At 30.3% G+C, this 115,343-nt stretch carries 99 protein-coding genes, 1 pseudogene and 1 riboswitch (2 of these 101 cut by a window edge); of the genes and pseudogenes, 68 read left to right on the top strand and 32 right to left on the bottom strand.

Translation table 11 applies throughout. The annotated features are described in order from the left end of the window. The 8 genes from cwlD to CLOPA_RS21065 all read left to right on the top strand — a co-directional run. Window positions 1-694: the 3' portion of an N-acetylmuramoyl-L-alanine amidase CwlD gene (cwlD, locus tag CLOPA_RS21100; protein WP_015617454.1), read on the top strand. Its footprint begins 26 nt before the window's first position; the window shows 694 of its 720 coding nt (coding positions 27-720); its start codon lies beyond the left edge, outside the window; its stop codon occupies window positions 692-694. Between the two features lie 248 nt (window positions 695-942). After that, window positions 943-1,785, top strand: coding sequence for a fumarate hydratase (locus CLOPA_RS21095; RefSeq protein ID WP_015617453.1), 843 nt, complete (start codon window positions 943-945; stop codon window positions 1,783-1,785). 45 nt (window positions 1,786-1,830) lie between these two features. Then, entirely contained in the window at window positions 1,831-2,394 is a 564-nt protein-coding gene (locus CLOPA_RS21090; RefSeq protein ID WP_015617452.1) for a Fe-S-containing hydro-lyase, read from the top strand. Between the two features lie 72 nt (window positions 2,395-2,466). Next, the gene (citX, locus tag CLOPA_RS21085) at window positions 2,467-2,991 is read left to right on the top strand and encodes a citrate lyase holo-[acyl-carrier protein] synthase (protein WP_015617451.1); all 525 of its coding nucleotides are present in this window, start codon (window positions 2,467-2,469) and stop codon (window positions 2,989-2,991) included. Window positions 2,992-3,533: 542 nt separating this feature from the next. Further along, a complete protein-coding gene (locus tag CLOPA_RS21080) occupies window positions 3,534-4,250 on the top strand; it encodes a tetratricopeptide repeat protein (RefSeq protein WP_015617450.1) in 717 nt (238 codons plus the stop codon). 380 nt (window positions 4,251-4,630) lie between these two features. Beyond that, window positions 4,631-5,407: a DeoR/GlpR family DNA-binding transcription regulator gene (locus CLOPA_RS21075; protein ID WP_242834244.1), complete on the top strand. Its 777-nt coding sequence runs from the start codon at window positions 4,631-4,633 to the stop codon at window positions 5,405-5,407. Window positions 5,408-5,446: 39 nt separating this feature from the next. Then, window positions 5,447-5,890 carry a PTS sugar transporter subunit IIA gene (locus CLOPA_RS21070; RefSeq protein WP_015617448.1) on the top strand — a complete coding sequence of 148 codons (444 nt, stop codon included), beginning with the start codon at window positions 5,447-5,449 and terminating at the stop codon, window positions 5,888-5,890. 244 nt (window positions 5,891-6,134) lie between these two features. Beyond that, window positions 6,135-7,514 carry a PTS fructose transporter subunit IIC gene (locus tag CLOPA_RS21065; protein ID WP_015617447.1) on the top strand — a complete coding sequence of 460 codons (1,380 nt, stop codon included), beginning with the start codon at window positions 6,135-6,137 and terminating at the stop codon, window positions 7,512-7,514. A gap of 317 nt (window positions 7,515-7,831) precedes the next feature. On the opposite strand, the gene CLOPA_RS21060 is transcribed toward CLOPA_RS21065, so the two are convergent. After that, window positions 7,832-9,835, bottom strand: coding sequence for a sigma 54-interacting transcriptional regulator (locus CLOPA_RS21060; RefSeq protein ID WP_015617446.1), 2,004 nt, complete (start codon window positions 9,833-9,835; stop codon window positions 7,832-7,834). Window positions 9,836-10,281: 446 nt separating this feature from the next. Here CLOPA_RS21060 and ptsP point away from each other — a divergent pair, with 446 nt between their 5' ends. Continuing rightward, window positions 10,282-11,895 (top strand): phosphoenolpyruvate--protein phosphotransferase, encoded by a 1,614-nt coding sequence (gene ptsP / locus CLOPA_RS21055; protein ID WP_015617445.1) that lies wholly within the window; start codon window positions 10,282-10,284, stop codon window positions 11,893-11,895. Between the two features lie 242 nt (window positions 11,896-12,137). On the opposite strand, the gene msrB is transcribed toward ptsP, so the two are convergent. After that, complete coding sequence (gene msrB, locus CLOPA_RS21050; protein WP_015617444.1) at window positions 12,138-12,590, bottom strand: peptide-methionine (R)-S-oxide reductase MsrB; 453 nt, start codon at window positions 12,588-12,590, stop codon at window positions 12,138-12,140. 436 nt (window positions 12,591-13,026) lie between these two features. On the opposite strand from msrB, the pseudogene CLOPA_RS21045 reads away from it, so the two are divergent. From CLOPA_RS21045 to CLOPA_RS21010, 8 genes and pseudogenes are all read left to right on the top strand, one after another. Next, a pseudogene (locus tag CLOPA_RS21045) lies at window positions 13,027-15,808 on the top strand (sigma 54-interacting transcriptional regulator). Window positions 15,809-16,007: 199 nt separating this feature from the next. Next, window positions 16,008-16,427, top strand: a complete 420-nt coding sequence (locus CLOPA_RS21040) for a PTS sugar transporter subunit IIA (RefSeq protein WP_015617443.1) — start codon at window positions 16,008-16,010, stop codon at window positions 16,425-16,427. Window positions 16,428-16,595: 168 nt separating this feature from the next. After that, a complete protein-coding gene (locus CLOPA_RS21035; RefSeq protein ID WP_015617442.1) occupies window positions 16,596-17,078 on the top strand; it encodes a PTS system mannose/fructose/N-acetylgalactosamine-transporter subunit IIB in 483 nt (160 codons plus the stop codon). A 171-nt stretch (window positions 17,079-17,249) separates the two neighbouring features. Next, on the top strand, window positions 17,250-18,017 hold the full coding sequence (locus tag CLOPA_RS21030; RefSeq protein ID WP_015617441.1) for a PTS mannose/fructose/sorbose transporter subunit IIC: 768 nt from the start codon (window positions 17,250-17,252) through the stop codon (window positions 18,015-18,017). A 14-nt stretch (window positions 18,018-18,031) separates the two neighbouring features. Then, on the top strand, window positions 18,032-18,856 hold the full coding sequence (gene manZ, locus CLOPA_RS21025; RefSeq protein ID WP_015617440.1) for a PTS mannose transporter subunit IID: 825 nt from the start codon (window positions 18,032-18,034) through the stop codon (window positions 18,854-18,856). A 147-nt stretch (window positions 18,857-19,003) separates the two neighbouring features. Next, entirely contained in the window at window positions 19,004-20,098 is a 1,095-nt protein-coding gene (locus CLOPA_RS21020; RefSeq protein WP_015617439.1) for a hypothetical protein, read from the top strand. Window positions 20,099-20,500: 402 nt separating this feature from the next. Next, window positions 20,501-20,812, top strand: a complete 312-nt coding sequence (trxA, locus tag CLOPA_RS21015; RefSeq protein WP_015617438.1) for a thioredoxin — start codon at window positions 20,501-20,503, stop codon at window positions 20,810-20,812. A 168-nt stretch (window positions 20,813-20,980) separates the two neighbouring features. Next, window positions 20,981-21,862, top strand: a complete 882-nt coding sequence (locus CLOPA_RS21010) for an NAD(P)/FAD-dependent oxidoreductase (protein ID WP_015617437.1) — start codon at window positions 20,981-20,983, stop codon at window positions 21,860-21,862. Between the two features lie 63 nt (window positions 21,863-21,925). On the opposite strand, the gene CLOPA_RS21005 is transcribed toward CLOPA_RS21010, so the two are convergent. The 3 genes from CLOPA_RS21005 to CLOPA_RS20995 form a co-directional block, all read right to left on the bottom strand. Continuing rightward, window positions 21,926-22,486, bottom strand: coding sequence for a cell wall hydrolase (locus CLOPA_RS21005; protein WP_015617436.1), 561 nt, complete (start codon window positions 22,484-22,486; stop codon window positions 21,926-21,928). Between the two features lie 7 nt (window positions 22,487-22,493). Further along, window positions 22,494-22,615: riboswitch (cyclic di-AMP (ydaO/yuaA leader) on the bottom strand. A 75-nt stretch (window positions 22,616-22,690) separates the two neighbouring features. Continuing rightward, complete coding sequence (locus CLOPA_RS21000; protein WP_015617435.1) at window positions 22,691-23,686, bottom strand: hypothetical protein; 996 nt, start codon at window positions 23,684-23,686, stop codon at window positions 22,691-22,693. 109 nt (window positions 23,687-23,795) lie between these two features. Then, window positions 23,796-24,464 carry a BON domain-containing protein gene (locus CLOPA_RS20995; RefSeq protein WP_015617434.1) on the bottom strand — a complete coding sequence of 223 codons (669 nt, stop codon included), beginning with the start codon at window positions 24,462-24,464 and terminating at the stop codon, window positions 23,796-23,798. Between the two features lie 338 nt (window positions 24,465-24,802). Here CLOPA_RS20995 and cdaA point away from each other — a divergent pair, with 338 nt between their 5' ends. From cdaA to CLOPA_RS20960, 7 genes are all read left to right on the top strand, one after another. Then, window positions 24,803-25,648 (top strand): diadenylate cyclase CdaA, encoded by an 846-nt coding sequence (gene cdaA, locus CLOPA_RS20990; protein ID WP_015617433.1) that lies wholly within the window; start codon window positions 24,803-24,805, stop codon window positions 25,646-25,648. Then, window positions 25,621-26,832 (top strand): CdaR family protein, encoded by a 1,212-nt coding sequence (locus CLOPA_RS20985; RefSeq protein ID WP_015617432.1) that lies wholly within the window; start codon window positions 25,621-25,623, stop codon window positions 26,830-26,832. The genes cdaA and CLOPA_RS20985 overlap by 28 nt, the downstream gene beginning before the upstream one ends. 84 nt (window positions 26,833-26,916) lie before the next feature. Then, window positions 26,917-28,554: an NAD(P)/FAD-dependent oxidoreductase gene (locus CLOPA_RS20980; protein ID WP_015617431.1), complete on the top strand. Its 1,638-nt coding sequence runs from the start codon at window positions 26,917-26,919 to the stop codon at window positions 28,552-28,554. A 358-nt stretch (window positions 28,555-28,912) separates the two neighbouring features. Continuing rightward, window positions 28,913-29,818 carry a phosphate butyryltransferase gene (gene ptb / locus CLOPA_RS20975; RefSeq protein ID WP_015617430.1) on the top strand — a complete coding sequence of 302 codons (906 nt, stop codon included), beginning with the start codon at window positions 28,913-28,915 and terminating at the stop codon, window positions 29,816-29,818. A 124-nt stretch (window positions 29,819-29,942) separates the two neighbouring features. Continuing rightward, a complete protein-coding gene (gene buk / locus CLOPA_RS20970; protein WP_015617429.1) occupies window positions 29,943-31,010 on the top strand; it encodes a butyrate kinase in 1,068 nt (355 codons plus the stop codon). A gap of 229 nt (window positions 31,011-31,239) precedes the next feature. Further along, a complete protein-coding gene (locus CLOPA_RS20965) occupies window positions 31,240-31,872 on the top strand; it encodes a YhbD family protein (RefSeq protein ID WP_015617428.1) in 633 nt (210 codons plus the stop codon). After that, window positions 31,873-32,652, top strand: a complete 780-nt coding sequence (locus CLOPA_RS20960; RefSeq protein WP_015617427.1) for a polymer-forming cytoskeletal protein — start codon at window positions 31,873-31,875, stop codon at window positions 32,650-32,652. Between the two features lie 141 nt (window positions 32,653-32,793). Here CLOPA_RS20960 and CLOPA_RS20955 read toward each other — a convergent pair whose 3' ends face one another. The 3 genes from CLOPA_RS20955 to CLOPA_RS20945 are packed head-to-tail and all read right to left on the bottom strand — an operon-like array spanning window position 32,794 to window position 37,290. Continuing rightward, a complete protein-coding gene (locus CLOPA_RS20955) occupies window positions 32,794-34,578 on the bottom strand; it encodes an ABC transporter ATP-binding protein (protein WP_015617426.1) in 1,785 nt (594 codons plus the stop codon). Beyond that, entirely contained in the window at window positions 34,523-36,271 is a 1,749-nt protein-coding gene (locus tag CLOPA_RS20950; protein ID WP_015617425.1) for an ABC transporter ATP-binding protein, read from the bottom strand. Before CLOPA_RS20950 ends, CLOPA_RS20955 begins: the two co-directional genes overlap by 56 nt. Before the next feature lie 29 nt (window positions 36,272-36,300). After that, a complete protein-coding gene (locus CLOPA_RS20945; protein ID WP_015617424.1) occupies window positions 36,301-37,290 on the bottom strand; it encodes a LacI family DNA-binding transcriptional regulator in 990 nt (329 codons plus the stop codon). A 768-nt stretch (window positions 37,291-38,058) separates the two neighbouring features. On the opposite strand from CLOPA_RS20945, the gene CLOPA_RS20940 reads away from it, so the two are divergent. The 4 genes from CLOPA_RS20940 to CLOPA_RS25395 all read left to right on the top strand — a co-directional run bounded on the left by CLOPA_RS20940 (window position 38,059) and on the right by CLOPA_RS25395 (window position 44,144). Continuing rightward, window positions 38,059-39,324: an MFS transporter gene (locus tag CLOPA_RS20940; protein WP_015617423.1), complete on the top strand. Its 1,266-nt coding sequence runs from the start codon at window positions 38,059-38,061 to the stop codon at window positions 39,322-39,324. A gap of 371 nt (window positions 39,325-39,695) precedes the next feature. Then, window positions 39,696-41,066 carry a phosphoglucosamine mutase gene (gene glmM / locus CLOPA_RS20935; protein ID WP_015617422.1) on the top strand — a complete coding sequence of 457 codons (1,371 nt, stop codon included), beginning with the start codon at window positions 39,696-39,698 and terminating at the stop codon, window positions 41,064-41,066. A gap of 604 nt (window positions 41,067-41,670) precedes the next feature. Next, the gene (gene mtlD, locus CLOPA_RS20930; protein ID WP_015617421.1) at window positions 41,671-43,872 is read left to right on the top strand and encodes a bifunctional mannitol-1-phosphate dehydrogenase/phosphatase; all 2,202 of its coding nucleotides are present in this window, start codon (window positions 41,671-41,673) and stop codon (window positions 43,870-43,872) included. A gap of 119 nt (window positions 43,873-43,991) precedes the next feature. Continuing rightward, the gene (locus tag CLOPA_RS25395) at window positions 43,992-44,144 is read left to right on the top strand and encodes a hypothetical protein (RefSeq protein WP_155241956.1); all 153 of its coding nucleotides are present in this window, start codon (window positions 43,992-43,994) and stop codon (window positions 44,142-44,144) included. A 165-nt stretch (window positions 44,145-44,309) separates the two neighbouring features. Here the strand turns inward: CLOPA_RS25395 and CLOPA_RS20925 are convergent, their stop codons facing one another. Together CLOPA_RS20925 and CLOPA_RS20920 are read right to left on the bottom strand one after the other, a co-directional pair. Next, window positions 44,310-44,675, bottom strand: coding sequence for a DUF4363 family protein (locus CLOPA_RS20925; RefSeq protein ID WP_015617420.1), 366 nt, complete (start codon window positions 44,673-44,675; stop codon window positions 44,310-44,312). A gap of 67 nt (window positions 44,676-44,742) precedes the next feature. Beyond that, window positions 44,743-45,471 carry a DUF421 domain-containing protein gene (locus CLOPA_RS20920; RefSeq protein ID WP_015617419.1) on the bottom strand — a complete coding sequence of 243 codons (729 nt, stop codon included), beginning with the start codon at window positions 45,469-45,471 and terminating at the stop codon, window positions 44,743-44,745. A gap of 367 nt (window positions 45,472-45,838) precedes the next feature. Between CLOPA_RS20920 and CLOPA_RS20915 the strand changes: the two genes are divergently transcribed. Both CLOPA_RS20915 and CLOPA_RS20910 read left to right on the top strand, forming a co-directional pair. Continuing rightward, window positions 45,839-46,282: a MarR family winged helix-turn-helix transcriptional regulator gene (locus CLOPA_RS20915; RefSeq protein WP_015617418.1), complete on the top strand. Its 444-nt coding sequence runs from the start codon at window positions 45,839-45,841 to the stop codon at window positions 46,280-46,282. 487 nt (window positions 46,283-46,769) lie between these two features. Next, on the top strand, window positions 46,770-47,582 hold the full coding sequence (locus CLOPA_RS20910; RefSeq protein WP_015617417.1) for a nitroreductase family protein: 813 nt from the start codon (window positions 46,770-46,772) through the stop codon (window positions 47,580-47,582). A 52-nt stretch (window positions 47,583-47,634) separates the two neighbouring features. Here the strand turns inward: CLOPA_RS20910 and CLOPA_RS20905 are convergent, their stop codons facing one another. The 3 genes from CLOPA_RS20905 to CLOPA_RS20895 form a co-directional block, all read right to left on the bottom strand. Then, entirely contained in the window at window positions 47,635-48,450 is an 816-nt protein-coding gene (locus CLOPA_RS20905) for an undecaprenyl-diphosphate phosphatase (protein WP_015617416.1), read from the bottom strand. A gap of 161 nt (window positions 48,451-48,611) precedes the next feature. Next, window positions 48,612-48,857: a DUF370 domain-containing protein gene (locus CLOPA_RS20900; RefSeq protein WP_015617415.1), complete on the bottom strand. Its 246-nt coding sequence runs from the start codon at window positions 48,855-48,857 to the stop codon at window positions 48,612-48,614. Window positions 48,858-49,071: 214 nt separating this feature from the next. After that, on the bottom strand, window positions 49,072-49,920 hold the full coding sequence (locus CLOPA_RS20895; protein ID WP_015617414.1) for a LysR family transcriptional regulator: 849 nt from the start codon (window positions 49,918-49,920) through the stop codon (window positions 49,072-49,074). A 206-nt stretch (window positions 49,921-50,126) separates the two neighbouring features. Between CLOPA_RS20895 and CLOPA_RS20890 the strand changes: the two genes are divergently transcribed. Together CLOPA_RS20890 and CLOPA_RS20885 are read left to right on the top strand one after the other, a co-directional pair. Continuing rightward, a complete protein-coding gene (locus CLOPA_RS20890) occupies window positions 50,127-50,702 on the top strand; it encodes a flavodoxin family protein (RefSeq protein ID WP_015617413.1) in 576 nt (191 codons plus the stop codon). Between the two features lie 160 nt (window positions 50,703-50,862). Next, window positions 50,863-51,426 carry an NAD(P)H-dependent oxidoreductase gene (locus CLOPA_RS20885; protein ID WP_015617412.1) on the top strand — a complete coding sequence of 188 codons (564 nt, stop codon included), beginning with the start codon at window positions 50,863-50,865 and terminating at the stop codon, window positions 51,424-51,426. 143 nt (window positions 51,427-51,569) lie between these two features. Here the strand turns inward: CLOPA_RS20885 and CLOPA_RS20880 are convergent, their stop codons facing one another. The 6 genes from CLOPA_RS20880 to CLOPA_RS20855 all read right to left on the bottom strand — a co-directional run bounded on the left by CLOPA_RS20880 (window position 51,570) and on the right by CLOPA_RS20855 (window position 57,897). Then, window positions 51,570-52,001, bottom strand: coding sequence for a GtrA family protein (locus CLOPA_RS20880; protein WP_015617411.1), 432 nt, complete (start codon window positions 51,999-52,001; stop codon window positions 51,570-51,572). A gap of 408 nt (window positions 52,002-52,409) precedes the next feature. Then, window positions 52,410-53,099: a response regulator transcription factor gene (locus CLOPA_RS20875; RefSeq protein WP_015617410.1), complete on the bottom strand. Its 690-nt coding sequence runs from the start codon at window positions 53,097-53,099 to the stop codon at window positions 52,410-52,412. Continuing rightward, the gene (locus CLOPA_RS20870; protein WP_015617409.1) at window positions 53,077-54,561 is read right to left on the bottom strand and encodes a sensor histidine kinase; all 1,485 of its coding nucleotides are present in this window, start codon (window positions 54,559-54,561) and stop codon (window positions 53,077-53,079) included. Before CLOPA_RS20870 ends, CLOPA_RS20875 begins: the two co-directional genes overlap by 23 nt. A 132-nt stretch (window positions 54,562-54,693) precedes the next feature. Next, window positions 54,694-55,899, bottom strand: a complete 1,206-nt coding sequence (locus CLOPA_RS20865; protein WP_015617408.1) for an ABC transporter permease — start codon at window positions 55,897-55,899, stop codon at window positions 54,694-54,696. 38 nt (window positions 55,900-55,937) lie between these two features. After that, window positions 55,938-56,630 carry an ABC transporter ATP-binding protein gene (locus CLOPA_RS20860; RefSeq protein WP_015617407.1) on the bottom strand — a complete coding sequence of 231 codons (693 nt, stop codon included), beginning with the start codon at window positions 56,628-56,630 and terminating at the stop codon, window positions 55,938-55,940. A gap of 4 nt (window positions 56,631-56,634) precedes the next feature. Continuing rightward, entirely contained in the window at window positions 56,635-57,897 is a 1,263-nt protein-coding gene (locus CLOPA_RS20855) for an efflux RND transporter periplasmic adaptor subunit (protein WP_015617406.1), read from the bottom strand. A gap of 628 nt (window positions 57,898-58,525) precedes the next feature. Between CLOPA_RS20855 and CLOPA_RS20850 the strand changes: the two genes are divergently transcribed. Both CLOPA_RS20850 and CLOPA_RS20845 read left to right on the top strand, forming a co-directional pair. Then, on the top strand, window positions 58,526-58,981 hold the full coding sequence (locus CLOPA_RS20850) for a YhcH/YjgK/YiaL family protein (protein WP_015617405.1): 456 nt from the start codon (window positions 58,526-58,528) through the stop codon (window positions 58,979-58,981). A gap of 120 nt (window positions 58,982-59,101) precedes the next feature. Further along, entirely contained in the window at window positions 59,102-60,457 is a 1,356-nt protein-coding gene (locus CLOPA_RS20845; RefSeq protein WP_015617404.1) for a glucose-6-phosphate isomerase, read from the top strand. Between the two features lie 187 nt (window positions 60,458-60,644). Here the strand turns inward: CLOPA_RS20845 and CLOPA_RS20840 are convergent, their stop codons facing one another. Continuing rightward, a complete protein-coding gene (locus CLOPA_RS20840; protein WP_015617403.1) occupies window positions 60,645-61,406 on the bottom strand; it encodes a hypothetical protein in 762 nt (253 codons plus the stop codon). A gap of 73 nt (window positions 61,407-61,479) precedes the next feature. Between CLOPA_RS20840 and CLOPA_RS20835 the strand changes: the two genes are divergently transcribed. The 3 genes from CLOPA_RS20835 (at window position 61,480) to metA (ending at window position 65,645) form a co-directional block, all read left to right on the top strand. Then, a complete protein-coding gene (locus tag CLOPA_RS20835) occupies window positions 61,480-61,944 on the top strand; it encodes a response regulator (protein ID WP_015617402.1) in 465 nt (154 codons plus the stop codon). Between the two features lie 111 nt (window positions 61,945-62,055). Further along, the gene (locus tag CLOPA_RS20830; RefSeq protein ID WP_015617401.1) at window positions 62,056-64,539 is read left to right on the top strand and encodes an MBL fold metallo-hydrolase; all 2,484 of its coding nucleotides are present in this window, start codon (window positions 62,056-62,058) and stop codon (window positions 64,537-64,539) included. 188 nt (window positions 64,540-64,727) lie between these two features. Beyond that, a complete protein-coding gene (gene metA, locus CLOPA_RS20825) occupies window positions 64,728-65,645 on the top strand; it encodes a homoserine O-acetyltransferase MetA (protein WP_015617400.1) in 918 nt (305 codons plus the stop codon). A gap of 80 nt (window positions 65,646-65,725) precedes the next feature. Here the strand turns inward: metA and CLOPA_RS20820 are convergent, their stop codons facing one another. Continuing rightward, the gene (locus CLOPA_RS20820; protein WP_015617399.1) at window positions 65,726-66,898 is read right to left on the bottom strand and encodes a hypothetical protein; all 1,173 of its coding nucleotides are present in this window, start codon (window positions 66,896-66,898) and stop codon (window positions 65,726-65,728) included. Window positions 66,899-67,092: 194 nt separating this feature from the next. Here CLOPA_RS20820 and CLOPA_RS20815 point away from each other — a divergent pair, with 194 nt between their 5' ends. Further along, a complete protein-coding gene (locus CLOPA_RS20815; RefSeq protein WP_015617398.1) occupies window positions 67,093-67,707 on the top strand; it encodes a DNA-3-methyladenine glycosylase in 615 nt (204 codons plus the stop codon). A gap of 15 nt (window positions 67,708-67,722) precedes the next feature. On the opposite strand, the gene CLOPA_RS20810 is transcribed toward CLOPA_RS20815, so the two are convergent. Further along, complete coding sequence (locus CLOPA_RS20810; protein ID WP_015617397.1) at window positions 67,723-68,169, bottom strand: hypothetical protein; 447 nt, start codon at window positions 68,167-68,169, stop codon at window positions 67,723-67,725. A gap of 204 nt (window positions 68,170-68,373) precedes the next feature. Between CLOPA_RS20810 and CLOPA_RS20805 the strand changes: the two genes are divergently transcribed. The 3 genes from CLOPA_RS20805 (at window position 68,374) to CLOPA_RS20795 (ending at window position 70,855) form a co-directional block, all read left to right on the top strand. Further along, on the top strand, window positions 68,374-68,661 hold the full coding sequence (locus tag CLOPA_RS20805; protein WP_015617396.1) for a hypothetical protein: 288 nt from the start codon (window positions 68,374-68,376) through the stop codon (window positions 68,659-68,661). A 193-nt stretch (window positions 68,662-68,854) separates the two neighbouring features. Beyond that, entirely contained in the window at window positions 68,855-69,922 is a 1,068-nt protein-coding gene (locus CLOPA_RS20800) for a mannose-1-phosphate guanylyltransferase (protein ID WP_015617395.1), read from the top strand. Window positions 69,923-70,171: 249 nt separating this feature from the next. Next, the gene (locus CLOPA_RS20795; protein ID WP_015617394.1) at window positions 70,172-70,855 is read left to right on the top strand and encodes a phosphatase PAP2 family protein; all 684 of its coding nucleotides are present in this window, start codon (window positions 70,172-70,174) and stop codon (window positions 70,853-70,855) included. Window positions 70,856-71,237: 382 nt separating this feature from the next. Here the strand turns inward: CLOPA_RS20795 and CLOPA_RS20790 are convergent, their stop codons facing one another. Then, window positions 71,238-72,515 (bottom strand): IS110 family transposase, encoded by a 1,278-nt coding sequence (locus CLOPA_RS20790; protein WP_015613850.1) that lies wholly within the window; start codon window positions 72,513-72,515, stop codon window positions 71,238-71,240. Window positions 72,516-73,014: 499 nt separating this feature from the next. On the opposite strand from CLOPA_RS20790, the gene hcp reads away from it, so the two are divergent. Next, complete coding sequence (gene hcp, locus CLOPA_RS20785) at window positions 73,015-74,307, top strand: hydroxylamine reductase (protein WP_041711650.1); 1,293 nt, start codon at window positions 73,015-73,017, stop codon at window positions 74,305-74,307. A 77-nt stretch (window positions 74,308-74,384) separates the two neighbouring features. On the opposite strand, the gene CLOPA_RS20780 is transcribed toward hcp, so the two are convergent. After that, window positions 74,385-75,665 (bottom strand): glycosyltransferase family 39 protein, encoded by a 1,281-nt coding sequence (locus CLOPA_RS20780; RefSeq protein WP_015617392.1) that lies wholly within the window; start codon window positions 75,663-75,665, stop codon window positions 74,385-74,387. A 211-nt stretch (window positions 75,666-75,876) separates the two neighbouring features. Next, window positions 75,877-76,575: a Crp/Fnr family transcriptional regulator gene (locus CLOPA_RS20775; protein ID WP_242834243.1), complete on the bottom strand. Its 699-nt coding sequence runs from the start codon at window positions 76,573-76,575 to the stop codon at window positions 75,877-75,879. 215 nt (window positions 76,576-76,790) lie between these two features. Here CLOPA_RS20775 and CLOPA_RS20770 point away from each other — a divergent pair, with 215 nt between their 5' ends. Both CLOPA_RS20770 and CLOPA_RS20765 read left to right on the top strand, forming a co-directional pair. Continuing rightward, the gene (locus tag CLOPA_RS20770) at window positions 76,791-77,051 is read left to right on the top strand and encodes a GIY-YIG nuclease family protein (RefSeq protein WP_015617390.1); all 261 of its coding nucleotides are present in this window, start codon (window positions 76,791-76,793) and stop codon (window positions 77,049-77,051) included. A gap of 627 nt (window positions 77,052-77,678) precedes the next feature. Next, the gene (locus tag CLOPA_RS20765; protein WP_015617389.1) at window positions 77,679-81,107 is read left to right on the top strand and encodes a pyruvate carboxylase; all 3,429 of its coding nucleotides are present in this window, start codon (window positions 77,679-77,681) and stop codon (window positions 81,105-81,107) included. Window positions 81,108-81,237: 130 nt separating this feature from the next. Here CLOPA_RS20765 and CLOPA_RS20760 read toward each other — a convergent pair whose 3' ends face one another. The 3 genes from CLOPA_RS20760 to CLOPA_RS20750 all read right to left on the bottom strand — a co-directional run bounded on the left by CLOPA_RS20760 (window position 81,238) and on the right by CLOPA_RS20750 (window position 84,351). Continuing rightward, window positions 81,238-82,353: an ABC transporter substrate-binding protein gene (locus tag CLOPA_RS20760; RefSeq protein WP_015617388.1), complete on the bottom strand. Its 1,116-nt coding sequence runs from the start codon at window positions 82,351-82,353 to the stop codon at window positions 81,238-81,240. A 121-nt stretch (window positions 82,354-82,474) separates the two neighbouring features. Then, a complete protein-coding gene (locus tag CLOPA_RS20755) occupies window positions 82,475-83,257 on the bottom strand; it encodes an ABC transporter ATP-binding protein (protein ID WP_015617387.1) in 783 nt (260 codons plus the stop codon). Next, window positions 83,254-84,351, bottom strand: a complete 1,098-nt coding sequence (locus CLOPA_RS20750) for a FecCD family ABC transporter permease (protein WP_015617386.1) — start codon at window positions 84,349-84,351, stop codon at window positions 83,254-83,256. The genes CLOPA_RS20755 and CLOPA_RS20750 overlap by 4 nt, the downstream gene beginning before the upstream one ends. A 1,195-nt stretch (window positions 84,352-85,546) precedes the next feature. Here CLOPA_RS20750 and tkt point away from each other — a divergent pair. Continuing rightward, on the top strand, window positions 85,547-87,535 hold the full coding sequence (tkt, locus tag CLOPA_RS20745) for a transketolase (protein ID WP_015617385.1): 1,989 nt from the start codon (window positions 85,547-85,549) through the stop codon (window positions 87,533-87,535). 85 nt (window positions 87,536-87,620) lie between these two features. Here tkt and CLOPA_RS20740 read toward each other — a convergent pair whose 3' ends face one another. Continuing rightward, window positions 87,621-87,809, bottom strand: coding sequence for a hypothetical protein (locus tag CLOPA_RS20740; protein ID WP_015617384.1), 189 nt, complete (start codon window positions 87,807-87,809; stop codon window positions 87,621-87,623). 467 nt (window positions 87,810-88,276) lie between these two features. On the opposite strand from CLOPA_RS20740, the gene CLOPA_RS20735 reads away from it, so the two are divergent. Continuing rightward, the gene (locus CLOPA_RS20735; RefSeq protein WP_015617383.1) at window positions 88,277-90,070 is read left to right on the top strand and encodes a stage V sporulation protein D; all 1,794 of its coding nucleotides are present in this window, start codon (window positions 88,277-88,279) and stop codon (window positions 90,068-90,070) included. 309 nt (window positions 90,071-90,379) lie between these two features. Beyond that, window positions 90,380-91,183, top strand: a complete 804-nt coding sequence (locus CLOPA_RS20730) for a lipid II flippase Amj family protein (protein WP_015617382.1) — start codon at window positions 90,380-90,382, stop codon at window positions 91,181-91,183. 155 nt (window positions 91,184-91,338) lie between these two features. Here the strand turns inward: CLOPA_RS20730 and CLOPA_RS20725 are convergent, their stop codons facing one another. Further along, complete coding sequence (locus tag CLOPA_RS20725; RefSeq protein ID WP_015613850.1) at window positions 91,339-92,616, bottom strand: IS110 family transposase; 1,278 nt, start codon at window positions 92,614-92,616, stop codon at window positions 91,339-91,341. A gap of 450 nt (window positions 92,617-93,066) precedes the next feature. Between CLOPA_RS20725 and CLOPA_RS20720 the strand changes: the two genes are divergently transcribed. The 4 genes from CLOPA_RS20720 (at window position 93,067) to CLOPA_RS20705 (ending at window position 97,059) form a co-directional block, all read left to right on the top strand. Continuing rightward, window positions 93,067-93,726, top strand: a complete 660-nt coding sequence (locus CLOPA_RS20720) for an MtnX-like HAD-IB family phosphatase (protein WP_015617381.1) — start codon at window positions 93,067-93,069, stop codon at window positions 93,724-93,726. Then, a complete protein-coding gene (locus CLOPA_RS20715) occupies window positions 93,723-94,784 on the top strand; it encodes an iron-containing alcohol dehydrogenase family protein (protein WP_015617380.1) in 1,062 nt (353 codons plus the stop codon). The genes CLOPA_RS20720 and CLOPA_RS20715 overlap by 4 nt, the downstream gene beginning before the upstream one ends. Before the next feature lie 140 nt (window positions 94,785-94,924). Beyond that, entirely contained in the window at window positions 94,925-95,878 is a 954-nt protein-coding gene (corA, locus tag CLOPA_RS20710) for a magnesium/cobalt transporter CorA (protein WP_015617379.1), read from the top strand. A gap of 65 nt (window positions 95,879-95,943) precedes the next feature. Beyond that, complete coding sequence (locus CLOPA_RS20705; RefSeq protein WP_015617378.1) at window positions 95,944-97,059, top strand: THUMP domain-containing class I SAM-dependent RNA methyltransferase; 1,116 nt, start codon at window positions 95,944-95,946, stop codon at window positions 97,057-97,059. 149 nt (window positions 97,060-97,208) lie between these two features. Here the strand turns inward: CLOPA_RS20705 and CLOPA_RS20700 are convergent, their stop codons facing one another. Beyond that, window positions 97,209-98,018: a metal ABC transporter permease gene (locus CLOPA_RS20700; protein WP_015617377.1), complete on the bottom strand. Its 810-nt coding sequence runs from the start codon at window positions 98,016-98,018 to the stop codon at window positions 97,209-97,211. After that, entirely contained in the window at window positions 97,996-98,676 is a 681-nt protein-coding gene (locus CLOPA_RS20695) for a metal ABC transporter ATP-binding protein (protein WP_015617376.1), read from the bottom strand. Before CLOPA_RS20695 ends, CLOPA_RS20700 begins: the two co-directional genes overlap by 23 nt. A gap of 469 nt (window positions 98,677-99,145) precedes the next feature. On the opposite strand from CLOPA_RS20695, the gene CLOPA_RS20690 reads away from it, so the two are divergent. From CLOPA_RS20690 to CLOPA_RS20610, 17 genes are all read left to right on the top strand, one after another. Beyond that, entirely contained in the window at window positions 99,146-99,634 is a 489-nt protein-coding gene (locus CLOPA_RS20690) for a deaminase (protein WP_015617375.1), read from the top strand. Between the two features lie 48 nt (window positions 99,635-99,682). Then, entirely contained in the window at window positions 99,683-100,720 is a 1,038-nt protein-coding gene (locus CLOPA_RS20685) for an MraY family glycosyltransferase (RefSeq protein ID WP_015617374.1), read from the top strand. 88 nt (window positions 100,721-100,808) lie between these two features. Continuing rightward, entirely contained in the window at window positions 100,809-101,936 is a 1,128-nt protein-coding gene (gene wecB, locus CLOPA_RS20680) for a non-hydrolyzing UDP-N-acetylglucosamine 2-epimerase (RefSeq protein WP_015617373.1), read from the top strand. Window positions 101,937-102,296: 360 nt separating this feature from the next. Beyond that, the gene (locus tag CLOPA_RS20675; protein ID WP_015617372.1) at window positions 102,297-103,475 is read left to right on the top strand and encodes an acetyl-CoA C-acetyltransferase; all 1,179 of its coding nucleotides are present in this window, start codon (window positions 102,297-102,299) and stop codon (window positions 103,473-103,475) included. Window positions 103,476-104,137: 662 nt separating this feature from the next. Next, window positions 104,138-104,506 carry an ATP synthase subunit I gene (locus CLOPA_RS20670; protein WP_015617371.1) on the top strand — a complete coding sequence of 123 codons (369 nt, stop codon included), beginning with the start codon at window positions 104,138-104,140 and terminating at the stop codon, window positions 104,504-104,506. Next, on the top strand, window positions 104,506-105,186 hold the full coding sequence (locus CLOPA_RS20665; protein ID WP_051115709.1) for a F0F1 ATP synthase subunit A: 681 nt from the start codon (window positions 104,506-104,508) through the stop codon (window positions 105,184-105,186). The genes CLOPA_RS20670 and CLOPA_RS20665 overlap by 1 nt, the downstream gene beginning before the upstream one ends. Window positions 105,187-105,290: 104 nt before the next feature. Then, on the top strand, window positions 105,291-105,542 hold the full coding sequence (gene atpE, locus CLOPA_RS20660; protein ID WP_015617369.1) for an ATP synthase F0 subunit C: 252 nt from the start codon (window positions 105,291-105,293) through the stop codon (window positions 105,540-105,542). A 56-nt stretch (window positions 105,543-105,598) separates the two neighbouring features. After that, entirely contained in the window at window positions 105,599-106,078 is a 480-nt protein-coding gene (locus CLOPA_RS20655) for a F0F1 ATP synthase subunit B (RefSeq protein WP_015617368.1), read from the top strand. A gap of 1 nt (window position 106,079) precedes the next feature. Continuing rightward, complete coding sequence (locus CLOPA_RS20650; RefSeq protein ID WP_015617367.1) at window positions 106,080-106,619, top strand: F0F1 ATP synthase subunit delta; 540 nt, start codon at window positions 106,080-106,082, stop codon at window positions 106,617-106,619. Window positions 106,620-106,629: 10 nt separating this feature from the next. Then, window positions 106,630-108,132 (top strand): F0F1 ATP synthase subunit alpha, encoded by a 1,503-nt coding sequence (gene atpA / locus CLOPA_RS20645; protein ID WP_015617366.1) that lies wholly within the window; start codon window positions 106,630-106,632, stop codon window positions 108,130-108,132. 39 nt (window positions 108,133-108,171) lie between these two features. Next, window positions 108,172-109,017, top strand: a complete 846-nt coding sequence (atpG, locus tag CLOPA_RS20640) for an ATP synthase F1 subunit gamma (RefSeq protein ID WP_015617365.1) — start codon at window positions 108,172-108,174, stop codon at window positions 109,015-109,017. 12 nt (window positions 109,018-109,029) lie between these two features. After that, window positions 109,030-110,427 carry a F0F1 ATP synthase subunit beta gene (gene atpD / locus CLOPA_RS20635; RefSeq protein ID WP_015617364.1) on the top strand — a complete coding sequence of 466 codons (1,398 nt, stop codon included), beginning with the start codon at window positions 109,030-109,032 and terminating at the stop codon, window positions 110,425-110,427. A gap of 16 nt (window positions 110,428-110,443) precedes the next feature. Further along, window positions 110,444-110,848, top strand: coding sequence for a F0F1 ATP synthase subunit epsilon (locus CLOPA_RS20630; protein ID WP_015617363.1), 405 nt, complete (start codon window positions 110,444-110,446; stop codon window positions 110,846-110,848). A 368-nt stretch (window positions 110,849-111,216) separates the two neighbouring features. Further along, the gene (locus CLOPA_RS20625) at window positions 111,217-112,020 is read left to right on the top strand and encodes a YwmB family TATA-box binding protein (RefSeq protein ID WP_015617362.1); all 804 of its coding nucleotides are present in this window, start codon (window positions 111,217-111,219) and stop codon (window positions 112,018-112,020) included. A gap of 194 nt (window positions 112,021-112,214) precedes the next feature. Next, on the top strand, window positions 112,215-113,474 hold the full coding sequence (gene murA / locus CLOPA_RS20620; protein WP_015617361.1) for a UDP-N-acetylglucosamine 1-carboxyvinyltransferase: 1,260 nt from the start codon (window positions 112,215-112,217) through the stop codon (window positions 113,472-113,474). 294 nt (window positions 113,475-113,768) lie between these two features. Next, window positions 113,769-114,809, top strand: a complete 1,041-nt coding sequence (gene spoIID, locus CLOPA_RS20615) for a stage II sporulation protein D (RefSeq protein WP_041711647.1) — start codon at window positions 113,769-113,771, stop codon at window positions 114,807-114,809. Between the two features lie 261 nt (window positions 114,810-115,070). After that, a protein-coding gene (locus tag CLOPA_RS20610) for a M23 family metallopeptidase (RefSeq protein ID WP_015617359.1) crosses the window boundary here: on the top strand, window positions 115,071-115,343 show its beginning. The gene runs 504 nt beyond the window's last position; the window shows 273 of its 777 coding nt (coding positions 1-273); its start codon is at window positions 115,071-115,073; its stop codon lies beyond the right edge, outside the window.

The raw sequence follows: 115,343 nt of genomic DNA, 5'->3' as shown, positions 1-115,343 counted from the left end.
TAATGTAACTATAATTACTTTTTTATTAATATTTTTTTCACTGAATGATTTTGTCGATGCTTCTGAAATACAAAGTCATTTTAAAGTTAAAGCTGCTGATAAAAAAATAATATTAATAGATCCAGGACATGGTGGGATGGATGGTGGAGCTCAGTCGAAAAATGGAACTGTAGAAAAAAATATTAATTTAAGTATAAGCTTAAAATTGAGGAAGGCTTTACAAGAGGAAGGCTTTAAAATAGTAATGACACGTGAGGAGGACAAAGGGTTATATACTGATTCGGGCAAAATTAGAAAGAAGAAGAATGAGGATTTAGAAAATAGATGTAAAATGAAAGATGAAAGTAATTGTAATATGTTTATAAGCATACATCTTAATATGTTTCCTCAAAGCAAATATTATGGATCACAGGTATGGTATTCATCTAATCCAGATAGCCAAAAGCTTGCGCATATCATACAAGAAAATTTTAGAAGTGATTTAAGTGATGACAGTAAAAGAGTTGAGAAGGCGGCATTAGATTCTTATAAAATTTTAAGGTGCAGAAAAGATATTCCATCTGTTATTGTGGAATGTGGATTTTTGTCAAACCCTTCTGATGAAAGTAAATTAAAAAGTGAAGAATATCAACAAAAAATAGTAGAATCATTGTGTAAATCTATAAAAGCCTATTATATTAATGATAATAAATAATAAATAATGACATATTTCCTGAGAAATATATATTATTAGTATTTTGAACTTAGATTAAGCAGGCAATTTGTGCAGGTATTGGTATAGACATATTTATAAAATTTTTTTATGAAGAGAATTAAGGCTTACCAATGGTTTTATGGATTGCTTGCTGGGTTCATGGACAATTAAATATTGAAATTATTTATCATAGGTGGTGTAATAAATATAAGAGTATAAATAAATACAGAAATGAAAGGTAGGAATATATGAGACAAATAGATTCTAAGGAAATAACTAAGGCTGTAAAGAACCTTTGTATTGAGGCAAATTATTATTTACCGAAGGATATTTTTAATGCAATTGAAAAAGCATATTTAAAAGAAACATTTGCCATATCAAAAGATACCCTTGAGATAATAATGAATAATAGTAAAATAGCAGAAGAAGATCAGGTTCCTATATGTCAGGATACTGGGATGACCTGTGTATTTTTAGAAATAGGACAAGATATACATATTACAGGGGAGCTTATAGAGAATGCTGTTAATGAAGGGGTAAGGCAAGGCTATGAGGAAGGATATTTAAGAAAATCTGTGGTAAGTGATCCTCTTGAAAGAATTAATACTAAAGATAATACGCCTGCTATAATTCATTATGAAATTGTAAAGGGTGAAAATATAAAAATTACTATAGCACCTAAGGGGTTTGGATCTGAAAATATGAGTAAGATTAAAATGTTAAAGCCCTCAGACGGATTGGAAGGGGTAAAAGCTTTTATATTGGATACAGTAAAGGAGGCTGGCCCTAATCCATGTCCACCTATTGTAGTGGGAATAGGAATTGGGGGTACTTTTGAGAAAGCTGCATTACTCTCCAAAAAAGCACTTCTAAGACCTATAAATGTTAGAAATAAAAATTTATTTTATAGTAAACTTGAAGAAGAGATGTTGGCAAAAATAAATGAGATGGGCATAGGACCACAAGGATTTGGAGGAGGAACTACTGCTTTAGGTGTAAATATAGAGACATTTCCAACTCATATTGCTGGTCTACCTGTAGCTGTAAATATAAGCTGCCATGTAACAAGACATGTAGTTAGAATATTATAGATAAATTACTTACTAAGTAAGAGCTATACATTTTGGAGGTATATAATGGATATAAAGCTTAATATTCCTTTTACTGAGGAAGAGGCGTGTAAATTAAAGGTAGGAAACAAGGTATTGATTTCAGGGTGGATATATACTGCTAGAGATGCTGCACATAAGAGATTAATTGAACTTTTGGATAAAAAACAGGATTTGCCAATGGAAGTTAAAGACCAGATTATATATTATGTAGGTCCAACACCTGCAAAACCCAATAAACCCATTGGTTCAGCGGGTCCCACTACCAGTTATAGGATGGATTCATATACACCAAAGCTTTTAGATATGGGATTAAGAGGAATGATAGGTAAAGGATTAAGATCAAATGAAGTTATTGATTCAATGAAAAAAAATAAAGCAGTATATTTTGGAGCTATAGGGGGGGCGGCAGCTTTAATATCTAAGTGTATAAAAAAATCAGATATAATAGCTTATGAAGATTTGGGGTCTGAAGCTATAAGAAAAATTCAGGTAGAAAATTTTCCCGCTATTGTAATAATCGATAGTTTTGGAAATAATCTTTATGAATATGGAAAGGAGCAGTATTTAAACATGAAAAAAAATATTTAATAATTAGCTCTGTTATAACTATAGTAGGAGGGAGTTAAAGGAGAATATATAATTGATAATTCTTCGGCACATATGGAATATGATAATCATGCAATATTTTTAGATAGAGAAAAAAGATATGTTTTTCAGAAAAAATTAATAGATAAATATAAAAAAACACTTTTATCAATGAAAGTAAACTATCCGGGTAACAACAGGGATAATAATATTACGGTAAATATTATTAAATGTATGGATAATATAATAACAGAAATTTTTAATAATGAAATTTATTTAAAAATTTTTAGAATTACATTAGAAGGTCCTATAGTAACGATACTTTTAAATATGGATGAAATAAAGGCAAAAAAAACTTGTATGGAAATAGAAGATAAGCATATGTTGGGAAAGTGCATAGATATTGATGTGTATAGTTCTGATTCTAGACCTATAGGAAGGAGGAAATTTGGTTATGAAAAGAGAAAATGCTTTATTTGCAATGAACTAGCTGATACTTGCATCAAAAATAAAGTACATACTCAAGTAGAAACACTAGATGTAATGAGAAAAATGTATTTAGCATATGTAAACAAATATTATGGTAATAGATTTAATTAAGTTAATGTAATTAGTCAATAAGAGCACGCTTATTAGTGTGCTCTTATCAAAAAATAAGGGGTAATTTGTAATAAGTAAATCTATATATATAATACTTATTAGGCACTTTAAAATTAAAAGTTTATTTATTATTATGGTGCATATGTAAATTATTTGACACTATATATTGTAATATTATTTCGAAATTATTACAACATATAGTGATATACAAAATAATACATTGATATTCATATTTTTACATAAAATATGAATAAAATTATAATTAAAATTCATTTTTAAAATATAAAATAAAAAATTATGTATAAAAGTAAAAAAATTAAAACTTTAAGAATAATTTGTATTAAATTAACTTAATAGAATGTATAATAATAACAATATTTACTAAATGATATTTAAAATATAGTATATATATGTTGTTGCAACAAACTATATTTATAATAAAATATTTATTTTATTTGAGCAGTTTCTATTTAAATGTTATTTGCTAAATGAACAATTTTAATTGCAACTTATATATTAAAAATAATTAATGGAGGAAAAATATGTATAAAAAAATTCCCTTTAAAATTAGAGTAGTGATATTAGGTGTATTTTGTATATTTGCTATTATAATATTGATTTATAATGCGAAGTTTAATTATACAAATCATAAAGCTGCTAATTATATTAGAAATGAAAATAACAATACGCAGTCAAATACAACTATTAAAGCGAATGAGAATAAGCTTGCACAGGATAAGAAAAAGGAAGAATTAAATGCAAAAAGAAAAAAATTAGATGATTTATGTGAGCAGGGGTATAATGATTTTGGAGCAAAACAGTACTCACAAGCTATAAATAAAGAAAGCCAAGTTTTAGCAGAAGATCCTAATAATTATAGAGCACATGCAGTGAAAGGTATAGCTCTTTGTTATTTAGGATCAGGTACATATGACGAGGGCATGCAAGAAATTGATAAGTCTTTGCAAATTGAACCGAATTATGGATATGGAACTTTTAATAAAGCTTTAGCATTAGAATTATATGGTCACTATGACGAGGCATTAACCTGGTACAATAAAGATTTACAGATAGAGAATAGGGTGTGGAGTTATTACGGAAAAGCTGCTGTATATGGCAGAGAAGGTGATGTTGCTAATACAGTGGCAAATCTTAAAATAGCCATAAGTATGCAAAGTAATATAAAGGATGTGGCTAGAAATGAAGAAGATTTTGCAAATGTGAGAAATAGTCCTGAATTTCAACAAATAATAAAATGAACTACATCTTTTAAGTATACTTGGAAGTTTATACGTTGGAGTAGCTTTAAAATATAGAGAAGATGCGATTAGATATGTGTAATACTTGTAAGTTTGTGGACTTATGAGTATTGTACATTTAAATTTTGATTTTAAAATTTTTTCCAATATAGAAATTCTTTATTTGTTAGTGGGTTTTTGTCGGAGTGATGATCAAAAGTATAAATAAAAGTATAAATATACCTATTATTATGTTTAAAAAAGTTAATTTTTTTAATTATTGTAAATATAATAATCAAATAAAAAAGTAATCGAAAATAATCAAAAATATATTGACAAATATTCAGTAAAGGTTTACAATGAGTACATAAAAGGACATAAACAAATACAAATTTATTAAAATGAGAGTGATAGATATGTTTGCAGAAGAGCGCCAAAGAGAGATTAGTTCAATATTACATGAAAATGGCAGCGTAAAAGTAAATGAACTTTCCGAACGTTTTAGTGTATCAGAAGCTACCATAAGAAGAGATTTACAAGAAATGGACAGTAAAAGACTTCTTAAAAAAACACACGGTGGTGCAGTAAAAATACAAATAATAAATTTTGAGCCATCTTTTATAGATAAGAAGGATAAAAAGAATGAGGAAAAATATTTTATAGGTAAATCCGCAGCTGGCATAATAAATGATGGAGATACAATAATCCTTGATTCAGGAACTACTACCTTAGAATTATCTAAGAATATAACCGCAGAGGATATAACTGTCATAACTAATTCAATAGATATAGCGGTAGAATTATCTAGTAAAAATAATGTGAAATTAATTTTAACAGGAGGCGTTCTAAGGGAAACAACTAGATCTATGGTTGGATACACTTGTGAAGAGATGTTGAAAAATTTTAGGGTAGATAAAGCATTTATAGGAGCTAATGGAATATCTTTGACTGATGGTGTTACTACGCCAGATATAACGGAAGCACAAGTAAAAAAGGCTATGATAAATTCAGCTAATAAAATAATAATTGTAGCAGATAGTTCAAAGTTTGAAAATGTTTGTTTTTCAGTTGTATGTCCTATTACACAGGTATCTACGGTAGTTACTAGCGGAGATATTTCAAAAGAAATAATTAATGATTTTATAAGACAGGGAATTGAGTTTATAGTTAGTGAATAAATTGAATAAAATTGGAAAAATATAAAGGAGGAATTTTAAATGGCAACTAAGGATATGTTTTCAAAGGAAAGAGTTAATTTTAATCTTAAAGCTGATAGTAAGGAGGGGGCTATTGATGAACTAATAGAAATATTGTATGAAGATGGTAAAGTTACAAATAAGGATGAATTAAAGAAAGCTGTAATAAAAAGAGAGGAGGAATTTTCTACAGGAATAGGTATGGGTATAGCCATTCCCCATGGAAAATGCTCAGCAGTTAAGGAAGCAACAATAACTTTTGGACTAAGTAAAGAAGGTATAGATTATCAATCAATGGATGATAAGCCTGCACATTTATTTTTCTTAATAGCTGTTCCAGAGGAGTCTAGTGATGTTCATTTAAGGGCATTGAGTGAAATATCAAGAAAACTTATGCATACAGAAGTAAGGGAAAAATTATATGATGTAAATGATTTTGAAGAATTTATTAAGATTTTTGAATAATGATATAGGTATATAAGAATTTATATCATGTAAACGTTATTAAAATTTTATTGATGTTTTAAGTATTAATAATATATTTTTGATTTTTCTTATGGTATATAAGTTGTAATTAAGACTGTTCATTTAATAAATAGCATTTAAATAGCAGTTACTTAAATGAGATATTATATTATGAATATAATTTATTGCAACATATGTAATAAATATTTTAAATAATTATATTGATAAATTAGGAGGAATACTTATGAAAAAACTAGTAGCAGTAACATCTTGTCCTACTGGAATTGCACACACTTATATGGCAGCAGAGGCGCTTCAAATAGCAGCTAAGGAAATGGGCTATGAAATTAAAGTTGAAACTCAGGGGTCTGTAGGAGCTGAAAATATCATTGATGAAAACGATTTGAGAGAAGCTGATGCAGTTATAATAGCAGCAGACACGAATGTTGATAAATCAAGATTTGTTGGAAAGCCATTAATTGAGGTGCCTGTTAAAGAGGCAATAAAGGATGCAAAGGGACTTATAACTAGGGCATTAGAAGTAAAAGTGTCAGATAAAAAAGAATTAATAGATGATGTACAAAAAATTAAATCAAAAGAAAGATCCAATAGAACTGGTCCTTATAAACATTTAATGACAGGTGTATCTTTTATGATTCCATTTGTTGTAGCAGGAGGTATACTTTTAGCTTTAGGTTTTGCTTTTGGAGGAATTTATGTTTATAATGTACATGGTTCCATTGCAGAAACCTTATTTTCAACTGGTAAACAGGCCTTTGCTCTTATGATTCCAGTATTAGCAGGATATATAGCTTATTCAATTGCAGATAGACCTGGTCTTGTTCCTGGTTTTGTAGGTGGAGCTCTGGCAAGCACTATAGGTGCAGGATTTTTAGGAGCACTAGTAGCAGGTTTTGCAGCAGGTTATGTAGTTGTAGGAATAAAGAAATTTGTTAAACTTCCTAAAGCATTAGATGGATTAATGCCAGTATTAATTTTACCAGTATTGTCTACAATTATTATGGCATTATTGATGGTATATATTTTAGGTAGTCCAGTAAAAGCACTTAATGATGGATTATTTGCATGGTTAAAGAGTTTACAAGGGGCTAATGCAGCAATTCTTGGTTTAATACTTGGACTTATGCAGGCCTTTGATATGGGAGGTCCAGTTAACAAAGCAGCTTATGTTTTTGCAACAGGAACAATAGTTGCAGGAGGCTCAGGAATCATGGCAGCAGTAATGGCTGGAGGTATGGTACCACCACTTGGAATAGCACTTGCATCAACAGTAATAGCTAGAAAGAAATTTACAGAGGAAGAAAGAGAAGCAGGAAAAGCAGCATGGGCTCTTGGAGCATCATTCATAACAGAAGGAGCTATACCATTTGCTGCCGCAGATCCATTAAAAGTTATACCTTCAATTATGGCAGGATCAGGAGTGGCAGGAGCATTATCAATGCTATTTGGTTGCAAACTTGCAGTACCACACGGTGGATTGTGGGTATTAGTTATACCAAATGTAATGACAAACCTTTTATTATATATAATAGCAATAGCTACAGGTATGGTTGTAACAGCTATTATGCTTACAATTCTTAAGAAAGACGTTGTTGAGGAATAATATTAGATTTATAAAAAATAGTTAATTCATATAAATAAATGGTTGTCCTAAAATATATAATTACATATTTTAGGACAACCTAATTTTTATCTATTGATATATAAGCAGTGACATACTCCAACTGCCTACGCTGTGCTTAGAGTTGAGGGGTTTTTAGTATGTACCAACTGACATCAGTATAATTACCAAGCTAAGCCCGTTTGTCCAAGGATTTTTTCATTTATGCACTTTTATTTTTCTCGTATATTCTTATTCCTTCATAATGAATCATACAATGAACCAGGTTTCGATCATAAATGTATCTAAAAAATTCGTTTCTAAACTTCTATACCATATTTTTTGCACTTTAAAGCTACAGTTCTATGGGTAATTCCAAGAGCCTTACCAGCCTTGTTATAAGTTTTATATTTTTTCATTGCCAATGTTACTATTTCTCTTTCGTAATCTTCAAGCCTCATTAAATCATCATTTTCTTTAAAATTAATCAGACCGTTATTTTGAGGTATAATATTGGTTATATACATAGGCAAATCTTTTGAGGTAATAATATCTTTGTCGCACATGTTTATAGCTCTTTCAATAATGTTTTCAAGTTCACGTATATTTCCGGGCCAATGATAATTTTGCAGATATTGGAGACTTTCGATGTCAATAGAATTTATAGGTTTATTTAGTTTTAAACTTAACTTTTTAATAAAATGTTCTACTAATAAATTTATATCTTCTCTTCTTTTTCTTAGAGAAGGAAGAGGAATTGTTATTACATTTAATCTATAATATAGATCTTCTCTGAAATCACCCGTTTTAATCATTTCCTCTAAATTTCTATTAGTCGCAGCTATTATTCTTACATCTACCTTGTGAGTTAATAGACCTCCCACACTTTCAAATTCTCTCTCTTGAATTACTCTTAACAATTTTACCTGCATAGGTTTTGGCATATCACCAATTTCGTCTAAAAAAATTGTACCTTCATTAGCTATGCTGAATTTACCGGGCTTGTTTTTTAATGCTCCAGTAAAAGCACCTTTTTCATATCCAAATAGTTCACTTTCAAATAAATTTTCAGGTATGGCAGCACAGTTTATTCTTACAAAAGGTTTATCTTTTCTAGCACTATTGTTGTGAATGGCCTTTGCTACCAATTCCTTTCCAGTACCACTTTCACCTCTTATTAAAACTGTAGAGGTAGTAACGGAGGCTTTATCAGCTATAATTAGTGCATCCTTTAAAACTCTTGAATTACCAATAATATTATTAAAGTTTCCACTGAGCATTGTATGTCTTTTTAGCTCAGCTTTATAGTAGCTCAATTCTTCCTCAGATTTTTCAAGCTTACTAGCTATATCTTTTATTTCATTTACTGTTTTTGATATAGAAAGGACACCTTTAAAATAATTATCTATAAAAATTGGCTCTACTGTTGAGATAATATCAACATTATTTTTACTATATAATTGGTTCTCAATAGGCTTCTTTGTATTAAATACTTTCATTCTATATCCTTCTGGAGAAATATCTATCAAGTCTTTTCCTAGTATATCTGAAGCTTCTAAATTAAAACTAGTTTCATAGGGAGGATTCACATAACTTATTTTTCTATGTTCATCTACAAAACATATTAGATCATGAGAAGTCTCCAATATTTTTTTAAATTTTTCGTTTAGTTCCTTCATTCCCAATACTTCTGAAATATCCTGAAAAATTCCAATGGCTCCTATTACCTCACCATTTGAGATTATGGGGGATCTGTTTACTAATACTATCTTATTATTTATATGTTGCGTTTTACCTAGCTGCTTTTCTTTAGAAGAAATAATTGATGGTAATTCAGAAGTTGGTATAATGGTTGAAACAGATTTACCAAGTACTTCTTCACTATTTTTTTTAACAATGTCTAATGCATACTGATTCATTGAAATAATATAGGAATGTGCATCTATTACGATTATACCAAGAGGAATATTTTCAAGAATCTGCTCATTTGCAATAGTATTTTGTTCAATTATGGCATCTAAGTTGGAAATAGGAGTATCATTAAGTTCTAATCCACTGGCTATAAAATTACAAAGTTCCAGTACTGCCTTTTGCCCAACAAGAGAATCTTCTTTGCAGGAAACCTCAATCATCTCTCCATTCTGTATTCTTTGTGAAATTAAAGCCAGCATACTTATGGCCATTGGTTCTACTGCATCTATTTTTTTTATATAGAGATTTATATTATAAATATTTTTAAGTTCAGAAGATTTGTGCACTATCATGGCAGCAATTCTTGTATGGATACCATTTTTACAATTTACAACAATACAATTTTTAAACATAATAATCTCCTTTAGTTGCTATTGATAAAAAGTATCAGAATTTATAAAATCTATTGATATTTTTTATCAAGTAGATTGTACACCTTATTTTATAATAAATCTATAAGTTTATTTAAAAAAATTATGAAATCGATGTAAAAATATGTTGATAAAAAATATCAAGCAATAGTGTACATAAAAACTGATTATATATAGAAAACTATTATATATAAAATAAGGCATAATGAAATAAATAATTAGATAGTATACTGGACTATTTACTATCATACTGCGTCAATAGAGGCGTCTGATAGTATCTATTATCAGAATTTGTTCACTGTATAACGCAAAATATACCTTTTATTTTTATCTTGTTATTTATTTTCAGATGTTTAAACTAAATTTGGCATAGCTTTTGCTTAATATATTAGTATAGAAAATTAGTGTAGAAATTAGGAGGAAGAAAGATGAAAAAAGGAATTGCTGCTTCAAAAGGATATGCTATTGGTAATGTTGTAATAAAAACTAATACGGAAGTTGAAATTACTGATAAAAAAATAGATGATATAAATGCTGAAAAGGAAAGATTGAATTCTGCTATTGAAAATTCAAGAGTACAGTTACAAAAAATAAAAGAAAAAGCTGAAAAAGAATTAGGAGCTGATAAGGCTGCTGTTTTTGAAAGTCATATTATGCTTTTAGATGATCCTGAATTTACTGGAGCTGTTGAAGGTAAGATAGATTCAGATTCAATAAACGCAGAGAAGGCTGTCTCTGATGTAGTGGAAATGTACATGGGTATTTTTGCTGCCATTGAAGATGAGTACATGAGAGAAAGAGCAGCAGACGTTAAAGATGTTGGAAAAAGATTGATTGGAAATCTTGCAGGAACAATAACTGGAAATGAGGATGTTAAGGATAATACTGTAATAGTAGCTCATGATTTAACACCATCTGATACGGCTCAACTTGATAGAAGTAAGGTTATTGGTTTCCTAACTAATATTGGAGGAAGAACTTCACATAGTGCCATAATGGCTAGAACTCTTGAAATTCCTGCAGTAGTTGGTCTTAATGATATAACAAAAAATGTTGAAAATGGAGATTTGGTTATTGTAGATGGTATTGAAGGTGAAGTAATAATAAAACCAGATGAAGCTATTTTAAAAATATATACTGAAAGAAAAGCTAAATTTGAAGCAGAAAGAGAAGAACTTAAAAAACTTATACATGTTGAAACTAAAACTAAGGCAGGAAAACGTGTAGAAGTATGTGGAAATATAGGTAAGGCTCATGATGTTGAAGGAGTTTTAGCAAATGGTGGAGATGGTATAGGCTTATTCAGAACAGAATTCTTATATATGGATAGAGATTCAATGCCAACAGAAGAAGAACAATTTGAATCCTATAAGCATGTTGTAGAAAGAATGGAAGGAAGACCAGTAGTTATAAGAACACTTGATATAGGTGGAGATAAAAAGCTTCCTTACTTGCCACTGCCAGAGGAAATGAATCCTTTCCTTGGATATAGAGCTATAAGATTATGCCTTGGCAGAAAAGATATATTTAAAGTTCAATTAAGAGCATTACTTAGAGCTTCTGCTTTTGGTAATTTAAAAATAATGTTCCCGATGATTTCTTCATTAGAAGAATTCTTAGCAGCAAAAGAGGTTTTGGGAGAATGTATGGAAGAACTTAGAACTGAAGGAAAAGAATTTAATGCTGATCTTGAAACAGGAATAATGGTAGAAATACCAGCAGCAGCAGTAATGGCTGATGAACTTGCTAAATATGTAGATTTCTTCAGTATTGGAACTAATGATTTAATTCAATATACACTAGCAGCAGATAGAATGAATGAAAAAGTGTCTTATTTATATAATCCAATGCACCCAGCAGTGCTTAGATTAATAAAGATGACAATAGAAGCAGCTCATAAAGAAGGAAAATGGTGTGGAATGTGTGGAGAAATGGCTGGAGATGAAAAAGCTATTCCAACACTTACTCAATATGGATTAGATGAATTCTCAATGAGTGCATCTTCAATATTAAGTGCAAAAAAATATATCATGAATAATTAATTAATTGCTAATTCTAGTTTTAAAATATATATTATAAAGATTGGGCATAGTATAGGTATTATACTATGCCACTTTTTTATCTGATGACTAGCCGCTGCAATATTCCCGCCGCACTCTGTGAAAGCGATTCACACAAAATCAAAGATTTTGGTTCTCTGCTTTTCTTTAAGTGGAAGATACCAGGGCTACATCTCTAGATAAATTGATGTATTTCTGCCATTAGGTATATATTTGAAAATGACTTAATCGAAAAGATACAGGTAATCTTCATAACCTTCTTTTTTAAGTTTATCTTTAGGTATAAATCTTAATGAAGCACTGTTTATGCAATACCTTAATCCACCCAGATCTTTAGGTCCATCATTAAAGACATGGCCTAAATGAGAATCACCATATTTACTTCTTATTTCTGTTCTTACCAAGCCGTGAGAAGTGTCTAAGTTTTCTTTTATGTTTTCTGCTTCTGCAGGTTTTGAAAAACTTGGCCATCCACAATCAGAGTCAAATTTATCCTTTGAGGTAAATAGTGGTTCTCCACTGCAAATATCCACATACAAGCCATCTTTGCTAAAATTCCAGTATTCATTTTCAAAAGGTTTTTCTGTAGAATTTTCCTGTGTAACTGTATATTGTAATTTTGTAAGTCGTGATTTTAATATTTCTTTATTTGGTTTAATATAATTATTCTTTTTCATAACTACCTCCTGGATTTATTATACTTTATCATAATTTTCTCCAAAATAAAACTATAAGTAGGTAGGATTAATTGATAATTAATAAAACTAACATACTTTATTTTGATTATTATGCACTGACTTAGGGTATTTATTCTAAATTTATATATTTAATTTATCGGAAATAAGAGTATTAAATTTACATGTAAATTTAAATATATAAGCTGATTGAATTATAAAAAGCTATAAATTAATTTCCACTATACTATTTATAGTATTTTTAATGTAAAATGTTTACAACATGTAGTAGCTATTTTTTATTAAATATACTTTTGTGAGATAATCGCTAATTGAAATTAAAATTATGTTTGAAAAAATACAGTAATGCATTTTATAATATGCTTATTAGTAATACAATAGTATTAAGTGTATTAATATTATACAAGGAAGTGATAAATTGAAAAGAATAGAAAAGATATATGAATATATTATAGAAAGAACAGAAAAGTTCGACATGGAAAGCCTAAAAAATAAAAGTGGTTTTAGTGCAGCTGAAATATCAGAAAATTTGAATATGCTTAGAAATAACGTAAGTATGGAATTAAATCAGCTGCTTAGAAGTGATAAGATAATAAAAATAAAATCCAGACCTGTGTTGTATATAGATAAAAAGTGTGTTGAGAGAATCTTAAATATAAAGTTGGAGGCTAAATCTATAGAGATAAAGGGAATAGAAGATATTTTGATCACTAGTAATGAAGCAAATAGTGAAAATTCTCCATTTGATAAACTTATAGGAGCTAAAACAAGTCTCAAAAATCAAATTGAGCAGGCGAAGGCTGCAATTTTATATCCTCCTAATGGTTTAAATACTTTAATTGTAGGTCAGACGGGAGTTGGTAAAACTTTATTTGCCAATATGATGTATAACCATGCAAAATACGTTAAAAAATTGGGTGAAAATTCACCTTTTATTGTATTTAACTGTGCAGATTATTATAATAATCCTCAGCTCTTAATATCGCATTTATTTGGGCATATTAAAGGTGCCTATACTGGAGCAGACACTGACAAAGCTGGAATAATTGAAAAGGCAAATGGTGGTATTTTGTTTTTAGATGAGATACACAGATTACCACCAGAAGGCCAGGAAATGTTGTTCTATTTTATGGACACAGGTAAATTTAACAGATTAGGTGAAACAGAGAGAAATAGAAATTCATGTATTTTGATAGTTGGAGCTACTACTGAAGATCCTAATTCATCATTGTTAAAAACCTTTGTTAGAAGAATACCAATAATTATATCTATCCCAAGTTTTGAGGAGAGAACAGCAAAGGATAAAATAGATTTAATAAAATTTTTATTTTCCAATGAGGCACATAGAGTAAATAAAGCCATAAAGATTGAAGATGAGGTAGTAAAAGCACTTATAGGTAGTACTTCCTATGGTAATATTGGACAGGTAAAGTCAAATATACAGCTTATATGTGCAAAAGGGTTTTTAAATAGCATGACTAATAAGGAATATATTGAAATTCAATTTAAAAGCCTTCCTGCAGATATAAAAAGTGGACTAGTTTATCTAACTGGTAAGCGAAAAGAAATGGAGGAAATTTCAAGTTATTTAAATTCTCAGTTAACAGTAACACCGATGGATACAATGAATTAAGCGATACAGATGCCTATGATTTGCCTTTTAATCTATATAAGATAATAGAAGATAAAGCCACTATATTAAAAGAAGGTGGAGCGGATAAAGAATATATAAATAATTTTATAACTACAGATATCAATGTTTATATTAAATCCTTTTATAACAAAGTTAAAAATAATGAAAATGACAGAGATAGAATATTAAAAATAGTAGATGAAGATATATTAAGATTTTCAGAAGAGGTCATTAATATGATTGAAGAGGAGCTTAATAAAAAGCTTCCAGATAGATTTTTATATGCATTAAGCCTCCATTTGAGTTCCTTTTTAAATAGATTAAAAGCAAAAAAAGCTTTGAAATATACAAATATGGAAGGGATTATTGATGATAAGAGGGAACAATTTAATATAGCATTGGAAATAAAAGCAATGGTAGAAAAAAGGTTTAATATAATGGTTCCTGAAATTGAAGTGGTATATTTAACCTTGTTGTTAAGTTCTATTCAAGAAGAAAAAAGTAATGAACGTGTAGGTATAATTGTAGCAGCTCACGGAAGCAGCACTGCTAGTAGTATGTAGATGTAGCAAAACAGCTTTTAGGAAATAGTACTATAGAGGCTTTAGATATGCCATTAGATGTTAGCCCTACAGAAGTTTTAGAGAGAGTAATAGAAAAGACAAAAGAACTTGACAGTGGTAAGGGCGTACTATTGTTAGTAGATATGGGTTCTCTCTCCAATTTTGGTACAATAATATCTGAAAGGACTGGCATTAAGGTGAAAACTGTAGATATGGTATCTACACCTATAGTATTGGAAGCCATCAGAAAAGCTAATATTTTGGATATGGATTTAGAAAGTGTTTATCACTCAATGAAAGATTTTAAGGGATATGGCCACAGGGAGGAAATAATACAAAATGAGGATGATAGTATAAAAGTAATAATTACTATTTGCTCCACTGGTGAGGGGACAGCGGAAAAACTAAAAACTCTAGTAGAAAATGTTGTATCCAATGTAACTAATGAAGAAATAAAGGTAATTCCAATTGGCATAAGAAAGCTCTCAGAAAATATAGAATCAATACAAAAAAAATATAAAATAATAGCTTCAGTTGGCATTGTGGATCCTAAAATAGACGTTCCTTTCATTTCTATTGAAGCTTTAATAGGTGGAAATGGAGAAGAGGTACTATCAGATATAATAAAAAATAAGTTTATCTTTGTAGAAGAAAAGCAGCAGAATATTGTATCAAGAAAATTGTGTGAAGATAGTTTAAATCAATTTTTAACTTATCTTAATCCAGCTAAAATAATAAGTGTATTATTTGATTTTATGAGTGTATTAGAGGATGAATTAGATATAAAATTTGATAATTCTATTCGTATCAGATTAATGGTACATGTGGGATGTGCTCTAGAGAGGGCTGTAATTAAAGATAGTTTAGTGTATAGAGATGACAAAAGTAAATTAGATAAAAAAATTATTCATAGTATTGAACAAGCAAATAAAGTATTTGAAAAGTCAATAAATGTACATCTTAGTGAAGATGAAATTTGTTTCGTATCAGAAATGATTAAATAAATATATTATATGACAAACAGAGTATTAAGAATAAAATAAGTGTATTAATGACAAGGCTTACATTAAAAAATATTATTCACAAAGTCAATAAAATAGCGACTTTGTGAATTTTTATTTTTTGATACACAAGTTTGGCATGATAGTTGCTATATAAATAAGTGTAAGCAACTTAGTATTATAAAGATAAGGGGGAATGAGAATGACAGCTATAATTATAGGAACTCATGGTAAGTTTTCACAAGAAATATTAAGATCATCTGAAATGATATTTGGGAAACAAGAAAACGTTTCAGCGGTTACTTTTGAACCAGGAGAGGGACCAGATGACCTCGTGAAAAAATATGAGAAAGAATTAGAACAATTGGATTTAAAGCAGGGAGTACTTTTCCTAGTAGATTTATTTGGAGGAAGTCCATTTAATGCAGCAAGTAGAATAGTATCAGAAAATAAAAATATGGATATTGTTACTGGAATTAATTTACCAATGCTGCTGGAGGTATATGGAGTTAGAGATTCTTCAGATTTTGATGAATTAGTTGATACAGCTAAGAAAGCAGCGCAGGATGGTGTAAAATCCTTAAGAGAAGTTTTGGTACAACAAGAAGATGATGAATTGTAATAGAAAATAAAGATAAATTAAAAAGCAATTATATTAAATCTTAATTGATACTTTTATTACTAATAGCCTTATATACCTTAAAAATTATAAAAAAATTGTTTGATTATTTCAGGAAAAAGTAAAAACATAATTATTAAATATGTAAACGATTTAAAGGAGGAATTTAGAATGAATATAAATTTTGTAAGAGTAGATGATAGATTAATACATGGTCAGGTTGCTACTGTTTGGGTAAAGGAATCAAAATGTAATAAAATAATAATTTGCAGTGATGACGTTGCTAAGGACACTTTAAGAAAGACCCTGATTTTACAAGTTGCACCTCCAGGAATAAAAGCTTATGTATTACCTATTGAGAAAGCGCTAGAAGTTTATAAAAATCCAAAATATGATTCTTTTAAAGCATTAATATTGTGTACAAACCCAGTGGATGTTTTAAGACTCATTGAAGGTGGGATGGATATTAAGTCCGTAAACCTTGGAGGAATGTGTTATAAGGAAGGCAGAACTCAGATTAGCAGTGCAGTATCTCTTGGAGCGGAAGATATTCAGGCTCTAAAGAAAATGCATGAATTAGGAGTTGAACTGGAACTAAGGAAAATTGCAAGTGATTCAAAAGTTGATGTAATGAGCAAAATAAAAGATTTATAATGCTTGCTGGTAATTGTTCATAAAAGATGTCTCTCTATAAAAACTAAACAGGAATAATATATAGACTGTTATAAGGGGGAACTCTTTTCTGATATAGCTTTCATAGCTCCGGTATCAAAAGTAAAGTTAAGGGGATGGAAGCAAATATAATATAAAAAAGGGGGATTATATATGTCTACTATTCAATTTATTTTAGTACTTGTTGTTGCAATGATAACTGGTATGGGAAGCGTACTTGACTCCATGGAAACTCATAGACCTATAATAGCTTGTACATTAATAGGCCTTGTACTTGGAGATATCAGGACAGGAATTATTTTGGGAGGTACTCTGGAACTTTTAGCATTAGGTTGGATGAATGTTGGAGCAGCAATGGGGCCAGATAGTGCATTAGCCAGCGTTGTAGCTACAATACTGGTAATAACCGGACATCAGCCAATAACTTCAGGTATAGCAGTGGCAATACCAATAGCAGCTGCTGGCCAGGTTCTAACTATATTTGTTAGAACTATAGCTGTATTCTTCCAGCATCTTTCAGATAAATACGCTGAAGAAGCTAACTTTAGAGGAATAGAAATAGCCCATTTTACAGCACTTACACTTCAAGGACTTCGTATTGCAATACCAGCTGCATTGGTAGCAGCAGTAGCAGGAACCAGTGGTGTTGAATCAATGCTTAATGCAATACCTGTACCTGTTACAAGAGGATTACAAATCGCTGGTGGAATGATAGTTGTTGTTGGTTATGCTATGGTAATTAACATGATGGAAGCTAAATATTTAATGCCATTCTTCTTCGTTGGTTTTGTAATTGCAGCATTTACTACCTTTACGCTTGTTGGCTTCGGTATAGTAGGTTTAGCAGCGGCTATATTCTATATACAATTGAATCCTAAGTACAGCCAGGTTCAAGTTCACGATGAATTAGATGATTTGTAAAAGGGGGCTTTAATATGAGTGAAAATAAATTAACCAAAAGTGATTTGAAAAGTATGTTCTGGCGTTCATGGTTCCTACTAGGATCATACAACTTTGAAAGAATGCAGAGTATGGGATTTTGTGTATCAATGATTCCAGCAATAAAGAGATTATATAAAAATAAAGATGACCAATCAGCAGCATTAAAGAGACATTTGGAATTCTTTAATACACAGCCATATATGGCTGCTCCTATAATGGGTGTTACAGCTGCCATGGAGCAAGAAAGATCGAACGGTGTTCCTATAGATGATGCAGCTATAAGTGGTGTAAAAATAGGACTTATAGGACCTCTTGCCGGGGTAGGTGATCCTATATTCTGGGGAACTTTAAGACCAATTTTTGCTGCACTAGGTGCATCGCTGGCAGCTACAGGAAGCATTATAGGACCACTATTATTCTTTATACCATTTAACATAATTAGAATACTAACTTTATGGCATGGTATTCACTATGGATATGAAAAGGGAACATCAATAGTATCAGAAGCATCTGGAAATACATTACAGAAAATAACTGAAGGTGCATCAATAGTAGGACTTTTCATAATGGGAGCTTTAGTTTCAAAATGGACTAGTATAAATGTGCCATTAGTAATTTCATCAGTTAAAGGTCCAGATGGCAAGATGGTTATTACTACTGTTCAAAGCATGTTAGATTCATTAATTCCAGGATTATTACCATTATTATTAACTTTCTTATGCATGCATTTATTAAAGAAAAAAGTTAGTGCTATTGCAATAATATTTGGAATGTTTGCTCTAGGAATACTTGGTTATATTGGTGGATTCTTAAAATAGATGTTATAATAGAGAGGAAGCTTGTTTAATAAAGTAGTCATGTAAAGGTTTTTTATAATATGATTGGGTAAGGCTATCTCAAGTTTTAAGAGATAGCCTTAATTTATACAATTAGATAGTGATTTTCATATAAAGGAGAGATAAGCTATGGTACTTAATATTATCACCACTATTGTGGTAGCAATAATAGTTATTATATTTTTATATTTTTTAATTATTAATTTTTATCAAAAGAAATATTATGATCAAGCCTATAGACCAAAATCTATAAAATTTGGCAGAATACCACGATATCCTGAAAAAACTGTTATAGAGGGCTTAAAAGGAGTTTCTAGTGAAAAACAATATCAAGAAGCTGCTGCTATTAAAATGATAAATGATAAGGTTTATCCCAAAGAAAGTATATCCACGGATAATATAAATTTTCTTATGGGGTATACTTATGGAGTTAGTTTTAATTCTATAAAAAAGAATTTTATACCCTTTAGTGAACCTATAGAAGGATTGAGAATTGCTGCACCATTTATGGGACTTCATATGGATTATCGTACAACCTATAGTCCTAATGCTTTTGTTGGCAGCATAAAAGAGTATATTTCACAAGGTTATCCAGTAATGGTTCAATTAGATATGTCCACTCTTTTAGGCACAGATGGCTTTTATCCAAACAGTGAACTTTTAGTAGGTTATGATAGAGCTGGTTTTTATTATTATGAGACTATGGGAAAGGATAATAAAGAAAAAAAATATGTTTCCAAGCAAAAACTTATAGATGCAACTAACAAATTGAATGCTAAATTTAGAAAACCCTGGAGATATGGCTTTTGTATTTTTACTACTAGAGAAAAAAATATAAATATAAATAAAATTTTAAAAAGGAATGGCAACAGCCTTACTGGAGAAATAAATAAAGCCGTTTATTCTGGAGCTAAAGCGATTAAAGAATTTGCAAAAGTTCTCAAAGAAACAAATAATTTTAATAATCAATGGATACTTGAAACCTTAGCTTATACAAGGAAGGATAATGCAAAATTTCTTGAAGAGCGCTTTAAGGATAATAATGAGATAATTGAGGCATCAAAGTTGTTTAATATAGCAAGTGAAAATTATAAAAAAGCCTTTGAAATAATTAAGGCTAGTAGTGACGAAGATAGTATAAAAAATATAAGTGAACTTTTACTTGAAAACTGCAAGTTAGAAGAAAAAATAGGAAATATTTTTGAAAATTTTTCAGGAGTATAGTATGCAATAATTACATTTGTATTTTTATATATAGATACTGGATTGGAAAAAAATATAGTATATACTTATGAAATAAGGCATGTGAAAATGAATAGTAAGTCAAAGGATATACTGAAAAATTAATCTAAGTATTTATTTTTATTATTGCCCTATAATATTTAGACTGTAGGGCAATAATATATTTATATTTAGTGGTTGTAAAAGGCCATATGATGTATAATTAATATAGAGATTATTCAAGATTTAACTCTATTGATAATTCATATTAAATAATATATAATATTATAAAAATAGTAAGAAATTAATAATTTAAATAATTTAAATAATTTAAATAATTTATTAATAAATTAATAGTTTTATGTAATATACCTATAGGGTGGTATATTAAAGGAGGAGATTTCAATGGTTAAAGATATTAATGATAGTAATTTTCAGGAAGAAGTTAAAAAGGGAACAGTAGTAGTAGATTTTTGGGCAGCTTGGTGCGGACCATGTAAAATGCTTGGACCTGTAATTAACGATTTATCAGAAGAATTAAATGATAGGGCCAAATTTGTAAAGGTAAATGTAGACGAAAATCCAGTTGTTGCAAGTCAATATAAGATAGCAAGCATTCCTACGGTACTGGTATTTAAAGACGGAAACATAGCTGAAACATTAGTTGGATTTAGACCAAAGGCAGCCTTAAAAGAAGTACTAAAAAAGCATATATAATGTTTTAGTTAGGTGTAGAACTAGATTTGCTTATTGGTTCTACACCTAACTCTTTATCATATAAATTGATAAATATTTGAGTTAATTCGTAATTATGAGAAATTATCAACTTGATTAATTGAAGTTTAGGTTTAAAGTAGTATTATTGATACAAGGGAGCTGATAAAAATGGAAGAACGTTATGACATAGCTATAATAGGAACTGGTCCTGGAGGGCTATCTGCTGCTATTAATGCTAAAATAAGAAATAAAAATATAATTTTATTTGGAAATAAAAATTTAAGTTTTAAATTAGCTAAGGCACCTAAGATAAATAATTTTTTAGGCTTCTATAATATCTCTGGTGAAGATTTAAAAAATAAATTTAATGAACATATTGATAAAATGGGTATAGAGATTACTGAAGAAAGAATTAATGCTGTTTATGCCATGGGGGATTATTTTACACTTATGGTTAATGAAAAAGCCTATGAAGCAAAGTCACTTATTCTTGCTACTGGAATGGAATATACAAAGCCATTAAAAGGAGAAGAGGAATTCCTTGGAAGAGGTGTAGGGTATTGTGCTACTTGCGATGCACCTTTATATAGAAATAAAATTGTCACTATAGTTGGATATACACGAGAGGCTGAAAAAGAGGCAAATTATGTTAGTGAACTTGCATCAAAATTATACTATGTGCCAATGTATGATGAGGATTATGAGCTTACGGATAAAGTGGAAATTTTAAAAGATAAACCAATAGAAATAAAAGGCCAGGATAAAGTGGAAAAGCTTCTTCTAAAATCTGATGAGATAGAAACCGATGGAGTTTTTATACTGAAGGAAAGTGTAGCACCGGCTCAACTGGTACCAGGACTTTTAACAGAAGGTGAACATATAAAGGTTGATAGGAATATGAAGACAAATATAGAAGGATGTTTTGCAGCAGGAGACTGTGTAGGAGCACCATATCAATATATAAAAGCAGCAGGAGAAGGTCAAATTGCTGCATTAAGTGCTGTAAAGTATCTGGATTTACTTAAGGTATCTGAAAAAAATAACAAGTGAAAATAATTTTAAGCCTCAACCGTATATATAGTTGAGGCTTTTATACAATTTTTCTTAAGGTAACTAATTTACCGCAAAAAAAGTGTGATTGCCTATTGGTTTTACATTGATTTTTTTTATGTTAATCATCCAACTTGAACGGGCTGTTTTAGGATTGTAAAAATACAGGGCATTGGTAGTAGGATCTTTTCCATTAAGGGCATCAAACACTGCATTATAGCAATCCTGATTTGGAATAACATTAATATTCCCATCTATCACACAGGAAAATGCGTATCTTTGTTTGATAACGTCATTTATACTTTTGGGAAAGCCTTTATCCCTTAGTCTGTTAAGTATTACAGATGCCACTGCTACTTTCCCTTCGTAGGGTTCAGCATTACTTTCTGCATATACTACTTTTGCCATTAAATCAATATCTTCCTTTGATACAGTATATGCTCTTCCTTCACTACTAAAAACTTCTACCGAATTAGATTTTTCATTATAGAGGTTTCGGGATCCTCTATTTGCATTAGATGAAGATGTATTGTTCGAAGGTGGTATCGTCTTAGCACTTACAATGCACGAGGGTAACAATCCTAAAAATAGAATAAACGCAATAGCCCAAATACTCTTTTTCATTTATATTTCTTCCTCCTTTTATTCTACGAGGTTAGCTGACGGGTTAGGTAAAGGCAAAACCTACGCTAAAAAGCGATTCACCCCAAAATATGGTTTCCCCGTATGACTTAGGCTATTGATATCATTCCCTATAATAAAAAAATAATACAATATTGAAAAAAATTTTTTAACCATGTAAAAAGTAATAGGATAGGACACGTATTTCTAATTATTATTAACAAAATTTTGAAAATCATTTTTTAAGGTACTATAATCTTTATTCATAGTATCATATTTGTTATTTGAATCCTTATATAGATCTGAAAGATTTAAGGAATTATCTTGAGATTTTGAGCTAGCTTTTTCTTTTTTTAAGGCAGAAGAAAAACTATTTACATAGGCATTATAATCATTAAAAAGACTGTTAAAACTGCTATATAATTTAATTTGATTCTGTGGTACATTTATTTGGGAAAATTCTTGCAGTATCTCATTAAAATTATCTTCATTATTTTGAACTTTGGCTAGAGCGCTATCATAGGATATAGAATTTTTTCTTGCACTTTCTGCATAATAAGATAAATTAACTTTAATGGAATTAAATTTTGTTAAAATGCCATTTAGGTTATTTTCAAATTCCATATTTTGAGTATTTAATATATCTCTATCTTTTTTTATTTTTATAAAGTTTCCCACATAACTGGAAGCATTATTTATGAGTGTAGTACTATCTTTGGGAAGGCTAAAAACCTTGTTACTTGATTTTATCGATGCATAGTATTTATCACAATTATTTTTATATTTAATAACATTCTGCATAGAACTACCTATATCAGTTGATTCTAGATTATTTACTATAGAAAGTAACTGCTTGTACATTAATATATTATTATCTAAACCTGATTTAAGCGAATCGAAAGCAGCTTTATATCTAGAGTCACTATTATAGCTTTCTAAATTTTTATTTACTTTTATTAAGGAATTTATTACAAAAGGAAGTTTATCTTTTGCTTGTTCTATATCGATAGTTTGTCCATTGCTAATAGGTGAAACATTAGAATTTATTGTAGATATATTTTGAATATATGTACCTAGTTGTTTTCTATATTTATTATATTCATTTAAAGTAGAAAGATTGAAAAATATAAATATTAATAAAAATATGCTGAAGGTAATAGTAGCCGATAAGATTATTATTCTCTTTTTGTTTTCATCAAACATAAAAAATCCACACCCCTTTTTATATTTTTAGGCATGAAGGAAGCTTATTCAGCCACCTTATGCCTTATATTAATATTAATATTTGTAAAACTAATTATTTATACTAGATTTATGAAATTCCAGTGCCAACTTTATATAATTTTAATTTATTGTTAACTTCTTTTATTCCTGGTATTGATTGTATTAGAGTTACAAGTCTATTTATATCTTCTTCCTTTTCAGCATATCCAGATAGAGATACTTTTCCACGAATAACAATAGCAGAAATATCATTTACATTTATTTTAGATTCCATTAATGCCATATTTATATCATTGGTTAAAGAGGTATCATCTTTAAAAGAGGCAAGATTAATTGTACTTGTTACACTTCTAATTCCGAAAGTTTTATTAGCTTCGCTTATTGCAATTTGTCTATCTCTCTCTGTTTCTGCATCTCCTACTAATAAAACATTTCCACCTGAGACCTTTGCTGTAACTGATAAAATTCTATTTTTAAAGGCACTGTTTCGTAAATTAGAATTGACAAGATCAGTCAATTCTTTATCACCTGCTTCGCCATCTAAAGATATAGTAATATTATTTCTAACTTCTCTAACTCCCTCAATTTTATGGGCTATTTCCTCTGCTCTATCTTTTTCTGCTAATACATTTACAAAACCTTGCAGAGATACAATTCCATTAATAGATCTAATTTTTATATCCTTTGAAGTTGTATTCATTGCCTTTGATAATGCTGATTTTACTGCATCTTCAATTAATCCATCATTAATTTCCATAAAAGCACCAACCTTTCTAATATATAACTTTATTATCGATGAATCTTACTTAGTAGGAGTTTATATTCCTACTAAGTTTAGATGAATTATACAGGAATGTGTCGCTGTTATCTCTACCTTTAGTAGGTAGAATATTACAGCCACTAGTCATCGGACAAAAAGTTAATATTGTAATTTTATTGTTTATTCTATAATAAAGTTATCTATATATAGTATCCCAAGAATTTATATTAATATTTTATAAAATTTTATCATGTTATACTACATTGAGTTACAATAGTGTATAATTGTTAATAAGTATAAGTATAAGTATAAGTATAAGTACAGGAGGTGTGATTATGGATATTATAAACATGATAGTTGCTGCAGTGAAAACAATAAACGTATGGTCTGTATTGGATATATTAGTAGTTTCATACATATTTTACAAAGCCTATATGCTTATAAGAGAAACAAGAGCCGTACAGCTTTTGAAAGGTATATTATTAATACTTTTATTAATGCCTGTTAGTAATTTTTTACATCTTACTATGCTCTATTGGATTCTTCAAAGAACCATAACAATCGGGGTTTTGTCCATAATTATTATTTTTCAACCTGAAATTAGAAGGGCTTTAGAACATTTGGGGAGAAGTGCTTTTAATGATGTACATATCCTAGAAAATAAAGAAAAAATGGAAGAAGTTATAACGCAAATAGTAAATGCTGTTTATAACCTTGCAAAAACAAGAACTGGTGCACTTATTGTAATTGAGCAGAGAACAAAACTTGAGGATATAATGAGTACAGGAACTAAAATTGAAGGTATTGTATCTTCAGCAATTTTGGAAAACATATTTGTAGTAAATACACCTTTGCATGATGGGGCAACAATAATTAGAAATGATAGAGTATTGGCGGCAGGATGTTTTTTACCACTTTCCGCTAATTATGATATAAGTAAAAAGCTTGGAACAAGGCACAGAGCAGCACTTGGAATATCCGAAAATTCAGATGCTCTTGTGATTGTAATTTCAGAAGAAACTGGAGTTGTATCTCTTGCTATTAATGGAAAGTTAACAAGAGGTTATACTAAGGATAAATTAAAAGATATTTTAATAAGGATAATTCTTATTAGATTTTCAAAAAATAATTCATTTAAAGAGAGGGTGAAAACGTGGAAAAGAAAAGTAAACAGCAAATAGTAATAAAAATATGCTGTGTAATTGCTGCGTTTTGCCTGTGGCTATATATTTCCAGTTGGGAAAATCCAATAAAAACTTATAGATTGAGAAATGTTTCTGTAGAGTTAATTAATGCGGATGTGCTAGCACAATCTCAGTTGACCCTTTCTCCAGACCAAAGTTTTACAGTGTCATTAACTTTAAGAGGTACTGATCTAGAGGTTATGAGCGCAAGACCGGAGGATTTTAAAATAGTAGCAGATATGAGTGAATATGCCTTTAAAAAGGGTGAAAATAGAATTCCAGTTCAAATTGTTCATTATCCAAGTAATATTAATATAGAAAATACTAATACTATGTGGGTAAATGTAAATTTAGATGATTTGTATGAAAAAACTGTACCTATAACAACTAAGATAGAAGGATCACCTAAGAACGGATACTATTCTTCAGAAGCTGTAGTAAGTCCTGGGGATGCAGTGGTAAGCGGACCAAGTAAGTTTGTAAATATGGTTAAGGATGTAATAGTTAGTGCAAATATAGTAGATTTGAGTAAGGATGCAAACCTAAGTGTGCCACTGAAGCCAGTAGATGCTGCTGGAAAAACTGTAAGTAATGTAAAAGTTCAACCTCAAAATGCCAGTGTTACAATTCCTATAAAAAAGGCTAAGTCTGTAAGCGTAAATATAAAAACTACAGGACAACCTGCTAATGGTGTAGATATAAAGGCAATAACACCTATACAGTCTACTATAGATATAATTGGAGATAATGATGATAATCTCAATAAAATATCTAGTATCGATACAACACCTATAGATTTAACTAAAATAACTGAGAGTAAAACCATGAAGGTGAAATTGAGTTTGCCTAATGGTATAAGCACACTTACTGGTGATAATTTTATAAGTGTTAAGACAGATGTGGAAGGTATAATACAAAAAATATTTTCAGTTAATATTAATTTAATAAATGTGCCTGCCCAATTTAATGCTTCCCTAGAAAATGCAAAGACTAATGTAACCGTATCTGGTGATGGATCTGTTATAAATTCTATAAATGATGGAGATATAAAGGCAAATGTGGATTGTTCTTCCCTTCAGGAAGGAACTCATAATTTGCAGATTTCTGTGGCTCTGCCGAAGGGAGTTACTAATCTTGCAGCTAATCCTAGTACTGTAAATGTAACTATGACTAAAAAATAAGATATATGAAAAGAAATAACAAGTTAGGTATACTAGCATGCTGACTAATTACTTCTTTACAATGTCTTAGTATCGGAGGAAAAAATGTCAATTAGAATTAATAATTTAACGTTAAATATAGAAGAGGATATTTCAAGTTTGAAGAAGAAAGCCGCTTCAAAGCTAAAAGTTTCAGAGGTTGACCTTAAGCATTTTAAGATATTAAAGGAGTCCATTGATGCAAGAAAAAAAAATAATATAAAATTTAATTATGCTGTGGAAGCCTCTTTAGAAAAGGAAAGAAAAATAATTAATAGGTTACGCGATAAAGATATAAGGTTTGAAGAGGAGAACAATGAAGAGGAACTTGTCTACGGAAGCTTAAACTTAAATAGTAGGCCTGTAATAATAGGAATGGGTCCAGCGGGAATGTTTGCAGGGTTACTCTTAGCAGAAAAAGGTTACAGGCCCATAGTAATTGAAAGAGGAGAAAGTGTAGAAAATAGAACTAATAGGGTAGAATATTTCTGGAGAACAGGAAAACTTAATACAGAATCAAATGTTCAGTTTGGGGAAGGTGGGGCAGGTACCTTTTCCGATGGAAAGCTCACAACCAGAATTAAAGATAAAAGATGTGACTATGTAATTGATAAATTTATAAGCTTTGGAGCTCCCGAAGAAATATCTTATGAAGGAAAGCCGCATATAGGTACAGACATATTAAAGAATGTGGTGAAAAATTTAAGGGAGAAGATAAAGGCATTGGGTGGAGAAGTTAGATTTAATAGTAGATTAGAAGATATTATTACTAAAAATAATAAAATTAAAGCTGTAGTTGTAAATGGAGAAGAAATTAATTGTGAGACTTTGATTTTAGCTATAGGACATAGTTCTAGAGATACTTATGAAATGATATATAAAAAGGATATTTTAATGGAACCAAAGCCCTTTGCATTGGGAGTGAGAATTGAACATCCACAAGATATGATAAATGAAAATCAGTATGGTAAATATGCAAATCACTCAAGATTAAAGGCGGCAGATTATAGGTTAACTTATACTTCTAATATTGCTAAGAGATCTATATATAGCTTTTGCATGTGTCCTGGTGGAGAAGTAGTGGCAGCAGCCTCTGAAAAGAATAGATTGGCTTTAAATGGAATGAGCTATTATAATAGAGATAAAGAAAATGCAAATTCTGCCTTAGTAGTAACTGTTGGAGTGGAAGATTTTCAAAAGGAGTGTTATAATTTTAACAATAAGATCTTTAATGAAAAGTATCCTCTACTAGGCATGGAAATGCAGAGATATTATGAAGAGCAGGCTTTTATGGCAGGAGGCAGTGATTTTAATGCACCAGTGCAGCTTGTGGGAGACTTCTTAAGAGATGAGAGTAGTAAAAAAATTGGAAGCGTTAATCCCAGCTATAAGCCGGGTTATAAGCCTACCAATTTAAAAAATTGTCTTCCAGACTATGTTGTTGATACCTTGAAAGAAGGAATATTAAGTTTTGACAAAAAGATTAAGGGGTTCAGTGATAATGATGCAATCTTAACGGGTATAGAAACTAGAACTTCAGCTCCTGTGAAAATAATGAGAAATGAAAATTTAGAGAGTATATCAATTAATGGATTATTTCCATGTGGTGAAGGAGCGGGTTTTGCAGGAGGAATAATGTCAGCAGCTGTAGATGGGTTAAAATGTGCAGAGGCTATAATAAAAAAGTATAAACCACTGGATTGAATTTTCTGAAAAAACACTATTTTTATGAAATATTTGATAAAATAGAAATATAAGTTTGTTAATCTTTAGATTTACAATAATTATATAAATTTTAAATGTCTACAATTATCTTCAAAGAAATGATCAATGAAATATTTTATTACATTTCTTTAAAGATGGTCCATTAGGCATATAAAAATAAATAGTAAGTCAAAGATGCGACGGATATTTTAAATCATACAAGGAAACAGGTTTTGAGGATAGTGAGCTATCTGAGGTTTCTGTTGACGCAGTAGGATTTAAAATAGACTAGCATACTGATTAGTTATTTATTTGAATGTGCCTTAATAAAAAATAATTAAGAAGAGGTGCTAATAACATGATTAAAAGTTTTGAAGAGGTTTTGCTAAAGGTTAAGAGTAAAGACATAAAAACAGTATCTGTTGCAGTTGCACAAGACACACCAGTATTAGAAGCTATAAGAGATGCCAAAAAAAATGGTATAGCAGAGGCAATTTTAGTTGGAGATAAAAATGAAATAACATCTATTGCACTTAAAATTGGTATGGATATAAATCAGTTTAAGATAGTAGATGAGCCAGATGTTAGAAAGGCAACATTAAAGGCTGTAGAAATTGTTTCTCAGGGTAAGGCTGATATGGTTATGAAAGGCTTAGTAGATACAGCAACTTTTTTAAGATCAGTACTTAATAAAGAAGTAGGTCTTAGAACTGGAAAGCTTATGTCTCATGTTGCTGTTTTCGAAACAGAAGCATTTAATAGACTGCTATTTCTAACAGATGCAGCTTTTAACATGTACCCAACATTAAAAGATAAAGTTCAAATAATAAATAATGCAGTAAGGGTAGCTCATGCAGTAGGTATTGATGAACCAAAAGTAGCTCCTATCTGTGCAGTTGAAGTTGTAAATGAAAATATGCCAGCAACTTTAGATGCAGCACTACTTTCAAAGATGAGTGACAGAGGCCAATTTAAGGGATGTATAGTTGATGGCCCTTATGCTTTAGATAATGCATTAAGCGAAGAAGCAGCAAAACATAAAAATATAAAAGGTACAGTAGCTGGTAAGGCAGATGTCCTTTTATTACCAAACATAGAAACAGCAAATGTTATGTACAAAACTTTAACTTATACAACTCATTCAAAAAATGGTGGTATATTAGTTGGAACTGCAGCTCCAGTTATATTGACATCAAGAGCAGATAGTCATGAAACAAAAATGTATTCAATTGCTCTTGCAGCATTGGTTGCAAGCCATAAATAGAGTACTTTACTTCACTGAATCTTAGAAGGCATTATCTAGGAGAGTTATACTGTTTCTACACCAAAAGTGGAGAGCTACAGCCACTAGCCATCAGGTAAATAAATTATAAAAAGGGGGCAACATCATGTATAAATTATTAATAATCAATCCAGGTTCTACTTCTACAAAAATTGGAGTTTACGAGGATGAAAATCAAGTTTTAGAAGAAAATCTAAAACATTCTGCAGAGGAAATTGCTAAATATGACACAATATATGATCAATTCCCATTTAGAAAAGAAGTTATATTAAATGTTTTAAAAGAAAAAAATATAGATATTAACACATTAAGTGCTGTAGTTGGTAGAGGTGGATTATTAAAGCCAATAGTTAGTGGTACATACGCAGTTAATGAAAAAATGCTTGAAGATTTAAAGGTTGGAGTTCAAGGACAGCACGCATCAAATTTAGGTGGAATAATTGCAAATGAAATAGCTAAAGAATTGAATATTCCAGCATTCATAGTAGATCCTGTTACTGTTGATGAAATGCAAGAAGTAGCAAAAATTTCAGGAATACCAGAAGTAAAGAGAAGAAGTATTTTCCATGCATTAAACCAAAAGGCTGTTGCTAAGAGATATGCAAAGGAAAAGGGAGTAAAATACGAAGATTTAAATCTTATTGTTACTCACATGGGCGGAGGAACATCAGTTGGTGCTCATTGTAAGGGAAAAGTAATTGATGTAAATAATGCTCTTACAGGAGAAGGTCCATTCTCACCAGAGAGAAGTGGTGGAGTTCCAGTTGGTGATTTAATTGACATTGCTTATAGTGGAAAAGTAAGTTACGAAGAAATGAAGAAAAAAATCAACGGAAAAGGCGGAGCAGTTGCCTATGCAAATACAAACGACTTTAAAGTTGTAGCTGATAAAGCAGATGCTGGAGATAAGGATTCAAAATTAATATATGATGCATTTATATATCAGATAGCAAAAGAAATTGGTCAGGATGCAGCAGTATTGTCAGGAAAAGTAGATGCAATACTTCTTACTGGTGGAATAGCTTATAATAAAGGTATTACAGGTAAAATTGCAGAAAGAGTTTCCTTTATTGCTCCAGTAGTAGTTTATCCAGGAGAAGATGAACTTTTAGCATTAACTCAAGGTGCACTTAGAGTATTAAAAGGTGAAGAAAAAGCAAAAGAATATGTATAAATTGTAATTGAGATTATACATTTAATTAATGTAATAAATGATGTGTAATCTTAATATAGTAGTTATTTTAACAATCCTATAAGATATATAAGCCTTCTTTAGTTAAAAAATCAACAATCTTTTATATTGAGATGAATTGATTAGCTAAAGAAGGTTTTTAATTTTTATTGAGAAAATTTTCTTTACAATGTAACAATGTTATGTTACATTAAAGCCAAGGAGTGATAGTATGGAAGAAAAGTTGATTTCCAAAAAAGAGCTTTTAGAATTAACGGGTATATCCTATGGTCAGCTTTACAGATGGAAAAGGAAAAATTTGATTCCGGAAGAATGGTTTATAAAAAAATCTGCTTTTACAGGCCAGGAAACTTTTTTCCCAAGAGAGAAAATTCTTGATAGATTAGAAAAAATAAAAAATATGAAAGATGATGCATCTTTAGATGATTTGGCACAAATTTTTTCTCCAGAAGTTTCAGATATTAAAATTTCTTATGAGGAGCTTATTGAAAAAAACATTATTATGAAAAATGTTATAGATATATATATAGATTTTAATTCAATGATTGACCTGTATTCTTTTAATGAAATATTGTACATGAGTGTATTGCAGGAATTTTTATTAGAGGGCAGTATTTCAATTGAAGAGAGTAAGAATTTACTTCAAACTCTACAGGATAATTACGATAAATATATAGGAAGAAGCTGTGAAATAGTATTTGTAAGAAAAATGGGTGTAGGGATAACTAGTATTTTATCTGTTCCCAATGAGATTTATTTTGATAAATTATCAAAAGTTGTGATGAAAATAAGTGTTAATGAAGCTATAGAAAAATTAAAATTAAAGATTAAGGAGTTGTTTTAAATGGAGACTAAACAGAATCTTAAAATATCTGGATCAGGAAGTTTTGGTGGAGGAATATATGATGAAGTTAAAATCAGTGGGTCAGGTACCATTAACGGTGATTTAGAGTGTAATACTTTAAAATGCAGTGGTTCAGCAGACATAGTAGGAAATGTGGTATCAAAGAATATGAAGTTCAGTGGATCCGCCAATATTAAGGGGAGTGTTAAAACTGAAACAATTGAGGTTAGCGGATCAGTGAAAATTAATGGAAACATGGATACTGATGAAATTAAGGTAAGCGGTGGATCACAAATTTTTGGAGATGTAAGAACTAGGAAAATAAAAATATCTGGTGGCAGCAGTATTGATGGAAATTTACATGGAGAAGAAGTTGATATATCAGGCAGCATAAATATAAAAAAAGACTGTGAAAGTGAGAGTTTTAAAGCGTCGGGAGGTATGAATATAGAAGGACTTTTAAATGCTGGAGAAGTAAATATAAATTTGTATGGAAGATGTAGGGCAAAAGAAATTGGAGGGGAAAATATAAATGTCAGGTTATCTGCCTTTGATGAATCCATAGTGGCTAAATTTTTAAAAACTATGTTTTCTTACAGAAGAGAACTTATTACTGAAGCTATAGAAGGAGATAATATTTATCTTGAGGGAACTACAGCAAAGATAGTGAGAGGAAACAATGTTACAATAGGTAGAGGATGTTATATAGAAAAAGTTGAATATAGCGGAGAGATAAAAATTGTAGATGATGGAAAAGTTGAAAATCAGATGAGAATATAATTGTGAAAGCCAATAGAGAATTATTAAGATATGATTATAAAGTTGAATGCCCATAGTGAAAGCATTATTATTTTATTTTCAAGTCTATATATGGGCATTAAGAAAGATAAATTATTTCTATATATGGATATATTTCCGAATTTAACTGACATTTTTATAAAGTAATCTTTTATATAGTGAATCTGATGTAATAAGTTCATCATGACTTCCAATTTCAACAATTTTACCATTTTTCATGACGATTATCTTATCAGCATTTTTTATAGTGGAAAGCCTGTGAGCAATTATAAGAGTAGTTCGGTCTTTAGCAATATTATCTATGGCTTTTTGTATTAATTTTTCCGTTTGAGTATCTACATTGGAGGTAGCTTCATCAAGTACAAGTATAGAGGGATTATGGGCAACTGCTCTTGCAAATGAGATCAGCTGCCTTTGTCCAGCAGATAAAGTATTTCCTCTCTCCATTACTGGTTCTTTAACTCCATTTTTAAAAGTACCTAAGAATTCTTTGAGATAAGATGCATCCAGGGCTTTATTAAATTGTTCATCATCAATGTCATCATTTAATGTAATGTTATTTTTAACATCACCAGAGAATAAAAATACATCCTGCAAAACTACAGATATATTTTTGCGTAAATCCTTAAGTTTTATATTATTAATATTAATTCCATCAATTAATATTTCTCCCTTTTGAATTTTATAAAATCCATTGATGAGACTTATTATAGTGGTTTTTCCTGCACCAGTTTCACCTATAAAGGCGGCAGTTTCTCCTCTGTTAAGTTTAAAGCTTATGCCCTTTAATACCCAATCCCTGTCATTATATGCAAACCAAACATCTTTAAATTCTATAGTGCCTTCAATATATTTCATGTCAATTCCTATATCTAAATTTTCAAGAGTATTTTCTTCATCTAATAATTCAAAAATTCTATCTGCAGATACTAAGGCTGACTGTATTGTGGTATATTGATCTGCAAGATCAGAAACTGGATTAAAAAACTGCTTTATGTAGGTAGTAAAGGCATAGATTATTCCCAAATCAATACTGTGATTTGACACTTTATTAATGCCGTAAAATAAGAGGATAGCTATAGTAATGTTTTGAAAAAAATCAGTTCCAGGCTTTAAAATGCTGTTTAAACGAACCTGAAGTGTTGTGGCTTTAAAATAAGCATTGTTTAATTTTAAAAATTCTTTCATTTTTTCTCTTTCGGCTCTAAATATCTGTATAATTCTCATACCAGATATGTTTTCAGCCATAAAGCCATTAATGTAACCTATTAAATTTTTAACCTTTAAAAAATTTGCCTTGATTTTTTTCTTAAGAAGGATAAGAATAAGGGCCATTATGGGTATTACGGAAAAGGAAATAAGTGTAAGCTTAATATTTAGCATAATCATTGCATAGATAATGCCAATTAATAAGAAGAAATCCTGAAATAAACTGATAATTACATCTGTATACATTTCGCTTAACGCTTCTACATCGTTAGTGGCTCTGGTTATTAATCTCCCAGAAGAAGTTTTATCTAGATAATTTAGAGGTAGAAACTGTATAATTTTAAATACTCTACTTCTTAAATTTTTTATAATTGCCTGCCCAGCACTATTTATTAAATTTTCTTGAGCAAAGGAAACAAAACTGCCTATAAATGCAGTAGTCAAGTATAAAATAGCCATAAGCGAAATTGAATATATGCCATTGTAAGCAACATTTTTTACTAAAAAATCATCAATAACAAATTTGAGTATATATGGCTTTGCTATTTGAGTTAAATTTACTATGAGTGCACAGATTGCTGCAATTATTATTTTATGTAAATGTGGTTTTGCTAATTTTAGAAGTTCCACAAAACTGCTATTGCTAGAGTGCTTCAGCTTCTTTTGGGCTGTCTTTATATTGTTCATTGTAGATGCCATAATATATACCTCCTTTTTGTAAAAGTTCGTAGTGAGTGCCTCTCTCATGTATAAATCCATTATCTAATACTATAATTTCATCAGCATCTTTCACTGCAGATATTCTATGGGCTATTATAATATTTGTTTTTCCCTTACGTATATTTTTTAAGTTATTTAGTATAGTGCCTTCTGTTATGGTATCTACAGCGGATAGAGAATCATCTAATACTAAAACAGCAGGGTCTTTAATTAGAGCCCTTGCTATAGAAACACGCTGCTTTTGTCCACCAGAAAGGTTTATGCCCTGCTCGCCAAGTAGGGTATTAAACTTATCCTTGAAGGAGTCTATACTGTGCTGGATGCAGCTGCTTTCGGTAGAAATTTTCATGTCATTATAAGAATATAAATCTTTGAAAAAGGTTATATTATCTTTTATTGTGGCAGAAAATAAAAAATTGTCCTGGGGAACGTAACCAAAACTATTCCTTAAAGTTTCTAAAGGAATATTGTTTATATCTAGCCCATCAATAAATATTTTTTCAGCTTCTATATTATACATTTTAAATAAAAGATTTACTAAAGTACTTTTTCCAGAACCCGTTCTACCTATAATGCCTAAAGTGTGACCTTTTGGAATCTTAATATTAATTCTCTGTAAAGATTTTTTATTCAGTCCAGGATAGCAGAAATCTAAATTTTTAAATTCTATGTCACCATTGATTTTTAAAGAAGAAATTTTACCATTATCGGTTATTTTGGGTTTCACATTGAGTATGTCATTTAATCTTTCTAAAGATGCCATGCCCCTTTGATAAGTGTTAATAATACGACCTATGGAAATTATTGGATTTATTATTATAGTTAGATAAGTATTAAAGGCTACAAAATCCCCCAAGGTTATTTGTCTATTTAAAACCATCTTACCTCCAATGATTAAATTTACAGCAAAGCTAATGCTAAAGCAGAATTCGATTACGGGGGAAAGTAGAGAAGAGGTTTTTACCATACTTAGATTGGCATCAGTAATCTTATTATTTAATTTTTCGAAGCTTTCTATTTCATTTTCTTCCTGTACATAGGTCTTAATAACTCTTATTCCATAAATATTTTCCTGTACTTTATCTGAGATGGCCGCAAAGTTTTCTTGAACGTCTGTGAATTTTATTTTAATAAGTCTTCCTATATTTACTGTAAAGAAAATAATGAATGGAATAGGTATTAATGTAATTAAAGTAAGATGCCAGTCTATGGTTTTACACATGGAGTATATAGAGGCAGCACATAGTACTAGCGCATTTATTGACATTGCCGTAACTGGTCCAAAAGTTGATCTTACAGCTGATATATCATTTATAGCATAAGCAATGAGATCGCCTGTTTTTCTTTTGCTGTAAAATTCTGAAGACAATTTCTGAAGATGAGTGAAAAATGTTTCTCTAAGCTCACATTCAAGCCTTCTGGAATTGGAATTAATTAAATTTCTCCATATGAATGTAGATAAAAATCCACCAGCGGCTATTAATATAATGTAAAATATATTAGTTATTACTAAATTCTTGTTAAAGTTACTTATTTTTAAGATATCAACTATATTCCCTAGTACTTTCGGGAATAGTGATTGTATACAAGAAGATAAAATCATAAAAATTATTCCTATGGCATAGGAAAATTTATACTTTTTTGCAAACTTTAAAATTATATTATTTGCCATAATATTTACACCCCCCAGAAGATGTATGATTAAATTTTTCTTACAGAATCCCTCTTAACCAGAGAGGTGTATATTGAAATATTTTCTTTAGGTTTGCATGGATTGCTGATTTTCTTTAATAGCAAATCTACAACAACCTCACAGGAATATTCAATATTTAAATCTGCAGTGGTTAAAGATGGTATAGACAGTGATGAAATTTGTGTATTTCCTGTACCTATAATAGATACATTTTCCGGTACATTGATTTTAATGTCGTGAAGAATTTTTATAAGCTCTAATGCAATAAAATCGCTTCCACATATTATTGAAGTAGGCCTATTTTTTTGACTGAATAATTTAATAACTTCATTCCTATAATTATTTTTCATATTTATAAAAAATTCATTTTTAACTTCAATATTATAATCTTCTAAGCAGGTAGTTATTCCCATAAGCATTTCTTTATTTCTAAATCTGCTCATATCCCCCAGGTAGCCTATATTTTTGTGATTATTATCTATTAGATATTTACATTGCTTGTAGGCACTGTTATTAAAGTTAAACCAGACGCTGTCATAATCATAGGAGGGGGAATAACCTGTATAAAAGACTAAATTGTTAATTTTATTACTGATAAAATCAGCATATTGAAGGCTGAATCTTCCAAGCAGAATTACACCGTCGTAATATGTACCTTTAGATAATTTATAAGGAAGATACATGTTGTTTTGTTTATCTTTATCAACAAATTCTAAGTCGTATTGTGCATCATTTTGTTGAAGTACTTTTTCTATACCCTGAACTCTGGTACTAAAATTGCTATTATCATCAATTAAAGCCTTTTGATGAAGAACTAATACGCTTATACTGGATGCTTTTTTACATTTTGCATATTTAAGTTCTTTGGCTTTTTCTAATACTTTATTTCTTAATTTATCACTTACCCCTGCCTGACCTGAGAGAGCTCTGCTTACCGACATACTGGATACTCCAAGGCTATCAGCAATATGTGAAATAGTAATTTTATTTTCTTTCAAAATTAATGCCTCCTAAATTCATATTAATGAATCTTACTTATAAATATATTATAACCGTTAAAAGTATGTATTACAACGCAAAAAAATATATTAATAACGTTATATATTATCAATATATAACGTTGATCATTGTCTGTATATTAAAAATAAATATTGACATTAATAGATTATGTTAATATAATTTAAAATAGTTATTAAATTTTTAATTTATATAAATGTTGTATTTATATAATATACGTTATAAAAATAGTATATAACGTATATTATAAAGTAATGATTATAAATTAATGTTTAATATTTTCAAAGATTATTTAATATAAAAAATTAAATTAATTACAAGCTCACTTAATATATAAGAGGCTTAATATCTCATGTTAATTTATTTATCATGAAATATTAAGCCTTTTTTGTAAATAATCCTTGAACCTTCATTAGTGGAAGTTTGTATTTTACATAAGTCTAGATGAATTATACATACGTGTATATGTTGTTCACAGCCTTTAAAAAAACAGTAAAATAAAATTTATCCGATAACTAGTAGCTGTAACACTTCACCGCACTCTGTGAAAGCGAACAAATACAAAATAAAATTTTGTTTTGCCTGCTTTTCTAAAAGGTGGAGATGACAGCCACACGTTCCTGGACTGGATAATTCATCTAAACTTAGTGGGAATACAAACTCCCGCTAAGTAAGATTCATTGATGATGTAGGATAAAGCATAATTATTGCAGATAGTAACTGAAAATGGATTATAGGAGGAAATTCAAGTGAATGTATCATCAGTGGGAGAATTGCTGGGCGGAAAGCTGCCAATGAAGAAGCTATCCAATAGAATTATTAAAAATTTCCCAGCTTTAAAGTATAAGTATTTTAGATATTTTTTAGCTGGACAATGTGTATCTCTTATGGGAACTTGGATGCAAAGGACAGCTCAACAGTGGGTATTTTATAGTATTACTAAATCAGCGTTTTTACTGGGAGTTTTAGGAGTTTTTCAATTTACACCCATGCTCCTATTTTCTCTTTTTGCAGGTGTTTTTGTTGATAGGTTCCCAAAGAAAAAACTTTTACTAATAACACAGTTTCTGCAAATGATGCAGGCTTTTGTATTTGCTATATTAATATGGTCTGGTAATATAAAATATTGGCATGTTTTAATATTGGCAGGCATTTATGGTATTGTTCAAACTTTTGATATGCCAACAAGGCAGTCATTTTTTATAGAATTGGTAGGTAAAGATGATTTAATAAGTGCCATAGGTATGAATTCTACTATTGTAAATATAGCAAGAATATTAGGACCGGCATTTTCGGGTATTATATTACTTAAATTGGGATCTATTTTTTGTTTTCTTATTAATGGATTTAGTTTTATAGCTGTTCTTATAGGATTAATTAGCATTAAATCTTATTATGCAAGTATAAGAAAGAGAAAATGCAATATTATAGAGGATATTACAAATGGTCTAAAATACATTAAGTCACAAAAAATAATATTTACTGCAGTAATATTAATGCTTATTGTTGGGACATTTGCATTTAATAATGAAGTGATTATACCTGTTTATGTAAAAGAAGTCTTGCATAAATCAGCCGGTGCCTATAGTATCCTTTTAACGGCTTCGGGTGTAGGTGCCTTAATTGGATCCGTAAAATTTGCCTCAAATACAAGAAGGAAATCGAATATAATATTTATTAGTGCTTTAATTCTATCAATGTGTTTGGTAATACAAGGTTTTGTTCATACATATTATATTTCAATATTGGTATTGTCAATATATGGATTTTTTAGTATAATATTTATGGCATCAGTTAATTCCACAATTCAAATAAATTCAAGTGATGAATATAGAGGAAGAGCAGTAAGTGTCTATAGTTTAGTGCTTGTTGGATCAACCCCAATTGGAAATTTATTTGCGGGAACAATAGGTGAGCATTTTGGAGCCAATGCCAGTTTTTTGTTTTGCGGTGTAATAACGTTAATATTAATGTTTTTAATTTTTTTAAAATTTAAAAAGGTTTTTCATTTATAAGAATTTAATGTGTAATCAAAGAAACTTACATTATTAATAGTAATTGTTATATTTTTTGTAATATCTACTTCATCTTACTATTCTTATTTAATTGTAATACATATAATAAACTCGCTGTCTTGGTTATCATTAGTCTACATATGTAATTTTAAAAAGATAGTAATTGTTATATCACTGACTTCCCAATGTTTTCACATTACTTATCGCAGGATAGGTAAATCGGTAACCATATAATTGTTTCATGAATATTAATATGATATAATGCTAATCATGAATATTTTTATTAAAATAATTTCAAATGAAATCATTTAGAATATGATTGGTAGTTTGTCTAAAACATGATTCATTGATAGAGCGAGGTAGAAAATATTATGAGTAGGATGTTTGGTACAGATGGTGTAAGAGGTGTAGCTAATTGCGAATTAACACCGGAAATTGCATATAGCCTTGGAAGAGCTGGGGCATATGTATTGTCGAAGGGATCACATAAACCTAGAATATTAGTTGGAACAGACACCAGGATATCTAAGGATATGCTGGAATCAGCACTTGTATCAGGAATACTTTCTGTAGGAGCAGAGGCAGTTTGCGTTGGAGTAATACCTACACCAGCTATAGCTTATCTTACAAGGAAGTATAAACTGGATGCCGGTATTGTAATATCAGCTTCACATAATCCTGTAGAATATAATGGTATAAAGTTTTTTAATTCTCAAGGTTATAAACTTTCAGATGAACTAGAAGATAAAATACAGGGTGTAATTGAAAATAATTGCAAAGATATTCCTTCACCTTCAGGAGAAAATTTGGGAAGAAAAGTAATAGAAGATTCTGCTCTTGAAGATTATATGGAATTTGCAAAATCCACAATTAATTGTGACTTAAAGGGAATGAGAATAGCTTTAGATTGTGCTAATGGTGCGAGTTATAAAACATCAGTAAAAACCTTTAGAGATCTTGGAGCAGAAATCGTTGTAATAAATAATGATCCAGATGGTATAAATATAAACAAATGCTGTGGATCCACTCATCCTGAAGAACTTATGGAATATGTAGTGAAAAAGAAATGTGATTTAGGTCTTGCTTTTGATGGAGATGCAGACAGATGCCTTGCTGTAGATGAAAAAGGTAATCTTATAGATGGCGATTTTATAATGGCTATATGTGGGAAACATTTGAAGGAAAATGGAAAATTAAATGAAGATGTAGTTGTTGTAACTGTAATGAGTAATATGGGACTCTTTATTTCTCTTGATAAGGAAAATATAAATACAGTTAAAACAAAGGTTGGAGATAGATATGTTTTGGAAGAAATGCTAAAGCAGGGCTATAAGCTTGGTGGTGAACAATCAGGACATATAATATTCCTTGATTATAATACTACAGGAGATGGCTTGGTTACTGGGCTGCAATTATCTTCTATAGTAAAAAACAGTAGCAATACCTTATCAGAACTTGCAAGTATGATGAAAAAGCTTCCTCAAGTACTGGCAAATGCTACTATACCAAATAACAAGAAGAACATATATAAAGAAGATTTAGAAATTGTAAATGAAATTAAAAAGATAGAAAAAAAGCTGGATGGAACAGGCAGAGTTTTGATAAGACCTTCTGGAACAGAGCCTTTAGTAAGGGTAATGCTTGAAGGAGAAAATCAAGCAGAACTTGATGAAATGGCACATTCTTTGGCAAAGCTTATAGAAGAAAAGGCAAATGCTAAGGCTGCTGTACTTGAAGGCTAAAAACTAAGATATTCAATTGTAAAATAGTTGCACCATTTGAAAAATACGTGAATCAAAAAAATTAGAATTGAAATACTACAGATGCAAATAAACAATAGAATATTAACATCAGAGGTTATACACTCTTGAAATGAGAGTGTATAACCTTTTTTGTATCCAAATACTAGACAAAAAGCGCAAGTTGTATTCAATACCATTTCTGCTTTTTTCTCTATGTTTTTTTATCAATTAGAGACCTTAAAATAAAATGATGAAATAGATAATTTTGTGTGAAGGTTTATTATTTGTTTACATTTATATTCTAATTATCAACTCGACAACAAACAACCTATAATATATAATTAAGTTGTTGGTTGAAAAGCACATGCTTTTATTAAACGTGCCAAAGAAATATCATAATATACTATTTTGTTAAATAAAGGCTTTTAATAGAATATGTATTCGATACATTAGTCTAATCTTATACTAATATTTTCTAATTTGCATATATGACTATTGACTAGCATCATTATATGCATGGACTAACAATTTGCAAGATAATAACTTAAATAAAAATAATAGATTAAATTTCAAAAAACACATGTTTTTTCATTGGAGGTAAAATATGATTTTTCAAACAAAAACAGTAAATGCAGCAATTTTTGATATGGATGGAACCATGTTTGATACTGAAAGACTTAGAATGAAAATGTTAAAACAGGCGTCTGAAATGCTCTATGGGAAGAGTATGGAGGATGAACTTTTAATGGATTCATTAGGTCTTAGTGCACAGTCATCAGAAGAACTTGCCAAGAAGCAATACGGGGATAATTATCCTTACAAGGAAATTCGTAAAAAAGCAGATGAACTTGAACTGGAGTACGTTAGAATAAATGGAGTCCCAGTTAAAAAAGGACTTATTGATGTTTTGGAAAGATTAAAAAAGAATGGTATATTGCTTGCAGTTGCTACATCAAGCAAACGAAGTATAACGGAAGAGTACCTTATGCGCTCTTATATAATGAACTATTTTGATATTGTTGTATGTGGAGATGAAGTAAAAAATGGAAAGCCAAATCCGGAAATATTTTTAAAAGCTGCTGGTGAGTTGAATTGCGAACCTTCAAATTGTTTAATATTTGAGGATTCTCAAAACGGTCTTCTTGCTGCCGCAGATTCAGGGGCAATGCCCATATTTGTGAAAGATATGAAAGAGCCAAAACAAGAAATTAAAGATCGTGCATTTAAATCCTATGACAGCATGTTGGATTTTTTGAATGACTTGATAAAAGTTACTGATAAAATGCCTAAGCCAAGACTAAATGAACATTTTCCGAGAAGGTTCAATCATATGAAGGTGGGTATTCATGGTTTTGGTGCCATAGGTGGAGGATATTTAACACAAATTTTTTCACATTGGGATGGTTACACAAGACCTGCTGAAATAGTAGGGGCAACGAGAAATTCTACTTTACGAGAGCTAGTGAATGCTTTTGGTAAATTTAATGTTCATTATGAAAATTTAGCTTTTGATCAAACAATCACTAACATGAGACTCATAGATACTTTAGATGAAGCTGAAATGAAAAAAATGTATGTAGAATCAGAAATCATTGGACTCAGTCTTCCAGAAGCAGCAATTAAACAGGAATCAGTTATCATTGCAAAAGGTTTAATTGAACGATATCGGAACAATGGAAAGGCTATAACGATTCTTGTAATATTAAATAAAATTAATGGTGGATTATATGTAAAACGAAATGTTGAAAATGCACTGAAAAATTTTGTCACAAAAGAGGAAGCAAAGAGAATTATATCTAAAGCTTTTTTTGCTGAGACGGTTGTAAATAGAATGGTTTCTAAAATACACAAAAAAGCTCTTTTAAAACAAGTAGGAATGAATTTTAGAACTGTTGAAGGAAATATAGCAAAAAAAGAATTGGACATCGGTTCACTTTTCGAAAGTTCTTCAGAGGAAAAGAGTATTAAGGACAAAAAAGATAAGCAAAATGCCAAAGAAAATAATGATGGAAACAAAGATGCCGCTTTGGTGAAAGATATTTCTAAAAAGCTATATAATGTATCAGAAATTACACAGGAATTATCTAGGCTGAATATCACTTTATTCAACAGTGAGCCTGATATGTTATTGTATGCAAGTAAAGGAAGCCCTATTTTAGAAAGAATTAGGCAAATTAAAACTGTAGATAATATATCAGAAATGCAGGATGTGAAAAACAAATTATCCAATGGAACCCATGCCATTATTGCGTGGTATTCAAGTCTTCTGGGTTATAAAACAATTGGTCAGGGTATGGGAGATGAACGTGTAATTTCGCTTGTGAAAACAGTTATGAAAAAAGAAATAAAACCTGCTATCCTAAAACATGACGTGGAATTGACAGAGTATGTGGACAATTTTATTACAAACTTTATTAAACGATGCAGGTATTCTTTTAAGGATCCGTGTATCCGTGTTGGACGTGACCCGTTAAGGAAATTGAAAAGAGGCGAGCGTATACTTGGAACCATTGATTTGGCACAAAAAAATGATGTCCCTACACCTATGTTAGAGTTTGGTGCAGCGGCAGGTCTGCTCTATGCAATTTCGTTGATCAATCCTAACGATAAAGAATGTCAAATCATCAAAGAATTATATGATAAAGAAGAATCTATTAGAGATGTACTGACTTATGATGGAAATTATAATGGAAAACCATATCCAGGTTTAAATGAGAAAAAAGATGCAGATTTAATTGAAAGAATCGAAAAACAGTTTAATGAGCTCTGTGGAATTATTTCAAGGTGCGATTTGCTAATTAGTTAGGAGTTGCTTAACCACCAATTAGTTTATATATACTATATAACTAATTGGTGGTTTTGTAATTTCAATATTAAACTGGAAGTGAAAAAATCACAGGAAGAAAAATATATTCATGGTCCGATATGACTACCCGCCGGCATTATCCAGGAGAACATAAGATTGTACTTTTGGTAAATGGTTATGAAGTTGCCTGCAAGGATAAGATTAAATTCATAGAAATAGCAATTGTTGAAAATTTTAAAGGAATTCTGGTAAATTTGGATGGGCTGTACTAGCATTAATTGATGTAAATATGGTGCAGCATGGATATTGAATTACTAGTTAAAAGATAGAAAACGGCTGTGGCCGTTTTCTATAATTCTATAACTGCTATTCTCTAACCTGTTTAAAAGATGAAAAAGAGATCTGTAGAGTACCTTTAGAATATAAGAAAGTATTTCTTATCTACCTAAATCATCCCAATGTTGTTTAGCTTCACTTAATTCCATTAGGGATGCAGTTTTATCTCTGGAGCTAATAGAGGCTTTTATTCGAGCAATGCTTACACTTAGAGCATTCATTTCATCTCGCTCGCTGCTAAATTGAATTCGTTTAGTGACAGCTTTCCAAGCTGTTTCTAGTTCATCGGTATTTTGCCCTGCTAATTTCCAGTTATCTGATGTTACAGCTTCTGTAATTGTGTCCATATGCTTTGGAACGTTATCCCAATCTGCTATAGGCTTCTTAAAAAATTGTCCGCTAAGCATGATTAATATAGAAATTACTAAGAAAGCCACTGGAATGAATATAACAAAGAATTTTCTCATGACTATTCCTCCATTTATAAATTACAATGTTAAATCTGTAGAGTTATTTTGCATACAAATAAACTTATTAATAGGGACCCTTAAAGTCACCTACAACAATAGGTTTTTGTATTTTATCTTTGAATTTGTCTACGTACAAAGAACCTGAGGCTTCATAAGTAGCCAGAAATACTTCAGAAGGATCTTTCACTCCATATTTCTTCAGCTCAGATCGTAACCATTTACGATTACGATTAATTTGTTTTAAATTCAAATCTACTACTATACCATCATAAATTAATTCTATTCCTATTCCGGTGTTAGGCACAGTAATGTTCATATCTTTTGCAGTTACTGGCTGCAACTCTGGCTTTTTTAGAACAGAAAGTTCACCATTGGGCTCTAACACTGCAAAGTGAACTTCATTTAGATCAAATACATCTTTAGTTCTTAACTGTTGTTGTAAATTTGTAGCATCATACCTTAATTTACGCATATTACTTTCTAATATTTTGCCATTCATTATTATTATAGTTGGTTCTCCTTCTATATATTTTGCTGCAAACCTGGATTTAGTTGTAAGTAGGTCAATACCCAATCCGGCAACTGTCCAAGTAGTAAGGCCCACCCAATGAGGCCAAGCTCTACTTGATAAATCCGTTGTCATAGTAGCAGCTATTGATCCAATGGTAATTCCAAGTGTGTAATCAAAGAAAGTAAGTTGACTTATTTGTTTCTTACCTAGAACACGTGCAAATATTAATAATGAAAAAAAAGCAATGATTGCTCTTACAAATACTACAATTCCCTCGTTCAATAATATCACTCCCACATAAAAGTCTTAACATTTTTAATAAATATAAAATTATATTTATCCATGTGTACATTAGGTAGGATAACACATATAGACAATAATTATTCTAATTACTATCTATTAATTTAGTAGAATCCAAAATAACTATTTATTATTGGTGGAAATTAGTAAAGATATTTTGTAAATAAAAACTGATTACAATAATTAGTAAAGATAGAATTCAATTTCAACTGAATTTTATATTAAGAGCAATAATTCTATGACAAGGTTAAAGGGTTTCCTATTTTAAATCAATAAAAATTACTTGACAATAGTTCTAGATAATATTAATATATGCATATACATATATTGTATTGGAGGTGTAAAATTGATGCCCTATTTGAAGGTATCTGATATAGCACATGTGAAAAGCTGTGCATGTGGAAATTTGAGAAAGACAACAAGGGTCATTACTCAATTTTATGATAAAATTCTTCAACCAACTGGATTGCGCAGCACTCAATTGTCTCTATTAACTAATATTTTAGTGCACAAAAATATTTCAGTAAGTGAATTGGGAATTATATTATTAATGGATCAAACTACAGTAACTCGTAACATTGAAATATTAAGGAAAAAGGGATATATTACTGTTACAAAAGAGGATGATGACTCAAGAAGAAAATCTATTTCCATAACTAATAGTGGAGAAAAAAAACTTGAGGAAGCCATTCCATTATGGGAAGTAGCTCAATCTAAAATAGAACAGGGTATAGGTGTTGAAAGTTTTCAGGAATTTTTAAAAACATTAAACTATATTCAAAATTTAGTTTAGCAGTTTTTTTTAGCAATTATATGTATATACATATAATGTCTTAATTTATTATTTATTAATTCAAACCAATCAATGGTATATATGTATTTGTATATAGATTATCAATGAATCTTATTTAGTGGGAATTTGTACTTTCGCTAAATCTAGATGAATCATCCAGGAACGTGTCGCTGTTATCTCCACCTTGTAGAAAAGCAGGCAAAACAAAATTTATTTTGTATTTGATCGCTTTCACAGAGTGCAAGCAGAGAACCAAAATCTTGGATTTTGTGTGAATCACTTTCATAGAGTGCGGTGGAGTGTTACAGCGACTAGTTATCGAATAAATATTTAATTTGTAAATGCAGTAGTATTTTTTTAGCAAAATATATGTATATGCATATAAAATTTTAAAAAGAAATTATAGATGTGTAGGAATTAAAATTAATACCTGCATGACTATGAAATTTTTTAAATAACTAAATAATTAAAATAGGAGTGAATAAAAATGAGTTTAATAACTGTAAATGAAGAAAAATGTATTAAGTGTGGTATTTGCGTAAAGGAATGTCCAACAGGATTATTGCGTATTGGAGAAAAAGGACCAGAAGAACTTGCTAATGGAAATTGTATGGCTTGTGGTCATTGTGTGGCTGCTTGTCCAAAAGAAGCTATTGACAATAAAAAAACACCTTTGGTTAACCAGATTAAACCAAAAGAATTTCCAAAATTAAATGCGGAAGAGGCAGAAAATTTTCTTCGCTCACGACGTTCAATTCGTTCTTATAAGGAAGCTTCTGTGCCGCGAGAAAAATTAATTCAGTTGGTTGATATTGCCCGTTTTGCTCCTACTGCAAGCAATAAACAGGGTGTATCCTATGTAATAGTAGATGATAAAAAAGTAATCCAACAGGCTGTTGAAGTTGCAGTTAAGTGGTTGGAGAATGATGCAATTTTCAGTAAGATATTTTCTGGGGTTATTAAGAATTATCACGAAAAAGGAATTGATACTGTTTTACGAGGAGCACCTAATCTTATTTTAGCTACTGCTGATGTAAATTTTTCAGGTGGAAGAGAAAATTCAATTTTTTCATTGGCTTATCTTGAGTTATTTGCACCATCTCTTGGATTAGGGTCATGCTGGGCTGGAATATTTGAAATATGCGCACTTAGCGAAAATTCTCCAATGCTTAAATTATTCAACATTTCAGAAGATAAGAAAATTACAGGAGCTGTTATGGTGGGATATCCAGAATATAGTTATAAAAGGTTAGTGGATAGAAATCCTTTAGATGCTACTTTTTACGAAAATCTAAAATAATTTATTCAAATTAAAATAAAAATAGGAAGTGACAAAACTCACTTCCTATTTTCTAAACAAAATGTGAAATTAAAATTACTGCTCCCACTATCCAACAATAAAAAGAAAATGGACGCATAGCATTGACTTCCTTTTTATTAAACCAGCGCATAAGTATATTAACAGCTATAAGTGCACATATACCTGCCGCAATTCCTCCTATAATTGACATATTCAATAAAGGACGATTAGCTGCTTTAAATAATTTCGGTACTTCAAGTACTGATGCTCCAGCTATAATTGGAGTAGCCAGCAGCATTGAAAATCGAGCGGATTCTTCATGTTTTAGTCCCATCCAAAAACCAGCAGTTATACTGGAACCTGATCTTGAAAACCCAGGGAAAAGTGCTAAGGATTGAAATAAACCTATTATAGCAGCTTGTTTATAACTTAGATCCTCAATATTCTTTTTACCTTTAGAAGCAGCCTTCTCTCCTACAAATAATAAAACTCCATTCAAAATCAAAAATATAGAAGCCGCTGAAGCAATTCCAAATAGCATTGTTAATTTCTTTTCAAAAATAAGTCCTATTATTGCTGCTGGAATTGTTCCAACAATGATTAAAAATAATAATTTCTTAGAATCTCTGCTATTAAAAATAGACTTTATAACAGCTTTCCAATCTTTCCAAAAGAAAATAAAAAGAGCTATAGATGTACCTAAATGCATCATGACTACAAATGGAAGAAAGTTTTCCTTTAAAAATACAGGATCTAGATTCCATCTAAAAACATAAGGGGCAATTACTGAATGTCCTGCACTGCTAATGGGAAATAATTCTGTTACGCCTTGTACTATTGCTAATATCAAGGTTTGAATAATTGTCATCAAAACTCCACCTTTTCTAGTTATTTATTTTTTGTATAGTTAATTAGTTTTTTAACTTTAATTAAAACAATGTAAAATAAAGCACATACTATAAAAGTATATAAAACCAATATTTAAATTATATATAAAATTTTATTATATATATATAAATCTTTTATTACTTATTTTTTTACTATGCTTTTGTATTTTCCAATTAGTATTTCTTTACCAACAGCACTGAGTATGATTTTATTATCCTTAGTAAATATTATAGATAATGTTTTTCTTCCAGCGGTACAATTTATAAGCTCATTATATTTTGCATCTTTAATAATTCTTCTAGTTGGTGCTGACGAATATTGTGTTATTTTTTCTATCTTATTTATATTGACGTAATTATCAAACCCTATGTCTAAAAATCTACACATTATTTCACTCCTAAAAATATATAGTTATTAATATTAATGTATCATTTCATAAACATAAACAGAGATTTTGGCATCATGTAGAGTTTTTATTCAATTTAATGCTACTTGACAAAGTTCTTAGTATCTATGGTGCTTTTCAATAATAATGCTTCAACATTAAGATTTGATTAAAATATTATAAACATTAATTATTTTAATTTTATTTGATTTTAATTTACAGTAGGAGTGGCAGGTAAGAAGATGCCTGCTCTTTTTTTAATACGGCAGAAATAACCCTATGAATAGGGAACTTTTTAATTTCACGTACTACTATTGAGGGATTATTAATACTGTCGGCTACCATTTTAGGAAGGAGTGTAATACCAAAATCTTGTTCAACATAACTGATTATAGATTCAGTTGATTCAAGTTCCAGTACAATGTTTGGTGAAACATTCATTAAATTGCAGTGTTCCCTGATGGTAGCTCTTATTGGGCACGGATCTTTATACATAATCAGCTTTTCTTTTACAGCAGTAAGAAAATCAATATCTTCTAATTTGGATAAATAATTTGAACTTTTCATAACTAGAAAAAAAGGCTCAACTAACAATGGAATAGTAACCAACTCAGGTTTTTGTAATGCATCAGATACAAATACTATATTGAAAAAATCATCTTCTAAGCCCCTTATTAGTTGAGCATTTGTATCCATGGACTCAATAAAAACTTCATAATCCATATGCTTAATCTTATTAACATATTTAGGCATAAAATAAGTTATTAAATTAGATAGTCCACCAATTCTTATTGTATCCTTACCACCAAAACATCTAACTCCAGTTATGGTTTCGTTTAGCATTTTGATAATTGTGTTAGAACGTTCATAAAAATATCTCCCTGAAGGAGTTAATTTCATTCCAGAAGGCGTTCTTAATAATAATGAACGCTTCAATGATTTTTCTAATAAAGCTAATTGTTTTGTCAAAGCTGGTTGAGAAATATATAAATATTGTGAAGCTTTATTTAAGCTCCCATGTTCAACTATTGCTATAAAATATTTCATTTGATCAATACTAATCATTTAGATCCTCCTATATAACTTATAGTTATATACTATATATTATATATATATTATGCAAACATAAACATATATATTAGAATAAAAATATGTTGTACAACATATATAATGATTTTATAAGAAATAATAATAATTTTAAATAAAAATACTGATTTGAATCAAGAAAATTATTTATCAACTTTAACGAAAATTTTAGGAGGAATATATAAATGAAAGTTATAGCTATTAATGGAAGTGCTAGAAAAGATGGTAATACTGCTATTATTATAGAAAAAATATTTAATGAATTAAAAAAGGAAAACATAGAAACTGAATTAATTCAATTATCTGGTAACAATATACAAGGATGTATAGGCTGTGGTGGTTGTTTTAAAAATAAAGATAAAAAATGTGTTCTTAAAAATGATATTGTAAATAAGTGCATTGAAAAAATGGTAGAAGCCGATGGTATTATTTTAGGTTCACCAGTATATTTTGCAGATGTAACAGCAAATATGAAGGCATTACTTGAAAGAATTGGTATGGTTTCAATTGCTAACGAAAATCTTTTCAAGCACAAAGTAGGATCTGCTGTTGTAGCGGTTCGTAGAGGAGGTGACATGCACGCCTTTGATACTATGAATTATTTCTTACATTGTACTCAAATGTATTCAGTAGGTGGAACTTATTGGAATATGGTACGTGGAAAAGAAATAGGGGAAGTACTAAATGATGAGGAAGGTATGGAAAATATGAAATCCATAGGAGAAAATATGGCATGGATTTTAAATAAAATAAGCAAGTAAAACTCTTAACATATATGTTGCAATAAATTACATTCATAATAAAATATTTAGTGCATTTAAGTAGCTTCTATCTAAATGTTATTTATTAAATGAACAATTTTAATTGCAACTTATATAATCAAAAGAATATTTTTATTAAGTTAACGGGAGGTATAAATATATGACTAATAAAACTGTATTAATTATTAATGGCACAGATGATAAATATTCTTACGCATCTAAAGGAGAATTGAATACTTTATTAGCTGATACATCAGCTGATTATTTGAAGGATAGAGGATATAAAATTTTACGAACCACTGTAAAGGATGGTTATAATCCAAAAGAAGAAGATGAAAAATGGAAAGAAGCTAGCTGCATCATTTTCCAATTCCCTGTTTATTGGTTTTCTGCACCTGCTGTTTTGAAACGTTATTTCGAAGATATATATAATGGCGGACAGTATTATAAAGGAGGAACAGAATATGGGAGAGGAGGATTATTAAACGATAAAAAATATATGATATCTACAACCTGGAATGCTGCATTAGAAGTATTTGAAGATGAAAATTCATTTTTTAGAGGTCAATCTGTAGATGAAGTTCTTGCGGATTTTCATTATACACATTCTTTTATTGGATTAGAGAAATTACCAAGTTTTTCAGTAAATGATGTTGTTAAGAATCCGAATGTACCAGACTATATCTCTAAATTAAAGATACATCTGTCTAATATTTTTGATTAGTTGTGATAGTAAGAGTTCAGTCCTTTCATCATCTGGCAAGAACTCTTAAGGATAAAGATTTTGAACAATAAAAATTTAATAATTAAAAAAATACCGTATTATAAAATTAGATTTTACGGTATTTTTTTCATAATAAAAGCGGTTTAATTACTTTTAAATATAAATAACTTGCTTGCAAAGTAATTTGCAATAACAACTAAAACGGTAGATACTACTTTGGCAATAATATCATTTATTCCAACTATTTGAACTAACAAAAACATTGTTCCTAATTCTTGAAATAATGTTACAATTCTAAAAAATAAAAATGAACTTATTTCTTTTAAAAAACTAAATAAATCTTTATTGTAACTTTTAAAGACAAATATTTTATTTGTTATAAATGCAAAAGCAACTGCAGCTATCCATGCAATTACGGTGGCAATCATATAATTCATTTTTAACTGCGAAGCCAAAACCCAATAAGACACAGTATTAACTAATGTAGTTAGACCGCCAAAAAATAAATAGGCAATTTTTTCAATATTATCTTCTGTAAAATATTTCACCTTTATTTTTCTATATATATTTTCCATATACAACCAACCTTCTTTTATATTTTAATATTACTATAATCTAATAAATCTTTAATTAGACTATCCATTTTTTCTCCCATTCTTTTCTTTAACAATTTTTAATTATTAGTTTCTATATAAAACTAAAGTATTCTCTATTATACTAATCACCACATTAAGATAAGAATTTTTAACAGAATAATTTACCACTGCAATTGAATATATGTAAATTGTACCATATTTTTAGTTGCATTTAATTATTCAAAATAAAATAGTTCTTTGAATCATTTAATCAATTGCAATCTTTTAAGTAAATTGTTGGTAGAGGGGTTTGGGCTTAGGTTTTCACTGAGTATAGAAAGGCACTCTAATCAAATAATTAGAGTGCCTTTCTCAAACAATTATAAGTATCGGAAGTAAAACTGAGTTCTAAACTTCAAATCTGTAGCCCACTCCCCAAATAGTCTCAATATATTGAGGATTTGAAGGATCTATCTCTATTTTTTCTCTTATCTTTCTTATATGCACAGTTACAGTTGCCAGGTCTCCAAGTGAGTCCATGCTCCATATCTTGTCAAACAATTCTTCCTTTGTATATACCCTGTTGGGATTTGATGCTAAAAAAGCTAATAAATCAAATTCCTTTGTGGTAAAAATAATTTCATTATTATTTAAAAACACTCTTCTGGATACTTTATCTATAGTTAGAGCTCTTATTTTAATTTCATCTCTTCTATCTTCTTTATTGCCTATAAGCCTTTCATATCTTGAAAGATGAGCTTTAACCCTTGCCACCAGCTCTCCTGGGCTAAAAGGCTTAGTAACATAATCATCAGCGCCTAAACCCAAGCCTCTTATTTTATCTATATCTTCTTTTTTAGCAGAAATCATTATAATAGGTATATCCTTTATCTTCCTAACTGCTTTACATATCTCAAATCCATCTATTTCTGGAAGCATCACATCTAATATCAGAAGGTCGTAGTTATTGTTTTTTGCCTTAATAAGTCCCATTTTTCCGCTGCATTCTATATCTACTTCATAATCACTAATTTCAAGATAATCTCTTTCAAGTTCTGCTATACTTCTCTCATCCTCAACTATTAATATCTTTTTCAATACAATCATCTCTCCATTTTTTTAATGTAAATATTATATCTGTTCCACTATTTTCGTCACTTTCAGCCCATATCTTTCCACCATGTTCTTCTATAATCTTTTTCGAAATGGCAAGTCCCAGACCACTTCCACCAGTATTAGAATTTCTTGAACTATCTGCTCTATAAAATCTATCAAATATATATTGCAATGATTTTTTAGATATTCCCATACCATTATCCTTAAAGCTGACATATACGTATTCATGATTCTCATTAATTCTAATATCTATTTTACCTACTGCCTTATTTATATATTTAACAGAGTTTTCAACTATATTCATTATAACTCTTTTAAGCTTTTCTCTATCAGCTATTACATAGGAGGCTTCTTTCAACTCATTTACAAAGGTTATATTAATGTTTTTCTTTTCTAGATCAAATCTTAATTCTTCTATACAATCATTCAGATAATCTGAAAGTTCTACTTTTTCAAAATTAAAGGGAATCTTTTTTAAATCCAATTTTGAAAATAAAAACAATTCATCTATGAGCCTATCCATATCTACAGCTTTTCTATATATAGTATTTACATATCGTTCCATCTTTTCTGGAGTATCGGCTATTCCATCCCTTATGCCTTCTGTATATGCCTTTATGGCTGTTACAGGAGTTTTTAAATCATGAGATATATTAGAAATCAATTCTTTTCTATTATTTTCATATTGAAGCTGCAATTCAAGGGACTCTTTTAACTTGAATCTCATCTCTTCAAAAACTCTGCTCAGTTGCCCAATTTCATCATTTTCACTACTGCTTAATTTAAAATCCAAATTTCCATTTTTGATTAATACCGCACCATTTTTAAGTTTCTCTAGAGGTTTAACTATGCTCTTTGACATAAAAAATGTAAGCATACCATTGGTAATAATTAGTATTGCTATCAATATACCTATTTCCACAGCGATAAACTCATAGAAAATACTTTCACTGGAGGTGGTATTTAAAACTAAAAATATAGATATTTTACTTTCATCCTCCATGTAGAAATCATATTGTTTTAATATTACAAATTTATTTTGCTTTAAAAAATCAATTTTGCTGTTGTTAGTATTTTTACCGAATTGAGGCAATAAATTATAAGTAAAATTATTTTTTAGAGAGGGGGATATATATATAAACTCATCATTTTTTCTTACAATTACTCCTGTATGTTTATTTAAATATTTTTCTTGTTCTGAAAAAAACTCATCCTTTAATAAATCCTTATTATTCTTAAGAATATAATCTTTTATGTTATCTATTGCCCTTGAATCCTTTTCAATAATGTTTTCTATAGGTGCTTCTCCCAGACTGACATTATACGCATTTCCCAATCGATTTTTGAAAATTGTCCCTGTAAAGAAGGTGACGACTATAAATGAAATAATTGGTATTAATAACATTGCAATATAAGATATAGTAAGCTTTCGTCTTATTGACATATTACCTCCAATTTTTATTAATAAAAGGCCAACATATTTATGCCGGCCTTTTATTTTTCTCTTAGCAATCTTGAAAGAAATAACCAGTAAAGCAGCTAACCTGTATTTTACTTTTATTTCTTTTAATTTATATTATTCATACCTTAAGGCTTCAATTGGATCAAGTGCAGCTGCTTTTCTAGCTGGATATATACCAAAGAATATTCCAACTGCTGATGAAAATAGTATGGCAGCTATGACTACCACTGGAGATACCACTGGCACGACATTTACAGCCATTCCAGCAAGTTCTGCTCCACCAATTCCGATTATCATTCCAATTATTCCACCAATGAGAGAAATAATAACAGATTCCGTTAAAAATTGCAGCATTATATTTTGTGTTGTGGCGCCAATAGCCTTTCTTATACCAATTTCCCTTGTTCGCTCTGTAACTGATACAAGCATTATATTCATAACTCCTATGCCTCCAACTACTAAAGATATAGCAGCAACTGCCCCTATAAAGCTTGTAAATATTCCAAGTACTTTATTTATTTGATCTAGCTGCTGAAATAAATTACTTGCTGTGTATATACTTTTTCCCCTGTTATTATGTCTGCTTTCCAGTATACTTATAGCGCTATTTCCTGCATCTTCTGCATCTTCCTTAGAATCTGCTGCTATAGTTAAGCTGTTTATTTGAAAATTGCTTGAATACATGCTCTGTAATAGAGTAATGGGAACTTCTACACTAATTGGCATGTTAGGTGGACCGCCTCCAAACATGGCTGAAGAAGCTTTTATCCCAATAATAGTAACTTTTTTACTTCCATTTCCAGGTCCAATGTTCATAGTTTTTCCTACAGCATCTGAATATCCAAATAAGGTCTTTGCTGCATTTTCGTCTATAACGGCCACAGCTTTTCCTTCATTTTGTTCCATTTCGTTATAGTATCGTCCATATATTATATCTTCATTTTGGATATCTGCATAGTCAATAGTTGCCCCAGCTATTGTAGCATTTTTAGATGCAATACCCGTTACCGCTAGTCCCCTTTCTTGAACTGTTGGGCTAACATATTTTATGGTATTTACATCACTTTTTATTTGAGCTGCATCCTTTAAAGTGAAATAATCACTTTGTTGTGCCTTACTTGTGTCAAGACTTATAGTTACCGTTGTTGCTCCTATTTTATTAAACTCATCTGTAACAGCACTTTGTCCCCCTTGACCTAGTGATACAATTGCTATTACAGAACTTATTCCTATAATAATTCCAAGCATAGTAAGAAAGGATCGCATTTTATTTGCTCTAATGCTTTCAAGTGCTATTTTAAAACTCTCTAAAAAATTCATATTTACCTCCTTTACAAAACCTTAGCAAATAATTGCTGTTATAGTCTTGTTCTATCCTTTACCTCTTCATCAGATGTTATTTCTCCATCCTTAAATCTTACAATTCTCTTGGTATATACGGCAACATCAGGTTCGTGAGTTACCATAACAACTGTAGAACCTTCATCATTTAGATCCTGGAAAATTTTCATTATTTCAAAAGTAGATTTTGTATCTAAGTTTCCTGTTGGCTCATCTGCCATAATAACATTAGGCCTATTCACTATGGCCCTTGCAATTGCAACTCTCTGCTTTTGTCCGCCAGAAATTTCATTAGGTCTATGTTTGACCCTATCTCCCAGTCCCACCTTTACCAGTGCTTCTAGTGCTCTTTCTTTTCGTTCCTTAGCTGAAACACCTGCATATACCATAGGCAAAGCAACGTTATCCAATATAGTAAGTCTAGGCAATAGATTAAAAGCTTGAAATACAAAACCTATTTCTTTGTTTCGCACAAGAGCTAATTCATTACCAGTTAAATTGGAAACATCCTTTCCGTTTAGCATATATATGCCGCTGTCCATTTTATCAAGACATCCTAATATATTCATGAAGGTAGATTTTCCCGAACCGGAAGGTCCCATAATTGAAGTGAATTCTCCCTTTTCAATCTTTAAATTAACTCCTTTTAGTGCAGTAAAATCTATTTCTCCAGTTACATATTTTTTAACTATATTTGTAACCTCAATCATTATTTTACTTGCCTCCTGTGCTTGTGCTATCTTTTACTGCTGTACCATTCTGTATTGATGCACTTGGATTAAGTATAATCTTATCACCAGCGTTAACTCCACTATTTATCTGTGCCTCTGTATCTGATTGTAATCCCAATTGAACTTCTTTCTGAACAGCCTTATTATTTGATATAACAAACACGTAGTTCTTTCCAGACTTATCTGTCTTTATACTTTCTGCAGGAACCTTTATAATATCGTTAACTTGTCCAGTTAATATATTTACATCAGCATCAAAGCCTTCAACTAATCCATCCTGTGGAGCGTTAATATCAATATCTGCAGTGAGAGTTGTGGTTTGTCCTGTAGTAGAAGTTGTTGTCTCAGCAGTTGGCGCTACATAGGATACCTTGCCTGTATAATCTTTATTTGCAAAACTTAAGTTTGCAGTCTGTCCAACTTTAACTTCCGTGGCACTATATTTATCTAAATTTACTTCTGCTTCTAGATTACTTTGATCCTCTATAGTTACTGCAGCACCTGCGGATCCACCTGATGCACCTGCTGCTGACGCACTTACAACTTGAGAACTTCCTACAACAGCATTTACAGCTGTAACTACTCCATCAAAATCTGCTACATTTCTATCAGTGCTTTGAGCTGCATTTGTATTTGCAGTATCCAAATTTGTCTGTGCTAAAGTTATTTGATTATCGGCCTGTTTTAACTTTTCTGTTAGATCTGGTATTGAGCTTTTTGTGCTGTTTAATTGAGATAATGTAGAATTCAACTGCTGAAGTTGAGTAGCGCTTCCAGTCTTTTGAAAATTAGGGTCTTTGCTTTGTTGTTCTTTTAAAGCATTTATTTGATTTGTAATGTCGTTTATCTGATTATTTGTATCAGTAAGCTTTTGATTATTACTTGCCACTGTGTTCAATAAATCTTGCTTTTGGCTTTGAGCATTACTTAAATTAATTTGTGCTTGCTTTACTGCTGCAGAAGTATCCTGAACTTGATATGTAACCAGTACATCTCCTTTCTTTACCTTATCCCCTACCTTTACATTTACTGATTTAACCTTTGACTGCTGTGGTGAAAAATAACTCTTGCTGTTTTTAGATTTTATTGTAGCAGTTGTAGATAAATAGGCATTTATATTTCCCTTTGTAACACTTGCAGTCTTCACAGCTGTAAAATTAGTCTTATTCCTTGCTGATAATCTTAAACCTACAATTCCTACGATAACTACTGCTGCTATAATGGCAATAATAACTTTTTTCTTCATAACAAATCATATCCTCCTTATTAATTTTAAGACATCGTAAATAAATAATTAGTAAGTATGTTATATTTAACTTTTTATTTATTTTCATATGATTAGATTGTTTTCTAAATATATTTTATAATTTGTTTCTAAATAAGTAATAAAATAATTCTAAAATTTTTCTAAAATATATAAATTAAATTTTTCCTTTTTTAACAAATAAATTTTTTAATAAACAATACTTGTTCAAGTAAATAATTAATAAAATAATAGTATTAATCTCTTTCCTTATTAGCTAAAGCGTAGCTCACTCTTATTTCTACAAAATAGACTTCTTATTTCATTATACCAAAAATCAACTCATCTTAAGTGCTAATTATTAGCTATCAAGATAAATTTTTATTGTGCTATTTTTATAAAAAATATAATCTTGAGATTATCAATACCCAATTTATAAAAAATATTAAAAATGAAGAAAAGGAATATATTGTACATATTTAATATATTCCCTCTTTATTTGCAATTGAAAATTAATTTGCAAAGGTATAAGTATATATTGATTACTAACTACTTTAATATTATGCTTATATTAAAGGTGTAAATTAAATAAAAATATATTTTAAAATTAATATTGAAAAGAGGATGCAAAATGATTTTAGACAAATTAGAAAATATAAATTTATATGCCAATGTGAACAGTAACTTTGAAAAAGCTTTTAAATTTTTAACAGATAATGACCTTGAAAAACTTACAGATGGTAGACATGAAATAGATTCTGATAATGTGTATGCATCTGTACAATCTTATGCAACAAAAAATAATAGTGAAAACAAATGGGAATCACATGAAAAATACATAGATATTCAGTTTATTGTAAAGGGCAAAGAAACTATTGTATGGTCTCCAATAGACCAATTAATTTTACAAGAAGAGTATTCCAAAGAAAAAGATGTAACTTTTTATAGGGAAGGTTCCTATTCTTCAAAAATAAACTTAAAAGAAAAATATTTTTGTATACTTTTCCCAGAAGATGGACATAAACCAGGTTGTGTTTTTGATGGAGAAATGAATGTAAAGAAAATAGTTGTGAAAATCAAACTATAAATACATATGACAAATTATGGAATGGTTATTATTGAAAGCCAAAAACAAATAAGGTATAATCATAATTAAGAATGAAATTATATAAAGTATAGTCATTAATATATTTTAGGAGGTAAGATTATGACAAAGAAATTATCTTTAGATCTAACAAAATTGGATTCTTTTCTAAATGAAAATGAGCTTACATATCTTCAGCCATTAGTAACAGAGGCACATAATATGCTTCATAATAAAACAGGACAGGGAAATGACTTTTTAGGATGGATTGATCTTCCAGTAGACTATAATAAAGAGGAATTTGAAAGAATAAAAAAAGCAGCAGAAAAAATAAGAAATGATTCAGATGCACTTATAGTAATTGGAATAGGTGGATCTTATTTGGGTGCTAGAGCTACTATAGAGACTTTATCACACACTTTTTACAATAGTCTTCCAAAAGAAAAGAGAAATTCACCAAATGTATTCTTTGTGGGAAATAATATAAGCTCAACTTATATGGTGGATTTATTGGAAACGATTGAAGGAAAGGACATTTCAGTTAATGTTATATCAAAATCTGGTACTACCACTGAGCCTGCTATAGCCTTTAGAATTTTCAAAGATTATTTGGAAAAGAAATATGGTAAAGATGGGGCAAAGGAAAGGATATATGCTACTACTGATAAAGAAAAGGGTGCCTTAAAATCCTTGGCAGATACAGAAGGCTATGAAACTTTTGTTATTCCAGATGATGTGGGAGGAAGATTTAGTGTGTTGACACCAGTAGGTCTTTTACCAATAGCAGCTGCAGGTATAGATATAGAAGAATTACTTAAAGGTGCAGCAGCAGGAAGAGAAGCTTACAGTTCTCCTAATTTAGAAGAAAATGATGCTTATAAATATGCAGCAGCTAGAAATGCTTTGTATAGAAAAGGTAAAACTACAGAAATATTAGTTAATTATGAACCAAGCTTACATTATTTTGGAGAATGGTGGAAACAGTTATATGGTGAAAGTGAAGGAAAAGATGGTAAGGGAATATTCCCAGCATCCGTTGACTTCTCAACAGATTTGCATTCCATGGGACAATATATTCAACAGGGTTTAAGAAATATATATGAAACTGTTGTTAATATAGAGAGTCCTAGAAAGAATATTGTTATTGAAAAAAGTGATGAAAATATAGATGGATTAAATTTCGTGGCAGGTCAGACAATGGATTATGTAAATAAAAAGGCCTTTGAAGGAACAGTTTTGGCTCATAATGATGGAGGAGTACCTAATATTGCAGTTAACGTGCCTGAATTAACTCCTTATTATCTAGGATATTTAATGTATTTCTTTGAAAAGGCTTGTGGTGTAAGTGGATATCTATTAGCAGTAAATCCATTTGATCAACCTGGGGTAGAAGAATATAAGAAAAATATGTTTGCTCTTCTTGGAAAACCAGGTTATGAGTCTAAGAAGGAAGAATTAGAGAAGAGATTAGGTAAATAGTTAAAAATAAAACGTGTGAAAATAAATAGCAAGCGAAATAGACAGTACATGACTATTTATTTACGATGTCTTAGTTATTATAATAGCACTGTTACAATAGAATTTTTGATAAAATCATGTAATAAATCAGAAAGCTTGATTAGCCGTATTATATAGTGATTAAGCTTCCTGATTTTTTAATTAATTTCTAAGAGGAAATTAAATTCGTACCAGGAGTAGAAGCAACAATTCTGGAAGATGTAAAATTTACACCATTCCAGGTCAGAAGATTTTCAATATAGCCTAAGGTGTCTGCATTAAAGGTACCTATTATACGTTGAAATCCAATTATATCGTAGACGATAAGTTTCTCATTATTTACCACTGGTGTTAAGACACCTAAATCAAGAGCTTCTCCCTGTATAGGCTTTTTAAGCCTTCCATTCTTATCATAGTAATTGGATAGATATTCAGAACCCTTGTAACTGATATCCAATACAAAAAGTTTATTAAGGTTAATGCTGCTAATATCTACTTTATATAGATCTCTGTAATTAACTTGAAATTTATAAGTTTCATTATATTTATTAAAGTCAAAAATTTCTTTAAGTATATTGTTCTTAAAGGAATAGATGTAGTAGAAACCATATCCCCCACTACCGCCAGAATCTATACTTACTTTTATATCTTTTATCCTATCTTTAGTGAAGTCTCCAAGGAATAGTCTGGCGTTATATCCTGAATTGAATTTAGGTATTATAGTTTTTATTTGATTGGGATCACCATATTGAATTACAACAGTAATATTATCTGCAAAGATGCCTGCAGCACCATCTGGTTTGTTGCCATATAGAGATACTTTATCTATTTTGCCGTCACCATTTACATCTCCTAGCTTTACATCTAATAAATAAACATTTCTGTATAAATTAAACAATGGACACATAAAGGATGGATAAGACATATCCATATTAGCTCCCCCTAGATTTATTAGCATTTATATTAGTATATGATGATAAAGAAACATTGTTGTAAAATTATTTTTGCTAGCTGAATTTTCTTTAGGTGAGAAATACATAACTAGTCACAAAAATGAACATAATGTAAAGCATATCCTAGAAGAAAATAAAATTGTAAAGCATAAAACTATTCTTGTGGTAGAGGATAATGAAATAAATAAGAAAATAGTACACAGATTTTTGAAGCATTTAGGCTATAAGTACATTAGTGTATCTAATGGAAAAGAAGCTATTGAAATTTTAGAAGATAATTCTGTGGACTTAATATTAATGGATATACAAATGCCAATTTTAGATGGATATGAGGCTACAGAAATTATAAGGAAGAAAGAGGCCGTACTGAGAAAACATACACCAATTATAGCTATGACAGCTTATGCAATGATTGGAGATAGAGAAAAATTTATAAAATGTGGTATGGATAATTATATCTCAAAGCCATTTAGTATGGATAGTCTGGATGAAATATTAAAAAATACTATTAAATAATAAATTTACAAGGCACATTAATTTTATTTTTATATGCCTAATGTACTTTTTTGGATATAATCATATAATAATGGATATATGAATAAATTAAATTAGTAGGTGATAGTACATATGAATATTTCATTTTTAGGAGGAGCCAGTGAAGTTGGAGGAAGCTGTATACTCATTAAAATTTATAATAAAAATATATTATTGGACTGTGGAATAAGGCAGAGTAATTCTAAAGATCCTTTACCGGATTTTAAAACTATTCAAGATAAGGGTGGAGTAGATGCCATTGTTATAAGTCATGCGCATATGGATCATATAGGCTCGTTACCAATTATAAGTAAGGAATATCCATATGCAAAAATATATACAAATAGAATGACGAAAGACCTAATGAAGGTTCTTCTTTACGATAGTTTAAAAATAATGAATAATAGAGAATTGGAAATTCCCCTGTATGTAGAGGTAGATGTGCAGGATATGCTTAATAGAATAGTTGCCATAAATTATATGAGAGAAATTGATATTTTTGAAGACATAAAGCTTACCTTTTATATAGCGGGACATATTGCAGGGGCATCTTGCGTGTATATTACTTCTAATGAAGGCACTGTATTTTATTCAGGGGATTTTTCTATATTTTCTCAAAAAACTATAGAAGGTTTAAAGGTACCTAAATTAAGACCTGATGTAGCAATTTTTGAAACCACTTATGGAGATAAACTTCATTCCAATAGAGACGTTGAGGAGCAAAGACTTTTGGAATTCATAAAAGAATGTGAGATAAATAAAGGAAAGATGCTGATTCCGGCTTTTGCCTTGGGAAGATCGCAAGAAATCTTGCTTATTATAAAGAAAGCATTAAATAAAAAAAATATAAAAAATATAAAAGTTTATGTAGATGGTATGATAAGGGATATAAATAGAGTATATAAACTTAATCCTTTATATTTGAAAAATTCTTTGGGTAAAAAAATATTAAGGGGAATTGAACCTTTCTATGATGACAATATAATTTCTGTAGATAGCAGGGAATTAAGAGATAAAATATTGCAGGAAAAAGAGCCCTGTATAATAATTTCCAGTTCAGGAATGCTTACAGGAGGATATAGTCAGTATTATGCAGAAAAAATAGCTCCTATGGAAAATGGATACATAATCATAACTGGATATCAGGACGAAGAATCTCCAGGAAGAAAATTATTAAAGCTTTTAGAGGAAGATGAGGAAAAAAAACTGGAGCTTAACGGGAAAATAATACCTGTAAAATGTAAAGTAGAAAAAGTAGGACTTTCTGCCCACAGCGATAAAAGTGAGATAAAATCTCTTATAAATTTATTGGCTCCCGGTAATATATTTATGGTACATGGAAATGAAGAAGTAGTAAAAGATTTTACTAGGGAGCTTTGTGGAGAAGTAAGAGGAAGAGTCTATGCACCAGAATGTGGAGGAAGCTATGAAATAAGTATAAGGAACCCAAGAAAACAGTGGAAAAGGCAGATACAAAATATTGTGGGAAGTTCCAGAGAATTAGACGAAGAGAATATAAAAGAATTATGGAAGTTTATATTTGAAAATTACGGTGAGAGACTTTTTACCATAGAAGAAATTATTTATATATGGAATGGAAATAATAAAATAACATCTATGAACTTAGATAAAATTGAAAAATTAATAGTTCAGAGTGTATATTTTGATAATGACGCAAGAAGATTATTTTTATTTAAATGTAGGAGTAGAGAAGAAATAGAAGAGGAAACCAAAGAGAGAGAATTAAAGCCAAATGAGCTTAATGAAAAGATAAGCTTATGTTTTGGTGAGTTTAATTTTAAAAAAGCCAGCATCATGTATGAGGATAAAAGAATTGTCTTAAGCTTTGATTTTCCAAATATTGTAAACAAAAGTATATATAATAGTATAGAAAATTTTAAAAAGCAAGTTCAGTGGGAAGTGGAAATAAATTCTTCGTTAAATATAAATGCAGTGAACATATTAATTAAAGAACTTTTTTATGATGCAGACATAAAGAAAATATCCTATAAATTAGAGGACAAGAAAGTGCTATTGATACTAAATTCAGAGTACAGTTTTGATAAAGAAATATTACAGAAATTTAAAGAAAAAACAGGTCTAGATTTGGCAATACAAAATAATGGAGCAGGTAAAGAAATTAATGATAACATTGTGGAAGGCAAAAATAAACTCAATGCAATGGAGCAAAACCAAGCTTTGAGTTTTATAGATAATAGTTTTAAGGAAGAGAAATTCAAACCGTATAAAAAGAGCATAAAGGTATCAAATGGTAGTAAATACATAGAATTATTTTTTATAACTCCAGCTATAGGTAATAAATATAACGAAAAACTATACAATTTAGTAGAACATACTGGATGGAATATGTGCATATCGCGTAGTGCAAACCAAAATGAAATAATAAATTTTGCAGTGATGCTTTGTGGAAAAAATGAGATGGTTTTAAGAAAAAATCCATCTTTTAGTAGTTCTAATTTGAATGTAGAATTAAGACTTGAAAACAAAGATGAAAATAAGCTTAAGCTTGTAAAAGAAGAATTCGAATATAATACAGGATGTACACTAAGCTGGTAATGTTTATTGAACTTCAATTGGTAATTTAAGAAAGTTCCGAACTAACTTGCTAGTTAGTTAGTCCTTTTCACAATTATGAATTAAGTCATAAAAGTAGTTTATTTCACCATTTATATATTAATATATGATATAATAAAAATTAGCATAAAATTAAAAATAGTTAATAAAGACTTTAGAGGTGAGTAACTATGCCTATTAAAATAAGAGATGATTTACCTGCTGCTGGAATTTTAAATAATGAAAATATATTTATAATGCCTGAAAATAGAGCGGTACATCAAGATATTAGATCATTAAAAATTGCAATTTTAAATCTTATGCCCAATAAAATTTCCACAGAAGTTCAGCTTTTGAGATTAATTAGTAACACTTCTTTACAGATTGATATTGAATTACTACATCCTAAGACTCATGTATCGAAAAATGTATCTGAAGAATATTTAATGACTTATTACAAAACTTTTGACGAAATTAAGGATCAAAAATTTGATGGTTTAATTATAACAGGAGCACCTGTAGAACAATTAAGCTTTGATGATGTTAATTATTGGGATGAACTTAAAGATATAATGGACTGGAGTGTACATAATGTACATTCAACTTTGCATATATGTTGGGGTGCCCAAGCAGGGCTTAACTATCATTACAATATACCGAAGTATGCTTTAAAAGATAAAATGTCTGGTGTGTTCTTACATAAGGTAATGAAAAAAAGTACCAAGCTTCTTAGAGGTTTTGATGATGAATTTTTTGCACCTCACTCAAGGCATTCGGAGGTTAGAAGATCAGATATAGAAAAGGTAAAAGAATTATCTATATTATCAGAATCTGAAGAAGCAGGAGTATATATAGTTTCTGATAAAAATGGAAGACAAATTTTTGTGGTAGGACACTCTGAATATGACCCTTTGACTTTAAAACAAGAGTATGAAAGAGACTTATGCAATGGACTTAATCCAAAGATGCCTAAAAATTATTTTCCTGAAGATGACCCAAATGAAACTCCTATAGTAAGGTGGAGAAGTCATGCTAATTTATTATTTTCAAATTGGTTAAATTACTATGTTTATCAGGAAACTCCATATGATTTAAAGAATATAGGGTAAGTTATAAAGGCTTACCTTATATTTTTTAATTGGAACTTACATATTTTTTATGTGTTTGTGGATATATTTTAGTTATAGAATTATTTGAAAGTTAGAAAATCCTTTAGCTTAATTTCATTAAAGCTGTTTAATGTACTTAGAGAATGATTAAGTTTTCTATAGTCAATATTTTCTGGTATATGTTCAAGTTTTTTTCCTTTTGCCTTAGAGCCCATATAAATTTCTCCAAAATTTGAAAGATCATAAAGTGAAGATGGACTAAATAAAAATATTTCTTTAGTACAATCCATATTATAATTATTTGTATACTTTTGTATCTCTATAGGAAATATAAAAGTAAAGGTATTAATAGGATTAAGTATTCCTAAATATTGGCCCATTATTGTTATAAAATAGGTTTCTATAAAGCATCCAAGTTTATTAAATAATTCTAAAATTTTAAGCTCATCTTTTGATAGCTCCTTTGGTTCCTTGATAATAGTTGCCATAATATAGTTGAGATTTAAGCTTAGTTTTTTTAAATAATCATTTTCAATGGTATTTTCTATATGTATTCCATTTTTAAGTAATGAATTTAGATAATCAATATTAAAAAAGTCATCTACTTCAGAAAGAGCTTCCAATAACTTTTTTGAAGAGAGTTCAATAGAAGCTTTTACAATCTTATTAAATTGATTTTTATTGTCATTTTCCCAAAAGTCAGCATTATAGCAAATTTGAGCACGATTACAGTTTATAGAGGGCAATTTTTTTATAATTCCTAGCTCAAAGGATAGTTTTGTTATATAGTTTATGTAGAAAATATCTGGTATAGTAAATTTATATTTAATGGATTCAATAAGCCTTGTCTGTAAAAGCCCATTATTTTTAATTTCTCTATCTGGAGTAAAAAAACTTGTAAGTAAACAGATATCCTTTATAATAGGATGATTTTCTATATTATATTCATATGACTTAAAGTTTATATCACGAATTTTATTGTTCTTTAGTACTGGTCTTGCTGTGGTCAATATAGTAGTATTGGTAATATTATTTTGTAAAAAAATCTTATTTATTATATTTGAAGGTGAAAGATAATTATTAAATACTAAGGAAGAATAGTACCAACGTCTATATATATGTTGAAAATATTTCTTCATTAATGTTTTAGTCTTAATTGATGAGTTATTATATTCAATAAAAAAATCTCTTTTGAATCTATTTAAAACTACCTGAGCATTATTTGGAATTTTATTTTTATTGAGATTATACATTGCAGCACCTACCTACTCTATGTTTTGTATTGTGTCTTATTTATAGAATACATATTGTAGCCTATATTAATTAATTTTGACATTAAATTCATGTTTTATTCAATTCATATTTATTAGGGGTCAATAGTTTTTTTATTTTAGTAGCTAGCAGTTTAATTAATTAAATTTAGTAACTGTTTATGGAGTGATTTACTATGAAATTAAAAAGAGAATTTTATAATAGGGATACTGTAGAGGTAGCTAAAGATCTTTTAGGTAAGATACTGGTTCACAGCGTTGGAGGTAAAACGACTTCCGGGAAAATTGTAGAAGTTGAAGCCTATAAGGGAATTATAGATAAAGCAGCTCATACTTATAATGGAAGAAGAACTGAGAGAGTTGAAGTAATGTATGGTAAGCCAGGTCTTTCTTATGTGTTTTTTATATATGGAATGCATTATTGTATGAATGTAGTTACCAGAGAAGAAGGAATAGGGGAGGCAGTACTCATTAGAGCACTTCAGCCTGTTGATGGCATAAAGATAATGAGTGAGAGAAGATATAAGGTACCCTTTGAGGAGCTTAAAGAGAAACAAGTAATAAATTTAACAAATGGACCATCAAAGCTTTGTAAAGCTATGGATATTGATAAAAGAGGATGCAATGGAATAGATTTATGTGAAGATATTTTGTTTATTAAAGAGGGCCATAAAGAACCCTTTGATATAGGTATATCAAAGAGAATAGGAATTGATTATGCAGGAGAAGCAAAAGATTTTCCTTGGAGATTTTTTATAGAAGGAAATAAATTTGTTTCTAAGATCAGATAACTGGGTATAGCTTTCCTAATAAGAGAAATTATAAAGACTGATTACATCCGCTATAACTTTGAGTATGTTTGTAAAATTATCTATTTCCTTTAATAGTTTTTCAAAATCTTCATTAACTGTTGTTTTATAGTTTATTTTTATTATATCAAGGTATATAAAAGATTGAGTAAAATCATTAAAACACATATCTATTTCATTTATTAAATAGTTTATAAGAGAAGGAGTATAGAATTTAGAAGTTATAAGACATTTTAGGTATCCTTCACATTTAAAACTAGAAAAACTTCCATTGTTAAAATATATTATAAATTTTAAAAAGTCTGCATTTTTATTAAATTTATCAAACATTAATAGTTCATCTATTATTCCATTTATGAATTTGATGGATTCATTTGAATTTGATATTAGATTAAAAAGATATTTAGATAATTTATCATGGGAATTAGGAGTAAATGGATACATGTATTAACCTCCCTTTATTTGTGTACTATTATAGATATATTCTTATAAAACTTTAGATATACATTTTAAATTTAACAATTTATTAATACTTTATTAAGTGATAATAAATAACTCTTTATAAAATTGTGATATAATGAATATATAAATAAAAGTAACAATTTATACATACTATAAATTGTAATTGTAAAGAAAGAAGTGAATTAAATGGATTTTGTGGGGAAAGGTTTTTCAGAAATATTATGGTTTATGGGTATAGTGGCAGCTGTATTGATTGGGGGCTACCTATTAATACATTTAATACCTTTATTTATAATTGCAGGTGTGGTGATTTATGCCATAGTAATGGGAAAGAGATATTTTAAGCAGTATTTTAAAAGGAGTAAATCAAAAATAAACACAAGTTCAAAAAATAATTATAATAATACTTCTGCTTTTACATCAAGTGATGAGTTGGATGGAGAAGTAATAGATGTAGATTATAAAGATGTATAAGTAATAAAAACATAAGGGATTTACTAACTAAGTAAATCCCTAAAATTTATTTAAAAATTGATCTAACAAGATCTCTTTTCTCTATCTGTAATAACGCATCATTAGTTTAAGATAAACCGTTTATAATCATCACCTTATAATATATTTGTTCATATTATGTTAGTGTGAGCAATAATTATTTGAGGTGTTTTTTTTGTTATATGCACTAATATTGGCAGGTGGAAAGGGAACAAGACTTTATCCTCTATCTCGTGAAGAGAATCCCAAACAGTTCTTAAAAGTAATTAATAATAAAAGCTTTCTAAGAAACACCGTTGATAGAATAAAGCCTTTAGTTAATAAGGAAAATATATATATTGTGACTAATGAAAATTATATACAGAAAGTATATGATGAGATTCCAGAAATAAGCAAAGAAAATGTTTATGCAGAACCTATTAACAAGGAAACCGCTACCTGTATTGGATTATCTGCTATAAAATTGTTGAAAAAAGACAATGATGCAGTAATGATGGTTCTTCCTTCAGACCATCATGTTGAAGGAAATAAAGAATTTATAGATACATTAAAACAAGGTGTAGATATAGTACAAAGAAGGAGAGGGCTCGTAACTATAGGGATTCCTCCCGCAAGACCTGAAACGGGATATGGGTATATACAAATGGGAGAAAAAATTTCTTCCTCCAGTTCTGCGTACAAGGTTGAAAGATTTGTTGAGAAGCCAAATATTGAGGTGGCAAAGGATTTTTTATTAGCAGAAAATTATTTGTGGAATAGCGGAATGTTTATATGGCGAGCAGATTCATTTTTGAGAGAAATGGAGAAATATCTTCCAAAGATGTATAAGAGTCTTATGACTATATATCAATATTTGGGAACAGAAAAAGAAGAGGAAGTTATAAGGGAACAATATGACCTTATAGATGGAATATCAGTAGATTTTGGTGTAATGCAAAAAACTAGAAAAGCTTATGTAATAAAATGTGACTTTGGATGGGATGATATAGGAAATTTTGTTGCTTTATCCAGATTTTTAAACGAATATCGAGGAAATAGCATTAATGGTAATACATTTTTAGAGCAAAGTGAAAATTGCTGTATATTTGGAAAAGATAAGCTTGTTATAGGCTTTGGAATAAAGGATTTAATTGTAGTGGATTCAGGAGATGTAATTCTAATAATGGACAAAAATAAAGATCAAGAAATAAAGTCTCTAGTAAACACCTTAAAAGACAATAATATATTGGATAAATATTTATAGGTTAAAACCACCAACTAGTATTTATATTATACTAATTGGTGGTTAAATAATATCTACAGTAACTAATGGAAAATTTGAATAATTCAATAAGCAGTTATTGTGTTATATCTTTAAATCATAAATTGAAGTTTGAATATAAGAAGTTTGCTTTGGTTGAAGAAATTGTGTACAATATTAACGAATAAGAAGTTATATTAAACGGTGCAGTTATAAAATTAGTTGATTATTGATCTAATAAAGGGGACTAAAATGAATAAGATACGTGATAATATACCAGCTTTTTGCTTTATGCTTCCAATATTAATATTGAATGGGATGTATGGACTTTTAAATTCACCTAATAGAGGAATTACCAGTTTAGCTACTAATCTGGATATGAGTATACCTTTTATAAAACAATTTATAATACCATATGTTGTATGGTATCCTTTAGTGCCAATAGTTTTCATATATATATGTACAAAAGATAAATTAACCTATTGCAAGCTTTTAGTTAGTTTGGTCTGTGGTTTGATAATATCCTATTTTACCTTCTATTTTTTTCAAACTACAATTTCAAGACCAACTCTGGTAGGTAATGATATATTTACAGATATAATTAGAATTTTATATAAGATAGATAATCCATATAATTGTTTTCCAAGTATACATGTGATGGCATGTTTCTTTATGATTGAGGGCATATGGAAGTGTAAAGAAAGAAATAAAGTTATTGGTATTTTTGTGACTATATTAAATATATTGATAATTATATCTACATTTTTTGTGAAGCAGCATGTTATTTTAGATGCAGTATCTGGTATTGCCATAGCTGTAGTTACATTTGGTATAGCCAATATAGTGATTAAAGATGAAGTGGCAGAATTCTGTAAGAAACCTTATTTAGCAATTAGCAGCTTTTCACTTGGAAATAAAAGTGATGTGAAGTATTAAAGCATATGAAAATAAATAAGTTAACACTATCAGCTTATTGAATCTCAATAGGCATTGATAGTGTTTTTCTAAGTAAAAAAATATAACTTACAATTAACCTTAGAGTTATAGTTAGAATTTTTAAATAGTGTGACATACATCACTGAATTTTTTATTTGATTATAATAAAATACAGACATAGAGTTAAGGCATCTTCAAATAAATATCTGTCGCATCTTTGACTTGCTATTTATTTTCACATGCCTAATTAAGATATTTTTTAAGTAAAAGCAATTTGGTAATATGTCAAGAACAAAATGAAAAGAAAAAGAAATGATTTTGAAAAAAATGGGTAACCTTAACAAGCATACGTCAAACTTAGAACGTATGTTCGCAAAACTATTTATTTATCTACCCTATTTGAAGAGTAGAGTTGATTTTTAGCCAGCAATCCAAAAATCAAACGAATCAATTTACGAGATGTTAGTGCGAGTGCTCGTTTATGCTGATGTGTAGTTACTTCAGCAAATTTCTTCTGATAGAATTCTTGATATTCAGGAATATATCTTACGATACTTCCAGCAGCTTCTATCAGATAATAGCGCAAATAACGGTTGCCTGCTTTGTTCATTGGTGTGTTTTCAGCCTTAAAACCACCAGATTGATTTTCCTTCCATACGATGCCAGCGTATTTAGCAATGGCATTGTTATTAGGGAAAGCATGAACACTACCTAATTCTGAAAGAATGCCACTAGAGTAAACAGGGCCGAACCCAGGTATTGACATTAAAATTTGGTATTCAACGGGGTTCATTCCCATAACTGCTTTTTCAATAGCCTTGTTAATAGCTTTAAGTTCTTTCTCAAAAGCCTGAATACAATTAAAAGAGCAGGCAATTGAGGTTGTTAAAGGCTCATACAAACATTTATCAAGGCGGTATGAATTACGTGCAGCCTGCTGCAGAATTTCAGCAGTCATCTGTGGATTGGAAATCCGCTTGCGACTTTTTTTATTGACGAAGTCAACAAGATCTTCAATTGAAGTATTTGCAATATCTTCAGAAGAAAGAAAATCTGTCAATATAGATGACGCAGTAGCACCATATTTATCAGAAAAAGGATGATCATCACCCTGTAACAAAGCAAATTCACTAAACTTGAGAAATACATTGGATAACATGTAAGTCTTTTCTCTGGTTAAGCATTCAACAATATGAAGCCTGTGTCTTGTAAGTCTTTGCAGAGCAAGATATTGAGAACCCCGCCAGGGTTCAGTATGAATTCTGCCAACTCTTGCAAAATCAGCAATAACAAAAGAGTCAATGCTGTCATTTTTATCAAGAGAATTGAAGGAATCTTTGTAGTTAGCAACTTCCTTAGGGTTTAAGCAGTAAACATAAGGCTTGTAAGGCATAAGTCTTTCACTTGAAGATAAAAAATTGGCAATATGTACTCCGTAAAAGGAAGTAGATTCTAAGCCGATTATTACAGTTTTAAAAGTGTTCTTTTCTAACACTTTAACAAGCATGGATTCTAATTGTTCTGCACCAAATTGTGTATTAGGAACAGGCTCCATTTTAATCAAGAATTCTTGATCAAAATTAATAGCAGAGACAACATTTTGTCTCGCACCAATATCGATACCAACAAATAGAGTTGATAAGTAATCTAATTTCTTCATGAAATCACCACCTTTCAAAAATAATGAGGAAATTAGAAAGGAATTATCCTAATCCAAAGTACTGACTGCAACCTCGCGTAATTAGCATTTATCCAGACGAAAAACCTTGCTGGTGGCTACGAAAGGATATGCAACATTTGTGTAAGCAGAATATGATACTTTGGTCAGGCTGCAAGCTTTCTAGGCAATAACAATAAGTTTTGCAGGAGAGATAATGCAGTAACCTTTGCTAAAGTTCCATAAGGACTATTTTAGCATTAGGAAATCCTTTGATAAATAGTAAGTTAAAATGTATAGATTTGAAAGTTAAAGAATCAGCAATATTGAATTGGGAGAATCCCCATTAGAAAAATAGAGATGCTTTCTTAATCTATACAAAATATAAAAAATAAATAAGTCTATAACAGTTATTTAACTGACTATAAACTTATTATACGAGGAGAGATATATAATGATTAATATATTTAAAAAAGATGAGAAACAAAATTCATGTAATCCTATGTTCTGTTACCAGTGCGAACAGACTCCAGAAGGTGGATGTACAAAGTTTGGTGTTTGTGGTAAGAATCCTGAAATAGCAAGTCTTCAAGATACAATAATATTTGGATTAAAAGGAGTATCTGCATACAGAACTCATGCAGCAGAGCTTGGAAAAACAGATCCAGAAGTGGACAAAATAATTAGTGAAGCATTATATACAACACTTACAAATTCAAATTTCAGTTTAGAAGAAAATGTAGGAATGGCATTAAAGGTTGGTACAGCAGCTGTTAAGGTTATGGATCTTTTAGATGGTGCACATACTTCAAAGCTGGGGGTACCGATACCTACTGTAGTAACACAGGACAAGGTTGAAGGCCACTGTATATTGATCACAGGTCATAATCTATATGCTTTAGAAGAATTATTAAAGCAGACAGAGGGAAAAGGGATAAACATATACACTCACTCAGAAATGCTGCCAGCTCATGGATATCCAGAACTTAAGAAATATCCGCATTTAAAAGGTAATGTAGGTAAAGCATGGTATGATCAAAGACAATTATTTGAGAAATTCCCAGGAGCAATTCTTGGAACTACAAACTGCTTAATGCCAATAACTACAGGAACTTATGCAAATAGATTCTGGACTTATGGGACAGCAGGACTTGAAGGGATTGAGAAGATTCAAAATAATGATTTCACTCCATTAATAAATAAAGCTTTAGAACTGCCAAAAGCAAATATTCAGTCAGATAAAACTTTAACTACTGGTTTCCACCACAATACAGTACTATCTATAGCACCAGAAATAATTGAGGCTGTTAAAGCTGGAAAAATTAAAAGATTTTTCGTAATAGCTGGCTGTGATGCACCTACTAAGGGGAGAAATTACTACAGAGAGCTTGCAGAAGCACTTCCAAAGGAATGCGTAATATTAACTACTTCCTGCGGTAAATTCAGATTTAACGATATAGACTTTGGAACAGTTCCAGGAATAGATATACCAAGATATATAGACCTTGGACAGTGTAACAATTCTGGTTCAACAGTAAAAATTGCCCTAGCGCTAGCAGAAGCTTTTGGCTGCGGAGTTAATGACCTTCCAGTAAGCATTGTATTATCATGGTTTGAACAAAAAGCTGTGGCAATATTACTTGGTTTATTCAGCCTTGGAGTTAAAAATATATATGTAGGACCTTCAGCACCTAAATTCATATCAGCTGGTGTATTAAAGGTATTACAGGATAACTTCAATTTGAATCTGGTAAGTGGAGATGCAAAGGCAGATCTAGCTAAAATGATGGGATAAAATAGTGGAAAAGGCGAAGTAACTATTAAGTTACTTCGCACTTTTCTCAATAAATGCTGCATATTAAGTTTAGAAACTTATTTTAAAAATTTCTCCTTGAAAGGAATATTTTCAAATATAGTTACGCAAATATAGGCAGAAAACATAATTAAAATGGGCATAACAGGATAGAAATATCTGCTCATAGTGAAAAATGGAAGATATATAAGAATAAAATATACTACCGATGCTATGGGCAAAATTCCAAGTACATCTTTGTTACGTCTTAAAAAATAGAATATCATACCAGTAAAACTTAAAATAAGTAATATAAAATGATATATACCTGCAACTTCATATTTTATATTAAAAATATTTCTCCAATAAAAGGGTGTTAAAACTTGATAGCTACCCTTACCTATGGTATACCAATATATAAATTTCAAAGGTTCTTTTGGAAAAAGATTTTTTAATCTGTATTTAGAAACATCTATTTCTAGAGTGTTTTTTTCTATTTCAGAAAGCGTAGAAATTTTAGTATTGTAATGAGTATAATCTAATCCATCCGTTGCTTTAGTAGTTTGATCATAATTAATGAAGGTACCTTGAAGCATAGGATTGCCTGTAGCTAAGGTAAAGGGAATGAATCTATTAAATGTTTTATAATTTCTTATCCACCAGGGACTTAGTATTATACAGAATACTACTGTAACGGCTAAAGTATATTTGACAGCCTTTTTAATGCTTAATTTTTTTATAATCCACATAATTAAAATGACTATAGGATATGCAGATATAGTAGGTCTGAATAGGACTGCAAAACCCAGAGCTACGCCGCCTAAAATATAAAATTTAGTTTTATCCTCATCTATAGCATATATGGAAAAATAAATGAGACATAATACAAAAAATTTAAAGAATATTTCAGTTAATATGAGATTAGGAACCCAAATTTCAGGTATGTAAATTAAATCTAATATAACTGCAACAATAGCTACTTTACTATTGAATATCTTCCTTGATATAAAAAATAGTAAGAGTAAAGAGAGTATTTGAACAACTCCCTGAGCAATACGAAAAGCAGTTAAGCCGCCAAATTTATTAAAGATTGACATAAAGAAAGCTAAGGTATATGCAACACCAGGCATCATAAAAACCGTTGGATTAGGTGGCGCATGATAGGTATATACTCCTGTTTGTACTAAATTCCAGGCGCTTCTTATAAATTTTACATCGTCATTATTAGGTTCATAAAAATTTCCGAGAAGGGTAGTATTACCATAATAAAAAATAGAAATCAATATTAAGGAAAATAATATGAGGCAACTTAAAAAAAGTAATACTTTAATTGATCTTTTTTCATTTTTTAAACTAAACATCTTATCACCAACTTCTTAATTTTTAAGTATAAGGAATATTCAAATAAATAACTAGTCAGTATGCTAGTCTATTTTGCATCCTACTACGTCAACAGAACCCTCATATAGCCCACTATAGTCGGAACCTGTTTCCTTGTAGGCTTCAAAATATACGCCGCATCTTTGACTCACTATTTATTTTCATATGCCTAAAGTAACATGGAAGGTAATTCTAATATTCATCAGTACATTCTCTTAATCTGTTTTTGTCAATGACTATAATTTTTTTAGAGTAGGTATCAAGGATCTTTTCTCTTTTAAGCTCGCTTATAATTCTACTCACAGTTTCACGAGAGGTACCAACCATATTTGCTATATCCTGCCTTGTTATGTTTATATCAATCTCAATTCCAAGTTCAGTTTCTTTACCATGCCTTTCACATAAATCTAATAAGGTCATAGATATTCTTTTATAGGTGTCACTAAAAGCCATTTCTTTAAGGGCCTTTTGAGAGCGATAAAGTCTTTTAGTAAGAACTTTGATTATCTGTAGAGCTAATGTAGTGTTATTTAAAATCATTTTTTCAATATCTTTATTTAAAATCATTCCTATCTCACTGTTTTCCATTACTTCTACAGTGGCAGGATAATTAATGTCATTGAATAGAGTGACTTCTGCAAAAATTGAACCTTCACCTAGTATATTTAGAGTAATATCTTTGCCATCAAAAGAGGTTTTATAGATTTTAACTCTTCCTGATCTAACAAAGAAAAAAGCCTCTCCCTTATCTCCTTCATAAAAAATTATTTCCCCTTTTTTATATTTTTTTATATTTTGTAATTCAATTATTTTTTGTAAAGCTTCATCGGAAAGATGAGAAAATATAGGGATATTTTTTATTATGTTTAAAGAATCCTGCAAAAGTATCACGTCCTTATATTGTATGTGTAGAAAAAAGGGACAGTAAAAATCATATCGATTCTAATTATACAATAATTGTGGAATTATTTATAGTGTTGATATATCATAAATGATTTTATTGAAAAAGATAAATAATTCTTTAGTTATTCTCTAACCAGAAATATAAAATAATGATAAAATAATGATAAAATAAATATATATAAAAGATTCAAGAGGATAAAATAATGAATTATGTTTACATTTTAAAGTGCAGCGATGGCACACTATATACGGGATATACAAATGATTTAAAAAATAGATTAATGGTTCATAATAGTGGAAAAGGGGCAAAATATACAAGGGGAAGACTTCCTGTTGAGATTGTATATTCTGAGGCTTTTGAAACAAAAAGTGAAGCTACTAAAAGAGAATATTATATAAAGCAGCTTAGTAGAGCTGAAAAATTAAAGCTTATTGGTGAAAGAAAGAGTAAAAGGGTGGTATAAGAAGTGATTCAAATAAGTGACGAAGAAATAAATAATAACCACCAATTAGCTATAATTTTAACTAATTGGTGGTTAAACAAATCCTAACTCATTTATACAGCCTGGTTCTTCTGATTGTATTTCGATCACCCTTTTCTATAATTTATTTTTTATAATATTTTTATATCATAAAATTTAAAATATTTGTATTAATATACTGATATAAATTATCTTACATAAAACATATTAATGAATATTTTGTTAATATATTTTGCAATCTATATTTATACCTAATTTTGATTAAATGTGATTTATATCCTTATAGTCATCAATTATATATTTATACTTTAGTCAAATAATTAATATTTGTACCATGTACATCTATAATATGACAACTATTAGATATTAACTAACTCTATTCTTATACTATGAGTTAGGATTTGTAAGAAGATTTAACTTTCTTCTTGTGTTTATTATAACATTATTATATACAGATATCAACTGAATATTCGAAAAATTTAAAAAAAACAAATGATATGAATTTTAGATGTTTTCAATATTGCATTTTTCGTAAAAAAACGTTATTCTATTTAGTGGGAATAAATGAGATTCTTTATATGATAATGCAGACAAACTAGGAGGATTAAAATGAAAGAATTTAAAAGAGTATTGGTTGCCAATAGAGGAGAAATTGCAATAAGAATTTTTAGAGCTTGTAAAGAGCTTGGAATACGTACTGTTGCAATTTATTCTAATGAAGATAAATATTCTTTATTTAGAACAAAGGCAGATGAGGCTTATCTAATTGGTGAAAATAAAAGTCCGGTTGAAGCTTATTTAAATATTGAAGAAATTATTAGTTTAGCCCTTAAAAAAGGAGTAGATGCTATTCATCCTGGATACGGATTCCTGTCGGAGAATGCAGAATTTGCAAAAAAATGTGCTGAAGCGGGAATAGAATTTATTGGACCCACATCAGAAATGATGGATAAGCTTGGTGATAAGATTAAATCTAAAATAGCTGCAAAGGCAGTTGGAGTTTCCACTATACCTGGATATGAGAGGGATATAAAGACAGTGGAAGAAGCAAAAAAACTTGCTAAAGAATGTGGATATCCTATCATGCTTAAAGCTGCTGCTGGCGGCGGTGGAAGAGGTATGAGAATTGTAAGAAATGAAGAAGAACTGCCGGATGCTTTTATGAGCGCAAAAAGTGAAGCAAAGAAAGCTTTTGGTATAGATGTGATGTTTATGGAAAAATATCTTGAAAAGCCAAAGCATATAGAAGTACAGGTTTTAGGAGATAAGTACGGCAATATTGTTCACTTGCATGAAAGGGATTGTTCCATACAGAGAAGACATCAGAAGGTTATTGAGTTCACTCCTGCATTTTCACTTTCAGATGAAAAGAGAAATAAAATTTGTGAAGATGCTTTAAAGATAGCAAGATCAGTAAATTATAGAAGTGCAGGAACTTTGGAATTTTTAGTGGATGCTAATGGAAATCATTATTTTATAGAAATGAATCCTAGAGTTCAGGTAGAGCATACTATAACGGAAATGATAACTGGAATAGATATAGTTCAGAGTCAAATTTTAATTGCTGAAGGATATGAACTTGGTTCAGAGGAAATAGGCATTTATTCTCAAGATGATATAAAGATAAATGGATATTCTATTCAATGTAGAATAACTACAGAAGATCCTTTTCATAACTTTGCACCAGATACAGGAAAGATAGAAGTTTATAGAACTAGTTCAGGTTTTGGTATAAGACTGGACGGAGGAAATGGTTTTTCAGGAGCGGTAATAAGTCCTTATTATGATAGTCTTTTAGTAAAAAATATATCCTGGTCAAGAACCTTTAAAGACTGTGTTAGAAAGACTATTCGTGCAATTAAGGAAACTAATATTACTGGAGTGAAGACTAATATAGGATTCTTAATTAATGTGCTAAATCATCCTACTTTTTTAAAGGGTGAATGCGACACAGGTTTTATTGATGAAAATCCAGAATTAATTAATATTTTACCTCATGAAGATGAAGAGGGAAGATTATTAAAATTCATTGGTGAAAAGGTAGTTAATGAAACCAAGGGTATTAAAAAGGAATATGATGTACCGGTAGTGCCTAAGGTTGAAATTCAAGATACTCTAATTGGCACAAAACAACTTCTGGATACTAAGGGTACAGAAGGCCTTGTAAGCTGGATTAAAGATCAGAGTAAGCTGCTTTTAACAGATACCACTATGAGAGATGCTAATCAGTCTCTAATGGCTACAAGAGTAAGAACAAGAGATATGATAAAAATAGCTGAGGCTACTTCTGCTTATGGAAAAGATTTATTTTCTCTAGAGATGTGGGGAGGGGCTACTTTTGATGTGGCGTACAGATTCCTTGGAGAATCACCTTGGGAGAGACTTGCACAACTTAGAAAGAAAATTCCTAATGTGCTTTTCCAAATGCTTATACGTGGTGCCAATGCAGTAGGATATAAGAACTATCCAGACAATGTAATACGTGAATTTATAAGAGAATCAGCTAATAATGGCATAGATGTATTTAGAATATTTGATTCTTTGAACTGGCTAAAGGGAATGGAAGTATCCATAGATGAAGTATTAAAGAGCGGAAAAGTTGCAGAAGCCTGTATTTGTTATACTGGAGATATATTAAATGATAAAAAAACTAAGTATAATTTGGATTATTATATAAAGTTGGCAAAGGAAATTGAAAAAACAGGTGCTCATATTTTGGGAATTAAGGATATGTCAGCACTTTTAAAACCACATGCTGCCTATAAATTAGTTGGAGCGTTAAAACAGGAAATAGGAATGCCTATACATCTTCATACTCATGATACTACAGGGAATGGAGTAGCTACAGTTTTAATGGCAGCAGAAGCTGGAGTTGATATTGTAGATACGGCCTTTAACAGTATGTCAGGACTTACAAGTCAGCCAGCACTAAATTCTGTTGCAGCGGCATTAAAGAATACAAGAAGAGATACAGGTATAGATTTAAGAGGGATTCAACGCGTATCGGATTATTGGGCTGCAGTTAGACCAGTTTATTACAAGTTTGAATCAGAGCTTAAGTCTGGATCTGCTGAAATCTATGAATATGAGATTCCTGGAGGTCAGTATTCAAATCTGAAGCCACAGGTAGAAAGTTTTGGACTTGGTCATAAATTTAATGAAATTAAGGCAATGTATAAAAAAGTAAATGATATGCTTGGTGATATTGTAAAAGTAACACCATCTTCTAAAATGGTAGGAGATTTTGCTATATTTATGGTTCAAAATGACATTACACCAGAAAATATATATGATAAAGCTGTTAATATGGCATTCCCTGATTCTGTAGTAGCTTATTTTAAGGGAATGATGGGTCAGCCTATGGAAGGCTTCCCTAAAAAGCTTCAGGACTTAGTATTAAAAGGGGAAGAGCCTATTACCTGCAGACCTGGGGAATTGCTTCCAGAGGAAGATTTTAATAAGATAGAAGAATATTTAAAGGATAAATATGATATTGCTCCAAATAAGAAAGATGCTCTCAGTTATGCTTTGTATCCTGATGTTTTTGAAGACTATTTAAATTATATTAAGGAATTTGGAGATTTAAGCAGATTAGGCAGTGATGTTTATTTCCATGGTCTTAGTGAAGGTGAAACCTGCGAAGCAGAGGTGGCAAACGGTAAAACTTATATGATAAAACTTTCTGGTATGGGAAAGGTAGATCAAGAGGGAAATAAGACACTTTATTTTGAAGTGGATGGAAATCGTAGAGAGATTAAAATCAAAGATAGAGATAGTAAGAATGCTCAGGAAACATTTTCTACAAAGATGGCAGATAGTTCAAATCCTCTAGAGGTTGGAGCACCTATTCCAGGAACCATTTTAAAAGTACTGGTTTCAGAAGGTGAGAAAGTAAGTGAAAACCAGCCTTTAATGATTGTAGAAGCCATGAAAATGGAAACTAGGGTGTCTGCATCTGCTTCTGGTACTGTGGAATTGATAAATGCATCAGAGGGCCAGCAGGTTAAGGCAGGAGAATTATTAATCAGCCTAAAATAATTTATTGAAGAGAAAGATAAATTATTTAAAAAGGGTAGGGAACGTACATAGATTTGTGTAAATCAAATCTATACGTTATATAAAAATAAGAGTATGGGTTATAAAATCCATACTCTTATTTTTATCCTTATTATTTAGCTGCTGGAGGTAAAGCTTTAAGTATTCTGTCAGTTTCATCATCAGTAAGATTATAATTTAAGAATGTTTTATAGAAACTCTTTGTTTCTTTAGCCATATCTATATTGGTAAATTTATCAGGATATAATGTTTTAGCAGCCCATTGTATTTGTAATGCCTCTTCTGCACCATATCTATCCCATAAGAAAGCTCCATCTGGATTTACATACATTTTTTTATTCTTTACAGCATTTACTTTTGACCAAGTTGGATCGCTGGATAATTTTTCAATAGCTGTAGCTCTATCATTTGGATTAGTAACTGTATTGCTGCTGAAGATGATAACATCAGGATTCCATTGTAATATTTGTTCCATGGATACCACTTTACTGTTACCACTTACGCTGCTAGCTGCATTGATACCACCAGCAACTTTTATCCAGTTATCTATTATTGTATTACTGCCATCTATAGTTAATGGATTGAGAGCTGTTATATGTAGAACCTTAGGTTTTTGGCCTTCTGGAATTTTTGAGGTTACAGCCTGTATTGAAGTAAGCTTACTATCTAAATATTTTATATAGTTATTTGCCTTTTTTTCTGCATCTGCACCCAGTATTTTACCAGATAGTTTAAAGGTATCTTTTAATCCATTAAAATCTGTAAAAGTTAATTGAACAACTGGAATTCCAAGTTGAGTTACTTTATTTGCAATTTGTGGAACTACAGAGTTAAAGACTATATCAGGTTTTGTCTTTAATAATTCTTCTGTATTTACATCAGTATTTGTAAGAGCGGTTGTTGCTTTCTTCATTTGTGGATTTACTACAGCTAGCCATGGTCTAGTTTTTGGAGCATCACTTGAGTTAGTTGAAACTATTTTGCTGCCTTGACCAAGCATAACTAAAACTTCATTATGAGCAGGCCAACCATCAGCAATAGTATTTATTGTAGTTGGGACATCTACCTTTGCACCAGTTGCGTCTGTAATAGTCTGTTTTGCTGGTTTTGAAGCTGTAGAATTTGATGCGTTTGAAGAATTTGATGAAGTTGAGCTATTACCACAGCCAACCAATAGTGCGAAAATTAAGCATATAACCAATACGATAGAAATTTTAAGTCTTTTCATAAGAGCACTTCCTTTAATTTAATAATATAATTTATTTTTATATAAATTGTTTAATGGAATATAGTTATATATTCCATTAAACAAATATAAAGCTATTCATTATAAAACGATAGTTTTAACTTTATGATAACAAAGGTACACAGGACTTAATAACGCTGCCATCTTTATCAATTGTAGTAGCAATTTTTACATTAACTCCATAGGCAGATTTGAGATTTTCCTCTGTTACTACATCGTCAGAATAACCTACAATAAAATTATTATTTCGCTGAAATAAGGCTACTTTACTGGAACAGAGAAAAGCATGATCTGGAAAATGAGAAGTCATAATAATTCCAAGACCAGTTTCAGAAAGTCTGTTTATTTGTTCTAGAACCCTTATCTGATTACCAAAATCCAAATTAGAAGTAGGTTCATCCATAATCAAAAAGTCAGGTTCTTGAGTTAAAGCTCTTGCTATGAGAACCATTTGTCTTTCTCCACCGCTTATTTCTGTGTATATTCTGTCTTTTAAATAGGATATGTCAAGGAGTTCCATAGCTCTTTCTGCTATAGCTACATCATTTTTAGATGGTGAGGCAAAGGTTCCCAGATGAACAGTTCTTCCCATAGTTACTACATCCTTAACTAAAAATGGGAATGGGGGAGTGTGAGCTTGAGGTACATAGGCAATGACTTTAGCTAACTTTTTTCGTGACCAATTGTGTATATTATCACCATCAATACTGATTTCTCCACCTTGAATTTTTAAAAAGCCTAAAATAGTTTTAAAAAATGTAGTCTTACCTACGCCATTTGGGCCAAGGATGCATAGAATTTCACCAGAATGTACATTTAAGGATAAACCACTTATTACTGTTCTTGAACCGTAACCACAAGCTGCATCTTTTATTTCTAATATCATATCCAACCTCTCCTTCCTTTTAATAATAGATATATAAAAAATGGTGCTCCTATTAATGAAGTAAGTATTCCTAGGGGAATTTCCATAGAAAACAGACTTCTTGCAACATCATCTACTAGCAGTAGATAGGAACTTCCTATAAGTATAGTTGCAGGAAGAAGAATTTTATAATTAGGACCTACAATCATTCTTGTAAGGTGAGGAATAATAAGTCCTACCCATCCAATCATTCCACCTATGGAAACTGAAGCAGCAGTCATTAGTGTTGAACACAGTATCATTATAATTCTAAGTCTTGAAGTATTTACACCAAGAGATCTTGCTTCTTCTTCACCGAGAGAAAGGACATTTAGATTCCATCTTAAAAGAATTATTGGAACTAATCCAAAAACCATTGGAATAATCATAAATAAAACATTTTTAGTAGTTACAGAGGACAGACCACCCATGAGCCAAAAAGTTATTTCAGGAAGCTTATTGTATGGATCACCTACATATTTTATTAAGGATATAAAGGCTGAACAGAGAGCAGCAATTACCATACCCGTAAGTACTAGAGTTAGCACTCCGTTGTCTTCGCTGCTTATTGCAGAACTTATGAAATAAGTTAAAAATACAGCAATTAGTCCGAATACGAAGGAACATATTTGTACCTCTATGAGATTAAAAGAAAAAAGAATGGCGATGGCAGCTCCAAAGCCAGCACCGGCTGAAGCACCTAGAATATCTGAAGATACCATAGGATTTTTAAATAGGCCCTGATAAGTTGCACCTGACACAGAAAGGGCTGCACCTACCATCATAGCTGCAAGAATTCTTGGAATTCTAACTTTGAACAGCACTGTAAGCAGGGTATCAGGGTAGTGTATACTCAATCCGAACAGCTTAGAATAGAAAATATCAAAAAGTGTAGATATTGGAATAGAATATCTTCCAACACTAAAAGATATAATGAAGGCCAATATTGGTAATAGCACTAAGCCTATAAGAAGATAATTTTTTTTTTGCTTTATTTTAGTATGTGTATCCGTAACTGAATCTGAAAGTAAAATTGTTGGGTCTTGCTTTATATTTACTTTGTTTATAGTTTTCATAATAACCTCCTTTATTAAATATGATATATTCGTATATTGAATTTTTGAAATTTCAATAATTGATATTAAGTTTTGTAATGTTATATCTAAATTTATATTATTAAATAATTATAGAATGTTACTATATGTAAAATAAAATAAATGTAAATATATATATAATGAAATTAACCTGATTAAAACGTGTTAAAACATTATATAAAATAAATAATGTATTACGGGATAACTTGTTAAATCAATTATATTTTATTTGATTTTTAAAATCAAGAACTTTTGATTAATTTAATGCAATAAATTGCAAAATAACTGAAGATTTAAACTGAAATTTGTTGAAATTTAATGAATAGACTTGCTAATATAATAAATTAATATTGAATATTTTATTATTAATTGTTGGTTTATTTATAGTTATATAAATTTTTATAATGTTTTATTACAAAATTATAAATTGTATTGTATGGATATAAATAAATATAAATGAAAGTGTCAATAACATAACTTGCAGTTTTGTGCATTTTTAATTAAAAATTTTACATAATTGATTTAAAAGATATATAATTCTGTAAATACAAAATTAATAAGTTTATAATTATATAAAAACAAATTTTATAGGTATAATGATATAATTTATAACAAAACACAATAAAGAAAAAAATAAATACCTATTAAACAGTATACAAGTAAAATATTTACATAAAATATTTAATGGTTTACATGTAAAATTATAAAATATTTGAAAATTTAAAAAATAGATATTCTATTAAAGTTGTAATACTTATTCATAAATATTAATATAGGAATAAGGTTTTAAATGATCAAATATTTGAAAAATGGAAATAATAGTTCTGCCTTTACAAGGGCATAGTAATCTGGAATGAGGTAATTAAATATAGTAGAGCAATGAAATTATTTATTTTTATGGAGATGTATGAATACAAATAAATACACATATTAAAAAGATATAACTAAAAATATCTTAAAAAATTTAAAAATCTATTTCAATAATCAGTAATTTTAGGTAGTATATAAAGAGAATTTTAATTTTTATAATAGTCAGCATAAAAGGCAAATAAGAAGTTAAAACTTTTTGAAGACAGTATTAATAATACAAGACAGATAAAAGAGGAGGGAGTTACCAAATTTATAGACATATATAGTATATTTATGAAGTTTTATAGATTCTTGGTGGCGGAAGATAATGAACAATTTAGATCAACAAGTAGTAAATACTATAAGGATATTATCAGCAGAAGGAGTTCAAAAGGCAAATTCAGGACATCCAGGATTACCTTTAGGAGCAGCTCCAATGGCCTATGCTCTATGGGGTAAAGAAATGAAGCATAATCCCAAAAATCCAAATTGGGTAGATAGAGATAGATTTATACTCTCAGCAGGGCATGGTTCCATGCTGTTATATTCCTTACTTCATTTATTTGGATACGGTCTTAGTGTAGATGATTTAATGAATTTTAGGCAATGGGGAAGTAAGACACCAGGTCATCCTGAATACGGTCATACAGTGGGGGTTGAAGTTACTACAGGGCCACTTGGACAAGGAATAGCCAATGGAGTAGGTATGGCTATAGCTGAGCAATATCTAGGAAGTAAATTTAATAAGCCCAATTACAAAGTAGTAGACCATTATACCTTTGCTCTGTCTGGCGACGGCTGCATGATGGAAGGAATCTCAAGTGAAGCAGCTTCTTTAGCGGGTACCTTAGGACTTGGTAAACTTATAGTATTGTATGATTCTAATAATATATCAATAGAAGGAAGTACTGATATTGCCTTTAGAGAAGATGTAGCTAAAAGGTATGAAGCCTATGATTGGCAGGTTATAAGGGTTGAAGATGGAAATGACATTCACTCTATTACAAAGGCTATTGAAACCGCAAAAGCTGAAGATAGCAAACCAACCATTATAATAGTAAAAACACAAATTGGATATGGATCTCCAAAGCAAGGTACTGCAGGTGCCCATGGTGAGCCTTTAGGTGAAGAAAACATAAAGAAAACAAAAGAATTTTTGAACTGGAAAGGTGAAGGGGAATTTTATGTTTCAAAGGAAGTAAGATCACATATGGAAACATTACAAAAAGCTGGAGAAGAAAAAGAAATTCAATGGAACAAGCTTTTTGAGAATTATAAAAAAGAATATCCACAGCTGGCAGATGATTGGGAAATATGGTATTCAGATAGTATTGCATCAGATATTTTAGAGGAAGAGGATTTTTGGAAATTTCAAGGTAAATCGGCTACAAGAGTTTCCTCTGGTGAGATTATAAATAGACTTGTTAAATTTGTACCAAATTTAATAGGTGGTTCTGCAGACTTATCTCCTTCAACTAAAACTTATATGAAGGATAGGGGAGATTTTTCTAAAGAAGATAAAAGTGGTGCAAATCTTCATTTTGGAGTTAGAGAACATGCTATGGCAGCTATTGGAAATGGTATAGCATTACATGGAGGACTTAAAATTTTTGTCTCAACCTTCTTTGTATTTAGTGATTACATGAAGGGTGCAATGAGACTTTCAGCATTAATGAAGCTTCCTGTAGTATATGTACTAACTCATGATAGTATTGGTGTTGGAGAAGATGGACCAACACATGAGCCAATAGAGCAATTAGCTGCTTTAAGAAGTATACCTAATTTCCATGTATTTAGGCCAGCAGATTCTAAGGAAACAGCTGCAGCTTGGTATTCAGCTATTAGCAGAACCGATGGGCCAACGGCTTTAATACTTTCAAGGCAGAACCTTCCTCTATATGAAGAGAGTTCAAAGAATGCATTAAAGGGAGCATATATATTAAAAGAAAGTTCTAAGGAAACACCGGATATTATTCTTATGGCAACAGGTTCGGAAGTGGAATACATTTATGAAGCAGCAAAATTATTGGAGGAAAAAGGTATAGCTGCCAGAGTAATAAGTATGCCTTGTTTAGAAATATTTGATAAGCAGGATGAGGACTATAAGGACAGTATTCTTCCTAAGAAGGTGAGAAATAGAATTGCAGTAGAGGCAGCAGCATCCTTTGGATGGCACAAGTATGTGGGCTTAGATGGAGATATAGTGGCTATAGACCATTTTGGAGCATCTGCACCAGGAGATATATTGTATAGAGAATTTGGAATTACTGTAGATAATATTGTTGAAAGGGCTTTAAAACTAGTTAAAGCTAAATAATATAGGTTTTCAAGCTCTGTGGTTTTATACCATAGAGCTTTTTAGTTGAATTTTTTAAATGTATTGGATGTACACTCCTGTAAGCCTATAAATCAATATTTAGATTTGTTAGGCTTATTTCATTTTTTATAACTATATTATCTTTTGATTCTTTATGCTTTAGTATATTTATGGTTACCATTTTCCCAGCAGTAGGCTTTATAGGAGAAAAATTTGGACTTGCCAATGCATTTTTTATAGCAGCTTTGGTATTTATTCCACTAACAATTTTCATGGTAGGTAAAGTTAAAAATAATAATAAAAATTAAATACTTATTCATATATTTGTAAGATTTAGTCTACAAATGACACTTTAAATTTTAACATATATGTGATATCATTATTTATTAATATAGTGTAATTTTAATATAGATAAACAACTTGATATATAAATTTATGTTTTAATATATAAAATTAAAAAGCCTTGTAGCTTAAAACAATGTTTAATTATGAAATTGGATATCTATAATAGAATTTTAATATATATGTGTTGCAGAGTAAAACATATATAATATTTATCCGATATCTAGTAGCTGTAATACTCCACCTTCTGAAGGTGGAGATAACAGCTACACGTTCCTGGATAATTCATCTAAACTTAGTGGGAATACAAACTCCCACTAAGTAAGATTCATTGATACTCTACATAGAGATGTAATAATAGAAGCTGAAAAAGGTTAAAGTAATAATTCATGGAAGGTAGTGAGTATACTGAAAGTAAAAAAAAGTAGCACCAAAATTCTTATAAATAAAAGACTTTTGGGTGTATTTATGTTATTTGGATTAGTGTTTATATTGGTAATAGGAAGATTATTTTATCTTATGGTTACTGATTCTAAATTTTATAAAGTTAAGGCTCTACAACAATGGACAAGCCAGATAACCGTTCCAGCAGAGAGAGGCCGTATACTTGATAGAAACGATAATGAGTTTGTTGTAAGCGCGGAAGCATATAGAGTTGATATAGATATGAATACATTAAGGCAAGCTTTAAAAATTAAGTCAATAGGTATGGACCAGCTATCTAATGAATTATCAACTATATTAAGTATGCCTGTTAAACAGGTGTCTAATATATTATATTTAAAGTCTCCTGAAGGTATGCCTGTTAAATTTGCTACTCTTGCAAGAAAAATAGATAAAACTCAGGCTGATAAAATTAAGGCATTAAATATATCTGGTTTTATAATATCCAATGATTCAAAAAGAGTTTACAAAAATAATAATTTTCTTGCCAGTACTCTTGGATATACAAATTCAGATGGAAATGGTGTTTCAGGAGTGGAATTAAGCTATAATAAAGAATTAGCTGGAATTCCAGGACAGAAAATTTTGGAAACTGACAATCGAGGCAATCAGCTTCCTTATGAGAATTCGCAATACATTGCTCCTGTGAATGGTAAGGATTTAGTCTTGACTATTGATCAGACAATACAATTATATGCAGAACAAGCAGCACAGAAGGCTTTAATAGATAATAAGGCAAAATCAGTTACAATTACAGTCATGAATCCTAAAAATGGTGAAATACTAGCCATGGTAAATAAACCAGATTATGATCCAAATAATCCTAATGGGGCCAAAAACCAGACTGGAGAGCAGATTGCTGCATCTTGGAAAAACAATGCAGTACAAAACACCTTTGAGCCTGGCTCCATATTTAAAGTAATAACTTCCTATGCTGCAATGGCAGAAAATGTTGTAAATGATGCCACTAGATTTCCTGATCCTGGATATGTAATTGTAGATGGTAAACGTATTAATGAATGGAATCCAGCAGGATTTCCATTACAAACTTTTCAGGATATAATCAAAAATTCCAGTAATGTTGGTTTTGTAAAGCTTGGTACAGAATTGTTAGGTAAAGATAAGTTATTTAAGTATATAAATTTGTTTGGCTTTGGTCAGAAAACTGGTGTAGATTTACCTGGCGAGTCCACTGGAATAGTGCCACCTATTAAAAATGTAAATAAGGTTGATCTAGCAACTATATCTTTTGGACAAGGTATTTCAGTAAGTGCTGTACAATATTTGGCTGCTTTTAATTCTGTGGCAAATGGTGGAACTTGGATTAGACCTCATGTAATGAAGGAGATTGTGCATACAGATAGCAATAACAAGCAAATTGTGGATACTACATATAATAACTTAGGAGAGAAAAAGATACTTGATCCCAATATTGCCAGCACTTTGAGGACATATTTAAGAAAGGTTGTTACTGATGGAGTTGGATCTGCTGCTGAAGTTCCTGGACTTGATATAGCAGGAAAAACTGGAACAGCTCAAAAATCAAGCCCTACAGGAGGTTACGCACCGGGGAAATATATGTCTTCCTTTGCTGGTATGGCGCCAGAAAACGATCCTAAGATTACTATGCTTATATCTATAGATGAACCAGATCAATCTAAGTATTATGCTGGACAAACCGCGGCTCCTGTGGCGAAGGATTTGTTTAGAGAGATATTTGATTATATGAATTCAAAGGGGATAAATTAATTTATCCGATGACTACCACCCGTAATACTCCCATCTTCTATCAAAGTGGGAGATAACGGCTGCTACGTCCCTGGATAACGAGTTCTAAGTTTCAGCTGGAGAAAAAAATTCCATCTGAAACTTAGAACTCTGTTTATATGGATTTTTAGATGCAAGAGTATAGAATATACTTTTGCATTATTTTATTTTAAAGGATTTTCATATAAAATATAGAATTATATTATAGGGAAGTATCAAAGGAGTAACCGGTATATTTGTGTTATTATTTAGCTGATAATGCTTAAGAGATAATATTTAGGAGGTGCTCAAATGCCTGTAGCCATAGTTATTGTGCTCATATTGACTTTTGTCATATATATAGTATCCACCCTATCCTATTCTGTGAGAATTGTTGGAATAAAGACTGGAAGAATAGCAATTTCTTTTGCTGTGTTTAATATATTCTCTCTAATAGCTAGGACTGCTAATACAATTCAAGCTCCCCTATTGTCTAAAAGCATAGAAGAAAGTATAAGGGTAGGTCGAGCTGGTGAATTTTTGTATGTTTTTAGATGGATATTAGCCTTGTCTACTATAGGAGCCATAGTAGGAGCTATATTAATGCCAACTTTTATAAAATTATTCAGTAAAACTGTCAATAGCTTTAGTGTGTATAAATCTGTACCGAAACTATTAGTACATAGTTTTTCTAAAGCTGGAATAGAGCAGTTTAAAAAAAGTATATCTAAACCTAAAAGGGAAAATATATCTCAATTAAAAAGTTTAAGAAGGATTCCTAAAAAGATTATAATATTAAATATAATGGCTTGCTCAATTTCTACTGTAGGTGTAGTGGCAGCCCTTTATGCTGGATGTTTAAATCCCGACCTTAGAACTACCTGCAGCAATTTAGCACCAGTCATAAATGGGTCATCAACCATACTTATAACTATATTTATAGATCCCTATACGTCTATGCTGACAGATGATGTCATAAGAGGAGAATGCAGTGAGCTTCAATTCAGTAGATGTATAATTTTCATAGTTTTTGGACTTATACTAGGTACAATTCTAGCACAGCTGCTGCTTGTGCCAGCTGCAATGATAATTGAGTCCATAGCAAAATTTATTTGATAGAATAAATAAAAATTACAATAGTAGACAAAATAACTTAAAGCAATTTGGTAATATGTCAAGAACAAAATGAAAAGAAAAAGAAATGATTTTGAAAAAAATGGGTAACCTTAACAAGCATACGTCAAACTTAGAACGTATGTTCGCAAAACTATTTATTTATCTACCCTATTTGAAGAGTAGAGTTGATTTTTAGCCAGCAATCCAAAAATCAAACGAATCAATTTACGAGATGTTAGTGCGAGTGCTCGTTTATGCTGATGTGTAGTTACTTCAGCAAATTTCTTCTGATAGAATTCTTGATATTCAGGAATATATCTTACGATACTTCCAGCAGCTTCTATCAGATAATAGCGCAAATAACGGTTGCCTGCTTTGTTCATTGGTGTGTTTTCAGCCTTAAAACCACCAGATTGATTTTCCTTCCATACGATGCCAGCGTATTTAGCAATGGCATTGTTATTAGGGAAAGCATGAACACTACCTAATTCTGAAAGAATGCCACTAGAGTAAACAGGGCCGAACCCAGGTATTGACATTAAAATTTGGTATTCAACGGGGTTCATTCCCATAACTGCTTTTTCAATAGCCTTGTTAATAGCTTTAAGTTCTTTCTCAAAAGCCTGAATACAATTAAAAGAGCAGGCAATTGAGGTTGTTAAAGGCTCATACAAACATTTATCAAGGCGGTATGAATTACGTGCAGCCTGCTGCAGAATTTCAGCAGTCATCTGTGGATTGGAAATCCGCTTGCGACTTTTTTTATTGACGAAGTCAACAAGATCTTCAATTGAAGTATTTGCAATATCTTCAGAAGAAAGAAAATCTGTCAATATAGATGACGCAGTAGCACCATATTTATCAGAAAAAGGATGATCATCACCCTGTAACAAAGCAAATTCACTAAACTTGAGAAATACATTGGATAACATGTAAGTCTTTTCTCTGGTTAAGCATTCAACAATATGAAGCCTGTGTCTTGTAAGTCTTTGCAGAGCAAGATATTGAGAACCCCGCCAGGGTTCAGTATGAATTCTGCCAACTCTTGCAAAATCAGCAATAACAAAAGAGTCAATGCTGTCATTTTTATCAAGAGAATTGAAGGAATCTTTGTAGTTAGCAACTTCCTTAGGGTTTAAGCAGTAAACATAAGGCTTGTAAGGCATAAGTCTTTCACTTGAAGATAAAAAATTGGCAATATGTACTCCGTAAAAGGAAGTAGATTCTAAGCCGATTATTACAGTTTTAAAAGTGTTCTTTTCTAACACTTTAACAAGCATGGATTCTAATTGTTCTGCACCAAATTGTGTATTAGGAACAGGCTCCATTTTAATCAAGAATTCTTGATCAAAATTAATAGCAGAGACAACATTTTGTCTCGCACCAATATCGATACCAACAAATAGAGTTGATAAGTAATCTAATTTCTTCATGAAATCACCACCTTTCAAAAATAATGAGGAAATTAGAAAGGAATTATCCTAATCCAAAGTACTGACTGCAACCTCGCGTAATTAGCATTTATCCAGACGAAAAACCTTGCTGGTGGCTACGAAAGGATATGCAACATTTGTGTAAGCAGAATATGATACTTTGGTCAGGCTGCAAGCTTTCTAGGCAATAACAATAAGTTTTGCAGGAGAGATAATGCAGTAACCTTTGCTAAAGTTCCATAAGGACTATTTTAGCATTAGGAAATCCTTTGATAAATAGTAAGTTAAAATGTATAGATTTGAAAGTTAAAGAATCAGCAATATTGAATTGGGAGAATCCCCATTAGAAAAATAGAGATGCTTTCTTAATCTATACAAAATATAAAAAATAAATAAGTCTATAACAGTTATTTAACTGACTATAAACTTATTATACGAGGAGAGGATGTTATGTTAAACTTTGCATTTATATCGGATTTTGATGGAACATTAACTGAAAAGGATTTTTATAAAATAATAATGGATGAGTACCTAAAAGATGAATGTACACAGATGTATAAGGATTGGAGAAGTAAAAAAATAAAAGATGTAGATTATTTAGGATATGTCTTCAAAAATATAAGAAGAAATGAAAAAGAAATAGATGAAGACATAATGAGAATTTCATTTGACCCTTATGCAGGTGAATTTATAAAGAAAATTAAAGCAGCAGATGGAGATTTTGTAGTTATCAGTGCTGGAACTAGCTATTACATTAACAAAATATTTGATAAGAATGAAATTAAAGATGTTGATATATACTCTAATGAGGCTATTTACAAAGATAAAGGAATACATTTTGTATTAGATGAAAAAAGTGAATTTTATTCTGAGATATATGGAATTGATAAGCTAAAGGTAGTAAAAAAATTAAAACAAAAATATGATAAGATTTTTTATGCTGGAGATACAGAGCCAGATTTAAAGGCAGCTCTTTTGGCAGATGTAGTCTTTGCCAAAGATGTTTTAGTTGATTTATTGAAAAAAGAAAATAAAGAGTGCATTGAATTTAAAAATTTTAGTGAGATATGGCCAACGGTAGAAAAATATATAAAGGGGTGGAACAAATGAAGGGAAGTACCCATAGAATAGCTATTCCATCTATACTGGAAGTTGGAAAGGGAAACATAGAGTATATAGGAAGTATAATAGAAAAATGTATGTTTAAAAGAGTGTCTATATACTTTGGTGAAGGTATATATGAACTGTTTGGAAAGAAAATAGAAAAATCAATATTAAATGTGGGAATAGATATATCAAGTATAGGAGAAGTTACAAATATAGACTTTGAAGGAATAGGTATACAGGCCTTTGAGATACCAAATGATGTAGATTTATTAATTGGAGTTGGTGGAGGAAAGGCAATTGATGCAGTAAAGTATATGGCTTTTTTAAGAAAATTACCTTTTATAAGCATACCAACTTCTACCTCTAATGATGGTTTCGCCAGTGCTGGAGCTTCTCTCACTTTAAAGGGTAAAAGAACATCGCTGCCTGCAAAGACACCTTATGGAATAATAGTAGATATTGATGTAATAAAAGGTGCACCTGAAAAATTTATATATTCAGGAGTAGGGGATCTAGTTTCCAATATAACTGCATTGTATGATTGGAAATTTGAAGAAGATAATAAAAAGACTGTAGTAGATGATTTCGCCGTAATGATATCGAAAAAAGCTGTAAATAGTTTTGTAAGAACAGAGTTTGAGACTATAAAGGATGACTTATTTTTAAAAGAATTAGTAGATTCCTTAACTATGAATGGAATATCCATGGAGATTGCAGGGAATAGTTCACCAGCAAGTGGCGCAGAACATTTGATTTCGCATGCATTAGATAGTTTTTTAACAGTTCCTCAGCTTCACGGAGTTCAAGTGGGAATAGCAACTTATATAATGTCAAAAGTACAGCAGCACAGATATAAGAGAATTACTAAAGTGTTACAGGATACTGGTTTTTTTAACTATGTAGCCACTTTAAAAATGAAAAAAGATGATTTTAAAAAGGCTGTTGAAATTGCACCCTCTATAAAACCTAATAGATATACCTATATTCATGTTAAGGAAAATGTAGAAATTGCTAAAAGAATTATTGATGAAGATGAAATATTAAGTAAGATATTAGTTTAATTCTGTATTATATGTTGTATTGAGGAGAAAGCCTTAATAGTATATTATATAAATGGGTGAATTTTCAATTGTTTAAAAATCATCATAAGGGATATTGATTATAATAATATTTAACCATTAAGAAGAAAGGTTGGATTCAATTGCTTAGAATACTGGCTATTGCAAATGATTTAAAACCCATTTATAATTTAACCCTACAGGAATTGGATAATGAAAATATTAAATGGTATTGGATTGATTTTAATAATCCAACAGCTACTGAAGACAATTTACTTCGCAGTTATTTTCATTTTCATAGCTTGGCCATAGAAGATTGTATGTCAAATTTAAATAGTCCCAAAGTGGATTATTATGATAAATATAATTTCTTTGTTTTCAATGCTTTAGATAAAAACAGTTTGAAACCAATAGAAGTAGATGTTTTTGTAAGTGAAAAATATGTTGTATCTTATCATAAATCCATTTTGATTGAACTAGATGAAGCTTGGGAGAAAGCTAATAGAAATGAAGGGGATTGGGGAAATGGGACAACATATATTGCACATCAGATATTAGATAAGGTAGTAGATAATTTTTTCCCGTCAGTATATAAAATTCAAGATGTATTGGATAATATAGAAGATGAAGAAAAGGATAAGTCTATATATGATTTAATAGGTAACGTGTTTGAGATAAGAAAAGAATTGTTGGTATTGAGAAAAACCATAAATTCTATGAGGGACTTGTTATATAGGATACTTAATTCTGAAAGGTTAAAGAGTTTCAATGATCACAAAATCTATTTTTCAGATATATATGACCATCTTTTAAAGCTTTCAAGTATGATAGAGTCCAGCAGAGAAATGACAGCGGATATAAGAGATAATTACTTATCTATAAATTCAGCTAAGATGAATAGAAATATGATGGTTTTGACAGTTATAACTACTATATTTATTCCTTTAACTTTTATTGCTGGAGTTTATGGTATGAATTTTAAATATATGCCCGAATTGGATTGGAAATACGGTTACTTTGGAGTAATGATAATAATGGCAGCAATAGCTGTAATAATGTATATTTGGTTTAAGGGCAAGGGCTGGATGGATCAATAACACATTTAAAAATACATAGGGCATATTTCTAGTGTGCTTAATTTAAACTAACAGGAGAAAAATATATGGATTATACTTTAATAGCAACTACCACCTTTGGAATAGAGGCAATTACTGCAAAAGAGCTTAAAGGACTTGGATATGAAGAACTTAAGGTAGAAGACGGAAGAGTTACTTTTACTGGAGATGAAATGGATATAGCCATTGCAAATATATGGCTTAGGACTGCAGAGAGAATTTTAATACAAGTAGCAAATTTTAAAGCTGAAACCTTTGAAGAACTTTTTCAGGGAACAAAGTCAGTACCTTGGGGAGATATTATTCCTGTAAATGGCAATATGCATATAGTGGGAAAATCCATAAAGTCAAAGCTATTTAGTGTACCAGATTGTCAATCTATAGTTAAAAAGGCCGTAGTTGAGGCAATGAAAAAGAAATATAATAGAGACTGGTTTTCAGAGGATGGCCCAGAGTACAAAATAGAAGTTGCCTTGCTAAAGGATATGGTAACTCTTACTATAGATACTTCTGGGGAAGGACTTCACAGGAGAGGTTATAGAAAGAATTCAGGTGGTGCACCACTAAAAGAAACTCTTTCAGCAGCTCTAGTGCTTATAAGTAAATGGGATGCTTCTAAGACTCTTGCAGATGTTTGTTGTGGTTCAGGAACAATTGCCATTGAAGCAGCTATGATAGGTAAGAATATAGCACCTGGACTCAATAGAACTTTTGTATGTGAAACCTGGCCTGGTGCTGATAAGAAAATGTGGGATCAAGTTCGTGAAGGTGCTAAAAAAGCAGTTAATAAAGAAAATTTTAGAATTTTAGCCTCTGACATAGATACCTGGGTTTTAAGAACGGCTAAAGATAATGCAGAAAAGGCTGGAGTTTCAGAATTTATAGCCTTTCAAAAGCTTCCTATGAATGAGTTTTCTTCTAAGAAAAAATGCGGATATATTATTTCAAATCCACCCTATGGAGAGAGAATGGGAGAACAGAAGGAATTAGAAAAACTTTATAGAGACTTTGGTAAATTATATTCACAGCTTGATGACTGGTCTATTTTTGTAATAACCCCATATAAGGATTTTCAAAAGCTGTTTGGCAAGAAAGCTGATAAAAATAGAAAGCTTTATAATGGTAGAATTCAGTGTTATTATTATCAGTATTTTAACAAATAATAAGAAAGGATTATTTGTTTTAGCTTAAAGCAAATTTATATATTTGGCAATATGTTTTTAAGTATGTGACCTATGATAGGATTTTATATAAAATAAAACCACAATGAAATTCACATAGATATTAGTGGAGTTTCATTGTGGTTTATTATTTATGCTTTCTTTTTTACAAAAACTCTAACTATAAGAACAGTAACAAGTACAAAAACTGAGGTTAGTGCAATTGTTCCACCTGGTGCACAATTGAGGTAATAAGACAGAATAAGACCGAAAATTATATCTATAAATCCAAATATAACGGAATAAATAAGTGTTTTCTTGAAGCTACTATTAAGCTGCATAGCTGTGGCTACAGGAACTGCCACCATGGAAGAAACTACAAGTATTCCTATTATTCTTATGGAAACAGATATAGAAGCACCAACTAAAAGAGCAAATATATAATTTATAAGTTTTACATTTATATTGGCTACCTTTGCACCGTTTTCATCGAAGGTTATATATACAAGTTTTTCATATAATACCTTTAAGAGAATGACGCATATTATACTTAAAATTAAAATAGTGTATAAGTCGCTTTTTTCTACAGTAAGAATACTTCCAAATAGGAAAGATTCAATATTGCCGTGAGCCTTGCCGCTGCTGGTAAGGGTTATGGCAATCCCTACAGAGAAGGTAAGTATAATTGGTAATATTAAATCAGAATATTGTTTATAATAGTTTTTTAAAAGTTCTATTAATACAGCGCAGATAGAAGTAAATATAAAGGCATATATTATAGGGCTTTGACCAAATACAAGACCAATGGCGACACCAGCAAAAGAAGCATGTGAAAGAGTATCACCTACCATTGCATATCTTTTTAAAACTAGAAATACACCTATGGAAGGACATAGTATAGATACTAATATAGCTGCCATAAATGCATTTCGCATAAAACTAAGATGAAAAACTTCTAACATTATCTAAACCCTCCGTAGTAGTTCTCAGGTAATCATTTATAGTTAACAGACATCCATTGCCTTTATCCATTTTAAATATATGAGTTGAGTTTTCAATGGCAGCCTGTAAATTATGCTCTACTGAAAGTATGGTTATTCCTTTTTCTTTATTTAAATTTTTCACAAAAGAGTATATCTCACTCTGGCTTTTTATATCAATTCCAGTGGAGGGTTCGTCTAAAATCATAAGTTCAGGTTCTCCCATAAGAGCTTTGGCAATAAATACCTTCTGCTTTTGACCCCCTGATAATTCGCCAATTAAGTTGTTTTTGAAACTATTCATTTTAACAATGGAAAGAGTTTCATCTATACATTTAGAATTCTTTATTTTTAGAGCTGACCTATGACATTTAAGTATTTCACCTACGGTTATTGGAAAGGAACTATTAAAATTCTCTAGCAGTTGAGGAACATAACCTATCTTTTTAGTGGATATATCAATTGTTCCTATAGTAGGCTTTAGCAAATTAAGTATCAGCTTCATGAGAGTACTTTTACCGCTGCCATTTTCACCTAAAATGGAAATATAGCAACCTTTTTTTATATTTAAGTTTATATTATTTAAAATATATGGCAAAGATTTAGTATAGGAAAAGCATAAATTTTTTATTTCAATCATAAAATGTCCTCCTGAAAATTCATTAAGGTTATTGGGTTATATAAAGTAAATGTATTAACTATATAGATTATTAACAAATTATTGTAAAAATAATAGATATTTATAAAAATCGATACAGAACTAAAATAATTATATACCTTGCTGCAAATCGTTTGCAAGTAGAAATTATATATAAAAAATTTATATTAAAATATATATGAATTGGTGATATAATAAAAAAGGATATTTTTTCTGTTTAATTTAGGAATTAGGCATGTGAAAATAAATAGTAAGTCAAAGATGCGACGAATATTTTGAATCATACAAGGAAACAGGTTCTGATGATAGTGGGCTATCTGAGGGTTCTGTTGACGCAGTAGGATTCAAAATAGGCTAGCATACTGACTAGTTATTTATTTGAATATGCCTTATATATTAATTAATAATTATCAATGACAATCTTGTATTTGATACTTTAGGGAGATAATATATGGAAAGAAGAGATAAATATAACTATTATTTAGATATCGCAGAAACGGTATTAGAAAGGGGAACATGTTTAAGACGTAATTATGGTTCTATAATTGTTAAAAATGATGAAATTATATCTACAGGGTATACAGGAGCACCAAGAGGAAGAAAAAATTGTTCTGATATTGCCTTTTGTAGAAGAGAGAAACTAAATGTTCCAAGGGGAACACAATATGAATTATGTAGGTCTGTGCATTCAGAAGCCAATGCTATAATTAGTGCTTCAAGAAGAGATATGCTTGGAGCTAATTTGTATTTAGTTGGCAGAGATGTAAAAACTGGAGAATATGTTAAAAATGCTAACTCATGCACTATGTGCAAGAGGTTAATTATCAATTCAGGAATTAAAAAAGTGATTATACGGGATACAAAACATAATTATAGAGTTATAGATACTGATTTGTGGATAGAGGAGGATGATTCTCTTCAGGATGAAATGGGATATTAAGTATATTTTGTTTAGAAAAATAATTACATAGTTAAGAGGAAAATAAATATGGAAAATTTATATTTAATAGCAATACTTTCTGCAGTTATTTCGTTTATAAGTACACCTTTGATTAGAAAGCTAGCTTGCATCTTTAAAGTGGTAGATATTCCTAAGGATGGTAGAAGAGTACATAAAAAGCCAATTCCAAAATTAGGCGGATTAGCTATTTATATAGCTTTTGTAATTATGATTTTTTTAAAGAAAGGTCCAATAAATGAACCGGAAATAGGAATAATAGTAGGAAGCTTAATTATAGTTATTGGTGGAGTAATAGATGATAAATATAACATAAGACCATGGCAAAAACTGATCTTTCAGATTGCTGCTGCCTGTGTGTTAATATCTTTTAAGATAATGATATCAGTAATTACAAATCCTGTTAGTGATGTGAATCTATACATAAGTATTACAAACTTTATTGCAATACCCTTAACAATGCTTTGGGTTATAGGAGTTACTAATGCCTTTAATTTAATTGATGGTTTAGACGGACTTTCAGCAGGCCTTGCATTCATAGCCTGTGTTACCATGACCGTAGTTGCATTTTTAAGTGGAATGGCAGATATGGAAGTAATTACTTTAACCATTATATTAGCAGGAGCTATATTAGGATTTTTACCTTATAATTTTAATCCTGCATCTATATTTATGGGAGATACAGGAGCTCAGTTGCTTGGATTTTTACTTGCGGCAATAGCTATGAAAGGAGCGATAAAATCAGCTTCAGCTATTGTATTGGCTGTTCCAATTCTTGCTCTGGGGTTACCTATTTATGATACTCTATTTGCAATAATACGGAGAAAGGTAAATGGCAAATCTATAGCAGAGGCTGATAAAGGACATTTACATCATAGACTGCTGGATATGGGATTAACACAGCGTCAAGCAGTAATTATAATGTATTTCATTAGCATAGTACTTGGTTTTATTGCAATTATCGTTATGCAATTAACTAATAAAAGGGCCTATATGGTTTTAACAATTGTGATAATAGCTATAGTATTTTCAGCCTGGAAATTCGGATTATTTAAACACAAAAGTTGATAAGCTATGTGAAAATAAATAGTAGATGAAAATATTACGTATATTTTCATATTTATTTGAATGCAGCTAATGGTAGGAGGAATACGAATTGGATAAGATTAAAATTATAACTATTTTTGGTACTAGACCAGAAGCTATAAAAATGGCTCCTCTTGTAAAGGAATTGGATAAAAGAGAAAATATAGAGGTTAAGGTATGTGTAACAGCTCAGCATAGGCAAATGCTTGATCAAGTTTTGGATTTATTTAATATAACTCCCGATTTTGATCTGAATATTATGAAGTCAAAACAAACTTTAACAGGTATAACTACAAAAGTTTTAGAGGGGTTAGAGGAAACTTTTGAAATAGAAAAACCTGATATGGTATTAGTGCATGGAGATACTACAACTACCTTTGCAGGTGCTCTTGCGGCTTTTTATAAACAAATTCCAATTGGGCACGTGGAGGCAGGTCTACGTACTTTTAATAAATATTTTCCATTTCCAGAAGAAATGAATAGAAAATTAACTGGAGCTATGGCAGATTTACATTTTGCTCCCACTATAAGTGCAAGGGATAACTTGCTAAGAGAAGGCATTAATAAGGAAAACATTTATATTACAGGAAATACGGTAATTGATGCCATGGAATATACTGTGGAAGATAATTATGAATTCGATAATGAAGAACTTAACAATCTAAATTATGAAAATAAAAAGATAATTATGGTAACCGCCCATAGAAGAGAAAATTGGGGAAAAGGTATAGAGAGTATATGTAAAGCTCTTAAAAATATAGTAGAGCAAAATGAAGAGGTGGAATTAGTATATTTAGTTCATTTAAATCCAATAGTTAAAGATGTAGTTTATAAATATTTAGATGGAGTTCCTAGGGTACATTTGCTTCCACCTTTAGATACAAAGGAAACTCATAATTTGATGAATAAGTGTTTTATGGTAATGACAGATTCAGGGGGGTTACAGGAAGAAGCTCCACATTTAGGAAAGCCTGTTTTAGTACTAAGAGATGTAACGGAGAGACCAGAAGCTGTGGCTGCAAAAACAGTAAAATTAGTAGGAACTGATAAGGATACAATTATAAAAGAAGCAAATGAACTTATAAGAGATGAAGAAAAATATTCTAAAATGAGTAAAGCAATAAATCCATATGGAGATGGATTGGCATCCCAAAAAATTGTAGACATAATTTTCAAATATTTTAACAAAACTAATTAAAATTAAATTGAGGAAGTAATTGTCCATAAACATTAATCCTGTATTATTTTTAAAGTTCTTTAAAATAAAATGGGAATTAACTCCATTACTATTTTGTTAGATTACTTATAAATTTAAGTTAGGGCATATTTAATAAATAACATCGTCTTTGCTGTGTTATTTTGTTTGAATATGCCTTAAATATTCTTAAATAAATTATAGAAAATTACATATACTTAAAAAAGCTAAGAAAAAATAAACTTTGTATATTTCTTAACAAAATCTATTGATAAAAAAAATATTTGTGGTTATAATTAAATTGTGAATTAAATAACAAACGATTTTAATATTTAAGAATATAAATTTTAGGAGGTTACTTTCATGAAAGAGGTAGTAATAGCAAGTGCTGTAAGAACAGCAGTAGGTTCTTTTGGAGGAAGTTTAAAAGGAGTTCCAGCTGTGGATTTAGGAGCAGCAGTAATTAAAGAAGCTGTTAAAAGAGCAGGAATAAAACCAGAAGATGTTGAAGAAGTAGTTATGGGAAATGTTCTTCAGGCAGGACTTGGACAAAATCCAGCTAGACAATCATCAATAAAAGCGGGCTTACCAGTAGAAGTATCATCTCTTACAATTAATAAGGTGTGTGGTTCTGGTCTTAGAGCTGTATCACTTGCACGTCAAATGATATTATCAGGAGATGCTGATATTATAGTTGCTGGTGGTATGGAAAACATGTCAAGAGCTCCATATTTAGTTAATGATGCTAGATGGGGAACTAAAATGGGAGATACCAAGCTTGTAGATGAAATGATTGTAGATGGTTTATGGGATGCTTTCAATAATTACCACATGGGAATAACTGCTGAAAATATAGCAGAAAAGTGGAATATTACTAGAGAAGATCAAGATAAATTTGCTCTTGCTTCACAACAAAAAGCTGAAGCTGCTATAAAAGCTGGTAAATTTAAAGATGAAATAGTTCCTATAGAAATACCACAGAGAAAGGGAGATCCTAAAATATTTGATACAGATGAATTCCCTAGATTTGGGACTACAATAGAAGCATTAGCAAAACTTAGACCTGCTTTCAAAAAAGATGGTACAGTAACTGCTGGAAATGCATCAGGTATAAATGATGGAGCAGCAGCATTTGTTATTATGAGTGCAGAAAAGGCTGAAGAGCTTGGAGTTAAACCTCTTGCTAGAATAGCAGCTTTTGGTTCAAAAGGACTTGATCCAGCTATAATGGGTTATGGACCAGTTGGAGCTACTAAAGTTGCCCTTGAAAGAGCAGACTTAAAAGTAGAAGATTTGGATTTAATAGAAGCTAATGAAGCTTTTGCAGCACAAAGTTTGTCCGTTGTTAAAGATTTAAATTTGGATACAGATAAAGTTAATGTTAATGGTGGAGCCATAGCTATTGGACATCCAGTAGGAGCTTCAGGTGGTAGAATATTAGTTACACTTTTATATGAAATGGTAAGAAGAGATGCTAAAACTGGTCTTGCGACATTATGTATAGGTGGAGGACAAGGTACAGCTCTTATAGTTAAAAGATAATTTTGTACTATATAAAAATAAGGTGAAGATTTAATCTTCACCTTATTTTTATATTTATAATTATTAATTAAAAAAGATTATTTTATAATTTAAATTGATTTGCTATAATGTATATATTTTTCCAGTAAATTATTATTAATTTGTTTACAATTTATTTTTTTTAAAGTATCATTAAATAGGTAATTTTTAAAATTTAAATACTTATTTTACTTTAAATTAATATAAAAATAATATATTTTTGATATATTAAGGTATAATTCGTTAGATTTTTCATGATTTAACATATTTTTATAAACTGGTAAGACCAAAAAACTTGTATTTTAGTAAAAAATATTTAAATATTTAAATATTTAAATACTTTTTATGAAATAATAGATATGAGTATATAGAAAAATGTCATTGACATAGAATAATGAACTCGTTTACTATTTAGTATGGTTTAAAATTACTGAAAATAAACATAATTCATTCATTTGAAATATTAAAAAGCAGATTAGCAAATAGAAGAAAATATCTATTAGCACGATTAAAATGAAGAAATAGATAGATAAATTGGTTATATGACAAAATAAGAATAAAAAAAGCTAAATATGACAGTTCCATTAAAAGTAACTTGGATATATAATTTAGATATTGTTATTTGACAGTAGGTGATAGTAATAATGGATAGAGAAGTTAAAGAAATTTTAAGAAAGGTTATTTCCTTTGATATAATTGTTGCGGCTTTATCTAGCACTATTTGTTATATTTTTTTTAAACTTTATACAAATATATTATTTATAGGATTATTACTGGCTGCCTTAAATTTTATATTGAATTCTATTATTTCAAATTATTCATTAAAAGAGAATGGAAATAAAGTTATTGGTGCTATAGGATCTATAATTAGGATTATTATTACAGGTGGTATTGCTGTATTGCTCTGTAAAAATAATAGATTTAGTTTTATAGCTTTTTTAATAGGCTATACTTTACATTATATTTCAATTGTACTTTATGGAATCACAATAAATAAATCAGAAAGGAAGTGATTGAGATGAGTCCAGATACAGTATTTACTTTACATGTAGCAAATCATTCCATTGCCATTACATCAAGTATTGTTGTACAATGGGTAATCATGGCTATAATAATTATTCTAGCATTAATTTTAACAACAAATATAAAAACTATTCCAAGCAAAAGGCAAAGTGTTCTAGAAGTCTTTGTAGAAACCATAAATGGATTGGTTAAGTCAAATATGGGAGATGATTTTAAAAGCTTTGTGCCCTTCATAGGAACCATGGCTATATTTTTATGTTTCCTAAACTTAACAGGTCTAGTTGGGGTAGATCCTTCTACTAAAGATATAAATGTTACTGCAGGCTTTGCATTGATGAGCTTCGTAGTAATTCAGGCTACTTCTATCAAGAGAATTGGTGTTGGAGGTTATCTAAAATCCTATCTACAACCCTTTGCACCCATGATTGTCATGAATATCATTGAAAAAGTAACTTTACCTTTATCACTATGCCTAAGATTATTCTGCAATATGCTTGTTGGAAGTATGATAATAGGATTGGTTTATGGAGCCTTGAAGCATTTTGCATTTGTAATACCTATTCCGCTGCATGGGTTTTTCGATATATTTGATGGCCTTATACAGATGTATGTATTTATAATGCTTACAATGGTATATACTAAAATTGCTGTAAGTGAAGGTGAAGAATAATTTAATAATAAACTACATCATATATATTATGATGCTAGATATTATAAGCAGTAGGTAATTTATAAAATGAATTTTACATTTTGGATTTTAAGGAGGAAGAAAGAATGAATATTGATGCTCAAACATTTTTACATGGTATGCTAGCTATAGGTGGAGGTTTAGCCGCAATTGGATGTCTTGGCGGTGGTGTTGGTATAGGAACTGTTTCAGGAAAAGCAGTTGAAGCTATAGCAAGACAACCGGAAGCAAGAGGAAATATAATGTCAACAATGATCCTAGGAATAGCATTTGCCGAAGTTACTTCTTTGTATGCTTTGATTATTGCAATTATGCTAATTTTCGTAAAATGGCAATAATCAATAAACTTATTTTTTTATAAAAATAAGCCTGAAGAAGGGAGGCTTTTGAGTATATGAGTGGAAATTTGTTTACAATCGTAGAAACTGTAATTAACTTTATAATTCTTTTGATAATATTAAGAGTTTTACTTTTCAAGAGAATTACAAATGCAATTGATACCAGAAATAATCAGGTAAAAGAGACAATAAATAAAGCGAATAATGACAGAGAAGAAGCAAAGACTTTAAAAATTCAAACTGAAAAGAGTTTAGAAGATTCAAAAGCTCAGGGTAAAAGCATAGTAGAGGATTATAAGGAAAAAGCTGAAAAATTGTCACAGGACATTAAAAAGGAAGCTTCAAGTGAGGCTGATCTTATAATGGAAAGAGCTAAGAAAGAAGTAGAGAGAGAAAAAGAAAAAGCAGAAGATGAACTAAAGAAAAAAGTAGTTGATCTTGCTGTTATTTTGTCTTCAAAAGCTTTAGAGAAAGATATAAATGAAAAAGAACATAGAAGGCTTATCGAAGATTTTATAACTAAGGTAGGTATGTGATATGTATGAATACTTAGATAGGAGATATGCTGTAGCATTATATAAAATTGCTTCAGCGAAAAATAAAACTGAAGAATATATAGCTGATTTAGAGCAGATTCATGAGCTTATTAATGTTAATGAAGAGCTTAATCAGGTAATTAGTAATCCTAAAATAAGTACTTCAAAGAAAAAAGAAGTTTTCACAAATATCTTTAAAGGCAAAATAGATAATGAATTGCTCTCTTTTTTACTTATACTCATTGAAAAAAGCAGAATCAATGAGCTTAGCGGAATTATACTCCAGGTTAAAAAGGTTGACTTGGAGAAAAATAATCAGATTGTAGCAGAAATAAAGACAGTTATTCCATTAAATGACAGCGAAAGAACTTCTCTTATAGATAAATTAAAAGCTAAATACAACAAATCAATAATTTTAAAAGAAAATATCGATGAAAGTATTATTGGTGGAGTCTATGTAAGAGTTGGAGACGATGTTATTGATGGAACCATTAAAAATAAACTAGAAGAAATTAAAAAATTAATGCTTATAAGAGGATAGAGGTGAGCCTATGAACATAAAACCTGAAGAAATAACCTCAATTATAAAAAAGCAGATTGAGGGTTATGAAGATAAAGTAAAAGCTGTAGATTCAGGTACTATAATTCAAGTAGGTGATGGTATCGCTAGAGTATATGGCTTAGAAAATTGTATGGCTGGAGAACTTCTTGAATTCCCAAACAACGTATATGGAATGGTTATGAATCTTGAACAGGATAATGTAGGTTGCGTTCTACTTGGTGATGAAGAGGGAATAAAAGAAGAAGACGTAGTAAAGAGTACTGGTAGAGTAGTTGAAGTACCTGTTGGCGAAGAAATGATTGGAAGAGTTGTTAATGGGCTTGGTATAGCAATAGATGGAAAAGGCCCAATAAACACTACCGAAACAAGACCTGCTGAAACTATAGCGCATGGTGTTATTGAAAGAAAATCAGTTAATGAACCTCTTCAAACAGGTATAAAGGCAATTGATTCTATGATTCCTATTGGAAGAGGACAAAGAGAGCTTATTATAGGGGATAGGCAAACAGGTAAAACTGCTATAGCTATAGATACTATAATAAACCAAAAGGGAAATGACGTTATTTGTATTTATGTTGCCATAGGACAAAAACAATCAACGGTTGCACATATCTACAATACACTTACACAAAAGGGAGCTATGGATTATTCAATTATTGTATCAGCTTCAGCTGCTGATTCAGCACCACTTCAATTCCTTGCTCCATATACTGGTGTAACTATCGGTGAATACTTCATGGATCAGGGTAAAGACGTATTAATAGTATATGATGATTTAAGTAAACATGCCGTTGCTTACAGAACAATGTCATTATTATTAAGAAGACCACCATCAAGAGAAGCTTATCCAGGAGATGTTTTCTATTTACATTCAAGACTTCTAGAGAGAGCTGCTAAATTATCAGATAAATTGGGCGGTGGTTCAATAACTGCACTTCCAATAATTGAAACTCTTGCAGGAGATATTACTGCATATATACCTACAAATGTTATATCAATAACAGACGGTCAGATATTCCTTGAATCAGATTTGTTCTATGCAGGACAGAGGCCAGCTGTTAACTCTGGTATATCAGTTTCCAGAGTTGGTGGTAGCGCGCAGATTAAAGCTATGAAACAGGTTTCTGGAACTCTTAGACTTGAACTTGCACAGTATAGAGAACTTGCTGCTTTTGCACAATTTGGTTCAGACCTAGATAAAGAGTCAAAGAAGAGACTTGAAAAAGGTAAGAGACTTTTAGAGATATTTAAGCAAGATCAATATCAGCCAGTATCTGTAGAAAATCAAGTAATTATAATATATGCATGTGTAGAAGAATATCTAATGGATATAGAAGTAGGTAAGATAAAGGAATTTGAAAAAGGCCTTTTGGATTATATAGATACACATCATAAAGAAATTGGTGAAGCTATACTTACAAAGAAAGTATTAGATGATGAACTTAAAAAATCTCTTAATAGTGCAATAGAGGAATATAAAAAAGTATTTTAGCAGAGGTTTAATTTACCTTACCTTTGCGGGAGGTGAAATATGGCAGCAGGACTTATTACAATAAAAAGAAGAATTAAGTCTATAACTAATACTAGAAAAATAACAAAAGCCATGGGACTTATAGCCACCTCTACATTAAGAAAAGCCAGGAGAAATCTAGATGCAAATGCGGGTTATTATGATTCCTTTGAAGATACAATAAAAAAAATAGCCAGTGGTGTAATGGGAAAAAGTACTTATACTACTGGTAATGACAGCAAAAAGAAATTATATATAACTATGACTTCAGATGCAGGGCTTTGTGGAGGATTTAATGGATCTGTTGTAAATGCAGCGGTAAAGGAAATATCTAAAGATAGAGAAAATTCACTTATAATGTCTGTAGGTCAAAAGGGAAGAGGATATTTTAGGAGATTACATTATGATACAATAGCAGAATATGTAGATATCCAAAATGAGCCTACGCTTACAGAAGCCAAAACAATAGCAGAGCATGCTTTAAGTCTCTATAATAAAGGAGAAATTGGTGAAATAAATATAGTTTATACAAAGTTTATTTCCACAGTAAAACAAGAGATAATAATAAAAAAGGTGCTACCATTTGATATGAAGGAGATAAAGTATGATGGTTCAACTGAATTTGAACCTGAGGCTAATGAATTACTAGAGGGTATAGTAGGCATATATTTGAAGTCTCAAGTATTTAACTTTTTATTGAATTCAAAGGCAAGTGAACAGGCATCTAAAATGACTGCTATGGATAGTGCTACAAAAAATGCCAATGATCTATTGGATAATTTAAATCTAAAATATAATAGAATTAGACAGAGCGCAATCACTCAAGAAATAAGTGAAATAGTTTCAGGAGCAGAGGCTCAGAAATAAGGAGGGAAACTCATGCCAGAACATATAGGTAAAGTTGTTCAGGTAATAGGACCTGTTATAGATATAAGATTCGCAAGTGAAAGCCTTCCTAATATATATAATGCATTAGAAATAAGCATGGGAGACAAAAAACTTATAGCTGAAGTTGAACAACATATAGGTGATGATATAGTAAGAGCTATATCAATGGAACCAACTGATGGTTTAAGAAGAGGAGCAGATGTGGCTGATACTGGAAAACCAATTTCAGTTCCTGTAGGAAAACCAGTTTTGGGACGTCTCTTTAATGTATTAGGTAAGACAATTGATGAAGCAGGAGATTTCGAGGATGATGAATATTATCCTATACACAGATTACCACCTACCTTTGAAGAACAATCAGTAGTACCTGAAATGTTTGAAACAGGTATAAAGGTAATAGACTTACTTGCACCTTATCAAAAAGGTGGTAAAATTGGACTGTTTGGAGGTGCTGGTGTTGGTAAGACAGTTCTTATTCAGGAACTTATTAACAACATAGCAAAAGAACATGGTGGATTGTCAGTATTCACAGGTGTTGGAGAGAGAACAAGAGAAGGTAATGACCTTTATTATGAGATGAAAGAATCTGGAGTTATAGATAAAACAGCTTTGGTATTCGGACAAATGAATGAGCCACCTGGTGCTAGAATGAGAGTTGCACTTACAGGACTTACAATGGCCGAGAAATTTAGAGATGAGGGCCAGGATGTGCTTCTATTTATAGATAATATATTTAGATTTACACAAGCTGGTTCAGAAGTTTCAGCTTTACTTGGAAGAATACCTAGTGCCGTTGGTTATCAGCCAACCTTAGCTACAGAAATGGGTGCTCTTCAAGAGAGAATAACTTCTACAAAGCAAGGTTCAATAACATCTGTTCAGGCAGTATATGTTCCAGCAGATGATTTGACAGATCCAGCACCAGCTACAACCTTTACTCATCTTGATGCTACAACAGTTTTATCAAGATCTATATCAGAACTTGGTATTTATCCTGCTGTTAGTCCACTTGAATCTACTTCAAGAATACTTGATCCAAACATAGTTGGGCAAGAGCATTATGAAGTTTCAAGTAAAGTAAAGCTTATTCTTGAAAGATACAATGAACTTCAAGATATAATAGCAATACTTGGTGTAGATGAGTTATCAGAAGAAGATAGAGCTATTGTTAACAGAGCAAGAAGAATTCAGAGATTTTTATCTCAACCATTTTCTGTTGCAGAGCAGTTTACTAGTATGCAAGGTAAATTCGTTACTGTAAATGACACAATAAAAGGTTTCAAGGAAATACTTGAAGGTAAATGTGATGACTTACCAGAAGCAGCATTTTTATTTGTAGGTACTATAGAAGAAGCAAGAGAAAAAGCTAAATCCATGATGGAAAGCTAAAAAGGAGTGATTTTGTATGTCATCTAAAATAAAATTAAGCATACTAGCTCCAATGGAAAAGTTCTATGAAGGTGATGTATCTGAGATAAATACATCTACAATGACTGGTGACATAGGAATACTTCCACAACATAGTTCTTTTATAGGATTATTAAGACCTACTGTTACAAAATTAAAGCTTGAAGACGGCAGTGAAAAGTCTTTATTTACATCTACAGGTATACTTAAAGTTACTAAAGAAGAAATACAGATGATAGTGGATGATGCTGAGTGGCCTGAGGAAATTGATGTAAAAAGAGCAGAAAAAGCTAAGGAAAGAGCAGAGGAAAGATTGCATAAACAGGATCCTAAAACTGACGCTAAAAGGGCTGAAATTGCTCTCCAAAGGGCCCTTGCTAGAATCAAGACTAAAGGCAATTAAAAAATGGTCTAAGAATTAATAATTCTTAGACCATTTTTTAATTTGATAGTTTATCTGATAACTAGCCGCTGTAACACTTCAATTATAAACATAGAGATAACGGCCACACGATAATTCATTTAAACTTAGTTGTGGTACAAACTCCCACTAAGTAAGATTCATTGATAAGTAGGAATATGCTGCATTAAATTAATTAAAAAGATACTATCCAAATTTATTATAGTTCAATAAATTTGGATAGTATCTTTTATTTTTAAAGCTTAAAATAAAATTTTCACACATCATATATAAAATTTATATATTAATAATATATAGGAATAAAAAGGAAGAAATAAGTTAATAATCTAAAGAGAAAGGTAGGGGGAAACATGAGGATAAAAAAGAATTATATATTTTTGGTTATCATAATTTCTATGACATTTTTAATGGAAAATGTATTGGCTGTTGAAAATAAGGATATAATTAATGAAATTTTAAGTAGAACTAAAAGTACGCCTATAGAAATGGGAATAAATACTTATTACGACATAAGTAGTAATGGAAAAGATGAGTGCATAAAATGGCTTAAATTGATGAATTTATATGATAATAGTGCATCAGATATAGCAATTAATAATGATAATTATGATTATGAAGATTTACTAAAGACTGGTAGTGATGTACAGCTAGAGGATAAAAACATAGAAGATAAGAGCAAAAACATAAAAAATAGAGTTACTATAAATGATAATAAAGTATACTGTAGAGAATTTGAAAATGGAGATATATATGGTTATATAGAAAGCAGAAAAGATGGAAATGTAAATAAAATTAATCTGTTTATTAGAAAAATAAGTAAAAAAGGTGACATTAATAATTTAGAAAAACAGGTTAGAGCATCTATTGATAAAAAAGCTGATAATATAACATTTTATAAATATATAAAGGCGAAAATTTCTAAAGATGATGTAAAAACTACTCAAAGTAAAATAGAAAATTATTTAAAAGATATTGGCAGTAGAAATGTATCAACTGTTGAAATAAATAGGGGATTTAGTACGGTAGCTTATACAACTAAATATACTCCAATATCAGATAATGGAGAGCTTATAGATTTTAATTATGCAGTTATAAAGGAATCTGATGGAAATTATATAATTTTAGGTACGCCTATAATTGGTATTACTTATTAATTTTATGACTAGCCGCTGTAATATTCCATTGTTTTAAAGGGAAAAGGAACAAATATAAAATAGATTTTCTTTGTTTTTATATAGTGGTTGATAACAGCGGCACGTCCCTTGATAATTTATCTAAACTGAGTGGAAGAAACAAACCTCCCATCAGTAAGATTCATTGATAAATAAGAGTAAATTGGAGGAGTAAAATGGAAAAATTTATTATTAAAGGGGGAAGTACTCTAAGAGGTGAAGTGAATATTAGTGCTGCAAAGAATGCTGTACTTCCAATAATTGCAGCTACAATTCTATGTGGAGATAAGTGCATAATAAAAAATTGCCCTATGCTTTTAGATGTATATGTTATTACTGATGTCTTAAAATCTTTAGGAGCAAAGATTAATATAAATAAAATAAATAGAGAAATCGCTATTGATACTAGCGGAATAATTGATTCTGAGGTTAGTAGTGATCTGGTAAGAAAGATGAGAGGGTCATTTTTAATAATGGGACCAATGATATCAAGATTTGGTAAGTTTAAGACCTCCTTCCCTGGTGGATGTAATATAGGAACCAGGCCCATTGACCTACACCTAAAAGGCTTTAAGGCGCTGGGTGCTGAGGTTAAATTAAATCATGGATATGTTGAAGTTTCTACAACAAAGCTTATAGGTAGCAAAATATATTTAGATTTTCCATCGGTAGGAGCTACAGAAAATATAATGATGTCAGCAGTATTAGCTGAGGGTGAAACAATCATTGAAAATGCAGCTGAAGAACCGGAAATAGGAGATTTGGCAGAATTCTTAAATCAAATGGGAGCAAAAATTACTGGCATAGGAACAGATACATTAAAAATTGTTGGAGTAAAAAACCTAAATGGGATAAGCTATGAGCCAATTTATGATAGAATTGAAGCTGGAACTTTTATGATTGCAGCTGGAATAACAAAAAGTAAAATCAAAATTAATGGTATAAACAAAGAGCATATAAGGCCTGTGGTAGCCAAATTAACAGAGATGGGAATTGGTTTTGAATTTAAGGGACAAGAATTGCTGATAGATGGAAGAAATGATTTAAAGCCTATTGACATAAAAACTATGCCTTATCCTGGATTTCCTACGGATATGCAATCTCAAATGATGAGTCTTCTTAGTTGTGTTTGTGGAACAAGTGTAATTACTGAGACAATTTTTGAAAATAGATTTATGCATGTTATAGAGCTTAAAAGAATGGGAGCCAATATTAAAATTGATGGCAGAAGTGCAGTTATAGAAGGTATAAATAAATTAAATGGCGCTGAAGTAAAAGCTACAGATCTTAGAGCAGGAGCAGCTTTAATACTTGCAGCACTGGAAGCAGATGGGGAAACAGAAATATATGATATTCATCATATAGATAGAGGTTATGTTGAAATAGAAAATAAATTACAGGATATTGGAGTTAAAATACAGAGAGTAAAATGTTAAATAAAAAAGGGGTCACCTATTTGGAGGGCACTTTTTCAGTGGTCTCCCTATTTGGGGCTCTTTTTTTATTTGTAATAAATTAATTAGTATTCAAATAAATTATACTAGTAAGGCATCTGAAAATAAATAACAAGTCAAAGATGCGACGTATATTTTCAATCCAACAAGGAAACAGGTTCTTCTGATAGTGTCTATCAGAGGGTTCTGTTGACCCAGTAGGACTTACAATAGACTAGCATACTGACTTAATTATTTCTTGAAGATGCCTAAAGCACAAAGGAGGGGAAAATGGAAATGGTAAAGAATTTTTTTATAACTGTGTCATTGGGAATTATATTCATATTATTTCTTGCTGTATTTATAGGAGGGGTTGGAAGTAATATTGGATATGCAGATAAATCAAATAAGAGCAGCGGTCAATTAGAAAAATATGATATTAATCCTACAGATGTAGTATTTGATAAGAATAATGGCGGAGGGTCAAGTATAAAGGTATACATGACAAAAGAAAAAAAAATTAAGGAACTAGCACTTGAAGAATACACAAGGGGAGTAGTGGCTGCAGAAATGCCTGTAGAATTCAATATAGAAGCCCTTAAGGCACAAGCAGTAGCAGCAAGGACTTTTGCAGTAGCGCATATGGAGGTATATGGGGGTAAAAAGTATCCAAAAGCTAATGGAGCAGATGTTACAGATACAGTTGATTGCCAGGTCTATATGGATAAGAATGCTAGATTAAGTGATTGGCCTAAAAGTTCATCAGGAGAATATTGGAATAAAATCACACAGGCGGTTCAGGATACCAGTGGACAAGTACTTAAGTATAATGGCAAATTAGTTACAGAGCCATACTATTTTTCTACAAGCAGTGGAAAAACTGAAAATGGTAAGGATATTTTAGGCGCTGATGAACCATATCTTAAGAGTGTTCTAAGTCCAGGAGAAGAGAGCACCCCTAAATATAAAAGTCAGGTTAAATTATCTTATATAAGTTTCGTGAATAAAGTAAAAGGTCAATACAGTAATTCTAATTTAAATATTTTTAATGTTAAAAGTTCAATTAACATTATTAGTAAAACTGATGCCGGAAGTGTTAAAGAGATTAAAGTAGGTAATAATACTATGACAGGATCTAAATTTAGGACTATGATGGGTTTGAATTCAGCTAATTTTTCTATAAATTATAATATTACAGGAATAGTTATAAATTGTATTGGCTATGGTCATGATGTTGGAATGAGCCAGTGGGGTGCAAATGTAATGTCAAAACAGGGAAAGAATTATAAGGATATATTGACACATTATTATAGTGGAGTAAGTATAGAAAAAATTTAAAGTAATATATTTTATAGTACCGCTGGAGTATATATTTTAAATTAAATTTAATATAGCAGTTGATAAAAGATTCTACAATAAAAATTCTATTATTTTTATTGTAGAATCTTTTTAGTTATTTAAAAAATTTACAATATAAGAACCTTTAAGGATTACAATGAAATATTATCCACATTTGCATGATAAAAAAGGAAAAATATTTTATATAAAATGTATTATTTACTAATTTGTGGACAAAATACAAAAAGGAGGTGTTAATCAATGGATAAAAATGATTTACAAAACAAACAATCAATTAAAAAGGAAAAAATTAGTTTTTGGAAGAAAGATGGATTTTATGTGATCTTGTTTCTATGCTTATGTGTGGTTGCAGGTGTTGCTACATATGTAAATACTAACACTAAACATAAGAGTAGTTCACTGTCAAAGCAAACACAGGTGTCAGTAAATGATCAAAATAAGAAAGCAATTAATGATGCCAAAACTACAGAAACACCAAAAACAAATACAGCAAAAGATGATAGTAAAAAAACT

Source organism: Clostridium pasteurianum BC1 (assembly GCF_000389635.1).
Lineage (GTDB): Bacteria > Bacillota > Clostridia > Clostridiales > Clostridiaceae > Clostridium_I > Clostridium_I pasteurianum_A.
This window is presented reverse-complemented; position numbering and strand designations above follow the sequence as displayed.

What these genes read in the sequence shown, in the direction of transcription:
- CLOPA_RS21095 (WP_015617453.1), top strand. Translation starts at nt 943, where the DNA reads ATGAGACAAATAGATTCTAAGGAAATAACTAAGGCTGTAAAGAACCTT.
- CLOPA_RS21090 (WP_015617452.1), top strand. Translation starts at nt 1,831, where the DNA reads ATGGATATAAAGCTTAATATTCCTTTTACTGAGGAAGAGGCGTGTAAA.
- citX (WP_015617451.1), top strand. Translation starts at nt 2,467, where the DNA reads ATGGAATATGATAATCATGCAATATTTTTAGATAGAGAAAAAAGATAT.
- CLOPA_RS21080 (WP_015617450.1), top strand. Translation starts at nt 3,534, where the DNA reads ATGTATAAAAAAATTCCCTTTAAAATTAGAGTAGTGATATTAGGTGTA.
- CLOPA_RS21075 (WP_242834244.1), top strand. Translation starts at nt 4,631, where the DNA reads ATGAGAGTGATAGATATGTTTGCAGAAGAGCGCCAAAGAGAGATTAGT.
- CLOPA_RS21070 (WP_015617448.1), top strand. Translation starts at nt 5,447, where the DNA reads ATGGCAACTAAGGATATGTTTTCAAAGGAAAGAGTTAATTTTAATCTT.
- CLOPA_RS21065 (WP_015617447.1), top strand. Translation starts at nt 6,135, where the DNA reads ATGAAAAAACTAGTAGCAGTAACATCTTGTCCTACTGGAATTGCACAC.
- CLOPA_RS21060 (WP_015617446.1), bottom strand. Translation starts at nt 9,835, where the DNA reads ATGTTTAAAAATTGTATTGTTGTAAATTGTAAAAATGGTATCCATACA.
- ptsP (WP_015617445.1), top strand. Translation starts at nt 10,282, where the DNA reads ATGAAAAAAGGAATTGCTGCTTCAAAAGGATATGCTATTGGTAATGTT.
- msrB (WP_015617444.1), bottom strand. Translation starts at nt 12,590, where the DNA reads ATGAAAAAGAATAATTATATTAAACCAAATAAAGAAATATTAAAATCA.
- CLOPA_RS21040 (WP_015617443.1), top strand. Translation starts at nt 16,008, where the DNA reads ATGACAGCTATAATTATAGGAACTCATGGTAAGTTTTCACAAGAAATA.
- CLOPA_RS21035 (WP_015617442.1), top strand. Translation starts at nt 16,596, where the DNA reads ATGAATATAAATTTTGTAAGAGTAGATGATAGATTAATACATGGTCAG.
- CLOPA_RS21030 (WP_015617441.1), top strand. Translation starts at nt 17,250, where the DNA reads ATGTCTACTATTCAATTTATTTTAGTACTTGTTGTTGCAATGATAACT.
- manZ (WP_015617440.1), top strand. Translation starts at nt 18,032, where the DNA reads ATGAGTGAAAATAAATTAACCAAAAGTGATTTGAAAAGTATGTTCTGG.
- CLOPA_RS21020 (WP_015617439.1), top strand. Translation starts at nt 19,004, where the DNA reads ATGGTACTTAATATTATCACCACTATTGTGGTAGCAATAATAGTTATT.
- trxA (WP_015617438.1), top strand. Translation starts at nt 20,501, where the DNA reads ATGGTTAAAGATATTAATGATAGTAATTTTCAGGAAGAAGTTAAAAAG.
- CLOPA_RS21010 (WP_015617437.1), top strand. Translation starts at nt 20,981, where the DNA reads ATGGAAGAACGTTATGACATAGCTATAATAGGAACTGGTCCTGGAGGG.
- CLOPA_RS21005 (WP_015617436.1), bottom strand. Translation starts at nt 22,486, where the DNA reads ATGAAAAAGAGTATTTGGGCTATTGCGTTTATTCTATTTTTAGGATTG.
- CLOPA_RS21000 (WP_015617435.1), bottom strand. Translation starts at nt 23,686, where the DNA reads ATGTTTGATGAAAACAAAAAGAGAATAATAATCTTATCGGCTACTATT.
- CLOPA_RS20995 (WP_015617434.1), bottom strand. Translation starts at nt 24,464, where the DNA reads ATGGAAATTAATGATGGATTAATTGAAGATGCAGTAAAATCAGCATTA.
- cdaA (WP_015617433.1), top strand. Translation starts at nt 24,803, where the DNA reads ATGGATATTATAAACATGATAGTTGCTGCAGTGAAAACAATAAACGTA.
- CLOPA_RS20980 (WP_015617431.1), top strand. Translation starts at nt 26,917, where the DNA reads ATGTCAATTAGAATTAATAATTTAACGTTAAATATAGAAGAGGATATT.
- ptb (WP_015617430.1), top strand. Translation starts at nt 28,913, where the DNA reads ATGATTAAAAGTTTTGAAGAGGTTTTGCTAAAGGTTAAGAGTAAAGAC.
- buk (WP_015617429.1), top strand. Translation starts at nt 29,943, where the DNA reads ATGTATAAATTATTAATAATCAATCCAGGTTCTACTTCTACAAAAATT.
- CLOPA_RS20965 (WP_015617428.1), top strand. Translation starts at nt 31,240, where the DNA reads ATGGAAGAAAAGTTGATTTCCAAAAAAGAGCTTTTAGAATTAACGGGT.
- CLOPA_RS20960 (WP_015617427.1), top strand. Translation starts at nt 31,873, where the DNA reads ATGGAGACTAAACAGAATCTTAAAATATCTGGATCAGGAAGTTTTGGT.
- CLOPA_RS20955 (WP_015617426.1), bottom strand. Translation starts at nt 34,578, where the DNA reads ATGGCATCTACAATGAACAATATAAAGACAGCCCAAAAGAAGCTGAAG.
- CLOPA_RS20950 (WP_015617425.1), bottom strand. Translation starts at nt 36,271, where the DNA reads ATGGCAAATAATATAATTTTAAAGTTTGCAAAAAAGTATAAATTTTCC.
- glmM (WP_015617422.1), top strand. Translation starts at nt 39,696, where the DNA reads ATGAGTAGGATGTTTGGTACAGATGGTGTAAGAGGTGTAGCTAATTGC.
- mtlD (WP_015617421.1), top strand. Translation starts at nt 41,671, where the DNA reads ATGATTTTTCAAACAAAAACAGTAAATGCAGCAATTTTTGATATGGAT.
- CLOPA_RS25395 (WP_155241956.1), top strand. Translation starts at nt 43,992, where the DNA reads ATGACTACCCGCCGGCATTATCCAGGAGAACATAAGATTGTACTTTTG.
- CLOPA_RS20925 (WP_015617420.1), bottom strand. Translation starts at nt 44,675, where the DNA reads ATGAGAAAATTCTTTGTTATATTCATTCCAGTGGCTTTCTTAGTAATT.
- CLOPA_RS20915 (WP_015617418.1), top strand. Translation starts at nt 45,839, where the DNA reads ATGCCCTATTTGAAGGTATCTGATATAGCACATGTGAAAAGCTGTGCA.
- CLOPA_RS20910 (WP_015617417.1), top strand. Translation starts at nt 46,770, where the DNA reads ATGAGTTTAATAACTGTAAATGAAGAAAAATGTATTAAGTGTGGTATT.
- CLOPA_RS20905 (WP_015617416.1), bottom strand. Translation starts at nt 48,450, where the DNA reads ATGACAATTATTCAAACCTTGATATTAGCAATAGTACAAGGCGTAACA.
- CLOPA_RS20900 (WP_015617415.1), bottom strand. Translation starts at nt 48,857, where the DNA reads ATGTGTAGATTTTTAGACATAGGGTTTGATAATTACGTCAATATAAAT.
- CLOPA_RS20895 (WP_015617414.1), bottom strand. Translation starts at nt 49,920, where the DNA reads ATGATTAGTATTGATCAAATGAAATATTTTATAGCAATAGTTGAACAT.
- CLOPA_RS20890 (WP_015617413.1), top strand. Translation starts at nt 50,127, where the DNA reads ATGAAAGTTATAGCTATTAATGGAAGTGCTAGAAAAGATGGTAATACT.
- CLOPA_RS20885 (WP_015617412.1), top strand. Translation starts at nt 50,863, where the DNA reads ATGACTAATAAAACTGTATTAATTATTAATGGCACAGATGATAAATAT.
- CLOPA_RS20880 (WP_015617411.1), bottom strand. Translation starts at nt 52,001, where the DNA reads ATGGAAAATATATATAGAAAAATAAAGGTGAAATATTTTACAGAAGAT.
- CLOPA_RS20870 (WP_015617409.1), bottom strand. Translation starts at nt 54,561, where the DNA reads ATGTCAATAAGACGAAAGCTTACTATATCTTATATTGCAATGTTATTA.
- CLOPA_RS20865 (WP_015617408.1), bottom strand. Translation starts at nt 55,899, where the DNA reads ATGAATTTTTTAGAGAGTTTTAAAATAGCACTTGAAAGCATTAGAGCA.
- CLOPA_RS20860 (WP_015617407.1), bottom strand. Translation starts at nt 56,630, where the DNA reads ATGATTGAGGTTACAAATATAGTTAAAAAATATGTAACTGGAGAAATA.
- CLOPA_RS20855 (WP_015617406.1), bottom strand. Translation starts at nt 57,897, where the DNA reads ATGAAGAAAAAAGTTATTATTGCCATTATAGCAGCAGTAGTTATCGTA.
- CLOPA_RS20850 (WP_015617405.1), top strand. Translation starts at nt 58,526, where the DNA reads ATGATTTTAGACAAATTAGAAAATATAAATTTATATGCCAATGTGAAC.
- CLOPA_RS20845 (WP_015617404.1), top strand. Translation starts at nt 59,102, where the DNA reads ATGACAAAGAAATTATCTTTAGATCTAACAAAATTGGATTCTTTTCTA.
- CLOPA_RS20840 (WP_015617403.1), bottom strand. Translation starts at nt 61,406, where the DNA reads ATGGATATGTCTTATCCATCCTTTATGTGTCCATTGTTTAATTTATAC.
- CLOPA_RS20830 (WP_015617401.1), top strand. Translation starts at nt 62,056, where the DNA reads ATGAATATTTCATTTTTAGGAGGAGCCAGTGAAGTTGGAGGAAGCTGT.
- metA (WP_015617400.1), top strand. Translation starts at nt 64,728, where the DNA reads ATGCCTATTAAAATAAGAGATGATTTACCTGCTGCTGGAATTTTAAAT.
- CLOPA_RS20820 (WP_015617399.1), bottom strand. Translation starts at nt 66,898, where the DNA reads ATGTATAATCTCAATAAAAATAAAATTCCAAATAATGCTCAGGTAGTT.
- CLOPA_RS20815 (WP_015617398.1), top strand. Translation starts at nt 67,093, where the DNA reads ATGAAATTAAAAAGAGAATTTTATAATAGGGATACTGTAGAGGTAGCT.
- CLOPA_RS20810 (WP_015617397.1), bottom strand. Translation starts at nt 68,169, where the DNA reads ATGTATCCATTTACTCCTAATTCCCATGATAAATTATCTAAATATCTT.
- CLOPA_RS20805 (WP_015617396.1), top strand. Translation starts at nt 68,374, where the DNA reads ATGGATTTTGTGGGGAAAGGTTTTTCAGAAATATTATGGTTTATGGGT.
- CLOPA_RS20795 (WP_015617394.1), top strand. Translation starts at nt 70,172, where the DNA reads ATGAATAAGATACGTGATAATATACCAGCTTTTTGCTTTATGCTTCCA.
- CLOPA_RS20790 (WP_015613850.1), bottom strand. Translation starts at nt 72,515, where the DNA reads ATGAAGAAATTAGATTACTTATCAACTCTATTTGTTGGTATCGATATT.
- hcp (WP_041711650.1), top strand. Translation starts at nt 73,015, where the DNA reads ATGTTCTGTTACCAGTGCGAACAGACTCCAGAAGGTGGATGTACAAAG.
- CLOPA_RS20780 (WP_015617392.1), bottom strand. Translation starts at nt 75,665, where the DNA reads ATGTTTAGTTTAAAAAATGAAAAAAGATCAATTAAAGTATTACTTTTT.
- CLOPA_RS20770 (WP_015617390.1), top strand. Translation starts at nt 76,791, where the DNA reads ATGAATTATGTTTACATTTTAAAGTGCAGCGATGGCACACTATATACG.
- CLOPA_RS20765 (WP_015617389.1), top strand. Translation starts at nt 77,679, where the DNA reads ATGAAAGAATTTAAAAGAGTATTGGTTGCCAATAGAGGAGAAATTGCA.
- CLOPA_RS20760 (WP_015617388.1), bottom strand. Translation starts at nt 82,353, where the DNA reads ATGAAAAGACTTAAAATTTCTATCGTATTGGTTATATGCTTAATTTTC.
- CLOPA_RS20755 (WP_015617387.1), bottom strand. Translation starts at nt 83,257, where the DNA reads ATGATATTAGAAATAAAAGATGCAGCTTGTGGTTACGGTTCAAGAACA.
- CLOPA_RS20750 (WP_015617386.1), bottom strand. Translation starts at nt 84,351, where the DNA reads ATGAAAACTATAAACAAAGTAAATATAAAGCAAGACCCAACAATTTTA.
- tkt (WP_015617385.1), top strand. Translation starts at nt 85,547, where the DNA reads ATGAACAATTTAGATCAACAAGTAGTAAATACTATAAGGATATTATCA.
- CLOPA_RS20740 (WP_015617384.1), bottom strand. Translation starts at nt 87,809, where the DNA reads ATGAAAATTGTTAGTGGAATAAATACCAAAGCTGCTATAAAAAATGCA.
- CLOPA_RS20730 (WP_015617382.1), top strand. Translation starts at nt 90,380, where the DNA reads ATGCCTGTAGCCATAGTTATTGTGCTCATATTGACTTTTGTCATATAT.
- CLOPA_RS20725 (WP_015613850.1), bottom strand. Translation starts at nt 92,616, where the DNA reads ATGAAGAAATTAGATTACTTATCAACTCTATTTGTTGGTATCGATATT.
- CLOPA_RS20720 (WP_015617381.1), top strand. Translation starts at nt 93,067, where the DNA reads ATGTTAAACTTTGCATTTATATCGGATTTTGATGGAACATTAACTGAA.
- CLOPA_RS20715 (WP_015617380.1), top strand. Translation starts at nt 93,723, where the DNA reads ATGAAGGGAAGTACCCATAGAATAGCTATTCCATCTATACTGGAAGTT.
- CLOPA_RS20705 (WP_015617378.1), top strand. Translation starts at nt 95,944, where the DNA reads ATGGATTATACTTTAATAGCAACTACCACCTTTGGAATAGAGGCAATT.
- CLOPA_RS20700 (WP_015617377.1), bottom strand. Translation starts at nt 98,018, where the DNA reads ATGTTAGAAGTTTTTCATCTTAGTTTTATGCGAAATGCATTTATGGCA.
- CLOPA_RS20695 (WP_015617376.1), bottom strand. Translation starts at nt 98,676, where the DNA reads ATGATTGAAATAAAAAATTTATGCTTTTCCTATACTAAATCTTTGCCA.
- CLOPA_RS20690 (WP_015617375.1), top strand. Translation starts at nt 99,146, where the DNA reads ATGGAAAGAAGAGATAAATATAACTATTATTTAGATATCGCAGAAACG.
- CLOPA_RS20685 (WP_015617374.1), top strand. Translation starts at nt 99,683, where the DNA reads ATGGAAAATTTATATTTAATAGCAATACTTTCTGCAGTTATTTCGTTT.
- CLOPA_RS20675 (WP_015617372.1), top strand. Translation starts at nt 102,297, where the DNA reads ATGAAAGAGGTAGTAATAGCAAGTGCTGTAAGAACAGCAGTAGGTTCT.
- CLOPA_RS20670 (WP_015617371.1), top strand. Translation starts at nt 104,138, where the DNA reads ATGGATAGAGAAGTTAAAGAAATTTTAAGAAAGGTTATTTCCTTTGAT.
- atpE (WP_015617369.1), top strand. Translation starts at nt 105,291, where the DNA reads ATGAATATTGATGCTCAAACATTTTTACATGGTATGCTAGCTATAGGT.
- CLOPA_RS20655 (WP_015617368.1), top strand. Translation starts at nt 105,599, where the DNA reads ATGAGTGGAAATTTGTTTACAATCGTAGAAACTGTAATTAACTTTATA.
- CLOPA_RS20650 (WP_015617367.1), top strand. Translation starts at nt 106,080, where the DNA reads ATGTATGAATACTTAGATAGGAGATATGCTGTAGCATTATATAAAATT.
- atpA (WP_015617366.1), top strand. Translation starts at nt 106,630, where the DNA reads ATGAACATAAAACCTGAAGAAATAACCTCAATTATAAAAAAGCAGATT.
- atpG (WP_015617365.1), top strand. Translation starts at nt 108,172, where the DNA reads ATGGCAGCAGGACTTATTACAATAAAAAGAAGAATTAAGTCTATAACT.
- atpD (WP_015617364.1), top strand. Translation starts at nt 109,030, where the DNA reads ATGCCAGAACATATAGGTAAAGTTGTTCAGGTAATAGGACCTGTTATA.
- CLOPA_RS20630 (WP_015617363.1), top strand. Translation starts at nt 110,444, where the DNA reads ATGTCATCTAAAATAAAATTAAGCATACTAGCTCCAATGGAAAAGTTC.
- CLOPA_RS20625 (WP_015617362.1), top strand. Translation starts at nt 111,217, where the DNA reads ATGAGGATAAAAAAGAATTATATATTTTTGGTTATCATAATTTCTATG.
- murA (WP_015617361.1), top strand. Translation starts at nt 112,215, where the DNA reads ATGGAAAAATTTATTATTAAAGGGGGAAGTACTCTAAGAGGTGAAGTG.
- spoIID (WP_041711647.1), top strand. Translation starts at nt 113,769, where the DNA reads ATGGTAAAGAATTTTTTTATAACTGTGTCATTGGGAATTATATTCATA.